We start from the raw sequence: 109,444 nt of genomic DNA, 5'->3' as shown, positions 1-109,444 counted from the left end.
GATCTTTTGCTGGTCGGCCGCGACGGCCGGGGTGATCGGCTTCACGTTGAATTCGTAGCGGCGCAGCGCCAGCTCGACCACGTCGACCGGCAGGCCCTGCAGCGGAGCGATGAGCTCGGCCGCCTGGCGCAGGTTCTTCTTGAGCCAGATGCCCTGCTCCACCGAGTCGGCGAACAGTGCGTCGATGACCTTCGGGTTGTTCTTCACGAAGCCGCGCTCGCCCAGGTAGTACTGGTAGTTGTTGACCACCTCGGGCGTGCCGTCGGCCAGCACGCGCGCGCCGGTTGCCTTCTCGGCGGCTGCCTGGAACGGATCCCAGATCACCCATGCATCGACGTTCCTGCTCTCGAAGGCGGCGCGGCCGTCGGCGGGCGCGAGGTAGACGGGCTGGATGTCGGAGAGCTTCAGGCCGTTCTTCTCGAGCTGCTTCACGAGCAGGTAGTGCACGTTGCTGCCCTTGTTGAGCGCGACCTTCTTGCCCTTCAGGTCGGCAACCGACTTGATGGGCGAATCCTTCGTGACCAGGATGGCCTCGGCGCGCGGCGCGGCAGGGTCGTAGCCGAAGTAGACGAACTTGGCGCCCGCGGCCTGCGCGAAGATGGGCGGCGCCTCGCCGACATAGCCGACGTCGACCGCACCGACGTTCAGGCCTTCGAGCAGTTGCGGGCCGGCCGGGAACTCGACCCACTTCACGCCGAAGCCCAGCGGCGCGAGCTTCTTCTCGAGCGTGCCCTGCGCCTTCTGCAGCACGAACAGACTGGCCGACTTCTGGTAGCCGATGCGCAGCTCGCCCTTGCCCTGGTTGCCCTGGGCGTGGGCCGAGGCCGCGGAGATGAAGCTGACGATCAGCGCGATGGCACTGACCACGATGGCGCTGATCAGCAGATCGCGCAGGCCGCGCCAGAAGGAGCGGGGCTGCACGTCGAGCACGGAGTCTTCGGTTGCGACGGGGTTCATGCGTGGATTCCTTGGTCTGCAGAAACTTCAGGCAAAGCCATCCCCTCGCCGCATACAGGCGGCTTCGAAAAGAGGATGGGGATGGGTCTGGAGGGAGCCGGGTTCGTTGAAGAACCCGCTCGTCAGACGCTACATCGCACGCGGGAAAACGGCACCGGCTCGAAGCCGTGCGTGGCAGGCAGCTTCAGGCCCTCGGTAGCCAGTACCTCGACGGCCTCGTTGAGTCGTTCGGCCAGGTCGTTGTGCACCTGGTAGGCGTTCTCGGGCGTCAGCGCGATCTGCGATTCGCTGGCGTACACGCCCGGCAGGATGTGGCGCGCCGACAGCGACTGCAGCACGGGGCGCAATGCGTAGTCGAGCGCAAGCATGTGGTGCGGGCTGCCGCCGGTGGCCAGCGGCAGCACCGTCTTGCCCTTGAGTGCGTTCTGCGAGAGCAGATCGAGAAAGACCTTGAGCAGGCCGCTGTAGGCCGCCTTGTAGACCGGCGTGGCCACCACGATCACGCGGGCCGCCGCCACCTGGGCGATGGCCTGCTCGATGGCCGGGTTGTTCCACTCCGCCAGCAGCAGCGCCTGCGCGGGCAGCTCGCGCACGGCGAGCCGCTCGATCCGCGCATGACGCTGGGCCAGCCTCTCGCCCACCGCGTCGAGCAAGGCGGTGGAGCGGGACGGGGCCGTGGGGCTGCCGGCAATCAGGAGAACGGACACGGGAGACTTTCTGTTTTCTTCAGGAATTCAGGGTGAGCCGGGCCACGGCGCCCGCTAAACAGGCACCGTGCACTGCCGGCTCGGCAGCGGATCGGCTTACTTCTGTTTTGCCGTGTAGATCTGGTCGAAGGAGCCGCCGTCGGCGAAGTGCTCCTTGTCGGCCTTCGCCCAGCCGCCGAAGGCCTGGTCGATGGTCACCAGCGTCAGCTTGGGGAACTGCTTCTCGTACTTGGCCTTGGCCTTGTCCGAGGTCGGGCGGTAGAAGTTGCGGCCTGCAATGTCCTGGCCTTCGTCCGAGTACAGGTACTTCAGGTATTCCTCGGCCACGGCGCGCGTGCCCTTCTTGTCGACGACCTTGTCGACCACCGCCACGCTGGGCTCGGCCAGGATGGAGATGGAAGGCACCACGATCTCGAACTTCTCGGGGCCGAATTCCTTCAGCGCCAGGAAGGCCTCGTTCTCCCAGGCCAGCAGCACGTCGCCCACGCCTCGCTGCACGAAGGTGATGGTCGAGCCGCGCGCGCCGGTGTCGAGCACGGGCACGTTCTTGAACAGGTTGCCGATGTATTCCTTGGCCTTGGCATCGCCACCGTACTTGCGCTTGGCGAATTCCCAGGCGGCCAGGTAGTTCCAGCGGGCGCCGCCCGAGGTCTTCGGGTTGGGCGTGATCACCTGCACGCCCGGCTTGACCAGGTCGTCCCAGTCCTTCAGGCCCTTGGGGTTGCCCTTCTTCACCAGGAACACGATGGTCGAGGTGTAGGGAGCGGAGTTGTGCGGCAGGCGCTTCTGCCAGTCGGCCTTGACGAGGCCGCCGTGCGTGACCAGCGCGTCGACGTCGCCGCCCAGCGCCAGAGTGGCCACGTCGGCATCGATGCCGTCGATGATCGAGCGGGCCTGCTTGCCCGAGCCGCCGTGCGACTGCTTGATCGTCACGTCCTGCCCGGTCTTGCCCTTCCAGTACTTGGCGAAGGCCTGGTTGTAGTCCACGTACAGCTCGCGCGTCGGGTCGTAGGAGACGTTCAGCAGCGTCACGGGCCCCTGGGCCAACGCCGGCAACGCCGAAAGGGCCATGGCACCGGCCACGCCGGCACCCAGGGAAAGCTTGATAAAGTCGCGGCGAAGGCTCATGGTGTCTTGCTCTTAAAAGGCATATCGATGAAGCTGCGTATTCTCAATACGACATATAGAAACTGGAACGACCAAGTTTTCAGTTCTAAATAGCCAAATCAACTAAGCAGCCGCTTCCCGCTTTTTCTCCCGTCTCCCCACATTTCCCGTTCAAAGGCAATCGATATGGCACGCATGATTCAGTGCATCAAGCTCGGCAAGGAAGCCGAAGGGCTCGACTTCCCCCCCTATCCCGGCGAACTGGGCAAGCGGATCTGGGAAAGCGTCAGCAAGGAAGCCTGGGCCGCCTGGCTCAAGCAGCAGACCATGCTCGTCAACGAAAACCGGCTGAACCTGGCCGATCTGCGCGCCCGCCAGTACCTGGCGCGGCAGATGGAAAAACACTTCTTCGGCGAAGGCGCCGACGTGGCCCAGGGCTACGTCCCCCCTTCGGCCCCCTGACTATCGCTGGCGCGATTGCCTCCGAATTCTTCTTCGGGGAACACCGCAGAACCGGCTTTGCCGGGCTGCAGGTGTTGCCCCCTCGAAGGGGGTGGGCGAAGCGACACGAAGTGCGCGCAGCCTGGGGGTGAGCCTGTTACCTGGCGCGCCGACGGCGTTCCGCGAAGCGAGCGCTTCGACGACATCTATCACACCGAAACCGGGGCACTGGCGCAGTCGCGCCATGTGTTCCTGGGCGGCTGCGGCCTGCCCGAAGCCTGGGCCGGGCAGCCGAAATGGCGGATTCTCGAAACCGGCTTCGGCCTCGGCCTCAATTTCCTGACAACCTGGCAGGCCTGGCGCGCCGATCCGGCGCGGCCGCGCATGCTGCATTTCGTCTCGATCGAGGCCCATCCGGTCTCGGCCGACGACGTGCTGCGCGGGGCCGAGGCCTATCCCGAACTGGTTTCCCTTGCCCGTGAACTGGCCGGGCAGTGGCATGGGCTGCTGCCCGGCTTTCACCGGCTGGCCTTCGACGAGGGCAGCGTGCTGCTCACGCTGTGCGTCGGCGACGTGCAGCCGATGCTGCGCGCCCAGCGCTTCGAGGCCGACAGCATCTTTCTGGACGGCTTCAGCCCCCGGTTGAACCCGGTCATGTGGTCTGAAGACACGCTCAAGGCCGTGTCGCGCTTCGCCCGGCAAGGCACGCGCATCGCCACCTGGACCATCGCCCGGACGATCCGCGACGCGCTAGCGCAGTACGGTTTCAGCGTGGACAAGCACCCGGGGCTGCCGCCGAAGCGCGACTGCCTGCGCGGCGTGTTCGCTCCCGCCTGGACCGTGCGCCGCCGCGAGCCGCCGCCCGAAGGCATCGAGGCGCCCGGCCACTGCGCCGTCATCGGCGCGGGCCTCGCGGGCGCGGCCGTGGCGGCCAGCCTAGCGCGGCGCGGCTGGCGGGTGAGCGTGCTCGACGCGGCTGACTGGCCTGCTTCGGGCGCCTCCGGGCTGCCGGTGGGCATGCTGGCACCGCATGTTTCGCCCGACGACGCCCTGCTCTCGCGACTCACGCGCGCCGGCATCCGCGCTACATGGAGCGAACTGGAGCGGCTGCTCGAAGAAGGCCGCGACTGGCGTGCCAGCGGCGTGATCGAGCGCCGACCCGACGGCGACGTGCGCGTGCCCGCCAGCTGGAGCGCTGACGGGCCGAACGAATCGTGGCCCGCCAGTGCCGACCGGCTGGTCGCGGCCGGCCTGCCCGACGACGCCCCGGCCCTCTGGCACTCGCGCGCGGCCTGGGTGCGACCGCAGCGGCTGATTGCCGCGTGGCTGCGCCAGCCCGGCATCGAGTTTCGCGGCGGTTGCCGCGTGGCGCGGCTGGAGCGCCACGCAAGCGGCTGGCAGCTGTTCGACCCGGACGGCGGACTGCTGGTCGACGCAGACCGCGTGGTCGTCTGCGCGGGCTTCGAGTCCGGCCGCTTCGCCCCCGGACTGCCCTTGCAGCCCGTGCGCGGACAGGTCGCCTGGGGCCCGATGCCCGACGACGATGCCGCTGCCCTGCCCCTCACGCCGGTCAACGGCGACGGCCATCTGGTCGCCCACGTACCCGGCGAGCACGGCGACGCGCCGATATGGCTGGCCGGTGCCACCTTCGACCGCGACAGCACCAGCCTCGAAGCCACCGAGGCGGATGGCGCCGCGAACCGCGAGCGCCTCGTTCGCCTGCATCCGGCTGCCGCCACGGCGCTGGCCGATGAATTCGAGCGCGGAGAGAGCCATGCGTGGGTGGGCGTGCGCTGTGCATCCGGTGACCGGCGTCCACTGGTCGGCCCGATCGACGCGGACGCTTCGGGCCTCTGGGCCTGCACCGCGCTGGGCTCTCGCGGCCTGAGCTTCGCCGCGCTGTGCGCCGAGCTGCTGGCCGCGCAATGGCACGCCGAGCCGTTGCCGCTGCCGGCCACGCTGGCCAAGGCGCTCGGCACCCAGCGGCTCTGAAGCTTTGAATCAGCTCGCGCTCGCCGCGCGATATGCCATCAGCAGCGCCATGCAGATCACCAGCACGAAGAAGTACCTGCGCAGCGTCCGTTCGTCGAGCCGGGTAGCGAGCCTCGCCCCGGCCGCCGTGCCGATCCACAGTCCGATCACGACAAAGCCCAGCAGGAGCCAGGGCAGCCCGTTGGCCACGCTCGCATAGACGAACACCGCTGGCAGCGCGAGCGGCAAGGCGTTCACCGCCAGGCTCACGGCCTGCGCCCTGTGCTGCGAGTAGCGAAGCGCCACCGTCAGCAGCGCCGTGATGGCGAGCCCGCCACCGATGCCGAGCAGGCCCGACGACGCACCCGCCACCATGCCCACCACCCCGAGCGCCACGGCCGTGCCGTGCGGCTCGTCGGCCTGCGCCACTTCGGCGCCGTCCCCGGTCTTCGCGGGCGACTTCAGCACGACCAGCGTCGCCAGCACCAGCAGGTAGCCGACGAACATCCAGCGCAGCGTCGCGTCGGCCACGTGGCTGGCACCCCGCGCGCCCAGCCAGGCTCCGCCCAGGAAGCCGGCCGATATCCAGGCCACGGTGCGCCACGAGGCCCCGTGCCCCGACACCCGGTAGCGCACGAAACCGGCCAGGCTGGTCGGCAGCAGCTGGGCCGCGAGCGAAACGGCCTGCGCGTCGTGCTGGCCCAGCCCGGGCATCAGCGCCAGCGCCGGCACGAGCGCCCCGCCGGGGCTGACGCCGAGCAGCCCGCCCACCGCCCCCGAAAAGACGCCGATCGCCAGCCCGCCGAGCACCTGCACGAGGCCGAGGGATTCGAGCATGGGCTGTTACACGGCGCCCGGCCCCGAAGGAGCAAGCATGTGGTCGATGCGGCTGTCGCCGTAGGTGCGCAGCACCTCGGAGATCACCACCCTGTAGCCGTCGAGCCAGTTCGCCTGCGCCGCCTTGGCCTGCTGGTGCACGGGGTGGCGGATCAGCGCCTGCAGGCTCTCGAGCGAGTCCCAGTAGTAGACGTTCGACACCAGCCCGTTGCCCGGGTTTTCCCACGTTTCCTCGCCCAGGTAGCCGGGCAGCGATTTCGCGGCGGCGGCGATGGTCTGGTCGAGGCGGTGGAACTCGTCGTCGAACTGCCTGGTGGCGAAGATAAAGGTGGCGGAGTACATGGCGGGTCGGGATCTCCTGGTGACGCAAGGTCCGGCCGGGCATCAGGCGGGCGCCGATTCTGCGGCATGCGCACGCGCCGATCCACATTTCCTTGGCCTTTCCTTCGCCTTTCCTTCTCCTTTCCCTTCGCCTTTCTTTTTGCCACGCGAAGGCATGAGAATGCGGCGCATGGCCATCCAGTACGACATCCGGCACACCACCGTCTACCGCTACAGCAAGCCGGTCAGCTTCGGGCTGCACCGCGTGATGTTCCGCCCGCGCGACAGCCACGACCTGCGCGTGCTCGCCACCGACCTGCAGGTGAGCCCGGAGGCCAGCACCCGGCTCATCCAGGACCCCTATTCGAACTCCGTCGCGCTGGTGCAGCCGCTGGGCGAAGCCACCGAGCTGCGCATCGTCTGCTCATTCACCATCGAGCACGTGCCGCCCTCGCAGCGCGACCTGCTCACGCTCGACCCGTCCGCCGAGTTCCTGCCCTTCGCCTATTCGGTGCAGGAGCGCCTCGACCTCGAGCACTACCTTCGCCCGCACCACGACGACGATACGGAAGGCACGCTGATCCGCTGGGCCCACCAGTTCCTGCGCACCGACCAGCCCAACAGCACGCGCGAAGTGCTCACGCGCATGAACGCGCACATCGGCCAGAGCTTCGAATACAAGGCGCGCGACGAGGAAGGCACCCAGACGCCGCTCGAAACGCTGGCGCTGGGCAGCGGCAGTTGCCGCGACTACGCGCTGCTGATGATGGAAGCCACGCGCAGGCTGGGCATCGCCACGCGCTTCGTCTCTGGCTACCTCTACGACGCCGCGCTCGACACCGCTGCCCAGGCCCAGCCCCCGGGTGCGGGCGAGGCCGTGACGGGCGCCGGCAGCACGCACGCCTGGCTGCAGGCCTACCTGCCGGGCGTGGGCTGGCTGGCCTTCGACCCCACCAACAACCTCATGGGCAGCGGCCAGTTGATCCGCGTCGGTGTCGCGCGCGACCCTTCGCTGGCGGCGCCGATCTCCGGCAGCTGGTATGGCGACGCCGAGGCCTACGAAGGACTCGAGGCCTCGGTGGTCGTGAGCCGCCGCCAGGGCTGAGCGCCCTGCGGCGGCTTTCTCCCTTACTTCCCGCGCGCCGCGCGGTACGCCTTGACCGCCGGCACCGCAGTCGCGGGACTGTCGGCGAAGAGGCCGTCGACGCCCGCGTCGAGGAAGGCCTTGATCTCCCCTGCCGTGTCGCCGAACGCGATCGGGTTGGTCTTCGGCTCCTTCTTGAGGCTCTCGGGCAGGAAGTTGTTCTCCGGCCGGAAGGTCCACACGTGGACCTGCAGCTTCCTGTCGTGCGCGTCCTTCACGAGCGTGGTCGGCGTGCCCAGCTTGCCGTCGACCACCGGGATCACGCTCGCCTTGTCGGCACCGATGCCCTGCGCGTAGGTCGCGATCTCGGCCAGGCCTTCGGGCTTCTTGAGGTCGGCGTAGGTCCGCTTGTCGCCCAGGACCTGCAGGTCGTAGGGCGCGCCCTGCGAGTAGACGAGCTGCACGATCTTCACCGTGCTCTTCAGGCGGATGTCCTTCAGGTTGCCCGTCTCGAAGGACTGCACGAACACCGGCGCGTCGGCCTTGTTCATGTCGTGCTTCTGCAGCGTGTCGAGCAGCCTCTTCTCCAGCGGCAGGCCGATGGAGCGGAAGTAGGTCGGGTGCTTGGTCTCGGGGTAGACGCCGATCACGCGGCCCTTGGCCGCCGACTGCGCCTTGGCGAGCTGGATCACCTCGTCGAGCGTGGGCACCTGGAACTGGTCGTTGTAAGACACGTTGGCCGGGCGCAGCTTCGGAATGCGCTCGCGGGCCTTCAGCTCCTTGAGCTCGGCCAGCGTGAAGTCCTCGGTGAACCAGCCGGTGATCGAGGTGCCGTCGATGACCTTGGTGGTCTTGCGGCTGGCGAACCTCGGCACGTCGGCCACGTTGGTGGTGGCTTCGGTCACGTTGCCCGAGGCGTCCACGATGGCGATGGCGTTCTCGTGGCGGGCGACCAGTTCGCCGTCCCTGGTGGGCACGAGGTCGGGCTCGATGAAGTCGGCGCCGTCGTCGATGGCCTGCTGGTACGCGGCCAGCGTGTGCTCGGGCCGCGATGCCGAGGCGCCGCGGTGGCCGATGACGAGCACCGGAGCGGCCTCCGCCGGAGCAGGCGCCGGCGCGGGGGCTGGTGAAGGAGCCGGTGCGGGTGATGGTGCGATGGGCAACAGCGGTGCGCCACCGCCGCCGCTGCCGCCGCCACAGGCCGCGATGAACGCGCAGGCGCAAGCCGCCAGCGTCGTCCTGGAAAAGATGAACGATTGCATTGAGATTCCTCCCTCTTGTATGTCGATGCGAATGCACCCGCCTCACGCTTCTTCGTGTTGTGGTCGGCTGGCGGTGGGCGCGCCGGATCATCGAGGGGAGGTGTGTCGGTCGCATGACATTCGACCGCACCGCGGCGCTCGGCCGCGCTCAGTAGCGCTCAGCCACGCGCGGCCAGCTTCGCCTCGAGCTCGGCGATGCGCGCGCGAGCTTCGTCGCCCTCGGGAATCGGCCGGCCGCTGTCGCGCCACTGCACCGCGCTCTTGAAGCCCTCGGCCTCGGCCTGCCGCCTGAACCACATGCCCTCGGGGTTGTGGCGCGTGATGCCGTCGAACACGGTGGCGAACATCTGGCTCTGCTCCAGCCCCATCGAATGCCAGACCTGGTTGACGACCAGCTTGTGCATCATGAGATGCGAGCTCGGCACGCCGGCGATGCGCAGCGCGAGCTTCGTCGTGGCCTCGTCGAGCTGGTCGGCCGGCACCGAGAAATTCGCGAGGCCCCATTCGGCCGCCTGCGTGCCGGCAATGGTGTCGCCCGTGAACATGAGCTGCTTGGCGCGCATGGCGCCGAGGCGGTAGGTCCACATCGCGGTCGTCGGGCAGCCCCACACCCGCGTGGGCATATAGCCGATGCGAGCGTCGTCGGCCATGGTCAGCAGGTCGCAGCACAGAGCGATGTCGCTGCCGCCGGCCACCGCATAGCCGTGCACCTTGGCAATGGTCGGCTTGCGGCTGCGCCACAGGGCCATGAAGTCATCGGTATTGCGCTTCATGGCGGCGTAGTCGAGCATCGGGTCCCAGGGGGTCTTCTCCTGGCGGCAGGGGTGGTCGCCCTGCCCTTCATGTCCGTGGCCCTCGGCATAGTCCCCGAGGTCATAGCCGGCGCAGAACGCGCGGCCCGCGCCTTCGACAACGATCACGTGCACCTCGTCGTCGGCCTCGGCCCATTCCACAGCGCGACGTATCTCGGTGGGCGTGGTCTCGCCGATGGCGTTGAGTTTCGCGGGCCTGTTGAGCACGAGGCGCGCGATGCGCGGGTGTTGCGGGTCCTTTTCGATCAGCACGGTTTCGAAGGCGGGCATGGTCTTTTGTCTCCTGGGGTTGGGTCGCGTTGCTCTTGTAGCATCCACGCTCACCTGCAGGCAAACCTCCGGCTCCTTCCATGATCGCGACATTCAGAATCTCCGAAGACGACTACGCCGACGCGATGAGGCTGTTCGCCCGGCCGACGCCGCTGCGTTGGGCGTTGCTGGCGGCGATCGGCCTGCTGCTCCTGCTCGGCGCCCTGATCGGCGGCCCGGCGCTCTGGCCGGCCGCGGTGGGAGGCATGGTCGGCATGGCCATCGTGCTGCTGGCCACGCGCCTGCTCACGCCTGCCTTGGCGCGCCGGCACTACCGCAAGTACAAGGCGATGCAGGCGGAGTTCCAGGCGGAACTGCTGGAGACCGGCCTGCGCCTCGCGTCGCCGCACGGCGATGGCACGGTGGTTTGGGAGAACGTGCTCAAGTGGCGCCAGAACGACCGCTTCGTGCTGATCTACCCGATGCCGCGGCTCTATCACATCGTGCCGAAGTCGATCGCCTCTCAAGGCTTCGACCTGCAGGGCCTGACGCAACGGCTGGAGCGGCGCGTGGGGCCGCCGTTCTGACGCGCGCCTTCAGGCCCCCGCCGCACCGCCCAGCTGGAAGCGGAACACCGCCCCCCTGTCCGCCTGCTGCACCAGCCTGATGTCGCTGTCGTGCAGCTGCAGGATGCGCTTCACGATCACCAGCCCCAGCCCGCCGCTGCTCGCGCTGTCGGTGCGCGAGCCGCTCATGAAAACGGGGCGCATGAACAGCGCCTTCTGCAGCTCGCCGGGAATGCCAGGCCCGGTGTCGCTCACCTGCACCGCCACGCCGCCGTTCTCGGCTCGCAGCTGCACCACGATCTCGCCGCCCTCGGGCGTGTGGCGGATGGCGTTGTCGAGCAGGTTGGTCAGCACGCGCTCGATCATGCCGAGGTCGGCCGACACCACGGGCAGGCCCGATGCGATGTCGGGCCTGAGGCGCTGGCGCCTTGCCTCGGCCGCCAGCTCGAACTTCTGGAACACGTCCTGCACGAGATCGGCCAGCGCGAAACTCTCCTTCTCGGGCTTGACCACGCCGTACTCGAGCCGGGCCAGCTCGAACACTTCCTGCGCGAGGCGCCCGACCTTTCGGCTCTGGCCCAAGGCGATCTCGAGGTAGCGCTGTCGCTCCTCGTCGCTGAGCGTGCCGGCCTTGAGCAGCAGCGTTTCCAGGTAGCCGTGCAGCGACGTGAGCGGCGTGCGCAGGTCGTGCGAGATGTTGGCGAAGAGCTCGCGGCGCTGCTGGTCCTGCAGGGTGAGCTCGCGCCATTGCTCGGCGATGCGGCGCGTCATCTGCGCGAAGGCCTGGCCAAGTTGCGCGATCTCGTCGCTGCCGCGCGAAAGCCGCTCCAGCGTGGGCGCCTCGCCCTCGAGCGAGTCGATGCCCTCGGTCTCGAAGCGCTTCACCGCCGCTGTCAGCTCGCGCAGCGGCCGGGTGATGAGGCGGAATGCCGCAAGGCCCGCCAGCAGCCCGAGCAAAGCCACCAGTCCCATCGACCACAGCGTGGTGCGCAGCACGTTGTCGGTTGCCACGTTGGCGACCAGCGCGTCGTGGTCCTCGCCCTGCAGCACCACGTAGACATAGCCCGCCTCGCGCCCGTCCATGCGCAGCGGCGCGGCGCTGAACACCTTGGACGCCGTGAGGCTGCGCGGATCGTCGCCCGCGATGGGCAGCGGCGCGCCCGAGAGCAGCTTGCGCACCGGCTCCAGCCCGACCCGGTCGCGCTTCAGGTGCCCGGGCGGCGCGGCCTGCGCCTTGATGCTGCCGTCCATCCCCAGCAGGTAGACCTCCACGCTCGGGTTGACGGCCATCAGCTTGTCGAAAAGATCCTTCACAGCTTCCTGATTGAGCCCGCCGGGCTTCATGAGCTCGGAGTTCTCCGCGATGTGCGCCGCGAGCCCGAGCGAGAGCCGCTGGATGACCTCCTGCTCGTGGATCCCGCTGGAACGCATCTGCAGCCACACCGAGGCGCCGCTGCACACCAGCAGCAGCACCGCGAACACGGCGGAAAGCCGCCGCGACAGCGTGGCCCAGGCCATCACGCCGAGTCCTCCCCGCTGCCGCCGGCCGACAGCTTGTAGCCGCGCCCCCACACCGTGAGGATGCGCCTGGGCTCCGCCGGATCGGCCTCCACCTTGGTGCGCAGCCGGTTGATGTGCGTGTTGACGGTGTGCTCGTAGCCGTCGTGCTGGTAGCCCCAGACCTGGTTGAGCAGGTCGAGCCGCGAGAACACCTTGCCGGGGTTGCGCGCGAAGAAGTACAGCAGGTCGAACTCGCGCGGCGTGAGCTCGACCGGCTTGCCGTCGACCCGCACCTCGCGCGCCAGCGGCTCGATGTCGAGGTTGCCCAGCGTGAGGCTGCCCGACTCCATGCGCGCGTTGCGCGCCAGCGCGTCGGTGCGCCGCAGCAGCGCCTTCACGCGCGCCACCAGCTCCAGCACCGAGAAGGGCTTGGCCAGGTAGTCGTCGGCGCCAAGCTCCAGCCCGAGGATGCGGTGCACCTCGCTGGAACGCGCGCTGATGATGATGATCGGCGTGTAGCGCGTCATGGCGCGGGCGCGGCGGCAGATCTCGAGGCCGTCGACGCCGGGCAGCATCAGGTCGAGCACCAGCGCGTCCCAGTTGCCGCGCTCCAGCTCGCGAAGGCCCGCGTGGCCGTCGGCGGCGTGCTCGATGGCATAGCCCTCGTCGCGCAGGTGCATGCGCAGCAGTTCGGCAATATGGGCGTCGTCCTCGACGATCAGCACGCGCTTGGCAGTGTCCATGGTGGCGACATTGTCCCGCGATCCGGCCGGCCGAGTTATCACGATTAATTGAACTTTGCGTGATGAATCGGCCATGGGGTGCGCCCAAGAATCCGCTCCATGAACAGCAGCACAGCCATCGCCCCCCTCGCCCCGGATGCCCCGCAGGCCGATGCCCGCCGCCCGATCCATCCGCTGTGGATGCGCATCACGCACTGGCTCAACGCGCTGGCGGTGGTGATCCTGGTGACCAGCGGCTGGCGCATCTACGACGCCGCGCCCTTCTTTCCCTTCACCATCCCGACCGTGGTCACGCTCGGCGGGTGGCTCGGCGGCGCGCTGCAGTGGCACTTCGCGGCGATGTGGTTGCTGGTGTTCAACGGCCTCGTGTACCTCGCGCTGAACATCGCCAGCGGCCGGCTCTTCACGAAGTTCTTTCCGCTCACGCCGCGCGGCGTGCTGCAGGACGCGCTGGCCGCCCTCAAAGGCAAGCTCTCGCACGCCGACCCGCGCCACTACAACAGCGTGCAGAAGCTGGCCTACCTGTTCGTGATGCTCGACCTGATCGTGATCGTGCTGTCGGGCCTGGTGCTGTGGAAGTCGGTGCAGTTCCCGGTGCTGCGCGAACTGATGGGCGGCTACGAGTCGGCCCGCCGCGTGCACTTCTTCGGCATGGCCGCCATCGTCGCCTTCGTCGTCGTGCACCTCGTGATGGTGGCCCTCGTGCCCCGCACGCTCCTCACCATGATCCGCGGCGGCACGCCCAAAGCCTGATGAAAATCTTCAAAGCCCCCACCCTGAACGGCATCGACGGCGACGCCGTGCTGCGCGAAGCCCGCAGCCTGATTTCGAAGAAGCTCGACGAGCCCTCGCGCCGCGTGTTCCTGCGGCGCTCGCTCACCCTCGGCGGCCTTTCGCTGCTCACCGGCTGCAGCATCAGCGACAACGCGCAGGTGGAAGCCGCGCTCACGAAGATCTCGCGCTTCAACGACAAGGTGCAGGGCCTGATCTTCAGCCCCACGCAGCTCGCGCCGACCTACACCGAGGCCGAGATCACGCGCCCCTTTCCGTTCAACGCCTACTACGGCGAGGACGAGGTGCGCGAGGTGGACGAGGCCAGCTACAAGCTGGAAGTGACCGGCATGGTCGCCGACAGGCACGCCTGGACGCTGGCCGAACTGCGCGCCATGCCGCAGCACGACCAGATCACGCGGCACATCTGCGTGGAGGGCTGGAGCGCCATCGGCAAGTGGGGCGGCGTCCGTTTTGCCGACTTCCTTCGCCACATCGGCGCCGACCTTACGGCGAAGTACGTCGGCTTCAAGTGCGCCGACGACTACTACACCAGCATCGACATGCCCACCGCGCTGCACCCGCAGACGCTGCTGACGCTGACCTACGACGGCCAGCCGCTGCCGCCGAAGTACGGCTTTCCGATGAAGCTGCGCATGCCGACCAAGCTTGGCTACAAGAACCCGAAGCACATCAAGGCGATGTTCGTCACCAACACCTATTCCGGTGGCTACTGGGAAGACCAGGGCTACAACTGGTTCGGAGGGAGCTGAGGGGCCGCCAGAGCCGCTCGACTGCCGAAGAAAGCGAAAGGCGGAGTTCCCCCGGGACCGAGCCGACATTGAAAACCCAACCTCAACTCACTCAGGAAAACTCCAGATGAACAAGCTCAGCGCAACCCTGCTCGCCACCTGCATGGCTTTCGCCGGCGCCTCTGCTTTCGCCGCGGACGAAATGGCGAAGGACGGCATGGCCAAGGACTCGATGTCCAAGGACGCCATGAAGAAGGACTCGATGGCCAAGGATTCCATGTCGAAGGACGGCATGAAGAAGGATTCGATGGCGAAGGACTCCATGTCCAAGGACGCCATGAAGAAGGACGCGATGGGCAAGGACGAGATGAAGAAGTAGGCCCGCAAGGCACCTCGCAAGCGCCATTGACGTCCGGAGGATTCGGCGTCAATGTCGCGTTGGCCGATCAGCCGGCCGCCGCAAATCCCGCTCCCCAAGGAATCTCCATGAAATCCCTCGCACTCACCGCAGGCACGCTGGCTGCCGCCGCCCTGGTCTGGTACACGGTGCCGTCGTTCGCCGAAACCGCGCGCCGCGTGCCCGCTCCCACCGCAGACCTGGCAGCACAGCCTGGCGCAAAGACTGAAACCGCAGTGTTCGCCGGAGGCTGCTTCTGGGGCGTGCAGGGCGTGTTCCAGCGCGTCAAGGGCGTGAGCAACGCCGTCTCGGGCTATGCCGGCGGCGACGCGAAGACAGCGCGCTACGACGAGGTCGGCTCGGGCCGCACGGGCCACGCTGAATCGGTGCGCATCACCTACGACCCGCAGCAGATCAGCTACGGCAAGCTGCTGCAGATCTATTTCTCGGTGGCGCACGACCCGACCGAACTCAACCGCCAGGGCCCGGACACGGGCACGCAATACCGCTCCACGGTGTTCGCCGAGAACGCCGAGCAGGCGCGCATCGCCAACGCGTACATCGCGCAGCTCAACCAGGCGAAGACCTTCGGCAAGCCGCTGGCCACCACCGTCGAGATGTCCAAGCCTTTCTACGCGGCCGAGGACTACCACCAGGACTACCTGACGCTGCATCCGAGCCAGCCCTACATCGCGATCAACGACATGCCGAAGATCGACGACCTGAAGAAGCTCTTCCCCGAAAGCTACAAGGCCACGCCTTCGCTGGTGAAGGCGGCCAAGTCGGGCTGACCGGCCCTCGAAAAGCTCAAAGCAGCTTCAGCCGCTTCGCCTGCTCGGTCAGCTCCGCCCTGAAGGCCGGGTGCGCGATGCCGATGAGTTCGCGCGCCCGCTGCTTCGCCGACTTGCCGCGCAGCTGCGCCACGCCGTATTCGGTGACCACGTAGTTGATGTCGTTCTTGCTCGTGCTCACATGGGTGCCCGGCGACAGCGAGGGCACGATGCGCGAGATGGTGTCGCCCTTGGCCGTCGAGGGCAGCACGATGAAGGCCTTGCCGCCGCGCGAGCGATTGGCGGCGCGCACGAAGTCCGACTGCCCGCCCGTGCCCGAATACGGCGCGTGGCCCAGGCTCTCCGAGCCGCACTGCCCCAGCAGGTCGATCTGCATGGTCGCGTTGATGGCGACGAGGTTGTCGTTCAGCCCGGCCAGCGCCGGGTCGTTGGTGAAGTTCACCGGGTGCATCTCGAGCGCCGGGTTGCGGTCCATGAAGCGGTAGAGCCTCTCCGAGCCGAGCGCGAAAGTCGCGACCGACTTGCCCGGCAGGTAGTTCTTGCGGCGGTTGGTGACCGCGCCGCTCTCCACCAGCTTGAGAATGCCGTCGCCGATCATCTCGGTGTGAATGCCCAGGTCCCGCTTGTGCGTGAGCTGCATGACCACCGCGTCCGGAATGCCGCCGTAGCCGATCTGCAGGGTCGAGCCGTCGTCGATCAGGTCTGCCACGTACTTGCCGATGGCTTCCTGCACCACGCCGATCTTCGGCAGGCCGACCTCCATCACCGGCGCCTCGTTCTCCACCAGCGCGGCCACCTGCGAGACGTGCACGTGGCAGGCACCGGACGCGAAAGGCACGTTCGGGTTCACTTCCAGCACCACGGCGCGGGCCTTCGCGACGGCGGCCATCGTGTAGTCGGCGCCCAGGCTCAGCGAGAAGTAGCCGTGCGCGTCCATCGGCGAGGCCATGCTGAAGACCACCTCGGCCGGGATCTGCCCGCGCTCGATCTGCGCCGGTATCTCGGAGAAGTAGTTCGGCAGGAAGTCGATCCAGCCCTCCTGCCCGCCCGCGCGGGTGGCGCCGCCGAAGAACAGCGCGACGTGACGCACATGCTCGACGGTTTCCGGGTCGATGTAGGCGTACTTGCGCATCGCGAGGATCTGCGCGACCTTCACGTCGCGGAAATCGCGCCGCTGCTCCGACAGCGCCGTGAGCAGCGTCGGCGGCTCGCCCACGCCGGTCGGCACGATGATCATGTCGCCGTCGCGCACCTGGCGCACCGCATCGGCGGGAGACGCCAGCTTCTGGCGGTACAGGTCCTGGGGAGTCGTCATGCTGGGTTCTATGCCTCTTCCTTGTATTCGCCGCGGCGCGCGGCGCGGTTGGCCCGGGTGCGCTGCACCAGCGCCTTCTGCGCGGCAGCCACGTTCGCCGCCTCGCCTTTCCATGCATCGAGCGCGGGCTGCTGCACCGCGCGGGAGAACGAGAAGGTCAGCGCCCACGGCAGGCGCGACCTGAAGCGGATGTTCATCTCGTTCAGGCGGGCCGAGGCCAGCCGCGCCGGCTGCCCGCCAGAGAGAAAGGTCACGCCCGGTACGGCGGCGGGCACGGTGCGCAGCAGGCACCCGACCGTGGCTTCGGCCACCGCGTCGACGGAGTCCTGCACGGGAGCCTTCAGCCCCGGCAGCACCATGTTCGGCTTCAGCAGCATGCCTTCGAGCAGCACGCCCTGCGCGCGCAACTCGGCGAAGGTCCGGTGCAGCACTTCCTCGGTGACCTCGGCGCAGCGGGCGAGCGAATGATCGCCGTCCATCAGCACCTCGGGCTCGACGATGGGCACCAGCCCGGCTTCCTGGCACAGCGCGGCGTAGCGCGCGAGGGCATGGGCGTTGACGCGGATGCATGCGCGCGTCGGCAGGCCATCGCCGATGGCGATCACGCCGCGCCACTTGGCGAAGCGCGCGCCCATCATGGCGTATTCGGCGAGGCGCTCGCGCAGGCCGTCCAGTCCTTCGGTGACCGTTTCGCCGGGATGGCCGGCCAGCGGCTTGGCGCCGGTGTCGACCTTGATGCCGGGAATGATGCCCGCGTCGGCAAGTGCCTTCGCGAAGGGCAGGCCCGCATCGGTCTTCTGCCGGATCGTCTCGTCGAACAGGATCGCGCCGCCGATGCTGTCGGCCAGCCCCGGCGCGGTGACGATCAGCTCGCGCCAGTCGCGCCGCGCGGCCTCCGTCTGCGGAACGCCGAGCGCGGCGAAGCGCTTGTTGCAGGTGGCGTTGCTCTCGTCCATGGCGAGCAGGCCCTTGTCTCCGGCGACGAGCGCGCGGGCGGTGTCGATCAGTGTCTGTGCGGTCATGGCGTGCACCTCTCTGGCGGCCATCGTACGCCCTCCCCGCCGGCTCGTTAACACCGCGAACCTGATCGCTGGCCGACTTGGCAATCCAGCCAATGCGGCGCCACGGGCTCCAGCCCTAGATCACGTTCTTCTCGAGCAGCGGCCTGTTCTCGAGGATGCGCGCGAACGACACCGGCGAGAGGTCGAGGCTGCGGTATTCGCCGAAGCGGATCAGCTCCGCCACGCCGCGCCCCGCCGCCGGGCATTGCTGCAGGCCATGGCCCGAGAAGCCGTTGGCGAAGTAGAGGTTGTCGCAGTCCGGGTGCAGGCCGAGGATGGCGTTGTGGTCGAACACGTTCATCTCGTAGTAGCCGGCCCAGGCGCCGGTCATGCGGATGGCTTCGAAGGCGGGCACGCGCTCGGCCAGCGAGGGCCAGATGAAGCTGTCGAAGGCCTCGTACTCGACTTCCAGCGGTGCGTCGTCTAGATCCTGCTCTTCCGGCGGCGCGAAGCCGCAGATGAACTGCCGGCCTTCGGGCCGCAGCCAGATGCCGGAGGTGTCGATCACCAACGGGCAGCCCGGCAGCGTCTCGGGGCATGAGAAGCTGAACACGCTGCGGCGTCGGCCGCGCACCGGCAGTTCGATGCCGGCCCACTGCGCCACCTTCGCTGCCCATGCACCCGCGGCGTTGACGACCACGTCGGCGTCCAGGGTGTCGCCGCTGTCGAGCCGGACGCCGGTCAGCATGCGCCCGTCGCGCCTCAGCCCGGTGGCGTGCGCCTGCACGTAGTGCACGCCCTGCGAGACGGCCTTCCTGCGAAAGGCCTGCAGCAGGCTGTAGCCGTCGTACCAGCCCTCGCCAGAAAGGCCGAGGGAGGCGAGTGCGATACCTTCCGTCGAGATCCACGGAAAGCGCGCCTTCAGTTCGTCGGGCGTCAGCAGCGCCACGTCCACCGCGTGTGCCTTCTGCATCGCATGGTTCTCGCGCAGCACGTCCACGCCGGCCTGCGAGGCGAGATACAGGTAGCCCGGCTCGACGAGGCCGATGTCGGGCACGTCGTCGTCCACGCGCAGCGTCTCGCCGAGATTGCGGAAGAAGTCGATGCCGTAGAGCGACATGCGGATGTTGATGGCGGTGGAGAACTGCTGGCGGATCGAGCTCGCCGACAGCGCCGACGAGGCCTGCCTGTACGAGAAGTCGCGCTCGACCACCGTGACCTCGAAGCGGTCCCCCTCGGGGCTGCGGGTCAGGAAGTAGGCGATGGCGGAGCCGATGGCCCCGCCGCCGATGATCACCACACGACGCATGAAATGCCCTTCTTCTCGCTGTTCGTCATTGCTGCCACTGCTGTCGATTCGCGTATGCCAGTTGCGCCGCCGCCAGGTCCCACAGTGCGTGGCCCACGGTCTTGACCAGCACCGGCCGGCCTTCGCGTGCCGGCGACGCGTTGCAGAAAGCCTGCACGGCGGACCAGTCGATGCCCGCCCGGATCAGGTCGCCCGCCTCGCCGCGCGCTCCCTCCAGCGTATCCACAAACACGGCGCTGCGGCGCACCAGTTCGGGCGGCACCTCGGCCATGTCGGCACGGTACGCGCCGACGGCGATCACGGTGGCGTCCGGCCGCACCTGCGGCGGGACCACGGGATCCTGCGAGCTGGTTGCGGCGACGATCAGGTCGGCCTCCTTCGCCGCAACGGCCAGATCCGCGACCGCGCTGGCATCGACGTCCAACAAGCGCATGCGCCGCGCCAGCTCTTCGGCATTGGCCTGCGTCCGTGCATGAATCTCCAGACGCCGGATGCCCCACACCTGGGCAAAGGCTTCGGCATGCGCGCGAGCCTGCACGCCCGCGCCGATCAGCAGCATGCGCGCCGTGCCCGTGCGTCCTGCCCGGATCGCTCCAGCCAGCGAAAGCGCCGCCGTGCGCCGCGCGGTCAGCACGTTGCCGTCCATCGCGAGCAGGCGCGTGCCGGTGGTCGCGTCCATCAGCGTCACGTTGCACTGCACGACCGGCAGGCCTCGCGCGGCATTGGCGGCATGCACCGTCACCGTCTTCAGCGCGGCAAAGCGCAGGTCGGCGGCCGGCATCAGCAGCATGACTCCGCCCGCCGCGAGCGCGACCGAGGTACGCGGCGAGGCATGCGCTTCGCCTCGGCGTTCGCGCTCGAACATCTGCAGCAGCGCCTCGACCAGCGCACCCCACGGCAAGGCGGCCGCGGTTTCCTCCGCGCTCAGCGTCCACATGCGGGGCCGCCGCCTCAGGAGCCGGCCACGCGCACGCGCTTGCCGTCCTTGTAGGTGAAGACGGTGAAGTCGGGCTTCTGCAGGTTGCCCTTGGCGTCGAAGCTGATGGCGCCGGTGACGCCGTCGAACTTCACCTTGCGCATTGCCGGCAAATAGGCCTGCGGCTCGACCGAGTTGGCCGCGCGCATGCCCGCGGCCAGCGCCATCATGGCGTCGTACAGGTACGGTGCGTAGGTCAGCACCTCGGTGCCGTAGCGGGCCTTGTAGCGCTGCTCGAACTCGGCGCCCTTCGACGTCTTGTCGAGCTCCTTGCCGCCGCGCGTGCAGTACAGCAGCCCGTCGACCGCGCCGCCGCTGATCTTCGCGACCTCGTCGGTGCACAGTCCGTCGGTGCCCAGCAACTTGGCCGTGATGCCCAGTTGCTTCATCTGCCGCGCGATGAGCCCGCCCTGGGCGTCCATGCCGCCGTAGAACACGACGTCGGGCTGCTTGCTCTTGATGGTGGTGAGGATGGCCATGAAGTCGGTGGCCTTGTCGCTGCCGTACTCCTGCGCGACGATGTTGCCGCCCAGCGCCTTCACGCCGCGTGCGAACACCTCGGCGGCGCCCTGGCCGTAGGCGGTGCGGTCGTCGATCACCGCGATGTTCTTCGCCTTCAGGTCCTTCACCGTGTAGCCGGCGATGGCCATGCCCACGTCCTCGTCGCTGGCCAGGATGCGGAAGACGTTGTCGTAGCCCTGCTTCGTGAAGGCCGGGTTGGTGGCGGTCGACACGTCGGGCACGCCGGCGCGGCTGTAGACCGCGGAGGCCGGGATGGCCGCGCCCGAATTGAAGTGGCCCAGGATGCCCTTCACGCCCATGTCGGCCAGCTTGTTGGCGACCACCATGGCCTGCTTGGGGTCGGCCTGGTCGTCCTCGGACTGCAGCACGAACCTGATCTTCTTTCCGCCGATGACGAGGCCCTGCCTGTTCAGGTCTTCCACCGCGAGCCGCGCGCCGTTGTCGTTGTCCTTGCCCCAGTGGGCGGCGCCCCCGGTGAGCGGGCCGGCGTGGCCGATGGTGACGGTCTGCTCGGCCTGCGCTAACGCGGCTGCGGGCAGGCCCAGGACGCAAGCCAGTGCGATGCCCGTTGCTGCGAAGCGGGCGGTGCGCGAAACAATCATCGGAAGTCTCCTCGAATCGTTGGCAGTGGTCGGCACGCAGAATAGAGTCGTGGGCGCAGGCGCAACAAACGCTAAAAACGCACAACGTTGTGCACCCCGGGAAGGACACCGCCCCGGGCACGACCGGTGCTTCCGCAAGAAGAACGACAGGGACAACCTCCGGCAATCGATGAGAAAAGACATTCCCAACCTGGGCGCGCTGCAGGCGTTCGAGGCCTCGGCGCGGCTGGGCAGCTTCACCCGTGCGGCGAGCGAACTGGCGCTCACGCAAAGCGCGGTCGGCCGACAGGTGGCCATGCTCGAGCAACGGCTCGGCGTGCCGCTGTTCTCGCGCGTGCGGCGCCGGCTCACGCTCACCGACGTGGGCCGCGAATACGCGGCACGCATCCGCCGCCACCTCGACCAGATCCGCCGCGACACGCTGGAGATCAGCGCCGGCCATGAAATGGGCTTCGTGCTGGAACTGGCGGTGGTGCCGACCTTCGCCACGCAGTGGCTGATACCGCGCCTGCCGGAATTCAGCCGGCTGCATCCGAACATCACCGTGAACCTGTCGGCGCGCTCGCAGCCTTTTTCCTTCCAGGAGAACGCCTACGACGCGGCCATCTACTTCGGCGACCAGTTCTGGCCGAACACGCGCGGCGGGCTGATCTTTTCCGAGGGCGAGATGGTGCCCATCTGCAGCCCGGCCTTCCGCGACGCTCACGGCCCCTGGGACGAAGCAGGCTTCGAGCGCTGCCGCCACGTGCACCTGAGCACGCGCGCCCATGCGTGGCGCGACTGGTACGCGCAGCAAGACTGGGAATACACGGTGCACGCCTCGCGCGGGCCGCGTTACGAACTGTTCACGATGGTGGTGGCGGCCACGGCCGCCGGCATGGGCGTTGGCCTGGCCCCGCGCATCCTGATCGAGCACGAACTGCGCACCGGCGAACTCGTGATCCCGGTTGACCGGCACCTGGACGTGCGCCAGGGCTATTACTTCGCCTACCCCGAAGGCCGGCCGGCCTCGGGTGCGCTGGAGGATTTCAAGCGCTGGGTGCTAGGGCTGACGCCGGGCTAGCGGCCGGCCGGTCCTGTCTATACCGGCCATTCCGGCGGTTCGCGGCCCGGTGCCGGTACTGCCCCGTTCCGGCGCACTTTCATCCCCGGGCGCAGGGTACCCTCCCCTCGGATTGATGCTTAAATATTCGGATTCGAAGCCTTTCGCCCCCCGTCGCGCTCTGAAATCCTTGTAACAATTTGCGTGACGGCCTCGCGCCAGCCATATATATTGCGCCAACGAAGCAACTGCTGCGTTCTCTGCCGTGCAGCACTGCCGCACTCGGAGCTACCGGCCTGTGCCAGCGGCGGGATCAAGTCCAATGTCATTGTCTGTCTGGGTCAGGATTCGCTTGCCGCTGGCCATTCTCATGGCCGGTGCGGTGCTGTCGATCGCCCTCGCCGTGTCCGCCCACCAGGAGATCGGGCGCAGCGCCCAAGCCCGCTTCGACTCGACCGCCTTCGACCTGGCGCGCAAGGTGGAAGCCCGTTTCGACGACTACATCGCCGTGCTGACCGGCCTGCGTGCGCGCTTCAATACCCCCGAGGGGGTGACGCGCAGCGACTTCAGGGACTACGTCGCCGGCCTTAACCTGGAAACCGCCTACCCCGGCTTCCAGGCCGTCAACTACGCGCCCAGCATCGCGGCCAAGGACCGGCACGCCTTCGAGGAAAAGGTGCGCGGCGATGCCAGCCTCGACTCCGGCGTGGCCTCGGGCTTCGCCATCAAGCCGCCCGGCAAGCGGGACATCTACTACCCGCTGGTCTACATCGAGCCGCAGGCCGGCAACGAGAGGCTTATCGGCAATGACCTGGGCGCGATGCCCGACCGGGGCGACGCGCTCGAGCAGGGGCGCGACACCGGCGGGCTGGTCACCTCCGGCCGCAAGGTCCGCATTCCGGGCCGCGAGTCCGACATCGGGCTGGCGATGCGGCTGCCGGTCTACCAGCCGGGCCAGCCGCTCGACACGCTCGAGCAGCGGCGCAGCGCCTACATCGGTTCGGTCGGCGCGGGCTTCAGCATCGCGGGAATGCTGCGCGACATGGTCAGCCCCGATGCCGCGAAGACGCTGCGCCTGCGGCTTCGCCTGGTCGATGCCGGGCCGGGCAAGGGCGCGATCGGCACGCGCATCGAGACCCGGTTCGTTCCGACCACCGCATTCAGCGAGCAGCAGTTGCTGTTCGACAGCGCCGGCATGGCCAAGTCCTCCGTCGCGCCCGCGCACAGCCTGCAGCGCATGCTGGGCTTCGAACTGGGCGGCCACTCCTGGCTCGTGGAGGTCGGCCAGGACGAGAACCAGGTCTTCGGCCCGCTCGACAAGACCATTCCGTGGTTCATCGTCTTCGGCGGACTCGCCACCAGCATGCTGCTGGCCGGCATCGTCTTCTCGTTGACCACCTCGCGCAGCCGGGCCCAGGTGCTGGCCCTGGAGATGACCAGCCACCTGCGCGCCAGCGAGCGCCAGTGGAAGGACGCCCAGCAGATGGCCAGCCTGGGCAGCTGGACCCTCGACCCCGCGACCGGCGCCCTCGAATGCTCCGAGGAAGCACGGCGCATCCTGGGCTTCGACTCCGACCCCATCCAGCCCGACCTGACCGCGCTGCTCTCGCGCGTTCCGGCGCCTGAGCGCGGCATGGTGCATCGGCAGATCACGCTGGCCTCGCAGTCCTCGGAGCGCAACGAGTTCGAGCACCGCCTGTGCCTGCACGACGGCACGGAACGCTGGCTCCACGTCATCGCGCAATCGGCCGAGGAAGACGGCAAGACGGTGGTGCGCGGCACGGTGCGCGACGCCACGCGGCCGCGCAAGGACGCGCTGCGCCAGAAGCTCGAATACAAGATCGCCCGCCTGCTGGCCGGCGACGGCAGGGCCGAGACGGTGATGGGGCTGGCGCTGGAGGCGATATGCACCGACCTGCGCTGGGACTGCGGCGCGCTGTGGAGCGTCGGCGACGACGGCCTGGCCCACTGCACGGTCGCATGGCACGGCGACAACGACCCGGCGGTGCGGCAGTTCGTCGAGACCAGCCAGTCGATCGCCTACCGGCCCGGCGAGGGCTCGCTGGGCCGCGCCTGGGAATCGGCAGCGTCGTGCGGATCGACACGCAGACCGCGCCGGGCCATTTCGCCCGCGACACGATGGCCCGCGAAGCCGGCCTGAGCGTGGCCTGATCGTGCCGATGGTCGCCACCGACGCGACCACGGCGCTGGAGCTCTTCGGATCGGCCCCCTACGCCGCCGACGCCGAGACGCTCGAGTCGCTGCGCGTGATCGCGTTGCAGATCGCCCAGTACAGGCAGCGCAAGCAGGCCGAGCGCAGCCTTCGCTTCATGGCCAGCCACGACGAACTGACCGGGCTGCTCAACCGCTCGGCGCTGCAGAGCGAGCTCGACCGCGCCATCAAGCGCAGCAACCGCAGCCAGAAGCAGTTCGCGGTGCTGTTCGTCGACCTGGACCGCTTCAAGCACATCAACGACACGCTGGGCCACGGCGCGGGCGACGAGATGATCAGGATCTGCGGCGAACGCCTGGCGGCCCTGCTGCGCGACAGCGAAGTCGTGGCGCGCTTCGGGGGCGACGAGTTCGTGCTGCTCCTGGAGAACCTGTGCAGCGCCAACGACGCCGCGGAGCTCGCCGAGAAGATACTGGCCACCTGCGCCGAGCCCTTCCTCATCAACACGCGCGAGCTGCACGTCAGCGCCAGCGTCGGCGTGAGCATCTATCCGGAGAACGGAGGCGATGCCGAGACGCTGCTGAAGAACGCCGACACCGCGATGTACCGGGCCAAGAAGAAGGGCCGCAACACCTACCGCTTCTACGCGGCCAAGATGAACGCGCAGAGCACCGAGCAGCTGATGCTGGAGAGCGCGCTGCGCCATGCGCTGGAGCGCGGCGAGCTGGAAATGCACTACCAGCCGAAGCTGAACCTGCAGACCCAGCGCATCGTCGGCGTCGAGGCGCTGATGCGCTGGCACCACCCGGCCCTGGGCATGATCCCGCCGGTCCAGTTCATCCCGATCGCCGAGGAGCTCGGCCTGATCCTTTCCATGGGCAAGTGGGCCCTGGAGCAGGCCTGCGCCGATGCGCTCGCATGGCAGAAGTTCGGCCTGCCGGAGGTGGTGACCAGCGTCAACCTGTCGCCGCGCCAGTTCGAGAGCCGCACGCTCATCGCCGACATCAAGGCCGTGCTCGAATCGTCGGGTCTCGAGCCGTCACTGCTGGAGCTGGAGATCACCGAAGGCGCGGTGATGGCGAACCCCGAGCATGCGGCAGAGCTGCTGCGCACGATCCGGGACATGGGCGTGGGCCTCGCCATCGACGATTTCGGCACCGGCTATTCCTCGCTCTCCTACCTGAAGCACTTTCCGCTGTCGACGGTCAAGATCGACCGCTCGTTCATCAACGACCTTTCGCAGGATGCGGACGCGCGCGCGCTCATCGACGGCATCATCACCCTCTCCCACGGGCTGCGGATGAAGGTCGTGGCCGAGGGCATCGAGACCCTCGCCCAGCTCGAGTACCTGCGCAGCCACGGATGCGACGAGGCCCAGGGCTACTGGCTGTGCAAGCCCGTTCCCGCGGACGAGGCTCGCGATTTCATGGCGCGTCACCTACGCAACCAGTTTGCTCCATCGGTGCTGGCCTGACGGCCCGACCGTCGGCGCAATCGTCACCGGGCACGCTCGCCCGGACCTACCCACCACCTCACAGGAGCATTCATGACTCACCCCACCCAGCACAAGACACTGGAGCAGACGATCGCCGCCATCGAGGCGCTCGACTTCACGATGATCAAGTTCAAGGCCTGCCGCACGGAGGACGGCTACGGCTGGTCGGCCGGCTACGCGAACAAGATGGAAGTGGCCTACAAGCGCTACCTGATGCTGCACGCCAGGCACCCCGAGATGACGCTCGCCCCCGAACAGGACGTCGACCGCTTCTGGCACATGCACATCCTCGATACGCGCAAGTACGCGGCGGATTGCGAAGCTACCTTCGGCTACTTCCTGCACCACTTCCCCTACCTCGGCCTGCGCGGCGAGGACGACGCCAAGGCGCTGCAGGCGGCGTTCGAGGAAATGCAGCGCCTGTCGGCAGAGGAATTCGGCGAGTCGGCATCCACGCCTCGCCGCGAGCCGGCCGGGGATGCAGCCGCATGGTGTTCGCTGGAGGCAGCCAAGCCTGCGGCGGCGTGGTGCTCGCTAGAGGCAGGCAAACCTTCCGCCGCATGGTGCTCGGCAGAAGCAGCCAAGCCTGCGGCGGCATGGTGCTCGCTAGAGGCGGGCAAACCTTCCGCCGCATGGTGCTCGGCGGAAGCGGCCAAGCCCGCGGCGGCATGGTGTTCGCTCGAAGCGGGCAAGCCGTCCGCTGCATGGTGCTCGGCGGAAGCGGCCAAGCCCGAGGCAGCCTGGTGCTCGCTGGAAGCCGGCTCCGCTGTCGGCACGAAGCCCGCGGTGGATATTCCTGTGAAGGCCGGTGCGCCCGAGTCCGCAGTTTCCCGCCTGGCGTGAACGGATGAAGGACCGGCGCGGGAAGGAAGCCGCCGGTCCGCCCTGCCCGACCGGTACCGGGCCTAGACCGGGTTGGGATTCCGCTCGAGAAAGCCCTGCTGGTGCCAGTAGGGATAGGCCCGCGTCGTCGCGCTGGCCGCATCGAGCTCGGCGACCTGCGCGGGCGTGAGGTTCCAGCCCGCCGCGCCGAGGTTCTGGCGCAACTGGACCTCGTCCCGCGCGCCGATCACCACGCTCGACACCGTCGGGCGCTGCAGCAGCCAGTTGAGCGCGACCTGCGGCACCGTCTTGCCGGCTTCGGCGCCGACCTTTTCCAGCGCATCGACCACGCGGTACAGCAGCTCGTCGGGCACCGGCGGCCCCATGTCGGCCGTCGCGTGCAGTCGGCTGTTGGCAGGCAGCGGCTGGCCGCGCCGGATCTTGCCCGTGAGCCGGCCCCACCCCAGCGGGCTCCACACCACCGCGCCCACGCCCTGGTCCTGCGCCAGGGGCATCAGCTCCCATTCGTAGTCGCGGCCGACCAGCGAGTAGTAGGCCTGGTGCGCCACGTAGCGAGCGAGGCCGTGGCGCTCGGACACGGCCAGCGACTTCATCAGGTGCCAGCCCGAGAAGTTCGACACACCGATGTAGCGCAGCTTGCCCGCGCGCACGAGATCGTCGAGCGTGCCCAGCGTTTCCTCCACCGGCGTGCTCGCATCGAAGCCATGCAGCTGGAACAGGTCGATGTAATCGGTGCCCAGGCGCTTGAGCGCGCCGTCGATGGCCTGCACGAGGTGATGGCGCGATGAGCCTACGTCGTTCGGCCCCTCGCCGCTGCGGAAGGTGGCCTTGGTCGAGATCAGCAGAGCGTCGCGCGGCCGGCCCTTGATCGCCTCGCCGAGCACCGACTCGGCCGCGCCGGACGAATAGATGTCTGCACTGTCGAACATGTTCACGCCTGCCTCGAGGCAGATGTCGATGAGCTTGCGCGCCTCGGCCACGTCGGTACTGCCCCACGCGCTGAAGAACTCGCCCTTGCCGCCGAAGGTGCCGGTGCCAAAACTCAATACGGGGACCTTGAGGCCCGATTTGCCCAGATGACGGTATTCCAAAGTGGTACTCCTTGGTGCTTGAGGAATTCGGGAAAGAAAAAAGAAGCGGCCGAGCCGCGCGGCCATTGTTGGACGGAGCGTTGAACCTTGTGGGCGGATGGGCTTTGCGAGACGGGCAACAAGTGGGTGACAAAGCTGCCACGGAACTCTCTTTTTCGCTCCGTAGCATGCGCCGCGAGGTCGTGGTCTTGCGGCGAGTGCGACGCGCAGGACCAAGCCCTTCAGAGAGCAGACAACCAATAAATTCTTCAGGGAGGAAAACCCATGCTTGTCGAAATCGACAAACACGGAATGATCAGTCACGCGCGCGTCAGGCATGCGCGCAGTCCGCAGATCGAACGAGGGAAACGGGTCGGGGCCATCACCGGCATCGTCGTGCACCAGACGGATGCCGACACCCTTTCGTCTTCATTGAAAAGCTACAGGAACCCCAAGGCGAACGGGGCGCACTTTCTCATCGACAAGGATGGGACGATCTATCAGACGGCTGCGATTTATCAGCGGACGAACCATGTGGGGCCGTTGAAGGCGAGGTGCCTTGTGATACCGAAGTGCACCCTGCGTGACTTCCCAGAGAAAGTAGGGCCGACGGCGATGCATCGCATCGAGATGCTCAAGGCGCCTCCCGACCGCTATCCGGGCAACATGGAGGCCGTTGGGATCGAAATGGTTGGCAGGGCAAGGCTGCCAGCGGGATTCAGGCCGATCCCTGAAGAAGCGACGTGGCCGATCGAGAAACTGCGCGGCAGACACGGCATATTCGACACACCGACTGCAGCGCAAAATCAATCGCTCTCGTGGCTTGTCCGCGTGCTGCAGGATTCGCTGCAAATGACGGAAGGTGAAGTATTTCGTCATCCAGTGGTCAGCAGGAAGAATCCAACAGAGGCGCAGGGTGCGAACTGGAATCTGCACGTCCCGACACCATGAAAAAAATCAACATCTGCATGACCGCCGCGGTGCTGCTTTTTGCGGCAACCTTTCCGGCAGAGGCCGCCGACAGGCGATATCCCATTGCTTATGTGCAGAAAGTGGAAGTCACGAACCCTTCACGCCGCACGGCCTGGGAAGACAAGGATTTCCTGGATTGCGACGACGTCGTACTGACGGAGGAAGACGTCCGCTATGCCTTGCGGCACATGAGAAAGGTGCCGTGGAAAGTCTACGACCCTGAAAACACGGACACCACAGGGTGCCAAGGAAGCGCTCTTGTCACGTTCAAGAACGGAAGAATCCTAGCCATGGGCATTGAGCCCACCGGGCGAATCACCACCGCAGAGTACGACGCCGGAATGAAAATTACAGCGAGTCCCGCGGGCTTCTACGAATGCGACCCTTGCAGGGAGCGCAAGATGAAGTTCCTGAAGGGCGCGCTATACCGAGCCGACGAGCGACGGCTCAAGAAACTGGAGGCGGAAGGAAGAATTCCGCCGGGTGAAGCGGAACGGCGCCTGAAGACATTGCGAACCAGCCGCTGACCCTTGCACTCCTCCAACCCGCTTCGGCGGGTTTTTCTTTCGCCCTACTCTCCCGATCAACCGCCCCATCGGCTGGATAACATCACCCGATGCGAATCTCCCTCGAAAGCCCCGCCCAACCCGACGTCATCCAGCTCATCGACGACCTCGACGCCTACCAGAAGCCGCTGTATCCGCCCGAGTGCCACTATGGCATCGACATCGCTGCGCTGTCCGCCGCGAATGTGCTGTTCGCGGTGGCCCGCGACGGCGAAGGCGCGGCCGTCGGTTGCGGAGCCATCGTGATGGAGCCGGAATTCGGCGAGCTCAAGCGCATGTACGTGCGGCCCGAGAACCGGGGACAAGGCGTCGCGGCGAAAGTGCTGGGCTTCCTGGAAGGCGAAGCGATGGCGCGTGGCTGCGCGATGTTCAGGCTGGAAACGGGCGTGAGCCAGCCGGAAGCGCTGTCGTTCTATGCACGCGCGGGCTACGCCCGGCGAGGGCCGTTCGGGACGTACCCGGACGATCCGCTGAGCGTGTTCATGCAAAAGGAAATCGCGGGCTGAGAGGCTGCCGCCTCCATCGGCGATGAATCCGGTCAGCGCCTGATGCGCACCGAAGCCGCGCTGCGCTCGGCCTCGCCGTGGAACACGGCCTCGATGTTGTTGCCATCGGGGTCCAGCACGAACGCCGCGTAGTAGCCGGGGTGGTATGAGCGCTCACCCGGAGGGCCGTTGTCCCGCCCGCCATGCGCCAGTGCAGCCTTGTAGAACGCATCCACCATGGCCCGATCCCTCGCCTGGAATGCAAGGTGATGGCGCCCGGTGAGCTCGCCCTGCACTTCCTCGCTGTCGCGCGTCGAGACGAACAACTCGTCCGCCCAGAAGTCTCGCTCGCCCGAGCCGCCCATGGGGATCTCCAGCGCTTCGAGGACGACGGAATAGAAGGCCTTGCTCGCAGCCAGGTCGCGAACGACCAGGCCGATGTGGTCTATCAGGCGGCCTCGATGCAGTTCGCGTTTCTCCATGGAGTGCTCTTGACGGTTGGTGCGGGAGGCGGAGTCTACAGAGGCTCCCTCCAGCCTGCCCTTGCGGTCAGGCTGCCTCCGGCGTTGCCAACGCCGCACGCATCGCACGGGTCGCGCTGTCGGCGGCGTCGATGCGACGGCTCATCTCCTCATTGACCAAACGCACCAAAGAGCCGAGTTCGGTGCGCGTGGGACTGAGTTGCTCCGTATCGCCCACTTCGAGCGGTGCAATGAGCTTTTCAAGGCATACATAGGCGCAGAGCACTTCGCGAAGACTGTCGGTGTCGTCGCAGGCTTGAAGAGCGAAAGCTTCGGCAGTATCGAAGCGGGTTGACGCGGATGGCGTACGCGAGCGAGTAGAAGCAGCCATGAGTGGCTTCCGTTGAAAACGCAGAGGTGCTTCGGGACGCCAATCCCAGACACGCCGAGATTTCGGCGTGCGAGGCGCAGTGTATCGCCCGGAAGCGGAACTCACCGCAGTGAATTCAAAGCCGCATCCCCAGCCAGATCACCGTCTCGGTCGAAGCTGCAACAACCGGGCTCAGCAACTTCGTCCATACATGGCCCGCACGCACATGCGACGCCGACTGATCGTGGTGCAACTGCTCCTCCTCGACGATCTGCGATATGACGTGAACCGCAGCTTCGTCCTTGCCCGACAGCTCGCGCAACTGCGTCTTCAGGTGTCCCAGCACCACGCGCTCGACAGCCACGGTGGTCGCGGCAATGGCATGGCGGCCCAGCAGCCCGGTGAGCAGACCGAGCACCCATCCGCCGATGCCGCACAGCCAGTAGCTGCGGCAACGGCGCACTCCCCGCCGCTGCAGCTCGGCCCAGAACAGCGCCCGGTGTCTTTCCTCGTGAGACTTGAACTCGCGCAACTCCGGCACCAGTGACGGCGCAGTCCATCGCGCCACGAAGATCTGGGCTCTGTAGATGTTGACCGCACCTTGCTCGCCCGCATGGTCGACCTTGAGGATCCGTCCACCCAACGTCGAACCTCGATCCTCTAGCTTCCCCTCGTTCATCGCGCCCCTCTCATTTGCCGAGGATTTTGACAACTCGGCCGCCCGGCAGGCGCAAATCAGCGACATCAGGGGAAATACCTAGAGGCCAGGCCATCACCGGCTCGGGCGCGCCCTTCACGAGGGAAACAGCACGCCTCTCCGCCTCCTCAATCCCCCTTCAGCGCTGGCCCGCTACTTGCGATCATGATCAAAAATGACAGAAAATTTTCTTATCTGACTTATATTTGTAAACTGGTTTTCAAAAAACGCACACTTTCGGGCGCATCGCACCCTCCATGAGCACCACTCTCGACACCCCAGGCACCACCGTGGCCCAGCGCATCGCGCAGGCGTTGCCGCGGCTGTCGCGTTCGCATCGGCAGGTGGCCGACTACGTGCTGGAGCACCCGCTGCAGGTCGCCACGCTGCCCATCGACGAGCTGGCGGCAGTGGTGGGCGTGTCGGTCGCCACGGCCAACCGCTTCGCGCGCGCGCTGGACTTCGACGGCTACGCGACCTTCCGCGCCGAGCTCGTGCGCGGCTTCGAGCCGCTGGTGGCGCCGGTGGAGCGCCTGCGCGGCAACCTTGAGCGGCCGACCACGGTGGCCGAGGTGTTCGCAACCGCGCTCGACGAGAGCCGCCGCAACATCGACGCCACGCGCCAGACGCTGGACTACGCCGCCTGCGAAGCCGCGGTGGAGCGCATCGGCAAGGCGCGCTCGGTCTACATCGGCGGCTTCGGCGCGAGCGCATGGCTCGCGGGCCTGCTGCAGCACGGGCTGGACGGCAGCTGCAGCGACGTGCGCCTGCTTGCGGGTGTCAGCGGCGTCACGCACGCCGCGCGCACGCTGATGCACGCGGGGCCGCAGGACGTGTTCATCGGCCTCACCTTTCCGCGCTACCTCACGGACACCATCGCGCTCGCGCAGATCGCGCGCAGCCAGGGCTGCTCGGTGATCGCCCTCACCGACCGCCCCAGCTCGCCGCTGGCCCCGCTGGCCGACGTGGCGCTCTTCTGCCAGACCGAAACCAGCTACCGCCCGAACTGCGAGACCAGCGTGCTCGCGCTGATCGAGGCGCTGACCAGCGCGGTGTCGCTGCGCGCGCCCGACCCGGTGCAGTCGGCCGGCCGCATCCTGCACGCCGTGCGGCCATGGCTGCACGGCGCCAACGGGCTGCCCCGCATCAACGGGCTCGACACGAGCGCCCGCCAGCAAGACAAGACGACAGATGCCTCCGCCGCGAACGGCGCCGGCAAGAGAAAGAAGAAAGCTTCCCGATGACCCAGACCCACGTGCCCGTGATCGCCATCCACGGCGGCGCCGGCACCATCAGCGCCGCGACGACGAGCGCGGAACAGGCGCAGGCCTATCACGACGCGTTGAAGAGCATCGTGGCCGCCGCGCAGGCGATGCTGCTCAAGGGCGCGTCCGCGCTCGACGCAGCCTGCCTCGCGGTCGAGATGCTCGAAGACTGCCCGCTCTTCAACGCCGGCCACGGCGCGGTGTTCACGCACGACGAAACCCATGAGCTCGATGCCGCCGTGATGGACGGCGCCACGCTCGCCGCCGGCGCGGTTGCCGGCGTCTGCCACATCCGCCGCCCGGTGCGCGCCGCGCGCGCCGTGCTGGAAGACGGAGCCCACGTGCTGCTGGCCGGTGCCGGTGCCGAGGTGTTCGCGCGCGAACGAGGGCTGGAGATGGTCGAGCCTTCGTTCTTCTCCACCGAGGCTCGTCGCCAACAGCTCTACCGCGTGCGCGGCACCGGCCGTGTCGTGACCGATCACGAGGGCGCGACGATGGCGGCGACAGGTTCGTCCCCGCTCGACGAGGACAAGAAGTTCGGCACCGTCGGCGCGGTGGCGCTCGACATGCACGGCCACCTGGCCGCGGCCACATCCACCGGCGGCATGACCAACAAGCGCGTCGGCCGCATCGGCGATTCGCCCCTGATCGGCGCCGGCACCTATGCCGACGACCGCACGGCCGCCGTGTCGTGCACCGGCAGCGGCGAGATGTTCATCCGCGTCGCCGCGGCCTACGACGTGTGCGCGCGCATGGCCTACGGCGGCGCGACGCTCGAAGCCGCCACGCACGCGGTGGTGCAGCAGTCGCTGCCGGCCATCGGCGGCTCCGGCGGGCTGATCGCCGTCGACCGCCACGGCAACCTGAGCCTGGCCTTCAACTCCGAAGGCATGTATCGCGGCCGCGCGCGCGGCAACGACGCACCGCAAACGGCCATCTTCGCCTAAAGCCGCACGCACGCTCGCTCGCACCCTCTTTTTCTCGCACTCCCATGTCCACCCCTGCCCTCGCCCTGCCGGACGGCCGCGTTCTCGCCGTCGACGACCTCACCGTTCGCTTCTCGACTTCCGAGCGCACGGTCGATGCCGTGAAGAAGCTGTCCTTCCACGTCGACCACGGCGAAACGCTCGCGGTGGTGGGCGAATCGGGTTCGGGCAAGTCGGTCACCTCGCTCGCGCTGATGCGGCTGGTGGAGCACGGCGGCGGCCGCATCCTCAACGGCAGCATGATGTTCCGCCGCCGCAACGGCGAAGTGCTCGACCTGGCGCAGGCACGCGACAGCGCAATGCGCAACATCCGCGGCGCGGACATCGCGATGATCTTCCAGGAGCCGATGACGTCGCTGAACCCGGTGTTCACGGCAGGCGACCAGATCGCCGAGGCCATCCGCATCCACCAGGGCAAGAGCGATGCGGCCGCGCGCGCCGAAGCGCTGCGCATGCTGGAGCTGGTGCGCATTCCCGAAGCGCGCAACGTGCTCGACCGCTACCCGCACCAGCTCTCGGGCGGCATGCGTCAGCGCGTGATGATCGCGATGGCGCTGTCGTGCAAGCCGCAGCTGCTGATCGCCGACGAACCCACCACCGCGCTGGACGTGACCATCCAGGCGCAGATCCTGCAGCTCATCCGCGAGCTGCAGAAGGAGATGCGCATGGGCGTGCTCTTCATCACGCACGACATGGGCGTGGTGGCCGAGATCGCCGACCGCGTGCTCGTGATGTACCGCGGCGACAAGGTGGAAGCCGGCAGCTCCGACACCGTGTTCGCGGCGCCGCAGCACCCCTACACCAAGGCACTGCTGTCGGCCGTGCCGAAGCTCGGCGCGATGCAGGGCACCGACCTGCCGGCCAAGTTCGAGCTGCTGCGCACCGAGTCCAGCACCGACACCGTGCCGTGCACCCAGACAACGCCGCAGGACACCGTGCGCCACGCCGACGGCCCCATCCTGCGCGTGCGCGACCTCGTCACCCGTTTCGACGTGCGCAGCGGCCTCTTCGGCCGCGTGAAGCGCCGCGTGCATGCGGTGGAGAAGATCAGCTTCGACCTGTACCCCGGCGAAACGCTGGCGCTGGTCGGCGAATCGGGCTGCGGCAAGTCGACCACCGGCCGCTCGCTGCTGCGCCTGGTCGAGAGCCAGAGCGGCGCCATCGAGTTCGGCGGCAAGAACATCCGCGACCTGCCCACGCGCGAGCTGCAAGCGCTGCGCCGCAACATCCAGTTCATCTTCCAGGACCCCTTCGCCTCGCTCGATCCGCGCGTGACGGTGGGCTTCTCGATCATGGAGCCGCTGCTCATCCACAAGATGGCCAGCGGCGCCGAGGCGCAGCAGCGCGTGGACTGGCTGCTGCAGAAGGTCGGCCTGCCACCGGAAGTGGCACAGCGCTACCCACACGAGTTCTCGGGAGGCCAGCGGCAGCGCATCGCGATCGCGCGTGCGCTGGCGTTGAACCCGAAGGTGGTGGTCGCCGACGAATCGGTGTCGGCGCTGGACGTGTCGATCCAGGCGCAGATCGTCAACCTGATGCTCGACCTGCAGCGCGAGCTGGGCGTGGCCTTTCTCTTCATCTCGCACGACATGGCGGTGGTGGAGCGCATCAGCCACCGCGTGGCCGTGATGTACCTGGGCCAGATCGTCGAGATCGGTCCGCGCCGCGCGGTGTTCGAGGCACCGCAGCACGCCTACACCCGCAAGCTGATGGCGGCGGTGCCGGTGGCCGACCCGTCGCGCCGCAACAAGCCGCGCGCGCTGCTCGAAGGCGAGATTCCCAGCCCGATCCGCGCGGTAGGCGACGAGCCCGAGGTGCCGCCGCTGGTGCAGGTCGCGCCCGGCCATTTCGTTGCACGGCACGCCATCGGCGGCGCGTTCTGATCCCCCGTTTTTTCTTCACTCATTTTTCTCAACCCGCAGGCCCTCCTGCTTTTTTCCTCGAACCGACTGGAGTTCTTCCATGACGCAACAAGCTTCCTCCTCCCTGCGATGGGCATCCGCACTGCTGGGCCTGGCCGCGCTGGCCGCCTCGGGCACGGCACTGGCCGCGAAAGACGTGGTGCTGTCGATCGGCTACCAGCCGGAAACGCTGGACCCGTACAACACCAACACCACCATCACCACCGCGGTGACGAAGACCTTCTATGAAGGCCTGTTCCAGTTCGACAAGGACCTGAAGGTGCAGAACGTGCTGGCCGAGGGCTACGAGGTGTCGAAGGACGGCCTGGTCTACACCATCAAGCTGCGCACCGGCGTGAAGTTCCACGACGGCACCGACTTCAACGCGGACGCCGTGAAGTTCACGCTCGACCGCGTGCTGAACCAGGACAACAAGCTGCTGCGTTACAACCAGTTCAACCGCGTGAGCAAGGTCGAGGCGGTGAACCCGACGACCGTGCGCATCACGCTGAAGGAGCCCTTCGGCCCCTTCATCAACTCCCTGGCGCACGCCTCGGCCGCCATGATCTCGCCCACCGCGCTGAAGAAGTGGGGCAACAAGGACATCGCCTTCCACCCCGTGGGCACCGGCCCCTTCGAATTCGTCGAGTGGAAGCAGACCGAAGCGGTCAAGGCCAAGAAGTTCGACGGCTACTGGAAGAAGGGCTACCCGAAGGTCGACAACGTGTCGTGGAAGCCGGTGCTGGAGAACAACACGCGCGCCGCGATGCTGCAGACCGGCGAGGCCGATTTCGCCTTCCCCATTCCCTATGAGCAGGCCGAGCTGCTGAAGAAGAGCGACAAGCTCGAAGTGGTGGCCACGCCCTCGATCATCACGCGCTTCCTGGCATTCAACATGCTGCAGAAGCCCTACGACAACCCGAAGGTGCGCGAGGCCATCGGCTACGCCATCAACAAGGAAGCGCTGGCCAAGGTCGCCTTCGGCGGCTATGCCTTCCCCGCGCAGGGCGTGCTGCCGCAGGGCGTGAAGTACGCCGAGAAGATGGCGCCCATTCCCTATGACCTGAAAAAGGCCAAGGAGCTGATGAAGGAAGCCGGCTACCCCGACGGCTTCGAGTCGGTGCTGTGGAGCGCCTACAACAACACGACCTCGCAGAAGACGATCCAGTTCGTGCAGCAGCAGCTCGCGCAGATCGGCATCAAGCTGCAGGTGCAGGCGCTCGAAGTGGGCCAGCGCACCGAGCAGGTGGATGCATGGCCCGATCCGAAGACGGCCAAGGTCCGCATGTACTACACGGGCTGGTCGTCGTCGACCGGCGAAGCCGACTGGGGCCTGCGCCCGCTGTTCGCCTCTGAAGCCTGGGCTCCCAAGCTGAACAACATGTCGTTCTACAAGAGCGAGGTGGTCGACAGCTCGCTGGCCAAGGCGCTGGTGACCACGGACGAGAAGGAACGCGCAGCGCTGTACAAGACCGCGCAGGAAGAGATCCGCAAGGACCTGCCGCGCGTGCCGATGATCACCGAGCAGAACCTGTCGGCGCACGCCAAGCGTCTCTCGGGCGTGTTCGTGATGCCTGACGGCAACATCAACATCGACGCCATTGCGGTGTCGAACTGATCCCCGGTTCCTCGTTTCCTGACTGACTGCCCGGCGGGCGGTGGCATGCCGCCATCGCCCGCCCGCGGCAACCGCACCCCATGCTGAATTACTTCCTCAAACGACTGTTGGGCCTGATCCCCACGCTGCTCATCGTGGCGGTGCTGGTGTTCCTGTTCGTCCACATGCTGCCCGGCGATCCGGCGCGACTTGCCGCCGGCCAGGACGCCGACGAGCAGACCGTGGCCATGGTCCGCGCGGAGCTCGGGCTGGACAAGCCGCTGCCGCAGCAGTTCGTGAGCTTCTTCACCCACATCCTGCAGGGCGACTTCGGCACCTCCATCCGCACGCGGCGGCCGGTGGCGACCGAAATCGGCGAGCGCTTCTTCCCGACGGTGATGCTGACCATCACCAGCATGGTGTGGGCGGTGATCTTCGGCATGGGCATCGGCATCGTTTCCGCGGTGTACCGCAACAAATGGCCCGACCGGCTGGGCATGACGCTCGCCGTGTCGGGCATCTCCTTTCCCGCATTCGCGCTCGGCATGCTGCTGATGCAGATCTTCTCGGTCCAGCTCGGATGGCTGCCCACGGTGGGCGCCAGCAGCTGGAAGCACTACATCCTGCCCTCGATCACGCTGGGCGCCGCGGTGGCGGCCGTGATGGCGCGCTTCACGCGGGCCTCCTTCGTCGAGGTGATCCAGGAAGACTTCGTGCGCACAGCGCGCGCCAAGGGCGTGCGCGAGCGCGTGGTGATCATCAAGCACTGCCTGCGCAACGCGCTCATTCCGGTGGTGACGATGATGGGCCTGCAGTTCGGCTTCCTGCTGGGCGGCTCGATCCTGGTCGAGGCGGTGTTCAACTGGCCGGGCCTCGGCCGCCTGCTGGTCGACGCAGTGCAGATGCGCGACTACCCCGTCATCCAGACGCTGGTGCTGCTGTTCTCGCTCGAATTCATCCTGATCAACCTGCTGGTGGATGTGCTGTACGGCTACATCAACCCGACCATCCGATACAAGTGAGCAAGCAGCCATGACGCAACAAGCTTCCGGCATGCCTGCCGAAACCATCGCCGCGACCGTACCTGTCGTCGCCGTCCAGACCGCCGGCAAGGTCCGCACGCCCTGGGGCGAATGCTGGCGCCGCTTCAAGAAGCAGCCGGTGGGCATCGTCGCCGCGCTCTTCGTGCTGCTGCTGGTGTTCGTCGCGGTGTTCGCGCCGTGGATCGTGCCCTTCGATCCGGAGAACTACTTCGACTACGACATGCTGAACACCGGCCCCTCGGCCGCGCACTGGTTCGGCGTCGACCCGCTGGGCCGCGACATCTTCAGCCGCATCCTGATGGGAGCTCGCATCTCGCTGATGGCGGGCTTCCTGTCGGTGGTGCTGGGCGGCATCGTCGGCACGGCATTCGGCCTGCTGGCGGGCTACTACGAAGGCTGGTGGGACCGCATCGTGATGCGCATCTCGGACGTGCTCTTCGCCTTCCCCGGCATCCTGCTGGCGCTGGGCGTGGTGGCCATCCTGGGCAGCAGCATGACCAACGTGGTGGTGGCGGTGTCGGTGTTCAGCGTGCCGGCCTTCGCGCGGCTGGTGCGCGGCAACACGCTGGTGCTGAAGCAGCAGACCTACATCGAGGCCGAGCGCAGCATCGGTGCCTCGGACTGGACCATCATCGTGCGGCACATCCTGCCGGGCACCATCTCGTCGATCGTGGTGTATTTCTCGATGCGCGTGGGCACCTCGATCATCACGGCGGCCAGCCTTTCGTTCCTGGGCATGGGCGCGCAGCCGCCGACGCCCGAATGGGGCGCGATGCTCAGCGAGGCCCGCGCCGACATGGTGACCTCGCCGCACGTGGCGCTGTTCCCCAGCCTGGCCATCTTCTTCACCGTGCTCGCCTTCAACCTGCTGGGCGATGCACTGCGCGACGCGCTCGATCCGAAAATCGACCGCCAGTAATTCCGGTTCCCCTCCTTCATGTCTTCCAGCAAGCAGCAAGCCCCTCTTCCCTTCATCGGCAACCTGCTCCAGGGCGAACGCAACGCCATCACCGACGTCGCGGGCGTCACCGTGGGTCATCGCACGCTGGCCGACGGGCCCGTGCAGACGGGCGTGACCGTCATCCGCCCCCATGCGGGCGATCCGTTCCGCGACAAGGTGCCCGCCGCCGCGGTTGTGCTCAACGGCTTCGGCAAGAGCGTCGGGCTGTTGCAGGTGGAAGAGCTCGGCGTGCTCGAGACGCCCATCGCGCTGACGAACACCTTCTCGGTGGGCACGGTGGCGGCAGCGCAGATCCGCCGCTGCGTGGCCGACAACCCCGAGACCGGCCGCACGCTTCCCACGGTGAACCCGCTGGTGTTCGAGTGCAACGACGGCTTCCTCAACGACATCCAGCGCATGGCCGTGAGCGAGGCCGATTACCTGCAGGCGCTGGCCGATGCCGGCGCCGACTTCGAGCAGGGCTCGGTCGGCGCGGGGCGCGGCATGTCGAGCTTCCAGCTCAAGGGCGGCATCGGCAGCGCATCGCGGCGGGTGTCGGCGCGCAACGACGGCACCAGCGGCGGCCTGGGCGGCAGCAAGAACGTCGGCACCGGCGGCCTGCACACGGTGGGCGCGCTGGTCCTGGCGAATTACGGACGCCAGCCGCAGCTGCTGCTGGCCGGGCACGCGGTGGGCGAACGGCTCGCCGCGCTGCAGGCCGAGCGCAGCCTTCCGGCGGTGAACGAGGCCGAGAAGGGCTCGATCATCATCGTGCTGGCCACCGACGCCCCGCTCGACGCGCGCCAGCTGCGCCGCCTCGCGCTGCGCGCCGGGGCCGGCCTGGCCCGCACGGGCTCGGTCTTCGGGCACGGCAGCGGCGACATCGTGCTGGCCTTCTCCACCGCCTACACCGTGCCCGGCAGCGTCGACCGGCCGATGCCGGCGGTGGCGATGCTGCACGACGGGCTGCTCGACGGCCTGTTCCAGGCCGCGGCCGACAGCACGGAACAGGCGATCATCCATGCCCTGTGGCGCGCAACGCCCGTCACCGGGCGCGACGGCAACCACCGCGCCGCCCTGGGCGACGTGCTGCCCGCCTCCACTCTCTTCTCAACCCACGCCTGATTGCGAGCCGCTCCATGAAAGTCCTGATCTCCACCGACATCGAAGGCGTCGCCGGCGTCTATCACTCCGAGCAGGTGCGCGCGGGCAACCCCGAGTACGAGCGCGCGCGGCTGCTGATGACGCACGAGGCCAACGCCGCCATCGCCGGCGCCTTCGACGCGGGCGCCACCGAGGTGCTGGTGAACGACTCGCACGGCGGCTTCCGCAACATGCCGCCCGACCTGCTCGACGCCCGCGCCCGCGTGGTGCAGGGCAAGCCGCGCTACCTGAGCATGGTGGCGGGTGTGGAAGAAGGCGTGGACGCCGTCTGCATGGTCGGCTACCACTCGCGCGCGCAGGGGCGCGGCATCCTGGCTCACACGATCAACAGCTTCGCCTTCGCGGGCATCTCGCTCGGCGGGCAGGAACTGGGCGAGGCCGGACTCTACGGCGCCCTGGCCGGCGAGTACGGCGTGCCAGTGGTGATGGCCAGCGGCGACGACGTGTTCATTTCCGAAAACCGCCCGCTCTTCCCCCACGCGACCTTCGTCGAGACCAAGAAGGCCACCGGCTGCACCAGCGGCGTCTCGCTGTCGCCCGAGCAGTCGCGCCGTGCCATCCGCGCCGGCGTGGAAGAAGCGCTGGCGGCGCGCGCGAAGGCCAAGCCGCTCGTCTTCGAAGGCCCGCAGACCGTGACGCTGCGCACCCAGACCTCCGCGCTGGCCGACCTGTTCTGCCAGTGGCCGGACTTCGAGCGCGTGGACGGCGTCACCCTGCGCTTCACCGCCCGGACGGTGGAAGCCGCCGTGCGCATGCTGAACTGCTGCTCGGCGATGTCCTCGATGCTGCGCTGAGGCGTCCGGCCTTCAGGCCAGCACGTCGAAGCTGCGCAGGATCCAGGACAGCTGATACAGCAGGTTGACGGCCGCCAGGCCGACGTGAAAGCGCCGGTTCGCGGTGTACGCCGCCACGGCCGCCAGCACGAGATACGCCGCGATCCGGACCGGGTATTCGGCGCCGAAGGCGGCGAAATGGTCTCGGCCCTTCAACAGGGAATCGACGGCGTCGAAGACGACCGAGATGGCCAGCAGCGCGAAGAACCAGCGCCGGCGCGAGATGAAGTAGTCGCCGTAGCCGTCGTACTCGTCGATGTCCGACGGGAAGAGCACCGCGCACATCAGGTAGTAGAGGATGGCGAAGCTCATCACGAACAGATAGAGCTCGAAACGCCAGCTGAGGGCCGACAGCCGGTACTCCCACCACCAGAAATGCAGCATCGACAGCAGCATGGAAAGCGCCCATGCCAGATGCACCCAGTCGGGCCGGTGGCGTCGCGGATGCTGGACGAAGCGGGCCACGCCCGTCAGCACGCTCGCGATGGCCAGGCTCACGACCATGCCGATCGCCACCTTGATGTGGATGAAGACGGCCGGGTCCGGGTGGGTAGGCTCCATCGGCGCAACGATAGCAAAGCCGGCGGACCAGCAACAAGCGCGCGGGGAGCTTCGGGCGCCCTGCCCGTCCTTATCCGGAATAAGCATCAAACCGTCCGGAAACCCGCATGGATGCTGGCGAATAAGCTTATCCGCATAAAGCGCGAACCAAAAAATAGTTTGGTTCCATAAGGAGCACTTGGAAAATCGCGCCTTCTTGCTGGGGTGCCCCGTTCCACGCGCGGCACCGCACTTCCTCAAGACACACGCACGATGTACCAATACACAGAATTCGACCGCCAGTTCGTCCACCAACGGGCTGCCCAGTTCCGCGACCAGCTCGAACGCTGGCAGAAGGGCAAGCTCGCCGAAGACGAGTTCCGCCCCCTGCGCCTGCAAAACGGCTGGTATGTGCAGCGCTACGCGCCGATGCTGCGCGTGGCCGTGCCCTACGGCGAACTGTCGAGCCGCCAGTTGCGCGTGCTGGCTCGCATCGCACGCGAGTACGACGAGCCCGAGGCCGAGGTCTACAAGAAGGCCATCGAAACGCAAGGCCAGCTCGGCAGCCACAAGCTGCCAACCCACTACGCCCATTTCTCGACCCGCCAGAACGTCCAGTACAACTGGATTCCGCTGGCCAAGTCGGCCGACGTGATGGACCTGCTGGCCTCGGTCGACATGCACGGCATCCAGACCAGCGGCAACTGCATCCGCAACATCACCAGCGACGAGCGCGCCGGCATCGCCATCGACGAAGTGGCCGACCCGCGCCCGTTCGCGGAAATCATGCGCCAGTGGAGCACGCTGCACCCCGAGTTCGCGTTCCTGCCGCGCAAGTTCAAGATCGCCATCACCGGCGCCACCGAGGACCGCGCCGCCACCGGCTGGCACGACGTGGGCCTGCACGTGGTGAAGAACGAAGCCGGCGAGATCGGCTTCCGCGTGCAGGTGGGCGGCGGCATGGGCCGCACGCCCATCGTGGGCACGGTGCTGCGCGAGTTCCTGCCGTGGCAGCAGATCATGAACTACCTCGAGGCCGTGATCCGCGTCTACAACCGCTACGGCCGCCGCGACAACATCTACAAGGCGCGCATCAAGATCCTGGTGAAGGCCGAGGGTCAGCGCTACATCGACGACGTCGAGGCCGAGTACAAGCAGATCCTCGAGCACGACGGCGGGCCGCACACCATCACGCAGGAAGAGTACGACCGCGTGGCCGCCTCCTTCGTGCCGCCGACGCTGGCCACCCGCGTGCTGCAGAGCGCCGAGAAGACCGACGCCGAGCTGCGCGCCCACGCCGCCGACGACGTGCAGTTCGCCCGCTGGCTCGCGCGCAACGTGGCGCCGCACAAGAACCCCGCGCTGCGTGCCGTGACGCTGTCGTTCAAGCGCCTGAAGCAGGCGCCCGGCGACGCATCGGCCGACCAGCTCGACACGCTCGCCGAACTGGCCGACCGCTTCTCGGCCGGCGAAGCCCGCGTGACGCACGACCAGAATGTGGTGCTGCCCTGGGTGCATGCCGAAGACCTGCACGCGCTGTGGCTCGCCGCCCGCGCGGCCGGCTTCGCCAGCGCCAACGTGCATCTGCTGACGGACATGATCGCCTGCCCCGGCGGCGACTTCTGCGCGCTGGCCAACGCACGCTCCATTCCCGTCGCCGAAGCCATCACCGAGCGCTACCAGGACCTCGACGAGCTCGACGACCTGGGCGAGATCGACCTGCACATCAGCGGCTGCATCAATTCGTGCGGCCACCACCACAGCGGCCACATCGGCATCCTGGGCGTCGACAAGGACGGCAAGGAGTGGTACCAGGTCACCCTCGGCGGCTCCGACGGCTCCGCGCTCAGCGGCACGCCGCAGGCCGGCAAGGTGGTCGGCCCCTCGTTCTCGGCGGCAGAAGTGCCCGGCGTGATCGAGGCCGTGCTCAACACCTACCGCGACACCCGCGAAAGCGGAGAGAACTTCATCGACACGCTGCGCCGCGTGGGCCACGACCCGTTCAAGGTCGCCGCCAACGGTGCGCGTTTCAAGGTGGAGGAAGCAGCATGAAAAAGACCCTGAACATCCTGGCAGCCGAAGAGCACATCGACGACGGCGACCCGAAGGTGCTGCAGCTGGCCAACGATGCCGATCCGCTCGCCATCGAGGTGTGCCTGGCGGACATCGAGCGCATCGACCTGCACTTCCCGAAGTTCACCGACGGCCGCGCCTACAGCCAGGCCTTCCTGCTGCGCCGCCGCCTCGGCTTCACGGGCGACATCCGCGCCACGGGCGACGTGCTGATCGACCAGCTGGTGCAGATGGAACGCACCGGCTTCTCCAGCGCCGTGCTCAAGGAAGGCGTGGACGCCTCCGACGCGCAGCGCCAGTTCGACCGCTTCGCCGCCTTCTACCAGGGCGATGCGGTGAAGACCGCGCCGCATTTCGCGGCCGGCAACTGAGACGCGTGGAAGCACCTGAGATGAGCATCGACCTCGAACGCATCAACGCCGAACTCGGCCGCAACTCGGAAGGCCTGGTGGACTGGGCTCTCGGCCTGGGCCAGCCCGCGATCGTCACCACGAACTTCCGGCCCTTCGAGGCCGTGATCCTGCACATGGTCACGCGCGTGAAGCGCGACGTGCCGGTGATCTGGATGGACAACGGCTACAACACCGAAGCCACCTACCGCTTCGCCGACGAGGTGACGAAGCAGCTGGGCCTGGACCTGCACATCTACCTGCCGCGCCGCTCGCGCGCGCACCGCGAGGCGGTGGAAGGCCCGACGCCGGCGCTCGACGATCCGCGCCATGCCGCCTTCACCGAAGAGGTGAAGCTGGAGCCCTTCGCCCGCGCGCTGCGCGAGACGGCGCCCAAGGTCTGGTTCACCGCGCTGCGCGCCACCGACACGGCCGTGCGTGCGCAGATGGACCCGGTCAGCGTGAATCCCGACGGCCTGATCAAGGTCGCGCCCTTGCTGCACTGGTCGTCCAAGGATCTGCACGAGTACTGCGTGAAGCACGGCCTGCCCAACAACTTCGACTACGTCGACCCGACCAAGGGCGAAGACAACCGCGAGTGCGGACTGCATCTCGCGCACTGAGCGCCTGCACCGCACCGACCAACCGCATCCAGCCCCATCCTCCGATGAACGCCCGTACCGAAACCGATCTGCTGCTGCCGCCCGCGCATCTTTCCAACACGCACCTCGATGCGCTGGAGGAAGAAACCATCTTCATCCTGCGCGAAGTCGCGGCCGCCTTCGAGCGCCCCACCCTGCTGTTCTCGGGCGGCAAGGATTCGCTGGTGCTGCTGAAGTGCGCGGAGAAGGCGTTCGGCGTCGGCCGCATCCCCTATCCGCTGCTGATGATCGACACCGGTCACAACTTCCCCGAGGTCACGGCCTACCGTGACCAGCGCGCGAAGGAACTGGGCGCAGAGCTGATCGTGCGCAGCGTGGAAGACTCGATGAAGCGCGGCACCGTGCGCCTGGCCCACCCGGGCGAGTCGCGCAATGCGCACCAGTCGGTGACGCTGCTGGAGGCGATCGAAGAATTCCGCTTCGACGCACTGATCGGCGGCGCCCGTCGCGACGAGGAAAAGGCGCGCGCCAAGGAGCGCATCTTTTCGCACCGCGACAGCTTCGGCCAATGGCAGCCCAAGGACCAGCGCCCCGAGCTGTGGACGCTGTTCAACACCCGCCTCGCCCCGGGCGAGCACTTTCGCGTGTTCCCGATCTCGAACTGGACCGAGCTCGACGTGTGGCAGTACATCGCCCGCGAGGAAGTCGGCCTGCCCTCGATCTACTACACGCACAAGCGCGAAGTGGTGGAGCGCCGCGGCCTGCTGGTGCCCGTGACCGATCTCACCCCGCCGCGCGACGGCGAGACGGTGCAGGTGCGCGACGTGCGCTTCCGCACCGTGGGCGACATCACCACCACCTGCCCGGTGGAAAGCCTGGCGGCAGACGCGAGCGACGTGGTGCTAGAGACCCTGTCGGTCGACGTGAGCGAGCGCGGAGCCACGCGCATGGACGACATGACGTCCGAAGCTTCGATGGAAAAACGAAAGAAAGACGGGTATTTCTGACCCACCCCCAGGCTTCGCGCACTTCGTGTCGCTACGCCCACCCCCTCGAAGGGGGCAACACCAGCGGCCCGGCAAAGCCGGTTCCGCGGTGTTCCACGAATTGGAGAACCACTCAATGAACGCTGCCGTAATTTCCAACGCCTCGCCCGCCGATGTCCACGGCGACACCGGCACCGCCCTGCGCTTCATCACCTGCGGCTCGGTCGACGACGGCAAGAGCACGCTCATCGGCCGACTGCTGGTCGACAGCAAGACCGTGCTGCAGGACCAGCTGGCTGGCGTGCAGCGCGGCGGCGAGACCGACCTCGCGCTACTGACCGACGGCCTCTCGGCCGAGCGCGAGCAGGGCATCACCATCGACGTGGCCTACCGCTACTTCTCGACCGCCAAGCGCAAGTTCATCATCGGCGACGCGCCGGGCCATGAGCAGTACACGCGCAACATGGTCACGGCCGCCTCGGCAGCCGACGCCGCCGTGGTGCTGGTCGACGCGACCAAGCTGGCCTGGGCCGCCGAGGTGGAAGACGGCACCGTGGTCAAGCGCGAGCTGCTGCCGCAGACGCGCCGCCACTCGCTGCTGTGTCATCTGCTGCGCGTGCAGTCGATCGTGTTCGCCGTGAACAAGCTCGATGCCATCGGCGATGCCGGCCTGGCCTTCGAGCGCATCTCGGCCGCGCTGAACGCCTTTGCCGAAGCGGCCGGCGTGAAGGTGGCGGGCATCGTGCCGATCTCCGCGCTCAAGGGCTGGAACGTGGCCACGCGCCACGCCGACTGGGTCGGCTACGAAGGCCCGAGCCTGCTCGAGCTGCTCGAGGAACTGCCGGTCACCGCGCAGGACGAAGCCGTGCCCTTCGCCTTCCCGGTGCAGTGGGTCGAGAAGTTCTCGTCGTCGGCCGACACCTCGCAGGGTCGCCGCGTGTTCTGGGGCCGCGTCGCCTCGGGCCACGTGGAGCCGGGCCAGCGCGTGACCGTGCTGCCGAGCAACCAGACCGCCACCGTCGCCCAGGTGCTGAGCCACACGCGCCAGCCCAAGGCGGTGCATGCGGGCCACAGCGCCGGCATCGTGCTCGACCGCGAGGTCGACGTGTCGCGCGGCGACTGGCTGCTGGCGCCCGGCGCCTTCGAGCCGGTGCGCGAGATCACCGCCACCGTGGCCTGGCTCGACGACGAGCCGCTGGTCGCGGGCCGTGTGTACTGGGCACTGCAGGGCCATCGCTGGGTGAAGGCCAAGGTGGCGCGCATCGTCGACCGCGTGAACATCACGACGCTCGATTCCGAGCCGGCGACGCAGCTGGAAGCCAATTCCATCGGCGACGTGGTGCTGGCGCTGCAGCAGCCGCTGGCCGTGCTGCCCTTCACGCAATCGCGTGCCCTTGGCTCCCTCGTGCTGGTCGATACGGCCTCCCACAGGACCGCCGCTGCCGTGCTCGTGCAGCCCTCCGCCGCAAAGGCCTAAAATCCCGGGTTTTCCCCGACCTCACCACTGACGCCAAAAAACAAATGACCCACGTCGTCTCCGAAGCCTGCATCCGTTGCAAATACACCGACTGCGTGGACGTTTGCCCCGTCGACTGTTTCCGCGAAGGTCCCAACATGCTGGTGATCGACCCGGACGAATGCATCGACTGCGCGGTCTGCATCCCCGAGTGCCCGGTCAACGCGATCTACGCCGAGGAAGACCTGCCGGCCAACCAGATCGCCTTCATCAAGATCAACGCCGAGCTGGCCCAGGCCGACGGCTGGAAGAGCATCACCAAGCGCAAGCCCGCCCTGCCCGACGCCGAGGAGTGGAAGGACAAGACGGACAAGGTCGGGGAGCTGGTGCGCTGAACCAGCCCGCCGTTCCTGCCGCTCTTCCGATCGAGACCGACGCGCTGATCGTCGGCGCCGGCCCCGTGGGGCTGTTCCAGGCCTTCCAGCTGGGCCTGCTCGAAATCTCCTGCCACATCGTCGATGCACTGCCCGCCGCCGGCGGCCAGTGCGTGGCGCTGTATGGCGACAAGCCCATCTACGACATTCCCGGCACGCCGGTGACCAGCGGGCGCGACCTGGCGCAGTCGCTGCTGCAGCAGGTGGCACCGTTCAAGCCGCAATTCCACTTCGGCGAGCAGGTTTCCACCCTGGCGCGCGAGGCCGATGGGCGGCTGCTGCTGACCACGTCGGCAGGCAAGGCATTCCTTGCGAAGACCGTGTTCATCGCAGCCGGCGTCGGCGCCTTCGTGCCCAAGCGCATCGCCGTCGAGGGTATTGCGCAATTCGAGGGCAGCTCGCTCTTCTATCACCCCGATTCGCTGGACCGCTTCGCCGGACAGACGGTGGTGGTCAACGGCGGCGACGACATCGCGCTCGAAACCGCCATCGCGCTCACGTCCATCGCCAGGCAGGTCACGCTGGTGCACCGACGCGACGGCTTCCAGGCCGAGGAAGCGACCGTCTCGGCCATGCGCGCCCTCGTGGCCGCCGGCCAGCTGGCCTTCAAGGTCGGCCAGCCCGCCGCCTTCGACGGTAGACACCTCCAGATCACCACGCCCGACGCGACCACCGTCGACCTTCCGCTCGACGCGCTGGTCGCCTGCCTCGGCATCTCGCCGCGCCTCGGCCCCATCGCCGACTGGGGCCTGGAGCTGGAGCGCAAGCAGGTGCCGGTCGACACCGAGAAGTACGAAACCCGCGAGCGCGGCGTGTTCGCGGTGGGCGACATCAACACCTACCCGGGCAAGAAGAAGCTCATCGTCTGCGGCTTCCACGAGGCCACGCTGGCTGCCTGGGGCGCCACGGCCATCGTGTTCCCCGGCAAGGCCGTGCCACTGCAGTACACGACCACCAGCACCCGCCTGCACGAGCTGCTGGGCGTGGCCGGCTCCCGCTAGCTAGTTCGCGCGGGGCAGCAGTGCCCTGTATTCGCCGATGAAGCTGCCGATGGCGGCCACGTAGCGGTCGATGTCCGCGTCGGTCAGCGGCAGCGACAGCACCACGAAGCCACGTGGCGAGGTGTAGATGCTCTCGCTCAGCAGATGGAAGAACAGCAGCTGGCGCAGACGGGCATCGACCGGTGCCAGGTCGTCGGTGCTGCGCACCTCGCCGGCCACGAAATGCGCGTTCATCAACGAGCCGACGCCGGTGAACTGCATTGCGACGCCCTCCCCGGCGCACAGCGCATCGAGCCGCGTCCGCATCGCATCGCCCCTGTCGGCCAGCTCACCTGCCGCCTCCGGCGTGAACAGCTTCGTGAGCCCGGCGTGCCCGGCCGCCATCGTCAGCACGTTGTTGTTGAATGTGCCCGAGTGGGCTAGCGGCCCGGTGCGCGGGTCGAACAGCGCCATCACGTCAGCACGGCCGCCGAAGGCACCGAAAGACATGCCGCCGCCGATGTACTTGCCCAGCGTGGTCAGGTCCGAGCGGATGCCCAGCTTGTTCGCCAGCCCGTGCGGCGCCAGGCGCGAAGTCATCACCTCGTCGAAGATCAGCAGCGCACCGACGCGCGTGGCCGATTCGCGCAGCGCCTGCAGGAACTCCAGGCGGCCCGGAATGCAGCCGCTGGCGCCCTGCATCGGCTCCAGCAGGACGGCGGCGATCTCGGGGCCGTGCTTGTCGATCTGCTCGCGTGCCGTCTGCGTGTCGTTGTAGGGCAGCACGAGGAAATCGAAGGGCACCGTCGTCGGCGACGGCTTTGCGCCGAAGCCCAGCACGCCACCGTGGTAGCCGCCCGAGAACACGACGATCTTGCGGCGGCCCGTGAAGTGCAGCGCCGCGGTCAGTGCCATCAGGTTCGCCTCGGTGCCCGAGTTGGTGAAGCGAAGCTGCTCGATCTGCGGGAAGCGCTCGCAGATGAGCCTTGCCAGTCGCCCTTCGAGCAGGTTGTGACCCGTGAGGTTGATGCCGCCCTTCATCGCCTCTGCGACGGCTTCGCGGATCTCGGGCGCCGAGTGGCCGTAGACGCCGGCCGTGTACTCGGCAATGAAGTCGGCATAGCGGTGGCCGTCGGCGTCCCACAGCGTGGCGCCCTCTCCTCTGGCGATCGTCAGCGGGAACGGCGCGTAGAACAGCACCGAACGGCTGTTGGCGCCGGGCATGTAGCGAGCCTGTTCCTCGAACTGGCGGAGGCTGGCCGGGTTGCTTTCGGTGAAGCGGCCGTGCGCGGCTGCAAGGGCTTGGTCGATGTCGGCATGGGCCATGGCGATGTCCTTCGAAGGTGGTGCGCCCGTCGCCTGCAGCGCGATTTATTGATCGATGCTCAATTTAATTTGTTTATACAGTCAACCCGACTGCAGCACAATGGCTGCAACCATGACGAAGAATTCGCCCCAAAAGGTCCAGAAACCCCGCACGGCCGGCCGCCCCGCCGGTGGCGGCGGCCTGACGAAGCAGCGCATCGCCGAGGAAGCACTGGCGCAGATCGACGAGTTCGGCCTCGGTGCCTTCAGCATGCGCGAGGTAGCGGCACGGCTCGACGTGTATCCGGCCACGGTGCACTGGCACGTGAGCACGCGCGAGGCGCTGCTGGCCGAAGTTGCGGCGCTCGTCATGGCCGAAGTGCTGCCGCCGCCGGGCAAGCTCGCATGGCACGACTGGATCGCCGAGCTGTTCCGCCGCTGCCGGGCCGCGGTGCGGCGGCACCCCAACGTGGCACAGCTGCTGGGCGCGCAGCTGGTATCGAACGGCAGCCTGCCGATGGAGCTGGTCGAGGGCGTGCTGGCCGCACTGACCGAAGCCGGCTTCGAGGGCGAGCCGCTGCTGGAGGCCTACAACTGCGTGGTAGCCGCGATGCTGGGCTTCCTGACGATGGAGTTCTCGCCCCTGCCCGCCGACAACACCCAGGCCTGGGCCGAGGAGCTGCGCGAGCGCGTGCACACGATCCGCCCGCTCGACCATCCGGTGCTCACGCGCAACCTGGCGCAGCTGGCCAACAAGGCCTTCATCCTGCGCTGGGACAACGGCACGACGGTGCCGCTGGACAGCAGCTTCGAGCGGCACATCCAGATCACCATCGACGGGCTGGAGGCGTTCGCGCGCAGGCTCAGGCCCCGCTAGCGGCGCCCTCGGCCGGCGCGTCGCGCCCGATGCGCAGCAGCGCGTCCTTCAGCCACAGCACGCCGGCATCCGAGTTGGAGCGCCGGTTCCAGCACACCACCGAGCGGTAGCCCTGCAGCTCGAAAGGCAGCGGGTGCACCGCCAGCAGGTGGCGAAAGCGCTCCGCCACGCGCAGCGGCATCACGGCGACATGGTCGGTCTGCGCCAGCAGGTCGACGATCTGCCCGAAGCTGGTCATCGCCACGCTCATGGTGCGCGTGCGGCCCAGCCGCGCCAGCACCTGGTCGATGAGATCGTCCAGTGCCGAGCTGCCGTAACCCAGGAACACGTGCGGGGCCTCGCAGAAGGCATCGAGCGTGGCCTGCCGCGTCATCGTCGGGTGGCCCAGGCGCACGGCGACCACGTAGCGGTCTTCGTAGAGCAGCTCCGATTCGCAGTCGCTCGGTGGCTGCAGCCGCGGGAGCACCGCGATGTCGAAGTCGCCCTTGCGCAGGCGCTCGGTCAGCGTGAGGAAGGAACTGGTCTCCCAGTAGATGCGGATGCGCGAGCCGCTGGCTGCCAGCTCGTTGGCCAGCTTCGGCAGCAGCAGGTGGCTGGCGTAGTCGCCGCCCGAGATGCGGAAGATGCGCTGCGAGGCCGCCGGGTCGAAACCCTCGCCGGGCTCCAGCATCGCCGACAGGTCGGCCAGCACGCGCTCCACCTGTCCGGCCAGGGCCTGCGCGCGGGCCGTGGGCTCCACGCCGTGCGCGGTGCGGGTGAAGAGCGGGTCGCCGAAGGTGTCGCGCAGGCGGTTGAGCGAGGCGCTCACGGCGGGCTGGCTCAGGAAGAGCCTCGTCGCCGCGCGCGACACGCTGCGCTCGCGCATCAGCGCATCGAAGGTCCGCAGCATGCCGACGTCGAGGCTGCGGATATCACGTTGGGCCATATCTCATATTCAAAGCTTCGAATTGCCCGTGGGGCGGGCTGTCCGTATCGTCGAGCGCACAAGTACATCACGACTGGAGACACGATGAATCGGTTCAGACCCTCGCCGCCCGGCGAGGCCACCCGCCGCCGCGCGCTGGGCGCCCTCGGTGCAGGCCTCGCGGCACTCGCCCTGCCCGCCTTCGCGCAGGCCCCGCACTTTCCCAACCGCGTGGTGCGCATCGTCCCGTTCGGCTCCGGCGGCGGCCCGATGGACACAATCGCCCGCGTCTACGCCGAGAAGCTCAAGGCCCGCTGGAACCAGCCGGTGATCGTCGAGGCCAGGCCCGGCGCGAGCGGCACCATCGCCGCAGACACCGTCGCCAAGGCAGCACCCGACGGCTACACCGTGCTGCTCACGCTGCCGCTCACGCACATCAACAACGTGGTGCTGCAGCCGAAGCTGCCCTACGACCCGGTGAAGGACTTCGAGCCGCTTTCGCAGCTGGCCACCGGCGGCCCGATGCTGATCGCGCGCGCCTCGGCGCCGTTCTCGAACGTGCGCGAATTCGTGGCCTATGCCAAAGCGCACCCCGGCATCTCGTACGGAACCTGGGGCACCGGCTCCAACGCGCACCTGTTCGGCGAGCTGCTGGCGAGGCAGAACGGCCTGGACCTGGTCCACGTGCCCTACAAGGCCGAGGCCGCCGCGCACAACGACATGTTCGGCGAGGCGCTGGGCGTGGCCTGGGCCAACCCGTCGACCGCGCGCGGCCTCGCGCAGGCCGGCCGCATCAAGGTGCTGGGCATCACCGGCCGCCAGCGCGTGCGCTCGATGCCCAACGTGCCCACCTTCACCGAGCAGGGCTTCGCGGGCTTCGACCTCGACAGCTGGATCGGCGTGTACGCGCCGGCAAAGACACCGCAGCCCGTGCTCGACGAATGGTCCACCGCGCTGCGCGAGATCACGAAGATGCCCGACATCCAGGAGCGCCTGGCCGGCTTCGGATTCGAGCCGCTGGGCAGCACGCCCGCCGAGTTCAGGGCCAGCTACAAGGCCGACTTTCCCCGTGTCGCGGACCTGATCAAGGCCGCAGGAGTCACTCCCGAATGAGCACCGTCGCATCCGCATCCCCCACCGAATGGCAGCCGATCGCCTTCGACACCGGCACCGCCTACGGCCGCAAGCCGCCCAGCCACAAGCCCGAACTGACCGAGGTCGGCGCGGGCACGCCCATGGGCGAGCTGCTGCGCCGCTACTGGCACCCCATCGGTCTCTTAGCCGACGCCACGGACACGCCGCGCCAGGTGCGCGTGCTCGGTGAAGACCTGATCCTGTTCCGCGACAAGAAAGGCCGCGCGGGCCTCGTGCACTGGCGCTGCGCGCACCGGGGCGCCTCGCTCTACTACGGTCGCGTCGAGGAAGAAGGCATCCGCTGCTGCTACCACGGCTGGATGTTCGACGTGCAGGGCCACTGCGTCGACCAGCCCTGCGAGCCCGATGGCGGCGCGCGCAGCCGCGGCCGCGTGCGCCAGCCCTGGTATCCGGTGCAGGAGCAGTACGGCCTGATCTGGGCCTACCTCGGCCCGGCAGAGAAGAAGCCCGTGCTCCCGCGCTACGACTGCCTGGAGACACTGGACGAAGGCGAGACGCTCGAGGCCGACGGCAACAGCATCGGCGGCGGCGGGCCGCAAATCATTCCGTGCAACTGGCTGCAGCACTACGAGAACGTGGCCGATCCCTTCCACGTGCCCGTGCTGCACGGCAGCTTCAGCGGCACCCAGTTCGTGGCGCTGATGGGCCAGATGCCCGACGTGACCTTCGAGAGCACCGAGACCGGCGTGAAGATCATCTCGATCCGCAAGACGGAGGACGGCAGCACCTTCCGCCGCGTGGCCGGCCCGGTGCTGCCCACGCTGCGCGTGGTGCCGAACCCGCGCGTGGCGGCCTACGGCCGGGTGGAATCCATCGGCTGGGTGCTGCCCATCGACGACCACAGCTTCCGCATCTACACCGTGGGCCGCGTGAAGACGCCCGGCGATCTTGCCCGCGTGCGCTCGCGGCTGAACGGCAAGCTGTGGGAAGAGCTGACCGAGGCCGAGCACCGCGCCTTTCCCGGCGACTACGAGGCGCAAGTGAGCCAGGGCGCGATCACGGCGCATTCGGAAGAGCACCTGGCCAGCTCGGACCGCGGCATCGTGATGCTGCGCCGGCTGCTGCAGCGCCAGCTCGACGCGGTGCGCGAAGGCCGCGACCCGGCCGGCGTGAGCTTCGACCCCGCGACGCCGCCCGTGCATTTCGAAGCCGGCAACTTCCTCGTGCGCGAATGAGCGCGGCGGCGGCTGCGGGCCAGTCCATCGCCGTTCGGGTGGCAAGCAAGACGGTGGAGGCCGAGGGCGTGGCCGGCTTCCGTCTGGTCTCGGCGGATGGCGCCCGGCTGCCGGGCTTCGCACCCGGCGCGCACATCGACGTGGCCCTGCCGGGCGGGCTGGTGCGTCAATACTCGTTGTGCAACCTGCCCGCACAGGACGGGCACTACGAGATCGGCGTGCTGCGCGATGCCGCCTCGCGCGGGGGTTCGCTGGCGATGCACGACGCGGTGCATGAAGGCTCTGTGCTGAGCATCAGCCCGCCGCGCAACCACTTCCCGCTCCACGAAGACGCCGTGCACAGCCTGCTGCTGGCCGGCGGTATCGGCGTGACGCCGTTGCTGTCGATGGCCCAGCGGCTTGCAGCGCTGAGTGCAGGGTTCGCACTGCACTGCTGCAGCCGCACCGCCGCGCGCGCACCCTACCGGCGTCGGCTGGAAGCCAGCTCGTTCGCGGACAAGGTGTTCTTCCACCATGACGACGGACCGCCCGCGCAGCGACTCGATCTGGCTTCGACCATCGAACAGCCGGCGCCCGGCAGGCACATCTACGTGTGCGGCCCGCAGGGCTTCCTGGAGGCAGTGCGTGCCACCGCACGCGAACTGCAATGGCCGGACGCGCAGGTGCACTTCGAATACTTCTCCGGCACCCTGCCGGCAGCGGGCGAACAAGGCGAGTTCGAAGTCGAGCTGCGCAGCTCCGGCCGCGTGGTGCGCGTGCCGGCCTCGCTCAGCGTCGTGGACGCGCTGGCGGCCGAGGGCATCGACATCCCCGTGTCCTGCGCACAAGGCGTGTGCGGCACCTGCCTCACGCGCGTGCTCGAAGGCGAAGTCGAGCATCGCGACCTCTACCTCACGCCCGAGGAACAGGCCGCCAACGACCAGTTCCTGCCCTGCTGCTCGCGGGCCCGCTCACCCCGGCTGGTGCTCGACCTGTAGCAGCTCGTAGAGCACCATGCGCGTCTGCCGGCCGCGCAGCTCGGCAAGCTCCTCGATGCGGCGCGTGGCGAGCCTGCCGCCCAGCCCTTCGAAGGTGGCCTCCGAGATCAGCGTGCGCGTGCCCAGCTCTTTGTTCGCACCCTCGATGCGGCTGGCCGCATTGATCGCGTCGCCGATGGCGGTGTAGGAGAGGCGGTCGCTCGACCCGAGCACTCCCGCGATCACATGGCCGGTATGGATGCCGACGCGCGTACGGAACTCCGGCAGCCCTTCGCTGCGCCATTTGTCGTTGAGCGCATTCATCTCCGCATGCAGTTCGAGTGCCGCCAGGCAGGCCCGATATTCGGGCTCGTCCAGCTCGGTCGGCGCTCCCCACAGCACCATGATGCCGTCGCCCATGAACTTGTCGATCACGCCGCCATGCCGCGCGAAGATGCCGGCGGCGAGGCTGAAGTATTCGGTCAGCTGCCTCACGAGCACGTCGGCCGGCATCGACTCCGAGATGGTGGTGAAGCCCTCGACGTCGGTGAACATCGCGGTGATGCGGCGCGGCGATCCGCTCGGCCCCAGCGCGTGCCCTTCGGCCACGAGCTGCCGGATGATGTCCACCGGCACGAACTTGCTGAAGGCCTTGAGGCTGCGCGCCGACTCGTCCAGCGCCTGATTGAGGTGCTGAATCTCCAGCACCCGACTGGGTTCGATCGGCAGGTTGTCGAGCTCCAGCCGCCCGATGCGGCGCGCGACGCGCGAGAGGTTCTCGATGGGCCCGGTCACCAGCTTCGACAGTCGCAGCGAAATGAACAGCGCCAGCCCGAGGAAGCTTACCGTCAGCAGCAGCGACCACAGCACCGAGCGATGCAGGCCGCCGAGCAGCTGCTCTTCGGGCTCCCAGCTGACGAGCTGCCAGCGGGTATGCGGGATGTGCGAGGTCTGCACGAGGTAGCGGCGCCCTTCGTGCTCGATGGAGAAGGCCAGGTCGTCGGCGCCGCCCGCGGTGCTGGCCGCCAGCATGTGCGAGTGGATGGCGCCGAGCACGCCGGTGTCGGGAGACTCCAGCTCGCGCACCGGCTCGGGATGGTCGCTGCGCGCGACCACATGATGGTCCGAGCTCAGCAAGGCGCTTTCGCCGCTGCCCAACGCGCCGAAGATTCGCACCAGCCTCGACAGGTGCCCCAGCGACACGTTGCCGTCGACCACGAGCCCGCGCCTGTGGCCTTCGTCGTCGACACGCCCTGAAGGCCGCGCATGGCCGATGGCGAGCTCCTGCGCATCGCTCATCAGGAAGGGCTCGGTCCACACCGGGCCTTTGGCCTTCATGGCCTCCAGGTACCAGGTGCGCTTCTCGGGGTCGAAGTCGCTGCGGTAGGCGGAGATGGCCGTCGTTGCGAAGCGCTGCTTCGCATCGCCGCCGTCGAGATCGGGCGAGCTCTTGTACTGCCAGGTCTCGGTGCTGAACTCCGGACCGCGCAGCACCTGCCGGATGGCCGGGACCGGGTAGCGCACGGCCATCAGCACGTGGCCGTCGTCGGTGGCAACGTTGATGCTGTCGAGCTCCGGGGTCTGCTCGAGCATGGTCCAGAGCATCTCCGCGGTCTGCTCGCCGTCTTCTCCCGTCGCATGAACGCTCGGCGAATCGGCGATCGAGCGGATCACGCCCTCGGTCTTGGCGAGGAAGGCGAGCACGTTGTCCTCGACCCTGTCGTGATTGATCTTGTGCGCGGCGGTGCCTACCCTGGACACCAGCTTCTCGGCCGCCCAGTAGCCGAACGCCACCAGCAGCAGCGACTGCACCAGCGCGACGGCGCAGATGATGGTGCCTACGTCGACCCTGAAACGGCGCAGGCGGGGGCCCTCGAAATCGTCATCGGCCATGCAAGTTCCTCTCCATTTTTTCTTCCTGCTCGCTTATCGGCATGCGCTCCCGTTTCTTCTGTTGGTCGTTCTTCTGCTCGCGACGATTCTCGCCCCGCCCCTCCTCGCCCCCGGGTTTTCCCTGCCCTGCAAAGGCACGCCTGCCATTGCGGCTTCCCGGCAGCGGTAAACTCCGGCCCGCGCCGCGGGTTCCCGGGGCGCACTTGCTAGGGGTGCTGGGCGGCTTGCCGACCGGCTGAGAAAGTCCCTTTGAACCTGATTGAGGTAATCCTCGCGCAGGGAAGCTGGTCCGGTGGCGTCTCACGCCTTCTCGCGTGAAAGCCGCGCCACTGGGGCCTCGCCCACCTGCCAAACCTTTTGCACTGGAGCAAACGGATGGCACACGACAACAACGACAGCGCCGACAGCGCAGCCGTCTCCAACGAAGCGCTGACACCGCTTTCCGCCTCCCAGCGTGTATTCGGCTGGCACGACCATGCCTCGCTCTGGTTCAGCCTCGGCGTGGGCCTGCTCGTGATGCAGATCGGCGCCTACCTGGTTCCTGCCGTGGGCACGCGCGACGCCGCCATCGCCATCGTGCTCGGCTCCTGCATCGGCGCCGGCCTGCTGGCCTGGACCGCGCGGCTGGGCTGCCAGAGCGGACTGGCGAGCGCGGGGCTCATGCATGCCACCTACGGCAGCGCCTTCGCGCGCCTGCCGGTACTGCTCAACATCGTTCAGCTGGTGGGCTGGACCACTTTCGAACTCGTCGTGATGCGCGAAGGCACCCAGGCTATCGGCCAGACGGTCGTGGGCCCGGCCCTGGGCAGCTTCTGGGGCGGCGTGCTGACCACGCTGCTGTGGGGCGCGGTGCTGCTGGCGCTGCTCGCGGGCTCGATGGTGAAGCTGGTGCGGCGCTTCGTGAGCCGCTTCGGCCTGCCGCTGGTGGTGCTGTCGCTGCTGTGGCTCACGTGGCAGTTCGCGACGCAGCTGCAGGCCAAGGGGCTGGATGCCTTCTGGACACGCCAGGGGGACGGCACGATGGGCATGTTCGGCGCGCTCGACCTGGTGATCGCGATGCCGGTGTCGTGGCTGCCGCTGGTGGCCGACTACGCTCGGCACGGCAAGCGCAGCGCTGGCGGCCTGGGCGGCGCGTTCGGCGGCACCTGGATCGGCTATGCGCTCGCGAACGTCTGGTGCTATGCGCTGGGCGTGATGGTGGTGAGCGTGGCCGAGCCGGGCACGGGCCTCGTCACCGCGCTGCTGCTGGCGCAGGGTGGCCTCGTGGCGCTGGGACTGATCCTGATCGACGAGCTCGACAACGCGTATGGCGACGTCTACTCGGGCTCTGTCTCCACGCACAGCCTGCTGCCGCGCTGGAGCGTGAAGCGCTGGGGCCTGCTGCTGGCAGCCCTGTGCATCGCGCTGGCGCTGGTGCTGCCGATGCATACGCTGGAGCCCTTCCTGCTGCTGTTGAGTTCGGTGTTCGTGCCGCTGTACGGCGTGATCATCGGCCGGCTCGGCAGCGGCGAGGCGGTGTCGCCGCAAGGCACACGGCGCAAGGTCGATTTCGGCGCGGCTCTGATCTGGATCGCGGGCATCGCGGCCTACCACGCGCTCGCGAAGTGGGCGCCGCAGTTCGGCTCCGCGCTGCCGACGCTGGCCGCGACCTTCGCGCTCGCCTGGCTCAGCCGGCCTTCAGCGCAAGGCGGTGCGTCGGCACTGGCGCAAAGCCGTGGTTGAGGGGGCCATGACCCGCGCCGATCTTCACGTTCGCTCCCGCGGCCATCGCGCCGAGGATGTAGGCGCGCGCCCGCTCGACCGCATCGGGCAGCGTCGCGCCCAGTGCAAGGTGCGCGGCGATGGCGGACGACAGCGTGCAGCCCGTGCCGTGCAGGTTGCGGCTTTCGATGCGCGCGGAAGCCAGGCGCCGGCGGTCGCCGCCGGCCTGCAGCAGCACGTCGACCACCTCGTTGCCCGGCAGATGGCCGCCCTTGAGCAGCACGGCCTTCGCGCCGAGCCCGAGCAGTTCGTCGGCCGCGCCGTCGAGCGCATCGATGCCTTCGATGGCATGGCCGACCAGCAAGGCGGCCTCGTCGAGATTGGGCGTGACGACCACGGCGCGCGGGAACAGCTCGCGCACCAGTACCTGCACCGTCTCGGCCGCGATCAGGCGGTCGCCGCTGGTGGCGACCATCACGGGGTCGAGCACAACGTTCTTCAGCTGGTAGCGGTCGATGGCCCAGGCCACCACTTCGACCACCTCGGGCGCATGCAGCATGCCGAGCTTGACGGCATCGACACCGATGTCTTCCACCACAGCCTGGATCTGCGCCTTGAGGAAGTCGGGCGGCACCCCGTGAATGCCCGAGACGCCCAGCGTGTTCTGCGCGGTGAGCGCGGTGATGGCCGTCATGCCGTAGCAGCCCAGGGCCGCGAAGGTCTTGAGATCGGCCTGGATGCCGGCGCCGCCGCCGCTGTCGGAACCGGCAATGGAAAGCACGCGTGCGTAGCGCTGGGTGGGCTCTTGGGTCTTGCCTTGGGTCATGCCGAAAATTATCGGCGACGCGAAGGAGCCCCGGCATGAGCCTGCCTTTCGATTCCGTCGCGATCCTCGGCGCGGGCCTCATGGGCCGGCTGATGGCGCTGACGCTCGCGCAGGCCGGATGCAAGGTCGACGTGTTCGAGGCCGGCAGTCCGGAGGCCGAAGGCGCCGCCGCGCGCGTGGCCGCCGCGATGCTCGCGCCGCTGGCCGAATCGGCCGTGGCGCCGGTGTCGGTGGTGCGCATGGGGCAGCATGCCTTGTCGCGCTGGCCCGAGCTGCTGGCATCGCTGGCGCAGCCGGTGTTCTTCCAGCGCGAAGGCACGTTGGTGCTGTGGCACCGGCAGGACGCCGCCGAAGCCACGCGGCTTGCGCGCGTGCTCGCGAACACCGGTGCACAGGTGCCCGAGCTGGCACCGATGCAACCGATCGACGCCCGTGCGATTGCCGCGCTGGAGCCCTCGCTCGGCCAGCGCTTCGCGCAGGGCCTGTTCCTTCCCGGCGAAGGGCAGCTCGACAACCGCGCACTGCTCGCGTCACTGCTCGCCACGCTGCAGGCGGATGCCCGCGTCACGCTGCATTGGCAATCGGCACGGGCGCCATCCGACTTCTCCCCCGGCACGGCCGGACACCCCGACTGGGTGATCGATTGCCGCGGTCTCGGCGCAAGGCCTCAGTGGAACGCGCTGCGAGGCGTGCGCGGCGAGGTGATCCGCGTGCATGCGCCCGAAGTCACGCTGCAGCGCCCCACCCGCCTGGTGCACCCGCGCTACCCACTCTACATCGCACCCAAGCCCGGCAACCTGTTCGTGATCGGCGCGACCGAGATCGAGTCGGACGACATGTCGCCGGCCAGCGTGCGCTCCACGCTCGAACTGCTGAGCGCCGCGTATGCCGTGCACAGCGGCTTCGCCGAGGCGCGCATCGTCGAGATCGCGACGCAATGCCGGCCCACGCTGCCCGACAACCTCCCTGCCATCCGCCGGCCGCATCCGCGCGTGCTGCAGATCAACGGCCTGTACCGCCACGGCTTCATGATCGCGCCCGCCATGCTCGACGCCGCGATGGAACTGCTGGCGCAAGGCCACTCGTCGCTAGCGGAAAGCTTCGGCCTGGAGGCTGCCCCCACATGACGATGAACATCCTGATCAACGACAAGCCCTTCGCGCTGCCCGACCACGCCACGCTCACGGACGCCCTGGCCGCGCTGGATGCCACGCCGCCCTTCGCGGTGGCGGTGAACCGCGAGTTCGTGCCGCGCTCGGCCTACGCCTCGCGCGAGCTGCAGCCCGACGACCGCATCGAAGTGATCCGCCCCGTGACGGGCGGCTGAATGATGGAGACGACAAGCATGACGACCACGAACGACCCGCTGGTGCTCTACGGCGAAACCTTCCAGAGCCGGCTGCTGCTGGGCACGGCACGCTACCCTTCGCCCGACCTGCTCGAGGCCGCCGTGAAGCGCGCGAAGCCCGCGATGCTGACCGCCTCGCTGCGCCGGCAGACGGCCAGCCAGGGCTCGGGCAACAGCGATCTCGGCAACGGCTTCTGGGAACTGCTGCGCAAGCTCGCGGTGCCGGTGCTGCCCAACACCGCCGGCTGCCACAGCGTGCAGGAGGTGGTCGCCACCGCGCAAATGGCACGCGAGCTGTTCGACACGCCGTGGATCAAGCTCGAGCTGATCGGCGACGACTACACGCTGCAGCCCGACACGCTGAACCTGGTCGATGCGGCGTCGCAGCTGATCCGCGAGGGCTTCAAGGTGCTGCCCTACTGCACCGAAGACCTCGTGCTGTGCCAGCGGCTGGTCGACGTCGGCTGCCAGGCGGTGATGCCGTGGGCCGCGCCCATCGGCACCGGCCGCGGCCCGGTCAACCCTTATGCGCTGCAGGTGCTGCGCGACCGGCTCAAGGTGCCGATGCTGGTGGACGCGGGCCTGGGACTGCCCTCGCATGCATGCCAGGTGATGGAGTGGGGATACGACGGCGTGCTTCTGAACACCGCCGTCGCGCTGGCGCAGGACCCGGTCGCGATGGCCGGCGCCTTTGCCGATGCGGTACAGGCCGGCCGCAGCGCGCACCGCGCAGGCGCCATGGCCGCGCAAGAGGCAGCGCAGCCCAGCACGCCCGTGCTCGGCACGCCTTTCTGGCATCACGAATCATGAGCACCGCACTCGACGCAGGCGCCATCGCGCAGGCCATCGTCGCGACGCACGGGTTGCGCTTCGGCGCCATCACGTCCGCGCCGCCGAGCGCGCCGAACTTCTCTTCCGACGATCCGGTGTACCGCGGTGCCAAGCGGGCCTGCTCGGCGCTGGGCTTCATCGAGATCGACGCCGAATGCCTGGCCCATGCCTGGCGCGCGCAGACCCAGCGCCTGAGCGGCTTCGACGCCACGCTGTGGCCCGATGCGCCCGAGGACTTCGGCATGCGCCCCTTCCCGCCCACCGCTCGCGACGACGCGTTTCCGCCCTGCCCCGAACGGCTGGGCCTCTACGCCGTGCTGCCCGACGCGCAATGGGTGGGCCGCATGGCGCGCGCCGGCGTGCCGACGGTGCAACTGCGGTTCAAGTCCGCGGACACGGCAGCCGTCGAGCGCGAGGTGCAGGCGGCCGTCGAGGCGGTGCAAGGCACCGGCGCGCTGCTCTTCATCAACGATCACTGGCAGGTGGCCATCGCGGCCGGTGCCTATGGCATCCACCTCGGGCAGGAAGACCTCGATGAGCTCTTGCCCGAAGACCTGGCGCGGCTGCGCGGCTCCGGCCTGCGCCTGGGCGTCAGCACCCACGGCTATGCCGAGATGGTGCGTGCCGACAAGGTGAGCCCGAGCTACATCGCGATGGGCGCGGTGTACCCGACCACGCTCAAGAAGATGGCGACCGCGCCGCAGGGCGTGGCCCGGCTCGGCGCTTATGCGCGCCTGCTGCGCGGCTATCCGCAGGTCGGCATCGGCGGCATCGATGCCGTGCGGCTGCCCGAGGTGCTGGCCACCGGAGTCGGCTCCATCGCCGTGGTGCGCGCGCTGGTCGCGGCCGAAGACCCCGAGGCCACGGCCGCGCAATGGATGGCGGCCATCGACGCCGCCGGCAACTGAACAGAATGAACAAGTCCGAGCTCTCCCTTTCTCCTTCCAGCTGGCCGCTTTCTCCCGTCTCGCGCGCACTGGCCGTCGTGCTCTTCACTGCCGCGTGCGGCGCGCATGCGCAGCAGGCAGCGCTGCCCGAGGTCACGGTCAACGACGCGGCCGCCGCGCCGCAGGCCGACATCAGCGGCTTCGGCGATGTTCCTCTGCGCGAGTTGCCGATCTCGGCCACGGTGATCGACAGCAAGCAGCTGCAGGCCAGCGGCGCGCGCCGGCTCGCCGACCTCACGCAGTTCGACTCGTCGGTGACCGACGCCTACAACTCCGCCGGCTACTGGGACTACCTCACGGTGCGCGGCTTCGTGCTCGACAACCGCTTCAACTACCGACGCGAGGGCCTGCCGATCAGCGCGGAGACCTCGATTCCGCTCGACAACAAGGAGCGCGTCGAGATCCTGCGCGGCACCAGCGGCATACAGGCCGGCACCAGCGCGCCGGGCGGGCTGGTCAACTACGTCGTGAAGCGGCCCACCGAACAGGACCTGCGCGCGGTGCGCATCGAGACCACGAGCCGCGGCAGCCTGCTCGGCGCCATCGACCTCGGAGGGCGCTTCGGCGAGAACCGGCAGTTCGGCTACCGCATCAACGTGGCGAGTGAAAACCTCAAGCCGCTCACGCACAACCTCGACGGCAACCGCAATCTCTTCTCGCTCGCGGCCGACTGGCGCATCACGCGCGACTCGGTGCTGGAGTTCGAGATCGAGCAGAGCCGCAAGACGCAGCCCAGCCAGAACGGCTACAGCCTGCTGGGCAGCGTGCTACCGGCGCCGGTCGATCCGCGCATCAACCTCAACAACCAGCCGTGGTCGCAGCCCTCGGTGTTCAAGGCGCTGACGGGCACGCTGCGCTTCAGCCAGGCACTGAACGCCGACTGGCGCTGGAGCGCGCAGATCGGCCAGCAGCGCCTGAAGACCGACGACCGGCTGGCCTACGCCTTCGGCTGCGGCGCCGAGGGCAACTACGACCGCTACTGCTCCGACGGCACCTTCGACGTCTACGACTTCCGCAGCGAGAACGAGCGCCGTACGCAGACCGCGGGCAGCATCAACCTCAAGGGCAACGTGACGACGGGCAGCGTGCGGCACGAGCTCGGCTTCGGGCTGATGCAGAGCCGCGTGCGCAACCGCTTCGACAACCAGGCCTACAACTACGCGGGCACCGGCAACATCTGGGGCACGGCCATCGTGCCGCCGGCCCCCGACGCCACCACGCCGCAGACCAACCGCGACGAAAAGTCGACCGAGTTCTCCGTGCAGGACGCGATCCGCTGGAACGACCGCTTCACCACATGGCTCGGCGCGCGCCACACGCGGCTCGACCGCAGCAGCATCGGCAACGACGGCTCGAACCCTACCGGCTACAAGCAGGACGTGACCACGCCGTGGATCGCCGCCAGCTATGCCATCCAGCCGGGACTCATGGCCTATGCGAGCTGGGGGCGCGGTGTCGAGTCGCAGGTGGTGCCGAACAAGATCTCGCAGTACAGCAACGCCGGACAGGCCCTGCCCGCGCTGCGCTCGCGCCAGTGGGAACTGGGCATCAAGGGCGGCAGCGATGCCTTCAACTGGCAGCTCGCATGGTTCGACATCTCGCGGCCGATGACCAACATCGACCTGTGCAGCGGGTTGTGCGAGGTGCGCAACGACGGCAAGGCCGTGCACCGCGGCCTCGAGGCCGGCGCGCAATGGAACCAGGGGCCGTGGCGCATCGGCGGCAGCCTGACGCTGATCGATGCCAAGCGGCGCGGCAGCACGGCCAATCCGGCGCTCAACGGCGAGTCGCCCACGAACGTGCCGAAGCAGGTGCTGCGCGCACAGACCGCCTACCGCTTCGCATCGGTGCCGGGCCTCGAGGTGGCGGGACAGCTCTCGTACGAAGGCCGCCGCAACGTGCTGCCCGATGGCTCGGTCACGCTGCCCTCGTGGACTCGCGTGGATGCGGTGCTGCGCTACGACACCAAGCTGCGCGGCGCGAATGCGAGCTGGACGCTGTCGATCGACAACCTCTTCGATCGCCGCTACTGGAAGGAATCGCCCTACCAGTTCAGCCACGTTTACCTGTTCCCCGGCGCGCCGCGCACGCTGCGCCTAAGGCTGAGCGTTGCACTTTGAACGCGAAGTTGAAAAGCAGCGAAAAAGAACGCTATAATCTAAGGCTTGTTCCTCGATAGCTCAGTCGGTAGAGCGCCGGACTGTTAATCCGTAGGTCCCTGGTTCGAGCCCAGGTCGAGGAGCCACCATCAAGCCGCAAGGCCACTGGAAGCCCCGCTACTCACAAGGTAGCGGGGCTTTTCATTTGCGACTGTGCTCGGCGTTTGTTGCAGAGAGTCATCGCAAGTGGTGGGATCGGTGCAAAAAATGCAGCCGGTCGGCCGGAATCGGCAAAACCATTGCATATAATTTAAGGCTTGTTCCTCGATAGCTCAGTCGGTAGAGCGCCGGACTGTTAATCCGTAGGTCCCTGGTTCGAGCCCAGGTCGAGGAGCCACCATCAAGCCGCAAGGCCTCTGAAGAGCCCGCTGTCTTTACCGGACAGCGGGCTTTTTCTTTGGTGCGACCAGCTGACCTACATCAGCAAAGTCGGCTAAGTGCTCTTCTCGCGAAAAGCGCACACTCGCGCGCATGGAAAGCAGCCGCCGCATCGAGCAGGACTACCGCGCCCGCGTGGCGCGCGCCGTCGCGGCTATCGTTGCCGATCCGATGGCCGAACACCGGCTCGAAGACCTCGCGCGGCTCGCGCATTTCTCGCCCTTCCACTTCCACCGCGTCTACGCGAGCGTGGCCGGCGAAACGGTGGCCGCCACGGTCCGCCGCGTGCGGCTGGCGCTCGCCACCCGGTTGCTGGAAGCCGGCGACCAGAGCATCACGCAGGTCGCGCTGGCCGTGGGTTACGAAAGCCCGCAGGCCTTCACGCGAGCATTCGGCCAGTTCACCGGGCAGTCGCCGCGTGCCTTCCAGCAGAAGATGGTGCGGGCGATCCTCGATGTCGATGCGCTGCCGCAACCCGATGACGGCATCGCCGCGCCGGCCGTGCGCATCGTCGAATACCCCACGCGGCGGCTGCACGCGCTGCGGCATCAGGGGCCGTTCTCGACCATTCCTCATACCCATCGGCGGCTGCGCCAGCACGCGGGCACGGCACGCATCTCGGCCCGATGGGGAGCCTCCTTCGGCGAGCCCGAGGGCGGCCCTGGCTTCAGGTACTACGCCGCCCTCGATTCCCCCGACCCCTGGCCGGACGTCGCCGAGGTCGAGATGCTCGACATTCCGGGCGGCTGCTACGCGGCGCATCGCCTGGCCGGCCCGTACTCGCAGATCAACGCCGCCGTTCGCGCCCTCTACATCCGATGGCTGCCCGCCAGCGGCTACGAGCCCGACGACCGGCCTACGCTGGAGCACTACCTGAACTCGCCGCGGCAGGTCTCGCAGGCAGAGCTGCGGACCGATCTGCTGATTCCCATCCGCCGCACGAACGCGACATGAATCTGCCGATGCGACGTGCCCTGCTCATCGTCGCGCTCTGCCTCTGCTGCGCGCGCATCGCGCAAGCCGCCGGCTTCGGCCTGATCGAAGTGCCCGCCGACAGCAACGGCCCGGCGCTGCGCGGCGCCGTATGGACCCCATGCGATGCGCCCGCAGGCAGGCTCTCGTTCGATCCGCTGGTGATCGACGGCACCAGGGACTGCCCGATCGCCGGCAAGCAGCTGCCGCTGGTCGTGATCTCGCACGGCAAGGGCGGCTCGTCCCTGCTGCACCACGACACGGCGGCTGCGCTGGCTGACGCAGGCTTCATCGTCGCCGCCATCAACCACCCCGGTCACAACTTCCAGGACATGAGCGGCGCGAGCCATCTGTCGGTATATGCCACGCGCCCGGCAGACATGAAGCGGCTGGTCGACTACATGCTCGGCGCGTGGCCGGGGCGCGCGGCCATCGATGCGAACGGCGTCGGGCTTTTCGGTTTCTCCGCGGGCGGATACACCGGCCTCGTCGTGGTCGGTGCTGTTCCGGACTTCCGGCTGCGCGACGACCTCTGCCCGCCGGCTTCCACGACGCCGCTGTGCCAGGAGATCCGCCGCGACGAACTGCCGAAGATGCCCGCGCGCGACGACCGCATCAAGGCCGCCGTCATCGTCGATCCGCTCACTGCTTTCGACACCAGCGGCCTGAAGAACGTGACGCTGCCGATGCAGCTCTGGGCCTCGGCCTTCGGAGGCGATGGCGTCGCGCCGCGCTACGTGGAAGCGCTTCGCCGCGACCTGCCCGTCCGGCCGGAGTGGCACATGGTGCAGGGCGCGACGCACTTCGCCTTCGTGGCGCCCTGTTCGCCGGCCATGGCGCAGGCAATGCAGCAGATCTGCCGCGACCGTCCGGAGTTCGACCGCGCAGCCTTCCATGCGGACTTCAACACGCAGGTGCTGGCCTTCTTCAAGCAACAACTCGGGCCGGAAACGGCCGCCAGGGCTAGCGCGGCTGGAACGCGATGAGCCCCATGCCTGCGAGGCACACCGCAACACCCGTCACGTCCCACGCCGTCGGCCTGATGCCGTCCACCGCCCAGAGCCAGGCGATGGCCACGCCGATGTACACGCCGCCATAGGCGGCATAGACGCGCCCCGCCGCCGTCTCGTGCAGCGTGAGCAGCCACGCGAACAGGGCAAGGCTGATCGCCGCTGGCAGCAGCAGCCATGCGGAGCGATCCTGCTTGAGCCAGAGGTACGGCAGATAGCAGCCGACGATTTCCGCGAGCGCCGTCGCGACGTAGAGAAGAAAGGTCCGCATCCGGAGATTGTGCGGTCCGCATCGCACTTACCGGCAAGGCACGTGAGGCCATTGCTTGATGGCCCCGCGGTGCATCCCTACACTCGCGCGCATGGCCCGTTCGTTCCACTCCCGCAAACACGCTGCGCTCGAAGCAGCGCGTGCCGGCGATGTCGCGACCACGGCGACCATGGCGGCCTACCGACGCACCTCCGCACTTTCCTGAGCCCGGCGGTCCGCTACCCTTCTTTCTGATGCGCGAACCATTGACCGCCGGGCACCCGCCGCGCGGCCGCGACGTCGTTCGTTCCCTTCCTCATTCATTCATTCATTCGTGCATGGAGAACGGCGCCGCATTCAACTGGAGTGCTTCATTCATGCCCGCAACCATTCACGGGGAGCGCACGCTCACCGAACTCGACTTCGTCCGCCTGGGAAAACTGGCGGAACACCAGCTCCCGCCCGCTCTGGCCGACTTGCTCGATGCAGCGGACGTGCTGCCCTCGCGCGAGATCGCCGCGGATCTCGTGACGATGAACTCCCAGGTCGAGATCGAAGACCCGGCCACCGGCCAGCGGCAGCAGATCACCCTCTGCTACCCCGGCGACTCGCAGCCGGGCGCGGGCTTCGTGTCGGTGCTGTCGCCCGTCGGCATCGGCCTGCTGGGCACGAAGACCGGCGCCACCGCCTGCTGGCGCATGCCCAATGGCACCGAAGGCTCGGCGCGCGTGGTGGCGGTGCTTTTCCAGCCGGAGGCCAGCGGCGACTACACGCGCTGACTACACGCGCTGACACACGCGCCGATGTCGAGCGAGCGCGTCGCTCAGTGCTTGATCACGGTGCTGGTGCGGTCCTTGGCGCTGTCGATGGTCGCGCTCACGGAGTTCGTGTTGACCGCCAGGGCCACCAGGATGGAGCCGACGAAAGCCGGGTCGGCCGCGCCGCTGAAGTTCGAAGCACCGGCGATGGCCAGGGCCTGCTGCACCTGCTGGCGGGTCAGTTCCAAGGCCGCTTCTCCAACGATGTTCTTCTTGGTTGCCATCTGAAAACTCCTGGAAGTGAAGGCCTGACTGTAACTTTCGGGATCGAGCCTTCGCGGCGTTCCTCCTCGAGGGCCGGCGGCGCGGGCACGCCTGTTGTTTCACCGCGCTTCCAAAAGTTTCCAAAGTAATAGAATCGCCCCGCTCCATCCACCCGTCCCCGGCGCAGCGCGCCTGCACGACGGCAGCGACAGGGGCGATCGAGGACATGGGTTGCCGTTTCCCACGCGTCCCCGGTTTCGGACTCTGGTCGAGGCACCACCCGCGCGGTGGGCAGCGAGCGACCAGGCCACGCGAACATGCACATGACTTTCGGCACTGGTGTGCCGGATTCTCGGACCGTATCGTCGCGCGGTCGCCGGCGGCGCGTCGAATCGGGAGGTCGTACAGGCCAAGGCAATTCCATCTTCGATCTTGACAAGTGACGTCCGCAACGGGCGCCGCCTTCTTTTCACTTGACAGATCGGGACATGGCTTTTTCTAAACTCTCTCTCGCAAGCGCACTCGCCGGCCTGCTGGCCCTTTCGGGCTGCCAGACCATGGACATGCAAATGGGCAGCCAGTCGGCCAAGACCGTGGCCACCGGCAGCGCCGCCGGCGCCGCGACCTCCGGCGAAAGCAGCCAGCTCGAGCGCTGCGATTCGCCCCTGGGCACGGTCTCGCTGATCGAGAACGTGAACGCGGGCTGGTACACCATCCTCACCGGCGAATACAAGCTGCCTCCCACCGCCAACCTGCTGCGTCTGCTGGTGCAACAGTCGAACTGCTTCGTGGTGGTCGAGCGCAGCGCAGCCGGCATGAACGCGATGACGCGCGAACGCGCGCTGATGCAATCCGGCGAAATGCGCGGCGGCAGCAACTTCGGCCGCGGCCAGATGGTGGCTTCCGACTACGGCCTGTCGCCCGAGATCGTGTTCAGCAACAGCGACGCCGGCGGCCTGGGCGGCGCGCTCGGCGGCCTGGTGGGCGGCGGCCGCGGCCGTGCCATTGCCAGCATCGGCGCAAGCCTGCAGACCAAGGAAGCCAGCGCGCTTCTGACCCTGATCGACAACCGCTCCGGCGTGCAGGTCGCGGCCGCCGAAGGCAGCGCCTCCAAGACCGACTTCGCGGGCTTCGCCGGCCTGGGCGGCCTCTCCGCCGCCGGCGGCATCGGCGGCTACACCCGCACGCCGCAGGGCAAGGTGATCGCGGCCGCCTTCATGGACGCCTTCAACCAGATGGTCCGCTCGCTGCGCAACTACAAGGCGCAGACGGTGCGCGGCCAGGGCCTCGGCGGCGGCGGCCGTCTCGGCGTGGACGGCGGCGCCGCTCCCTCGCAGACCTCGGCGCCCGGCGCCGCTCCGGCAACCCGCCGCCGCAAGTAAGGGCAGCAGCAGGCGCGCACCCCGCGCGCGCCTTCGCCGGCCGGCCCGCCTCGCTCAGAGGTAGCGCGTTTCGGCCGGCGCTTCGAACCAGTTGTTGTTGCGCCCGTCCATGTACTGGACGGGTGCCGTCGACAGTTCCTCCAGCGTCACGTCGTCCAGGCAGTTCACCGCCACGCTCACGTAGGCGCCACCGATCTCGGGTACGTTGCCGCGCCCGAACGAACGCACGCCGCAGCTCCTGCAGAAAAGCCATTCGGTGCTGTGCGAGTTGAACTGGTACAGCGACAGCTCCTCCTTCCCCGACAGCAGCGTGAATGCATCCGGCTTCACGATCGCGCCCCATGCGCGGGTCTTGGTGCAGATCGAGCAATTGCACTTGCCGGTGCCTTCGGCGAGATCGATCAGGGCCTGGAAGCGAACCTTGCCGCAATGGCAGCTGCCGCTGTATGTCTTCTTCATGGTCTGTGTCCTGTGCTCCGCTGTGCGGGGGTTGAAAGTGGAAGCAAGGTTACGACCCATTGCGGACAGATTCTGTCCTCGATTGCAGGCATCATGCGCACATGCTTTCAGCCTCCGCACGCCTGATCCGGCTTCTCTCGTTGTTCCAGGCTCAACGCTCGTGGACGGGCGCCGACCTCGCCGGCCGACTCGAGATCACCGAGCGCACCTTGCGCCGCGACGTCGATCGCCTGCGCAGCCTGGGCTACACGGTCGACTCCACCTCGGGCGTGGCCGGCGGCTACCGGCTGGGCGCGGGCACCGCCCTGCCGCCGCTGCTGCTGGAGGACGAGGAAGCCATCGCGGTCGCGCTCGGCCTGGGCAACCCGGCTGGCGCCACGGGCGACATCGGGAACGCCTCGATGCGCGCGCTGGCCAAGCTCGAGCAGCTGATGCCGCCGCGCCTTCGCCGCCGGCTCGACAGCGTGCGTTCGTCGGTGGTGCCGGTGATGAGCGACAAGTCGCCCGTGCGCCTGAAGGCCGTCTCCTTCCTGGCCGAGGCCTGCACCGAGCGGCTCGAGCTGCGCTTCGGCTATCGCGACCATCACGACACCGTCACCGAGCGCACGGCTCAGCCGCACCGCGTGGTGCAGACGGGACGGCGCTGGTACCTGCTGGCCTGGGACATCGCGCGCGAGGACTGGCGCACCTTCCGTCTCGACCGCATCGTCGATGCGGAGCCCACCGGCGCGCGCTTCACGCCGCGCCGACTGCCCCACGGCGACGTCGCGAGCTACATGGAGCACGCGCTGAAGGTCTCGCCCTACCTGCATCACGCGCAAGTGCTGGTGCACGCGCCCGCCAGCGCGCTCGAGCCTTATCTCGGCTGGGTCAGCGGCACGCCGCAGGAGGCCGGCGACGGCGCCACCCGCATCGCCACCGGCGCCAATTCGCTCGACGCGCTGTCCGTCTGGCTCGGCTGCCTGCCGTACGATTTCGAGGTCGAATCGCCGCGCGAACTGGTCGATCACATCGCGCTCGTCGCCTCGCGGCTCGCGAAGGCGGCGGCCAAGCCGCCGAGCAGCCACCGAAAGCGGTAGGCCGCCTCCCCCGTATATAGGATGGGCAGCGCGCAAGCCGCCCCCTACCCTTTGCGCCATCCAGCAGCAAACCAAGGCCTTCTTTCCCATGCGCCTCATCGTCACGTCATGCATGAGCGCATGCAGCCTTCACAGCCCGGTGCATCAGGCATGACCGCGGAAACACAGGTTGCCCTCGTGGAAGACGACACCGGAATGCGCGAGCGCATCTCGCGCGTGGTCGATGCCGATCCTTCCCTGAGCCTGGCCTACAGCGCCTCCAACGCCAGCGACATCCTGCGCTGGCTGGTCGACAACCCGGTCGACGTGCTGCTCGTGGACCTGGGCCTGCCCGACCGCCCCGGGCTCCAGGTGATCAGCCAGTGCCGCAACATGCAGCCGGCCTGCGCGGTGATGGTGCTTTCGATCTTCGGCGACGAAGCCAACATGGTCCAGGCCTTCGAAGCCGGCGCCAGCGGCTACCTGCTGAAGGACGGCACCGAGGCCGACCTCGCCACCCACATCCGCCACCTGCGCGCCGGCGGCTCGCCGATGTCGCCGGTGATCGCGCGCAAGCTGCTGCGCCGCTGGCAGGCCCATTCGGGCGGTGCGCCCAAGGAGCAGTCCGCGGCCAAGGCTGCCGGCACCGCGACAGTCGCGCCCGAGCGCCTGTCGCCGCGCGAGTTCGAGGTGCTCGACCTCGTCTCTCGTGGTTTCACCTATGTCGAAGTCGGAGTGCAAATGGGAGTCTCGGCCTCGACTGTCCAAACCCATATCCGCAATATCTACGGCAAGCTGGATGTGCACAACAAATCGGAAGCTGTGTTCGAGGCCCGCAACCTCGGCTGGCTTCCCTAGCGTGACCGCCGGCGGCCTCTGCCGCCTGCTGCTCGCCGCCCTGTGCCTGTGGCTCGCCCTGGCGTCGGCGGCCCCTCGTGCCAACGCCGCGGAAGCACCCGACGCCTTCGACGTTTCCTCGGCCGAGGCGGTGCTCGAACCCGACGGCCTGCCGATGCAAACGCGCCGGGTGGAGTTCCCCTTCCGCTGGGACCACGAGTTCCCCGGCCGCGGCGGCAAGGCGACCTACCGCATCGAGCTGCCCGCCGCTGCTGTGCCGGCCGGCAAGCCGGCCGCCCTGCTGCTCTCGGGCGCGGGCAACCAGGTGGCGATCTCGTTCAACGACGCGCTGGTGGCCAGCTACGGCACGCTGGGCGTGCCGAACTACGACGCCTCCAAGAGCAACCTGCTGGTGCCGGTGCCGGCCGTGCTGCACCAGAGCGGCCAGCCGCAGTCGCTGGTCGTGCGCACCACCATCCAGCGCCAGCGCGGCGCGGGGCTGGCCAGCATCCACTACGGCCCGGAGTCCTCGCTGGCGCCGGTCTATCGCGCGCGGCAGAACTGGCGCAACACCTCGGCCATCGTCTACGCCGTCAGCCTGCTGCTGATGGGCGGCATCGCCGGCGGGCTGTGGCTGCGCCAGCGCGATGCGCTCTACGGCTGCTTCGCGCTCGCCGCGCTCTCGGGCGTGGCGCGCAACCTCGACCGCGTGTGGCCCGACGTGGCGGTTCCCTGGCCTTTGTGGGGTGCGGTGGTGGCGGTCTGCTATGCCTGCCACATCGGGCTGATCGCGCGCTTCGTGCTGCTGGTGCTGGAGCGCAACCCGCCGTGGCTGGTGCGCTCGATCTACGGCGCGCTCGCGCTGTCGGTCGCGCTGGCCTGCGCCTCCTTCGCGTTCGCCCGGCCGCTGCTGTGGACCGGCGGCCTCGTCATCCTGCAGTGCATCAGCATCATCTGCCTGCCCTACGTGGTTTACGGGGCGCTGGTGGACCGCCGCCGCATCGCGGGCGTGTTGATGGCGGCGGGCACGCTGGCCATCCTGGCCGGCGCGCACGACCTGCTGCTGGTGCGCATGGGCCTCTTCGGCGGCGCCTACTACACGCTGACGGCGCACGCCATGTTCTTCTTCGTGATGATCCTGGCCGGCCTGGTGGTCGAGCGCTACAGCCGCACCGTGGCCGACTACCGCGCGCTCAACGCCAACCTCGCGGCCCGTGTGGCGGAGCGCGAGGACCAGCTGCGCGGCGCCTTCGAGACCGTGCGCCAGCAGCAGCAGGAACAGGCCGTGCTGCTGGAGCGCCAGCGCATCATGCGGGAGATCCACGACGGCGTGGGGTCGCAGCTGGTGGGCCTGCTCAACGTCGTGACGCAGGCAAAACCCGACCGCGCGGTGATCGAGGAGCACGTGAAACTCGCGCTCGACGAGATGCGCATGGCCGTCGACTCGCTGCAGCCCACGCACGACGACCTGGCCACCGTGCTGGCCACGCTGCGCTACCGGCTGCAGCCCCGCCTCGACGCGGCCGGAATCGAGCTGGTGTGGGACGTCGAAGTGATCCCGCAGCTGGAACCCTTCGCCGCGCAGGCGGCCCTGCAGCTGCAGCGCATCCTGCTCGAGGCATTCACCAACGTGCTCAAGCACGCGGGCGCAACGCGCATTGTGATGCACGCGAGCTGGCACGGGGAACAAACGCCGGCGCTGGTGCGCATCATGCTCACGGACAACGGGCGCGGGTTGCCTGCGGCGCCGGCCAGTGGCGGACGCACGGGGCACGGCATCGCCAACATGCGGGCACGCGCCCAGTCCATCGGCGCGCGGCTGCAGATCGAGACGGTGGACCCTGCAGCCGGCGGCACGCGCATGCAGCTCGACTGGCCCTGCGCACCCGCCTGAAGCCGCTCGCTGTCAGCGCAGCGCGAACGCCAGCGTCACCGCCCCGAGCGCCAGCAGCGCGAGCCCGGCGATGAAGACCATCTCGCCCCAGGCTTCCAGCCGCGCGCCCGACCTGCGCGAACGCATCGAGATGAAGGACAGCAACGCGCTGGCCAGGAAGACCAGCGCGTCCACCGCGAGCAGGCGGTCTATCAAGAGCCGCATGTCGTCGCGCGGCCCGAGGTGCCCGATGGACATCACCGTCATGCACACGCCGATCATGGTGGCCGACGTGGGCAGGATGTGCGCCGAGAGGCTCTGGGCAGGTGAAGTCATGCGGGCGCGAGGTCGGTAGTCGGATCCTGGATTTCGCGGAACACCGAGGAACCGGCTTTGCCGGGCCTCAGGTGTTGCCCCCCCCGGAAGGGGGTTGGCGAAGCGACACGAAGTGCGCGAAGCCTGGGGGAGAACTTAGCCGATTCGGACCGGCACGAAGATCTTGTCCTCGCCGCGCTGGATCAGGAGCGCCACCGACTTGTTGCTGGCCTTCGCCACCACCTCGCGCACCTGCTCCACGCTCTGCGCGGGCGTGCCGTTGATGGCCAGCAGCACGTCGCCTGCCTGCACCCCGGCCTGGGCCGAGGGGCCTGCCGCGTCTTCGATCAGCAGTCCGTTGTCGACCGCGGCCTCGCGCTTCTCCTGCGGCTGCAGCGGGCGCAGCGCCAGGCCCAGCTTGCCCTGGCCCACGTCGGCGTCGGCCTTCGCGACCTTGGCCGGCTTGTCGCTCGCGTCGCCGAGCTTGGCCTGCAGCTCCTGGCGTTCGCCCTGGCGCCACACTTCGAGCGTGACCTTCTTGCCCGGTGCCTGCTGGCCGATCACCGCGGGCAGGTCGCCCGAGGAGACGATGGGCTGGCCGTCGACCTTGCGGATCACGTCGCCCGCCTTCAGGCCGGCCTTGTCGCCGGGGCCGCCCTTCTCGATGTTCGAGACCAGCGCGCCTTCGGGCTTGTCGAGCTTGAACGAATCGGCAAAGGCCTGGTTCACTTCCTGCACCGCCACGCCGAGGCGGCCGTGCGTGGCCTTGCCGGTGGCGACGATCTGGTCCTTCACCTGGATCGCCACGTCGATCGGAATCGCGAACGACACGCCCTGGTAACCGCCGCTGCGGCTGTAGATCTGCGAGTTGATGCCGACCACTTCGCCGCGCGTGTTGAGCAGCGGGCCGCCGGAATTGCCGGGGTTCACCGCCACGTCGGTCTGGATGAAGGGCACGTAGCTGTCGTCGGGCAGCGAGCGGCCCTTGGCGCTCACCACGCCAGCCGTCACGGTGTTCTCGAAGCCGAAGGGCGAGCCGATGGCCAGCACCCATTCGCCGACCTTCAGGTCCTTGGTGTTGCCCAGCGCGAGCACGGGCAGGTTCTTGGCGTCGATCTTGAGCACCGCGACGTCGGTCTTGGCGTCGGCGCCCAGCACCTTCGCGCGGTACTCGCGGCGGTCGGTGAGCTTGACGGTGACTTCCTTCGCGTCCTTCACGACGTGGGCGTTGGTGATGATGACGCCGCTGGGGTCGACGATGAAGCCCGAGCCCTGCGCACGCACCGGCACATCGCGCTGCTGCTGTTGCTGGCCGCGCGGATTCATCTGGCCCTGGAAGCGGCGGAAGAACTGGAACATCGGATCGTCGGGATCGATGCCCTGGATCTCTGCGGCGGCCTCGTCGTCGGAGGCCTTCATGGTGCCGGTCACGCTGATGTTGACCACGGCCGGGCCGTCGCGCGAGGTGATGGTCGAGAAGTCGGGCAGCGTGACCATGGCCGCGGGCGCGGTGGCGACGGCATTGGTGGTCGGGGCGCCCACTGCGCGGGCGCTGGTGTAGGCGCCGGCGCCGACGGCACCGATCACGCCCGCGCTTGCCAGGGCGATGGCCAGGGCACGGGGCGAAGTCAGACGTGTGTTCATTTGTCGGTTCCTTTCTGGGCGTATGGACGCAAAACGATGAAAGGAATGTCGCGGGTCTGACTTAAGCGCCGCTTAAACGGCGCGGCGCCGCCGGAAGGGGCTCAGGCGCGCGCGGGAAAGCGCACCAGCACGCGCAGGCCGCCGAGGCTGGGAGACTGGTCGAGCGCCACGGTCGCACCATGCAGGTCGGCGATCGACTTGACGATGGCCAGGCCCAGGCCGCTGCCCGACGCCTGCGATTCGCCCGAGCGGTAGAAGCGGTCGAGCACCCGTTCGCGCTCGTCGGGCGGCAGGCCCGGTCCGCTGTCGTCCACGGTGAGTTCGGCGGCGTCGCCCTGGCGGGAGATGCCGATGTCGACACGGCCCTCGACGGGCGTGTACTTGATCGCGTTCTCCAGCAGGTTGCGCAGCAGCATGCGCAGCGCCTCGGACTGGCCGTCGACCACCGCCTCCTCGGCGTGCGCAATGCCGATGTCGATGCCCCTCGCCTGCGCGGCCGCCACGGCGTCGGACACGGCGAGCCGCGCCACCTCGGCCAGGTCGACCGGCTCCGGCTTGGCGCCGGCCGCCAGGCTGGCCTCATGACGGGCCAGCGCGAGCATCTGCTCGACCAGCCTCGTCGCGCGGTCGATGCCCGCCACCAGCCGGTTCACGGCCAGCTCACGCGAGGCATCGTCGGGCGCGCGCTGCAGGCCCTGCACCTGCAGCTTCAGGGCGGCCAACGGCGAACGCAGCTCGTGCGCGGCATCGGCGACGAAGTGCTTCTGCGCATCGAAGGCATGGCGCACGCGATCGAAGAGCAGGTTCAGCTCCTGCACCAGCGGGCGCACCTCCTCCGGCAGGTTCTCCTCGCTCACCGGAGACAGGTCGTCGGCCTGGCGGGACGCCACCTGCTTGCGCACCCGGGCCACCGGCGCGAGCGACTGGCTCACGACCCACCAGACGACCAGCATCAGGAGCGGCGCCATCAGCGCCACCGGCGCGATGGTGCGCAGGGCCAGCGTGCCGGCCATGTGGCGCCGCGCCGCCATGTCCTGCGCCACCTGGATCACCAGCCCGCGCGTCTGCATCGAGAACACGCGGTAGGTAGTGCCCCGCGCCTGTACGTCGGCGAAGCCCAGCACCGCGAGCTGCGGCAGCGCGGCCTGCTCGGCGGATTCGAAGATGCGCACGCCGTCGGCGGTCCACACCTGCACCACGAAATCGAAGTTCTGCTCGGCGGCGCCCAGCCCGCCCACCGCGGCACTCGGCGGCAGGCCCGCGCGCAGCGACAGCGCCATCTGCTGCATGTGGTAGTCGAAGATGTCGTCGGCCTCGGCGAGCACCGTTCGGTAGGCCACCAGAGCCTGCGCACCGGCGGCCAGCACGATGGCCGCGAGCAGGAACCAGAGCAGGCGCGCGCGCAGGGAGCCGGTCAGCCTCCTCATATCTTCGGCACCATGTAGCCGACACCGCGCACGTTGCGGATCAGCTCCGCGCCGAGCTTCTTGCGCAGCCCGTGCACGTACACCTCGACCGCGTTGCTGCTGATCTCGTCCTTCCAGCTGTAGAGCTTCTCCTCGAGTTGGGCACGCGACAGCACCATGCCGGGCCTGGCAAGCAGCGGCTCCAGCACGGCCCATTCACGCGCCGACAGCACCACCGGCTGGCCGGCCACCGTGACCTCGCGCGTGGCCGGGTTGATGCTCACGCCCATGTGCTCGTACACCGGCTCGGCACGACCCGCGGCGCGGCGCAGCAAGGCGCGGATGCGGGCCAGCAGCTCGTCGAGGTCGTAGGGCTTGAGCACGTAGTCGTCGGCGCCGGCATCGAGGCCCTCGATGCGCTGCTGCACCGAGTCGCGCGCGGTGGCGATCAGCACCGGCATGCGCTGTTTGCGCGCGCGCAGGTTGCGCAGCACCTCGAGTCCGTCGCGCCGGGGCACGCCGAGGTCGAGCATCACCAGGTCATATTGCTGGGTGCGCAGGGCCGATTCGGCGGCCTCGCCGTCTTTCACCCAGTCCACCGCGTACTGCTCGGCGCGCAGCAGGTCGAGCACCGCTTCGCCGATCATCACGTCGTCTTCGAGGAGGAGGAGTCGCATGGTTGTGTCCGTTTCGGGGATTCGAGGCGCGGGCCGCGGCCAAAGTTCAGACCAAGGGAAGATCAGAGAAGCGATCGGACCTCTCGCGCGGCTTCGAAAAGCAGCGGCAGCATCTCGCGCTGCAGCGTCTCTTCCTGGTAGCGCGTGCCCGAGAGCACCACGTTGAGCGCGGCCACCGTGTGGCCCTGCATGTCGCGCAGCGGCACGGCCAGTGCCTGCACGCCCAGCTCGTGTTCTTCGCTGGCGAAGCAGTAGTCGTCCTTGCGCGCGCGGGCAATCAGCTGCCGCAGGCCCCGCGCCTGCGTCACCGTGCGAGGCGTGAGCCGCGCCAAGTGCCGGCCCTTGAGCCATTGCGTGAACTGGGTCGGCGCCATCGCGGCCAGCAGCACGCGGCCGGTGGAGGTGGCATGCGCCGGCAGCCGTGCGCCCAGGTGCAGGCCGTAGGCCAGCACGCGCGTCGGCGTTCCGTAGCTGCCGCTGCGCGCGACGATGACCACCTCTTCCCCGTCGAGCACCACCGCCGAGAACGATTCGCCGGTCTGCGCCGCCAGCCGGTTCAGCGTGGGCTGCAGCGCGCGCGGCAGGCGCGACGAGGCGAGATAGCTGCCCGAGAAGCGCAGCACCTTGGGCGCCATCCAGAAGTAGCTGCCGTCGGTCTCCAGATAGCCCAGGTGGGCCAGCGTCAGCAGGTGCCGGCGGGCCGCGGCGCGCGTGAGGCCGGCGCGCTCGGCGGCCAGCGTGGCGTTCAGGCGCTGGCGCTCGGTGTCGAAGCTTTCGAGCACCGCCATTCCCTTGGCGATGCCCTCGATGAAGTCGGCCTTGGCGATGCTCATTCGGCGTGGTGGTTCGTCGTCTTTGGAAGTGTTGCGCGATGATCGCGCACGCATTCGCATGATCGCACAGAGCCGCGCGAGCGGCCTCCTCAGAAGACCCGGTGCGCCCTACGCTCCACGAAACCCTCTCGGAGACACGAACATGCGCACCCAGGTCGCCATCATCGGAGCCGGCCCCGCCGGCCTGCTGCTCGGTCAGCTTCTGTACAAGGCAGGCATCGACAACGTCATCGTCGAGCGCCAGAGCGGCGACTACGTGCTCGGCCGCATCCGCGCCGGCGTGCTGGAGCAGGTCACGATGGACCTGCTGGCGCGTGCCGGCGTCGACGCCCGCGCCAAGGCCGAGGGCCTGCCGCACGAAGGCATCGAGCTGCTCTTCAAGGGCGCGCGCCACCGCATCGACATGCACGGCCTCACGGGCGGCAAGCAGGTGACGGTGTACGGCCAGACCGAAGTGACGCGCGACCTGATGGAAGCCCGCGCGGCCGAGGGCCTCGCCACCATCTACAGCGCGGCGAACGTGAGCCTGCACGACTTCCAGTCGGGCAAGCCGCGCGTGCGCTACGAGAAGGACGGCCAGACGCACGAGATCGAATGCGACTTCATCGCCGGCTGCGACGGCTATCACGGCGTGAGCCGCGCGAGCGTGCCGGCCGATGCGATCCAGACCTACGAGAAGATCTATCCCTTCGGCTGGCTCGGCGTGCTGGCCGACGTGCCGCCGGTGTCGCATGAACTGATCTACGCCAACACCGAACGCGGCTTCGCGCTGTGCAGCATGCGCAGCGCCACGCGCAGCCGCTACTACGTGCAGGTGCCGACCGAGGAGCGCGTGGAGAACTGGAGCGACGAGGCCTTCTGGAACGAGCTTCGCGCCCGCCTCGACCCCGAGGCGCGCGAGCGGCTGGTGACCGGCCCCTCGCTCGAGAAGAGCATCGCGCCGCTGCGCAGTTTCGTCGCCGAGCCGATGCGCTTCGGCTCCCTGTTCCTGGCGGGCGACGCGGCCCACATCGTGCCGCCGACCGGTGCCAAGGGCTTGAACCTCGCCACCGCCGACGTGGGCTATCTCTCGCGCGCCTTCGAGATCTTCTATGCGGAGAAGTCGGCCTCGGCGCTCGACCGCTACTCCGACCTGTGCCTGCGCCGCGTCTGGAAGGCCGAGCGCTTCTCGTGGTGGTTCACCTCGCTGATGCACCGCTTTCCGGAAACGGGCGCCTTCGGCCAGAAGATCCAGGAAGCCGAACTCGACTACCTCGTGCACTCGACCGCAGCCTCCACCGCGCTGGCGGAGAACTACGTCGGGCTGCCGCTGGAAGACTTCTGAGCCGGCGGCGTCTCAGCCGCCCAGCACTTCGTCGACGAAGCGCTGGTCTTCGTCGTAGATCCAGCACTCCGCGAGCTTGCCGTCCTTCACGGTGTAGCGCAGCTGCCGCTCCAGTTCGACTGCACGGCCCTGGAACTCGAATTGCTCGACCGCGACGATCAGGCCGTAGTGCTCGCCCGCCAGCACGTCGCGGATCGAGACAAGTCGGCGATTCGTTCGCTCCTTCATCTTCTTGAGCACGGCGAGGCACGCCGCCTTGCCGCGGTGCGTGCCGGCGAGCGGATTGCGTCCGAAGTAGTGGAAGACGACCTCGTCGTGGTAGCTGTCGACGATGCGCTGCACGTCGTTGGCAACCCAGGCGTCGGCGTAGCCCCGGATCACGGCACGGATGTCGTCCGGGGCCTTGCTGCTCATGCGTGCTGCTCCAGCGCCTTCTTCATGGCAATGCCGCCCTGCTCCATCATCGGCCCGACGTAGGCCGCCATGGCGTCGGGCAGCACGTCGGTGATCCAGACGAAGCGCGAACGGCCCTCGCCCTCCTCGAACACCTGCGCCGTTGCGTGGTGGTGCGCGGCCTGTCCGCCGGTGACGGTGTAGGCCAGCCGTCGATGGGCATCGTCGATGCCGACCAGCACCTCGCGCGCCACGAGCCCGTTGGCGAAGGTGAGGATGCGGGCGCCCTCGGCATCGATGGTGCAGGCGGTGAGGAAACCCGGCGCGAGCCGCGTGTGCACCGCGCCGAAGTCGCGCAGCGCGTCCCACACCTGGGCAGCGTCTGCCTCGACGATGAATTCCTTGTAGACAGTGGCCATGGCGGGCCTCGCTTCAGGGGCAGACCGCCTCGACGTTGTTGCCGTCGGGGTCGATCAGGAATGCCGCGTAGTAGGTCGGGCTGTAGTCCGGCCTCGGGCCCGCGCCGCCGTTGTCGGTGCCGCCTGCCTTCAGGCCGGCCTTGTGGAAGGCGGCGACAGCCTCGTGATTCGGCGCGCGGAATGCGATGTGCGTGCCCGGCCCTTTCGCGCCCTTGGCGGCGTAGAGCCACAGCGCCGGCTCGTCGGCCGGGCCGATGCCGGCGTAGCTGTCGTCGTGCGGGCCCGGCACATGGCCGAGCGGCGCGAGCGCGGCTTCATAGAAGCGGCGGCTCGCGGCGAGGTCTTTGACTTTCAGTCCGATGTGGTCGTACATGATGGCTTCCTGCTCGATGGATTGGTCAGGAGCTCATCATCGAAGAGCGCGGCAATGCGTTCTTGGAAAATCTTGCGGTCGCCCTGGGCCGCCTTGCGGAAGCCGCCCGGCGACACGCCGGCCGCGCGATGGAAGGTGCGCACGAAGTTGCTGAGATCGGCAAAGCCCACGTCGAGCGCGACCTCGGTCACCGGCCGGCTGTCGTCGTCGGCCAGCAGGCGCGCGGCGTGCCGCAGGCGCGAACGCACGAGGTACTGGTGCGGCGTGACGCCCAGCACCTGCGAGAACAGCCGCAGGAAGTGGAAGGAACTCAGGCCTGCCTCGGCTGCCGCACCGTCGAGGCCGATGTCGTGCTGCGAATTGGCGTCGATCCACATCGCGGCGTCGACCGCGCGGCGGCGGTCACGTGCGGCGGCCGAAGCCGGCGCCCGGGGCTTCGTCCGGCCGGAGACGACTTCGACGAAGCGGCCCGCGAACCACATGCCCAGTTCGTCCAGCCCGACGTCGCTCTGCCCGTCGGCCGCGGCCTGCGCCAGTTCGCCGATGACCACGAGCTCGGCCAGCGGCGGCACGCCGCCGGTGCGCCATGTCTTGCGGTCGCCGCCGATCAGGTCGACGAAGCCCGGCGACAGGTGGAAGGCAAGGCACTCGTCGCCGCAGACGTGGTGGTCGTGCGTGCAGACGTATTCATCGCCCGGGCAGCCGACCAGCACCGAGCCGGCGACCAGCTCGTAGGCCCGGCCGCGCGTGCGATAGCCGAAGCTGCCCTTGCGCACGTACGAGACCGAATAGCCTTCGTGCAGCTCGGTGAAAGGCTGCGCGTCGGGCCCCGCGTCGCAGCGGTAGCTGGCGATACGGATCGCGTCGGTCTGCACTTCGTTGGTGACAAGCATGGCCGACGCCTTTCTGCCCCACGAAAACGATTGCTCAATCGACGGTTTGCATCGCCTGCCAGACACGCGCAGGGCTCAGCGGCATGTGCAGGCGAGGCGCGCGCGTTGCGAGGCCGTTGCGCGCGAAGGCATCGGCCACCGCATTCACGATGGCCGGGGTGGCGCCGATGGTGCCGAGCTCGCCCACGCCCTTCACGCCCAGCGGGTTGTTCTTGCACGGCGTGGACTCGTCCATCTCCATGTTGAACATGGTGTCGACGATGTCGGCGCGCGGGGCGGCGTAGTCCATCAGGCTGCCGGTGACGGGCTGGCCGGTCTCGTGGTCGTACACCACCTGCTCGTACAGCGCCTGGCCGATGCCCTGCACCGCGCCGCCCTCGAGTTGGCCGCGCACGATCATCGGATTGATGACCCGGCCCACGTCGTTGACCGAGCTGTAGGCCACCACGCTGATCTCGCCGGTGGGCGGATCGATCTCGATCTCGCAGATGTGGCAGCCGTTGGGCCAGGTCGGGCCGGCCACGGTGCTGGTGGAGTCGACGAAGATCTCGCGCCCCGGCTGCTTCGCCGCGAGCGTGAAGAGGTCGAGCTCGAGGTCGGTGCCGGCCACGTTGAAGACGCCGCGGCTGTAGACGATGTCGTCGATGGAAGCCTCGAACTCCTGAGCGGCCAGTTCGCGCGCCTTGTCGATGGTGCGCTCGGCGCCGATGCGCACGGCCGAGCCGCCGGTGAAGAGCGAACGCGAGCCGGCGCTGCCGAAGCCGTCGCCGCGGTCGGTGTCGCCGAGCACCACGCGCACCTTCTCGATCGGCACGCCGAAGGCATCGACCGCGAGCTGGGCCAGCGAGGTGGCGATGCCCTGCCCCATGGCGTTGACGGCCGAGAAAACCTCGATCACGCCGTCGGCCTGCACCGAGACGGTGACGCGCTCCTCGAACACGTTGCCGCCGGTCCATTCGAGGAAGGTGGCGATGCCCAGGCCCCGGTGCTTGCCCTTGCCTGCCGACTCGGCCGCACGGGTCTCGAAGCCCTGCCAGTCGGCGAGCGTCAGCGCCTGGTCCATCACCGACTCGAAGTTGCCGGTGTCGTAGGTCTGCGCCATCGGGTTCTTGTATGGCATCTGCTCGGGGCGGATGAAGTTGCGGCGGCGCAGCACGATGCGGTCGATGCCGGTCTGGCGCGCAGCCTCGTCCATGAGCCGCTCGATGGTGAAGATGGCTTCCGGCCGCCCCGCGCCCCGGTAGGCGCCGGTGGGAGCGGTATTGGTGAGCACCGCCTTGAAGTGGAAGTCGATGGTCTGGATGTCGTAGACGCTGGTCTGCACCCAGGGGCCGATCAGCAGCTGGATCGCGACGCCGGTGCCTGTGGCGTAGGCGCCGACGTTGGCCAGGGTCTTGATGCGCAGGGCCAGGATCCTGCCGTCGGCATCGAGCGCCATCTCGGCGCGCGCCTCGATGTCTCGGCCGTGCGCGCTGGAGAGAAACTCCTCGCTGCGGTCGGCCACCCACTTCACAGGGCGGTTCACCTGCAGCGCCGCGAAGGCGACGGCGATGTCCTCGGGATAGGCGCCGGTCTTCATGCCGAAGCCGCCGCCGACGTCGCCCACCACCACGCGCACCTTTTCCTTGGGCAGGCCGATGGCGGCGCAGATGGAATCGCGCACACCGGAGGGCATCTGCGTGCTCATGCGGATCGTGAGGCGTCCGGTTTCGGCGTCGCGCGCGGCGAGCACCGAGCGCGGCTCGATCGTCAGCGCCACCACGCGCTGGTTGTTCACGTCGAGCGCGACCACGTGGCTGGCCTTGGCGAAGGCGGCCGTGGCGGCCTCGCTGCTGCCGTGGCGCATCTCGGCGGCGATGTTGCCCGTGGCTTCCTCGCACAGCAGCGGCGCCCCGTCGGCGGTGGCGCTCGCGAGGTCGACCACCATGGGCAGGTCTTCGTAGTCGACCATGATGGCTTCGGCGGCATCGCGCGCCTGCTGCACCGTGTCGGCCACGACCGCGGCCACCACTTCGCCGACGAAGCGCGTGCGCTCGTGGGCAATGGCATGGCGCGGAGGGCTGGCGCTGTCGCTGCCGTCCGCGCGCTTGAAGCCGGCCGCGCCCGGCAAGGGCTTGACGCCGGCTTCGGCCATTTCGGCGCCGGTGATCACGCGCAGCACGCCGGGCATGGCGGCGGCGGCGCTGGTGTCGATGGAGAGGATTCGCGCGTGCGGGTACGAGGATCGGAGGAAGACGAGATGAGCCTGTTCGGGGAGCGTGACGTCGTCGGTGTAGCGTCCGGCGCCGGACAGGAGGCTTTCGTCTTCCAGACGGCGCACCGCCTGGCCGCTGCCGAAGCGAGTGGGATTGGGTTCAGTGGTCAACGTGGTCCTCTTATGCTGATCCCCGGCGTGTGCTCGGGCCTGCCTGATCTGTCGTGGGTGCGCGAAAACAAGCTGTGCACTATAGGGTTTCCGGCTGGTTTTGTGGCGCCGTGGAATGTCGGCCGAACCCTTTTGGCGGTGTCGGCGGCACGCGATTTTCGCCCACTGGATCGGAATTTGCGAAGCCGTGTATACCTATGCCCATGCGACAACTGCCTTGGCTCGAACCCGGAGATGCCCTGCCCGACCCCGCCTCGGCCTGGGGCGTGGCCGACCCGGTGCCCGGCCTGCTGGCCGCGGGTGGCGCGCTCGACGTCGATACTTTGATGCAGGCCTATGGCAACTGCGTCTTCCCCTGGTTCAGCGAAGACCAGCCCATCCTCTGGTGGAGCCCGGACCCGCGCATGGTGCTGCGGACGGCCGACTTCAAGCTGCACCGCTCACTTCGCAAGACCCTCCTGCGTTTCATCGAAACGCCCGGCTGCGAAGTGCGCATCGACCATGACTTCGCGGCGGTCATCAAGGCCTGCTCGAGTTCACCGCGGGTAGGCCAGTCGGGCACCTGGATCGTGCCGGACATGGTGAGGGCCTATACGGATTTGCACCGCGCCGGCCACGCCCACAGCGTGGAGACGTGGATCGACGGCGAACTGGCGGGCGGCCTCTACTGCGTCGGGCTGGGCCGCGCGGTGTTCGGCGAGTCGATGTTCACCCGCCGGCCGGACGCGTCGAAGATTGCCTTGGCCGCGCTGGTGTCGCTCTGCCGCCACTACGGGGTGCAGATGATCGACTGCCAGCAGAACACGGCCCACCTCGCCAGCCTCGGCGCTCGCGAAATGGCCCGCAAGCGCTTCGTCTCCCACGTCGCCGGGGCACGCCAGCAAGAGGGCCCACGGTGGCGTTTCGACCCCGTATACTGGTCTGAACTCCTTTCCGCGCGATCTCCTTCCCCGACGTGACGCACCTCAAGGATCTTCCGCTTCACACGCTGCAGTTCTACGCAACTGCGCCCTACCCCTGCAGCTACCTGCCGGACCGGCAGGCCCGCTCGCAAGTGGCCACGCCCAGCCACCTGATCCACAACGACGCCTACTCCGACCTGGTGCTCAGCGGCTTCCGGCGCAGCGGGATGTTCACCTACCGGCCCTATTGCGACGGTTGCCGTGCCTGCATTCCGCTGCGCGTGCTGGCCAACGACTTCCGGCCCAACCGCAGCCAGCGCCGCGCGCTGAAGCAGCATGCCGACCTGCAGGCGCGCGTGCTCAAGCTGTGCTTCATGCCGGAGCACTATCAGCTCTACCTGCGCTACCAGAACGGCCGCCATGCCGGCGGCGGCATGGACCACGACAGCATCGACCAGTACACCCAGTTCCTGCTGCAGAGCCGCGTCAACTCTCGGCTGGTGGAGTTCCGCGAAACGCTGCCCGACGGCAGCGCGGGCGCGCTGCGGATGGTGTCGATCCTCGACGTGCTCAACGACGGCATCTCGGCCGTCTACACCTTCTACGAGCCCGACACCCGCGTAGCGCCGGGCCGCCCCAAGCAAGCGGACGCCCCCCTGGAGGGGCAGCGAGAGCACGCAGTGCCGAGCGTGGGGGCCTCATCCACCGGCTACGGCACCTACAGCGTGCTCTGGCAGATCGAGCAGGCCCGCAAGCTGGGGCTGCCGCATGTCTACCTCGGGTACTGGATCGAGCACAGCCCGAAGATGAACTACAAGGCGCGTTTTTCCCCTCACGAAGTGTTGTTGGATGGCCGCTGGCAGGCGCCAGGCGATTTCACAAGGTAAAATGGCGCTCGGTCATCACCGCCAAGCGCCATGAGAAAAAACCAATCCGACATTCCCGCCGTTCCCGTGATCCAGGTGATCGAGCGCATGTTCGCGCTGATCGACGTCCTGGCATCGCGCGAGGACGCCATTTCGCTGAAGGAGATCAGCGAAAAGACGGGGCTCCACCCGTCGACCACGCATCGCATCCTCAACGACCTGGCCGTCGGCCGCTTCGTCGACCGCCCCGAGGCCGGCAGCTACCGCCTCGGCATGCGCCTGCTGGAGCTGGGCAACCTGGTCAAGGGCCGGCTCAACGTGCGCGACGCGGCACTTGGCCCGATGCGCGAGCTGCACAAGCTGACGCAGCAGCCCGTCAACCTCAGCATGCGCCAGGGCGACGAGATCGTGTACATCGAGCGCTCCTACAGCGAACGCTCGGGCATGCAGGTGGTGCGCGCCATCGGTGGCCGCGCCGCCCTGCACCTCACATCGACCGGCAAGCTGTTCCTGGCGGCGGATGACCCGCAACGGGTGCGCAGCTACGCCACTCGCACCGGCCTTGCCGGCCACACGCGCAACAGCATCACCCAGTTGCCCGCGCTGGAGCGGGAGTTGTCGAAGGCGCGCCAGTACGGCATCGCCCGCGACAACGAAGAACTGGAGTTGGGTGTACGCTGCATGGCCGCCGGCATCTACGACGATCAGGGCAAGCTGGTGGCGGGCTTGTCGATCTCCGCGCCAGCCGATCGGCTGGACGAAGGCTGGCTGCCCAAGCTGCAGGCCACCGCCAACGAGATTTCGGGCGCACTGGGGTTCAAGGAAGGCATGGCCGCTGCACCGTCTCCCTCCGCAGGCAGCAGCCTCCCGTCGACCGGCGCCTGACACACCGGAAGCCCCCCACAAAGCAAACAGGCCCTCTGGAGGGCCTGTTTTCGTTGGGGCTGCCGGTGAGTGTGACGTCGATCAGCCAGCGATCTGATACGCGGTATTGCGCGACGAGGCTGCCGGAGAGCCGGCTGCATGAGTGGCCTCCACCCAGCGGCGAACCCGCTCGGCGTCCGCGATGCGGCTGAACTTGCCGGCCGAATCCAGGAACACCATGATCAGCTTGCGGCCCGCCACGCGCGCCTGCATCACGAGGCACTGGCCGGCTTCAGAGATGTAGCCGGTCTTCTGCACGCCGATTTCCCAATCGGGGCTCTTCACGAGACGGTTGGTGGTGTTGAACTGCAGCACGCGGTTGCCGACTTCGACCTGGTATTCAGGCGAGGTGGACAGCGAACGCACGGTGGCATCGGCGTAGGCGGCATTGACCAGCAGCGCCAGGTCCTGCGCGCTCGACTGGTTGCGGCTCGACAGGCCGGTGGGCTCCACGTAGCGCGTGTCCTTCATGCCGAGCATCTTGGCCTTGGCGTTCATGATGCTCACGAAGGTCGTAAGGCCGCCCGGGTAGGTGCGGCCCAGCGCGTGCGCCGCGCGGTTTTCGCTCGACATCAGCGCCAGGTGCAGCAGTTCGCCGCGCGAGAGCGTGGTGCCGACCGTCAGGCGCGAACTGCTGCGCTTTTCGGTATCGACGTCGTCCTGGGTGATGGTGATGAGCTCGTCGTTCGGCAGATGGGCCTCGCTGATGAGCAGGCCGGTCATCAGCTTGGTGAGCGATGCGATCGGCAGCACGGCGTGGTCGTTCTTGCTGAACAGGACTTCGTGGGTATCCTGGTCGATGACCAGCGCGACGCTCGACTTCAGGTCGAGTGCGTCTTCGGTTCCATGCAGGCCGGCCATCTGGCCGAAGGATTGGCGCGGGGGCACTTCGGCGACGCGAACCACCGAGCGGCGCTGCACGGCCACCACGGTCTTGCCGTTCTTCTTGTGGATGGTGGCAACGACGTTGCGGCCGCCGCGAACCACCTTCTCGGCGCGTTCGCCGCGCTTGGCGACGACGACCGGAACAGCGCCGCGAGCCGTCTTGGACGACGCGGCGTTGCGCTTGACTTCCACCGGCACGGGCCCCTTCGCCTTCTTGGCGGCGACGGCGGTCTTGGCAGCGGCGGGCTTTTCCTTCTTGGCCGCCTGGGCGCCAGGCAGCAAAAACGCCGTGGCGCAGAGCGCGACGGCGAGGGCTTTGAAAGCGGGCAGGAACCGCTGGCTGGAAACTCGGCGTAGGCGGGCTTCAGGCATTAATAAATCTCCAGCGGCAGAAACGAGGACCGCAGTGTATCGAAATCAAAAAAGACACGCAATATCAGTTACTTGCATCCTCTTCTTCATTCGAATATCAAGGATCGCCCGAAAACCTAACCTTGTGCCGCCACTCTCTCAGCTTGGCTCTGTAACTTGTTGAGCGCACTCAAATAAGCCTTAGCCGAAGCGACAACGATGTCCGGATCCGCACCGACACCGTTGACCACCCGCCCTGCGTTTTGTAACCGGACTGTAACTTCTCCCTGGCTTTCCGTCGAGCCGCTGATGGCGTTTACAGAGTAAAGAACCATCTCGGCGCCGCTCTTGACGTGCGACTCGATCGCCTTCAGGGATGCATCAACCGGGCCATTCCCATCGGATTCGCCGGTGACTTCTTTGCCCTGGACGGTGAAAACGACCTTCGCCTGGGGGCGCTCGCCGGTTTCGCTGTGCTGGGAGAGAGAGACGAAAGCAAACTGCTCACCAACGTGCGACACCTCCTCCGCGCTGACGAGCGCGAGGATGTCCTCGTCGAAAATCTCGGACTTGCGGTCGGCCAGCTCCTTGAAGCGCAGGAAGGCCGCATTGATTTCGCCCTCGCTGTCCATGGCCACGCCCAGCTCCTGCAGGCGCTGCTTGAAGGCGTTGCGGCCGCTGAGCTTGCCCAGCACGATCTTGTTGGCCGTCCAGCCCACGTCTTCCGCTCGCATGATCTCGTAGGTGTCGCGCGCCTTGAGCACGCCGTCCTGGTGGATGCCGGAGGCGTGCGCGAATGCGTTGGCCCCCACCACCGCCTTGTTGGGCTGCACCACGAAGCCGGTGGTCTGGCTGACCATGCGGCTCGCGGCCACGATGTGCTGGGTGTCGATGCGCAGGTCGAGCCCGAAGTAGTCCTTGCGGGTCTTCACCGCCATGACGACCTCTTCGAGCGAGCAGTTGCCCGCGCGCTCGCCCAGGCCGTTGATGGTGCACTCCACCTGGCGCGCGCCGCCGATCTTCACGCCGGCCAGCGAATTGGCCACGGCCATGCCGAGGTCGTTGTGGCAATGCACCGACCAGATCGCCTTGTCGCTGTTGGGAATGCGCTCGCGCAGCATCTTGATGAAGTTGCCGTAGAGCTCGGGAATGGCGTAGCCGACGGTGTCGGGCACGTTGATGGTGGTGGCACCCTCGTTGATGACGGTCTCGAGCACCCGGCACAGGAAATCCGGGTCGCTGCGGTAGCCGTCTTCGGGGCTGAACTCCACGTCGCCGATCTGGTTGCGCGCGAAGCGCACGGCCAGCCTGGCTTGCTCATGAACCTCGTCGGGCGACATGCGCAGCTTCTTTTCCATGTGAAGCGGCGAGGTGGCGATGAAGGTGTGGATCCGTCCGCGGGCCGCGCCCTTGAGGGCTTCGGCCGCGCGTCCGATGTCGCGGTCGTTGGCGCGCGAGAGGCCGCACACCGTCGAGTCCTTGATCGCGTTCGCGATTGCCTTCACCGCCTCGAAGTCGCCGTTCGAGCTGGCGGGAAAACCGGCCTCGATGACATCGACCTTCAGCCGCTCCAGCAGCTTGGCAATGCGCAGCTTCTCGTCGCGCGTCATCGAGGCGCCCGGCGATTGCTCGCCGTCGCGCAAGGTGGTGTCGAAAATAATGAGTTGGTCGGTCATCGTGGGTCTCCGTTGTGCGTCACCCACGCGCACCCGACCAAGGGCCGGCGCAGCAGAGTCAGGCGACTGCAACCGCCGATTGTGCCCCGTGTGCGCCCCGGGTCCGCGCACGCTGCACGCCAGAAACAATCGCTTTCAGCGACGCCGTGATCACATTGGCATCGATGCCCACGCCGAACAGCGTCTGGCTGTCGTCCACGCGCAGTTCCAGGTAGGCGACCGCCTTCGCGTCGGCGCCGGCGCCGATGGCGTGCTGGTGGTAGTCCATCACGCGCACGGTGTGGCCGGTGGCCTTGCTCAGCGCCTGGGTGAAGGCGTCGATCGGGCCGTTTCCGCGGCCTTCGATGGCATGGACCTCGCCGTCCCAGGGCAGATCACCGCGCAGCACTACCGAGGCGTTGGCGCCCTCGCCGCCCTCTTCGATCACGCGGTTCTGCAGGGATTGCGCCGTCTCGATGCCATATTCGCGAACGAACAGCTGCCAGAGGTCGGCCGCGGTGAGTTCCTTGCCGGCGACGTCCATCACGCGCTGCACGGACTGCATGAATTCCATCTGCAGGCGGCGCGGCATCTCGATGCCGTACTCGCTCTCGAGCAGGTAGGCCATGCCGCCCTTGCCGGACTGGCTGTTCACGCGGATCACGGCTTCGTAGCTGCGCCCCACGTCCTTCGGATCGATGGGGAGGTACGGAATCTCCCAGATGTCGCCTTCCTTGCGCGCAGCGAAGGCTTTCTTGATCGCGTCCTGGTGCGAGCCGGAGAACGAGGTGTAGACGAGATCGCCCACGTACGGGTGGCGCGGGTGCACCGGGATCTGGTTGCAATGTTCGACCGTCGCGCGGATCTCGTCGATGTTCGAGAAGTCGAGCTCCGGCGAGACGCCCTGGGTGTAGAGGTTGAGCGCGACGTTCACGAGGTCGAGGTTGCCGGTGCGCTCGCCGTTGCCGAAGAGGCAGCCTTCGATGCGCTCGGCGCCAGCCATCAAGGCCAGCTCGCCTGCCGCCGTGCCGGTGCCGCGGTCATTGTGCGGGTGCACGCAAAGCACGATGGAGTCGCGACGCGCCAGGTTGCGGTGCATCCACTCGATCATGTCGGCGAAGATGTTCGGGGTGGAATGCTCGACCGTCGTGGGCAGGTTGACGATGCACTTGCGCTGGGGCGTCGGTGCCCACACTTCGGTCACCGCATCGACCACGCGCTTGGAGAAGTGCACGTCCGTGCCCGAGAACATTTCGGGCGAGTACTGGAAGGTCCACTGCGTGTTCGGCTGCTTGGCGGCGAACTCGTTGAACATGCGGGCATGGCTGCTCGCGAGTTCGACGATCTGGTCCTCGTCCATGCCGAGCACCACGCGGCGCATGACGGGGGCCACCGCGTTGTAGAGGTGCACGATCGCACGCGGAGCACCCTGCAGCGATTCGAATGTGCGAGCGATGAGGTGGTCGCGGGCCTGCGTCAGCACCTGGATCGTCACGTCATCGGGAATGCGGTCTTCCTCGATGAGCTTGCGCACGAAGTCGAACTCGATCTGCGATGCCGAGGGAAAGCCGACTTCGATTTCCTTGAAGCCGATGGCCACGAGGGTTTCGAACATGCGCATCTTGCGCGCGATGTCCATGGGCTCGACCAGCGCCTGGTTTCCATCGCGCAGATCGGTCGACAGCCAGATCGGCGCCTTGGTCAGCACGGCATCGGGCCAGGTACGGTCCTTGAGGCCGATCGGGGCGAATGCGCGGTATTTGCTTTGAGGTTGCTTGAGCATGTCGATTTCTCTTCGATGGTTGGTAATCGACCAGCAACCCCAAAAGACAAACGGCCCGTTGCTGGTGCGAACGGGCCGTGGTGAGGGATTTGCGCGTGCGCTACCGTCTCCGCCCGTGAGGGAGGGTTAGTAGGGCCAGCAGCGAAATCTTGGTCATGAGGCTGACGAATGTATCACAAGCCGAGATCAGTTATGCAAACCGCGCTCGTCGGGCTCTTCGGTCGAGGTGCTGATCACGCTCGCCTGCTGGCCCTTGGCCTTGCGCCATGCGTAGACCACGTAGCCGCTCAGGCCGTAGACGACGAACAGGCCGAACAGCACCGTCGGCGGATGGATGTTGATGACGGCAATGCCCAGCGCGATCAGCACGATCACCGCGAAAGGCACGCTCTTCTTCATCTGGATGTCCTTGAAACTGTAGAACGGCGCATTGGTGACCATCGTGAGCCCCGCGTAGAGCGTGAATGCGAAAGTCACCCAGGTGATCTGCGTCCAGGAGAGGTACAGCACCTCGCCGCCGCGCTTGCCCCACTCGTTCACCAGCCAGATGAAGCCCGCCACGAGCGCCGCGGCCGCAGGCGACGGCAGCCCCTGGAACCAGCGCTTGTCGACCACGCCAGTGTTGACGTTGAAGCGCGCGAGCCGCAGCGCCGCGCAGGCGCAATACACGAAGGCCGCGATCCAGCCCCAGCGGCCCAGCCCCTTGAGCGACCATTCGTAGGCGATGAGCGCCGGCGCCGCGCCGAACGACACCATGTCGGACAGCGAATCCATCTGCTCACCGAACGCACTCTGCGTATTGGTCATGCGTGCGACGCGGCCATCGAGGCTGTCGAGGATCATCGCGGCGAACACGCCGAGCGCCGCGAGGTCGAAGCGAGCGTTCATGGCCATCACGACCGAATAGAAGCCGCCGAAGAGCGCCGCCAGCGTGAACAGGTTCGGCAGGATGTAGATGCCCTTGCGGCGCTTGCGCGGCGGCACATCGTCGGGAAGCGTGTCGTCATGCATTGAATTTGCCTCCATCCCTCGTGCGTGCTACGTGGGTAGCTATCCATTCGATAGCATCTTGATCTGTGAATCGCATGGTTCGCAGTGTAGTTCAGGGGGCCGCGTCGTCCCCTTTCAAACAAAAGGGCCACCGCAACGGGTGGCCCTCGGGAAACGGGCGCCGAAGCGCCCTCCTGGCTCGCAGATCAGTTGCGGGTCTGGTCGACCAGCTTGTTCTTCTTGATCCAGGGCATCATCGCGCGCAGCTTCTCGCCGACGACTTCGATCTGATGCTCGGCATTCAGGCGACGACGGCTGATCAGCGTGGGAGCGCCGGCTGCGTTTTCCAGCACGAAGCTCTTGGCGTACTCGCCGGTCTGGATGTCCTTCAGCACCTGCTTCATGACCTTCTTGGTCTCTTCCGTCACGACGCGCGGGCCAGTGACGTACTCGCCGTACTCGGCGTTGTTCGAGATCGAGTAGTTCATGTTGGCGATGCCGCCTTCATAGATCAGGTCGACGATCAGCTTCAGCTCGTGCAGGCACTCGAAGTACGCCATTTCGGGGGCGTAGCCGGCTTCCACCAGCGTTTCGAAGCCTGCCTTGATCAGCTCGACCGTGCCGCCGCACAGAACCGCTTGTTCGCCGAACAGGTCGGTCTCGGTTTCTTCGCGGAAGTTGGTCTCAATGATGCCGGCCTTGCCGCCGCCGTTGGCGGTGGCGTAGCTCAGCGCGAGGTCACGCGCCTTGCCGGTCTTGTCCTGGTGCACGGCCACGAGGTGGGGCACGCCGCCACCCTGGGTGTACGTGCTGCGCACGGTGTGGCCCGGGGCCTTGGGAGCGACCATCCACACGTCGAGGTCGGCGCGCGGCTGCACGAAACCGTAGTGCACGTTGAAGCCGTGTGCGAAGACCAGCGAAGCACCTTCCTTGATGTTCGGGGCCACGTCGTTCTTGTAGACGTTGGCGATCTGCTCGTCGGGCAGCAGGATCATCACGACGTCGGCGGCCTTCACGGCGTCGGCGACTTCGGCAACCTTCAGGCCGGCCTTCTCGACCTTGGGCCACGAAGCGCCACCCTTGCGCAGGCCGACCACGACCTTGACACCGCTGTCGTTCAGGTTCTGCGCGTGCGCATGGCCCTGCGAGCCGTAGCCGATGATTGCAACCGTCTTGCCCTTGATGAGGCTCAGGTCAGCGTCCTTGTCGTAGTAAACCTTCATTTAAATCTCTCCTAAAAAATCTCGAGCATCCGTACCGGATGCATTTCACTCAAAGGCCGGAGGAATTCCGGTCCTTCATCTGCTGGTTGATGGACACGAGGCTGTCGTGGATGCGGAACAGCACGATGAACAGTTCGCTGAAGATGCGAACGGCGACAGTGCCGAAGATCAGGGCCACGAACGCCGGCAGGTACTGCCCCTGGTAGAGAGCCGCCCCCGCCAGGGCGATCACGCCCAGCAGGCCCAGGAGGTAGAGCACCCGGACGATCGCCGGAGTCACCATCCTGTCGAAACCGAGCAGACCTCGCATCACTTTTGCCTCATGTGTGGACGAATGTATGAACTGAGGGCGCCGTCACCCTCCTAAACGCGCAAGATGCGCTCGCCGCGCCCGATGCCGCTGGCACCGGTGCGGACAGTCTCGAGGATAGCGCTACGCTCGATCGCTTCCAGGAAAGCGTCGTTCTTGCCGTGGTCGCCGGTCAATTCGATGGTGTAGCTCTTGTCGGTCACGTCGATGATGCGGCCGCGGAAGATTTCCGCCATGCGCATCATCTCCTCGCGCTCCTTGCCGACCGCGCGCACCTTCACCATCATGAGCTCGCGCTCGGTGTAGGCGCCTTCGGTCAGGTCGACGACCTTCACCACCTCGATCAGCCGGTTCAGGTGCTTGGTGATCTGCTCGATCACGTCGTCCGAACCGGTGGTGACGATGGTCATGCGCGAGAGGCTCGCGTCCTCCGTGGGCGCCACCGTGAGCGATTCGATGTTGTAGCCGCGGGCCGAGAACAGGCCCACCACGCGGGAAAGAGCACCCGGCTCGTTTTCCAGCAGCACTGCGATGATGTGTTTCATGTTTGCGTGACTCCTCTTTTCGCCGCCCTCCCCCGCGCACGGTAATGCGCGGGCTCGGCGGGCAATAGATTCGTCAGTAAAGAGTTGAGCGAATGTCGTTCCGCGGATCAGAGATCTTCGGAACCCAGCAGCATTTCGGTGATGCCCATGCCGGCCTTCACCATCGGGAACACGTTTTCGGTCGGATCGGTACGGAAGTCCATGAACACCGTGCGGTCCTTGAGCTTGCGCGCCTCGCGCAGCGCCGGCTCCACGTCTTGTGGACGCTCGATCAGCATGCCGACGTGCCCGTAGGCCTCGGCGAGCTTCACGAAGTTGGGCAGCGCATCCATGTAGCTGTGGCTGTAGCGGCCGGAGTATTCGATCTCCTGCCACTGGCGCACCATGCCCAGGTAGCGGTTGTTGAGCGAGCAGATCTTGATCGGCGTGTTGTACTGCAGGCAGGTGGAGAGCTCCTGGATGCACATCTGCACCGAGCCTTCGCCGGTGATGGTGAACACTTCCGAATCGGGCTTCGCGAGCTTGATGCCCATGGCATAGGGAATACCCACGCCCATGGTGCCCAGGCCGCCGGAGTTGATCCAGCGACGCGGTTCGTCGAAGCGGTAGTACTGGGCGGCCCACATCTGGTGCTGGCCGACGTCCGACGTGATGTACGTGTCGGCGTCCTTGGTCATGTTCCAGAGGGTCTCGACCACGTACTGCGGCTTAATCACGTCCTTGTTTCCGCGGTCGTACTTCAGGCAGTCGCGCGAGCGCCAGGATTCGATCGTCTTCCACCAATCGGCCAGCGCGCCGGCGTCGGGCTTGGCGGTGCTCTCGCGGATCATCGAGATCAGCTCGGTGAGCACGTCCTTCACGTCGCCGACGATCGGGATGTCGACCTTCACGCGCTTGGAGATGCTCGACGGGTCGATGTCGACGTGGATGATCTTGCGTTCGTTCTGCGCGAAGTGCTTGGGGTTGCCGATCACGCGGTCGTCGAAGCGCGCGCCCACGGCCAGCAGCACGTCGCAGTTCTGCATCGCGTTGTTGGCCTCGATGGTGCCGTGCATGCCCAGCATGCCCAGGAACTTGCGGTCGCTCGCCGGATAGGCGCCCAGGCCCATCAGCGTGTTGGTGACCGGGTAGCCGAGCATGTCGACCAGCGTGCGCAGTTCGTTGCAGGCGTTGCCCAGCAGCACGCCGCCGCCGGTGTAGATGTAAGGACGCTTCGCAGCCAGCAGCAGCTGCAGCGCCTTGCGAATCTGGCCGCCGTGGCCCTTGCGCACGGGGTTGTACGAGCGCATCTCGACCTTGTCGGGATAGCCCGCGTACGGGATCTTCTTGAACGAGACGTCCTTGGGCACATCCACCACCACGGGGCCCGGACGGCCGCTGCGTGCGATGTGGAAGGCCTTCTTCATCGTCATGGCCAGATCCTTCGGATCCTTGACGAGGAAGTTGTGCTTGACGATGGGACGGGTGATGCCGACCGTGTCGCACTCCTGGAAAGCGTCGAGGCCGATGGCGGCCGTCGGGACCTGGCCCGAGATGATCACCATCGGGATCGAGTCCATGTACGCCGTCGCGATGCCGGTGACCGCATTGGTCAGGCCGGGACCGGAAGTGACCAGCGCCACGCCGACTTCGCCAGTTGCGCGCGCATAGCCATCGGCTGCGTGGACGGCGGCCTGCTCGTGGCGCACCAGCACGTGCTGGATGGTGTCCTGCTTGTAGAACGCGTCGTAGATGTAGAGAACCGCGCCGCCCGGGTAGCCCCAGACGTATTGGACGCCTTCGGCCTGCAGTGCCTTGACCAGCACTTCGGCGCCCATGAGTTCTTGAGTCGAATTGCCTACGCCAGAGGACGCAGCGGCTGCGGAGACGATTTCCGCCTTGGAGATTTCCATGATCAACCTTTGTTTATTTCGGGAACGAAATACCTTGGGTGCCCCTTGCCAACCCTTGTGAGGTCGCGCCAGGACTTGAGGCCAAAGCCATGGACGGACTGATGTTCCGCCGGACCGTGACCCGTTTGCCTTTTGACTTGCAGGCCGGATTATGACATTTCCGGGCGTTCAGATTCGCTTCAGCTGCCTTGTAAAGCTACAAAGGCATAATCCGCGGCGTTGAACATACGCGATCGCCAGACCCATTCCCCACGCGGCGCGCCCTGCGCGCCCCCTCTCGCTTGGCTACTGAACAAGAACTCTCCGACTTCCTGAAAAGCGTCGAACGACGCGCTTTCAAGCGCTCGGTCTACCACGTGCGGGATGAAGAAGCGGCCCTCGATATCGTGCAGGACAGCATGATGAAGCTGGCCCAGCACTACGGCGACAAGCCCGCGGCCGAGCTGCCGATGCTGTTCCAGCGCATCCTGTCGAACTGCACGCTCGACTGGTTCCGCCGCCAGAAGACCCGGCGCGCGCTGTTCTCCAACCTCAGCGATTTCGACTCGGTCGACGAGGACGGAGATTTCGATCTTCTGGAGAACTTCGTCTCGCCGACCGACTCTAGGGAGGCGGAGAGCGCCGAAGACACGACCCGCCGCACCCAGATCTTCCAGGAAATCGAAGAGCAGATCGCAGCATTGCCGGGCCGTCAACGCGAGGCTTTCCTTATGCGTTACTGGGAGGAAATGGACGTCGCAGAGACGGCCGCCGCGATGGGCTGCTCCGAGGGCAGCGTCAAAACCCATTGCTCGCGAGCCGTCCACGCTCTGAGCAAGGCGCTCAAGGCCAAGGGAATATCGCTATGAACACTAAGGTTCCAACCTCAATCAACACCATCGCCGAAGACCAGTTCGGCCAGCGTCTGGTCGCCCGCCTTTCGGCCGGCAACCGGGAGTTGCCGCACGACATCAGCGAGCGGCTGCGCGTGGCACGCGCGCAGGCCGTGGCAGCACGCAAGCAGCCCCCGCAGTTGCGGACTGCGCCCGTGGTGGTGCAATCGGGTCATACGCTCACGATGGGCGGGAGTTGGAGCTGGTGGACCCGCATCGGCTCCGTGGTGCCGCTGATCGCGCTCGTCGCCGGCCTGATCACCATCAGCGTGATGCAGGATGACGACCGTGCCAGCGAACTGGCCGAAGTGGATTCCGCGTTGCTGACGGGCGATCTGCCGCCTGCCGCCTATACCGACCCTGGTTTTGCCCAATTCCTCAAGGCCGACAACGCCTCCGACTGAACCTTCCCCGATCGAATGCGACGCCGTTCCACTTCCAGCGCGAACAGCCCCCGCCCGTTGCGCCCGCTTCCGGCGGGCGCAGTCGTTTGGGCAGGTGCGTTTGCTGTCGCGGCCTTCAGCCTGACGCTCGCCTGCGCCCAGCCTCATGGCGAGGCCGCCTCCAAGGCTGCGGCGAGCTCCGCGCCGGCCACGAGCCCCAAGGCGGTATCGACGACCAAGCCGCTCTGGAGCGAACTCACGGCCGAGCAGGAACAGGCCCTGAAGCCGCTGAGCGCTCACTGGAACACCCTGAACGTCGGGCAAAAGAGGAAGTGGCTGGCGCTGTCCCGCAATTTCGGAAGCATGTCGGCGGAAGAGCAGTCGACCCTGCACAGCCGCATGATCGAATGGGCGGCCCTCAGCAACCAGCAGCGCGCGCAGGCCCGATTGAATTTCGCCGAGGTCAAGCGCATTCCGCCCGACGAGCGCAAGGTCAAGTGGGAGCAGTATCAAGCCCTGAGCGAGGAAGAAAAGCGCAAGCTTGCCGAGCGCGCTCCTCCCAAGCCGCGCGGCGCCGCCATTCCCGTCCGACCTGTTTCGTCGCAGAAGCTGGTGCCGGTGCCTGCCGTCACCCCTGGCGGACAGCACACTCCCAGGATCCTGCTGGCTCCGCCCCCCGCTCCGACGGTCACGCCGGCCACGACGATCATGGTGGCATCGCCGCCTGAACGCGCTCCTGCCGCCGCCACTGCTACACCGGCTGTTTCCGTGGTTCCGGCAGCACCCGCCCCGTCCGGCATCGCGGCTCCGCCGGTTCCCGCCGAAGCCCAGGTGCCTGCCCCGTCGTCGGCAGCCGAATCGTCCTCTTCCTCCCCCTGACCGCTAGGCTTCGATGGCATCCAGTTCCCCCGAGGCTTCGGGTCCCGATCAGCCTGCCTCGCCGGCCAATCCAGCCACCAGCGCTCCCGTTTCGATAGTGCCCGGCCTCTGGCGCCGCATGGCCTGCTGGCTGTACGAGGGCATGCTGCTGTTCGCGGTGGTGTTCGTCTCCGGCTGGCTCTTCAGCACGCTGGGCCAGATGCGCGACGCCATGGATTCGCGGCGCCATCTGCTCCAGGCTTTTCTTTTCGTGGTATTCGGCGTGTACTTCGTCTGGTTCTGGACCAAGGGCCAGACCCTCGCCATGAAAACCTGGAACATCCGCATCGTCGACGTGCACGGCCAGCCCGTGAGCCAGCGCCGGGCGCTCGCGCGCTACCTCCTGAGCTGGGTCTGGTTCCTGCCGCCGCTGGCCGCCATTGCGCCATTCAAGCTCTCGGGCGGCGAATCGACCGTGCTGATCTTCGGGTGGGTTGCCATCTGGGCCTTGCTAGCGCGCTTTCACCCCGACCGCCAGTTCTGGCACGACTCCTGGGCCGGTACACGGCTCATCACCTCCAAACCGATGAGCCGCCGATGAGTGCCGTGCCGAAACTTCCCGATCCCGCCGTCAACCCGCAAAAGGCCCGCAAGGGCTTCGAGCGCGTGTGGCATGCCACGCTGATCTCGCTGCACGGCCTGCGTGCCGGCTGGAGCGAACCCGCCTTCCGGCAGGAAGCCATCCTGTCGATCGTGATGATCCCGGCCTCCTTCTGGCTCGGGCGCAGCTGGGTCGAGGTGGCGCTGCTCGCGGGCAGCGCAGTCCTCGTGATGATCGTCGAGCTGCTCAACACCGCGGTGGAAGCCGCCATCGATCGCATCGGCCCCGAGTGGCACGACCTCTCCAAGCGCGCAAAGGACATGGGCAGCGCCGCGGTGCTGCTGTCGCTCACACTGTGCGGCGGCATCTGGGCGGCGGCGCTGTGGCAGCGCTTCATGTCATGAGAGGGCCCATCGGCTACGGCATGATGGCGGGATGACTCCTGAATTTTCGATCTGTGTGTATTGCGGCTCGCGCCCCGGCGAGCGTCCTGAATTCACTGAAGCCGCACAGGCGGTCGGCCGATGGATCGGCCAGCACCGCGGCCAGCTGGTCTACGGTGGCGGCCGCACCGGCCTGATGGGCACGGTGGCCGAAGCCACCCGCCAGGCCGGCGGACGCGTCGTCGGCATCATCCCCAAGGCCCTGGTCGACAAGGAACTGGCCAACCCCCTGTGCGACGAACTGCACGTGGTCGACACCATGCACGAACGCAAGGCCATGATGGGCGAGCGCGCCGACGCCTTCATTGCCCTGCCGGGCGGCATCGGCACCTTCGAGGAATTGTTCGAGATCTGGACCTGGCGCCAGCTCGGCTATCACGACAAGCCAACCGGCATCCTCAACACCGCCGGCTACTACGACGGCCTGCTCGCCTTCCTGGCGCACAGCGTGCGCGAGGGCTTCATGGGCGACTGGCAGATGGGCCTGATCCGCACCGGCACCGAGGTGCCCGAATTGCTCACCGCGCTGCGAGCCGAAGTGCCGCTACATCCGCGCGAAGACAGGCTCTCGGAAAACCTCTGATCCGCCCCGAAAGAAAGCCCCGCCAGCGAGGCTTTTTTTCTTTCACTCAGACGGCGTTTTCGTTTTCCTCGCCCGTACGGATGCGCACGATGCGCTCCACGCCGGTAACGAAGATCTTCCCGTCACCGATCTTCCCGGTACGCGCCGAATTGACGATGGCCTCGATGCAGCGCTCCACATCGGCCTCGTTGACGACCACTTCGACCTTCATCTTGGGCAGGAAGTCGACCACGTATTCGGCTCCGCGGTAGAGCTCGGTATGCCCCTTCTGGCGACCGAAACCCTTGACTTCGGTCACGGTCAGGCCGGTGACGCCCACTTCGGCCAAGGCCTCGCGCACGTCCTCGAGCTTGAAGGGTTTGACGATGGCGGTGATCTGCTTCATGGTTTTTGCGCTCCGGCGGTTTCGTTGAATTTGCTGGTGATAGGGTAACGCCAATCCTTGCCGAAGCTTCGGTGGGTGACCCGGATTCCTACCGGCGCCTGGCGCCGCTTGTATTCATTGATCTTGATCAGCCGCGCGACGCGCTCGACCACGGCGCGCTCGTAGCCGGCCGAAATGATCTCGTCGATGCCTTCGTCGTCCTGCATGTAGCGTGCCAGGATTCCGTCGAGGATGTCGTAGGGCGGCAGGCTGTCCTGGTCGGTCTGGTCGGGCCGCAGCTCGGCACTGGGCGGCCGCGTGATGATCCGCTCGGGAATCGGCTCGGCGCCCGTGCCGTACGGATCGTGGGCATTGCGCCAGCGCGCCAGCGCGAACACCGTGGTCTTGAGCAGGTCCTTGATGACCGCGAAGCCGCCCGCCATGTCGCCGTAGAGCGTGCAGTAGCCGGTCGCCATCTCGCTCTTGTTGCCGGTGGTGAGCACGATGGAGCCGAATTTGTTCGACAGCCCCATCAGCAGCGTGCCGCGGATGCGGGCCTGAATGTTCTCCTCGGCCGTGTCCTCGGGCCGGCCCTTGAATTCCTCGGCCAGCGCGCCCTTGAAGGACTCGAAGGTGTGCTTGATGGAAATCTCGTCATAGCGCACGCCCAGGCGGCCGGCCATGTCGCGCGCGTCGATCCAGCTGATGTCGGCGGTGTAAGGCGAAGGCATCATCACCGCGCGGACCTTGTCCTTGCCCAGTGCATCGACCGCGATGGCGAGCACCAGTGCGGAGTCGATGCCGCCCGAAAGCCCCAGGATGGCGCCCGGAAAACCGTTCTTGCCGATGTAGTCGCGCACGCCGAGCACGAGGGCGTCCCAGAGTTGGGCTTCGGCGTCGCGCGGGGCCGCGATGGCACCGGGCTCGGCTACGAAGCCCACGCCCCCCTGCGGCTTGCGCTCCAGCTCAGCGAAAACCAGCTTCTCCCGGAAGCTCTCGGCCTGCATGGCGGTGGCCCCATCGGCTTGCAGCGCGAACGAGGCACCGTCGAACACCACCTCGTCCTGCCCGCCCACCAGGTGCGCGTAGACCAGCGGCAGCCCCATGGCACGTGCCCGATCGGCCATGCGCGCGACGCGCTCGCCCTCCTTGCCGACGTGGTACGGCGATGCATTGATCACAGCCAGCACCTCGGCACCGCCTTCGCGCGCCAGTTCGGCCGGCTGGTCGAACCAGGCGTCCTCGCAGATCAGCAGGCCGACGGAGACGCCCTCCACCTCGAACACGCAGGTGCCCTGCCCTGGCGTGAAATAGCGGCGCTCGTCGAACACCTGGTAGTTGGGCAGCTCGCGCTTGGCGTAGGTCTCGAGGATGCGGCCTTCCTTGATGACGCTGGCCGCGTTGTGGCGCATCTGCACCGCCACCGAGCGGCTGCGCAGGCTGCCGCCGGTCGGATGCCCCACCACCACGACCATGTCTTTGAGGTCGGCCAGAGCGGCGGCGATGCCTTTCACGGCATCATCACAGGCTTCGGTGAAGGCGGGACGGAGGAACAGGTCCTCCGCCGCATAGCCGGCAATCGAGAGTTCGGGCGTCAGCAGGAGGCGCGCACCCTGGGCATGGGCATTGCGTGCGGCATCGACGATCTTTTTCGCGTTGCCGGCGAGGTCGCCCACCACAAAATTGAGTTGCGCGATGGCGAGCTTGAGCGTCATACAGAAGGAAGAAAAAGGCTTGAACGATTATGTCATTCGGGTTCTGCCGTCTCCGTCGGACGTGAGCCCGGAAGCATGGAACGCGTTGCTGGCCGCCCAGGCCGAGCCGTCGCCCTTCATGCGCCACGAATACCTCACGGCCCTGAACGACAGCCGCAGCGCAACGCCCGACAACGGCTGGATGCCGCAGTTCGTCACGCTGTGGCAAGGCGAGCAGTTGCAGGCTGCGTGCCCGCTCTACGTCAAGGACCATTCCTACGGCGAGTACGTCTTCGACTGGGCCTGGGCCAACGCCTACGAGCAGCACGGGCTGGCCTACTACCCGAAGGCCACGGTGGCGGTGCCGTTCACGCCCGTGCCCGGGGCACGGCTGCTGGCGCGCGATGCCGAAAGCCGCACATTGCTGGTGCAGGGCCTCGTCGCCCTGTGCAAGCAGCTGGAGCTGTCGTCGCTGCACCTGCTGTTCGGCGCCGATGCGGACATCGCCGCCTGCACCGAATCGGGCCTGATGCTGCGCAACACGGTGCAATTCCATTGGACGAACGCTCAGTACGCCGACTTCGACTCCTTCCTCGCCAACCTCTCCCACGACAAGCGCAAGAAGATCCGCCAGGAGCGCCGCAAGGTGGCTGATGCCGGCGTGCGCTTCCGCTGGTCGCGCGGCGCCGACATCAGCAAGGCCGACTGGGACTTCTTCTACCGCTGCTACGAGCGCACCTACCGCGAGCACGGCAACCCGCCCTACCTCACGCGCGACTTCTTCCGGCGCATGGCCGACACGATGCCCGAGGCCTGGCTGCTCTTCATCGCCGGGCGCGACGGCAAGCCCATGGCCAGCAGCCTGATCGCACTGTCGACGCAGCCCGACAGGCCCCTGGTGGCCTACGGCCGCTACTGGGGCGCGCTGGAGCGTGTCGACTGCCTGCACTTCGAGGCCTGCTACTACCAGCCGCTGGCCTGGTGCATCGAGCACGGCGCGCAGCGCTTCGAGGGTGGTGCGCAGGGCGAACACAAGATGGCACGCGCGCTGATGCCGGTGAAGACCACCAGCGCCCACTGGCTGGCGCACCCGTCGTTCGCCGATGCGGTCGAGCGCTTTCTCGAACGCGAGGGCGCCGGCATCGAGAACTACATGGACCACCTCGGCGAGCGCAGCCCCTTCAAGTCAGGTTGAGCTGCAATTCGGCGCTGCTATAAAAGCGCCCGACACCCACAACAACTCAGAGAGAAAGAACTCGATGCCATTCATCGGACTGGGCCTGCACGTCCTCATCGCGCTGTTCTTCGCCGTGCATGCGATGCGCCATGGCAAGCAGATGTACTGGCTGCTCATCCTCTTCAGCTTCCCGCTGCTCGGCAGCATCGTGTACTTCGTGGTCGAGTACCTGCCCGCATCGCGCATGCAGCGCACCGCCGGCAAGGTGGCGAACGCGGCCATCGGCTTCATCGACCCCGAGCGCGAGTACCGAGCGGCCACCGAGGCCTACGACCTCGCGCCCACCGCGCAGAACAAGCTGCGCCTCGCCAAGGCCGCTCTCGACAAGGGCCAGGCAGCCGATGCCGTCGGCCATTACCGCGATGCGTTGAAAGGCCCTCTGGCCTCCGACCCGGAACTGCAATTCGGCCTCGCCAGCGCCCTTCTGGCCGCAGGCGGAGCGACTGCCGGCAACGAGGCATTGCAGGCGCTGCAGGCCCTGCGCGCCACGCGCGACGACTACCGCAAGGACGAAGTCGCGGTGCTCACCGCACGCGCCCTCGCCGCCGATGGCCGCCAGGCGGAAGCACGACAGGCCTTCGAGGACGCACTGAGCCGCTACAACACCGTCGAGGCACGCGCCCGCTACATCGCGTGGCTCGCCCAGCAAGGCGACGCCGCCGGCGCGCAGCGCCAGTGGGACGAACTCCAGCAGGCCGCGCGCCACTGGAACTCGCACGCACGCTCGGTCAATCGCGAATGGATGCGGCTGGCCAGCGACGCCGTCCGCAGCTGACACCCCTGCCCTGCTTCTCTCTCTGTCCAAGGGCATAGCGCCCTTGTCCGTTTGGCACATCGACGGCGTGCCGGGCCTCTCCTAGCATCGGCTTCGAGGAGATCCCCGCATGCAGACATTCACACGCCGGGCCGTCACGGCACTCTGCTTCTTCGCTGTCGCCCCGCTGGCCATGGCCGCCAGCTTCGACTGCGCCAAGGCCGGAAACGCCACCGAGAAGGCGATCTGCGCCGACCCCGGCCTCTCACGGCAGGACGAAGCCATGGCCGCGCTCTACAAGCGGCAGGTCGAGATGCCCGGCACGGGCCAGTGGCCCACCTTCCTGAAACGCGACCAGCGCGACTGGATCGTCGTTCGCAACCGCGAATGCAAGGGCAACACCGAGTGCCTGAAGCAGGACTACGAGCGGCGCATCACCTACCTGAGCCACCCGCTGCTGCACTGGATGGGCCGCTATGTGGAGGGCCGGTGCCCGAAGGACGGCCGCTTCCTCGATGTGACGCCCGAGGTGGGCGGCACGCTGGACATCCAGCTCTACGTCTGCCCCGATCCGCGCGGCAACATGCTGCTGCAGGGCAAGAACGTGCTCGACGGGCAACGGCGCCTCGTGGCACGGGAGGCCGGGGGTTGCACCCGCACCCTGCAGTTCGACACCGACAGGGTCACCGTTTCGGACGGGCCGGGCTGCGCGCCGTCGCTGACCGGCAGCTTCGCGCGCGACCCGCGCCGCTCGCCCTTCGAGAACGAATAAGTTACTTCTTGTAGTTGGCGACGCCGTCCAGGATTTCCTTCTTGGCCGAGTCGATGCCTTCCCAACCCAGCACCTTGACCCACTTGCCCGCTTCGAGATCCTTGTAGTGCTCGAAGAAGTGGCTGATGGCCTTCAGGCGCATCGGGTTCACGTCGTCCACCGACTTCCAGTGGCTGTAGATGGGCAGCACCTTGTCAGTGGGCACGGCGAGAACCTTGCCGTCGACGCCGGCTTCGTCTTCCATCATCAGGATGCCCAGGGGACGGCACGGCACCACCACGCCCGGCAGCAGCGGATACGGCGCGATCACCAGCACGTCGACCGGGTCGCCGTCGCCCGACAGGGTCTGCGGCACGTAGCCGTAGTTCGCGGGGTAGTACATCGCCGTCGTCATGAAGCGGTCCACGAAGATCGCGCCCGATTCCTTGTCCACTTCGTACTTGATCGGGTCGGCGTTCATCGGGATTTCGATCACGACGTTGAAGGCATCGGGCAGGTTCTTGCCGGGGGAAACTTTGTCGAAGGACATGACGTTTTTCGAGTAGTTGAAAAGTATGAGACGAATGGGGACAAACCCGGAGTTTACTTTCCGTGTCACCGGCCGGTCGCACACGCATCTGTTTTTGCCTGTAAATTGCAACCGTTGGCCAATCGGCTCCGCACCCACGGTGCAGTGAGCTTCGAGGAAGCAACGCGGCGGAAAACATGGTCCCGTACGCGTTGCACGCAAGGGCCCATGCTGTCCGTCTCCACTAGTCACAACGAACGAATGGAGAAGCAAAGCATGATCGGCAACACCCCCCTGATACTGGCCATCGTCTGCGGTCTCGTGGCCGTGGCCTACGGTTTCTGGGCCCGAAGTTGGATTCTCGCGAAGGACGCCGGCAACGCCCGCATGCAGGAGATCGCGGCGGCCATCCAGGCCGGCGCCTCCGCCTACCTCGCCAAGCAGTACAGCACCATCGCCATCGTCGGCGTGGTGCTCGCGATCCTGATCGCCGTGTTCCTCGACCTCACCACCGCCGTCGGCTTCGTGGTGGGCGCCGTGCTCTCAGGGGCCTGCGGCTTCATCGGCATGAACGTCTCGGTGCGCGCCAACGTGCGCACCGCGCAGGCGGCCACGCAAGGCATCGGCCCGGCGCTCGACGTGGCGTTCCGCGGCGGTGCCATCACCGGCATGCTGGTGGTGGGGCTGGGCCTGCTGGGCGTGTCGGCCTTCTACTGGGTGCTGATCGGCAGCGGCACGCCGGCCGCGGGGCACAGCCTCTCGGCTGTCCTCAATCCGCTGATCGGCTTCGCCTTCGGCTCCTCGCTGATCTCGATCTTCGCGCGGCTGGGCGGCGGCATCTTCACCAAGGGCGCCGACGTCGGCGCCGACCTGGTGGGCAAGGTGGAAGCCGGCATCCCCGAGGACGATCCGCGCAACCCGGCCGTGATCGCCGACAACGTGGGCGACAACGTCGGCGACTGCGCCGGCATGGCAGCCGACCTGTTCGAGACCTACGCCGTGACGCTCATCGCCACCATGGTGCTGGGCGCGCTGATGGTCACCGCGGCCCCCACCAACGCGGTGCTGTATCCGCTGGCGCTGGGCGGCGTCTCGATCATCGCGTCGATCATCGGCTGCTTCTTCGTGAAGGCCTCGCCGGGCATGGTCAACGTGATGCCGGCGCTCTACAAGGGGCTGGCGGTGTCGGGCATCCTGTCGCTGATCGCGTTCTGGTTCGTCACCAGCTGGCTGATCCCCGACAACGCGATCGCCGCGAGCGGCAGCCAGCTCAAGCTGTTCGGCGCCTGCTTCGTCGGCCTCGCCCTCACGGCCGCGCTGGTGTGGATCACCGAGTACTACACCGGCACGCAGTACAAGCCCGTTCAGCACATCGCTCAGGCATCGACCACGGGCCACGGCACCAACATCATCGCGGGCCTTGGCGTGTCGATGCGCTCCACGGCCTGGCCGGTGATCTTCGTGTGCATCGGCATCCTGGCCTCGTACTCGCTGGCGGGCCTGTACGGCATTGCGGTGGCCGCCACGTCGATGCTGAGCATGGCCGGCATCGTGGTCGCGCTCGACGCCTACGGCCCCATCACCGACAACGCCGGCGGCATCGCCGAGATGAGCGAGCTTCCCGACAGCGTGCGCGCCGTCACCGACCCGCTCGACGCGGTCGGCAACACCACCAAGGCCGTGACCAAGGGCTACGCCATCGGCTCGGCCGGCCTGGCCTCGCTGGTGCTCTTCGCCGACTACACGCACAAGCTGGAGAGCTTCGGACAGGCGATCAGCTTCAACCTGAGCGACCCGATGGTGATCGTCGGCCTCTTCATCGGCGGCCTGATTCCCTACCTGTTCGGCGCGATGGCCATGGAGGCCGTGGGCCGCGCGGCCGGGGCGGTGGTGGAGGAAGTGCGCCGCCAGTTCCGCGACATCCCCGGCATCATGGAAGGCACCGGCAAGCCCGAGTACGGCAAGGCCGTGGGCATGCTGACCGGCGCGGCCATCAAGGAAATGATGATTCCCTCGCTGCTGCCGGTGCTGGTGCCGATCATCGTCGGCCTGGTGCTCGGGCCGAAGGCGCTGGGCGGGCTGCTGATGGGGACCATCGTCACCGGCCTGTTCGTCGCCATCAGCATGTGCACGGGCGGCGGCGCCTGGGACAACGCAAAGAAGTACATCGAGGACGGCCACTTCGGCGGCAAGGGCAGCGAGACGCACAAGGCCGCCGTCACCGGCGACACCGTGGGCGACCCGTACAAGGACACGGCCGGCCCTGCCGTGAACCCGCTGATCAAGATCATCAACATCGTGGCGCTGCTCATCGTGCCGCTGGTGGTGAAGTTCCATGCGGGCGATGCGGGGGCTGCCGTGCCCACGAAGGTGCCGACGCCGCCTGCCGTCACGGCTCCGGCAGCCACGGCGCCGTCGACGCCTGCGGCCGTGGTCGCATCGGGTGCCGTATCGGCCGCCGAGGCCGCCGCGGTGAAAGTCGAGAACGGCGTCGTGAAGTTCTACTTCGCGAGCGCCAGCTCCGAGGTGGCGCCCAACGCCAAGGAGGCGCTGGGCGACGTCATCAAGGCGGTGCAGAGCGGCAGCACAGTTCTCGTGAGCGGCTACCACGACGCCAGCGGCGACCCGGCGAAGAACGCCGAGCTCGCCAAGCAGCGCGCGATGGCCGTGAGCGATGCGCTCAAGGCTGCCGGCGCTCCCGCCGACAAGATCGAGCTGGCCAAGCCGGAGCAATCGCAGGCGGACGGCCCTCCGACCGAGGCACGCCGCGTCGAAGTCAAAGTAAAGTCATGACATGACACTCCCCCAGGCTTCGCGCACTTCGTGTCGCTTCGCCAACCCCCTCGCCGGGGGCGACACCTGCGGCCCGGCAAAGCCGGTTCCGCGGTGTCTCGCGCACGATCCGCTTGAGCCTCATATGCCGCAGAAGGTGCGTTGCGCCATGGATCACTGAAAGATGCCCACACCCGAACGACTCGAATCATTCATCGCCGCCGTCGAAGGCGGCGCGCATGCCAAGGCCATCGAGGACTACTACACCGAAGATGCCACCATGCGCGAGAACCAGGCCGAGCCGCGGCGCGGCCGCAGCACGCTGGTGGCGCAGGAAACCGCCGTGCTCGACCGCACCGAATCGGTGATCTCCACCTGCGTGCGGCCGGTGCTGGTGAACGGCGACCACGTGGCGATCCACTGGATCTTCGAGTTCACGTTCAAGGGCGGCGGCAAGATGCGCATGGAGGAGATCGCCTGGCAGCGCTGGGAAGGCGACCGCATCGCGCAAGAGCAGTTCTTCTACGACCCCGCGCAGCGAAAGCCGGGCTGATCGAGGCTTTCTCCGCTTCTCCGCGCGTTTCCACCGTCATGGCGCTTCTGCAGACCTCCTAGCCCCATGCGATACCTCCACGCACTGTGCGCCGGCACCTGGGCCATCGCCCGGGCCGAGCTGGCGATCGTGCGGCGCTTTCCCCGCATCCTGCTGGCCGTGGTGGCGGTCGGCGTGGTGCCCGCCATCTATGCGCTGATCTACCTCTCGAGCGTGTGGGACCCGGCCGGCCACACGGCCGACCTTCCCGCCGCCATCGTGAACCAGGACCGGGGCGTGACCTACATGTCGCGCACGGTCAACGTCGGCGACGACCTCACGCGCACCCTGCTCGAGAAGCGCGCCTTCGGCTTCCGCGCGATGGACGACGCAGAAGCCGCGCGCGCCGAAGTGCGACGCGGCACGCTG

General features: G+C 67.5%; 110 protein-coding genes, 2 tRNA genes and 1 riboswitch (2 of these 113 only partly in view). Of the genes, 65 read left to right on the top strand and 47 right to left on the bottom strand.

Features of this window, described 5'->3' with window-relative positions:
* The 3 genes from ABL840_RS16820 to ABL840_RS16810 form a co-directional block, all read right to left on the bottom strand.
* Window positions 1-957, bottom strand: the 5' portion of a protein-coding gene (locus ABL840_RS16820) for a sulfonate ABC transporter substrate-binding protein (protein WP_093302743.1). Its footprint begins 78 nt before the window's first position; the window shows 957 of its 1,035 coding nt (coding positions 1-957); its start codon is at window positions 955-957; the stop codon falls past the left edge of the window.
* Between the two features lie 122 nt (window positions 958-1,079).
* Window positions 1,080-1,664 carry an NADPH-dependent FMN reductase gene (gene ssuE, locus ABL840_RS16815; protein ID WP_093195411.1) on the bottom strand — a complete coding sequence of 195 codons (585 nt, stop codon included), beginning with the start codon at window positions 1,662-1,664 and terminating at the stop codon, window positions 1,080-1,082.
* A 96-nt stretch (window positions 1,665-1,760) separates the two neighbouring features.
* Window positions 1,761-2,792, bottom strand: coding sequence for a sulfate ABC transporter substrate-binding protein (locus tag ABL840_RS16810; RefSeq protein WP_093195412.1), 1,032 nt, complete (start codon window positions 2,790-2,792; stop codon window positions 1,761-1,763).
* A 165-nt stretch (window positions 2,793-2,957) separates the two neighbouring features.
* On the opposite strand from ABL840_RS16810, the gene ABL840_RS16805 reads away from it, so the two are divergent.
* Both ABL840_RS16805 and mnmC read left to right on the top strand, forming a co-directional pair.
* On the top strand, window positions 2,958-3,233 hold the full coding sequence (locus tag ABL840_RS16805; protein ID WP_093195413.1) for an oxidative damage protection protein: 276 nt from the start codon (window positions 2,958-2,960) through the stop codon (window positions 3,231-3,233).
* A 183-nt stretch (window positions 3,234-3,416) separates the two neighbouring features.
* Window positions 3,417-5,204, top strand: coding sequence for an FAD-dependent 5-carboxymethylaminomethyl-2-thiouridine(34) oxidoreductase MnmC (gene mnmC / locus ABL840_RS16800; RefSeq protein WP_418116366.1), 1,788 nt, complete (start codon window positions 3,417-3,419; stop codon window positions 5,202-5,204).
* Between the two features lie 9 nt (window positions 5,205-5,213).
* Here the strand turns inward: mnmC and ABL840_RS16795 are convergent, their stop codons facing one another.
* Both ABL840_RS16795 and ABL840_RS16790 read right to left on the bottom strand, forming a co-directional pair.
* Entirely contained in the window at window positions 5,214-6,020 is an 807-nt protein-coding gene (locus ABL840_RS16795) for a sulfite exporter TauE/SafE family protein (RefSeq protein WP_093302738.1), read from the bottom strand.
* 6 nt (window positions 6,021-6,026) lie between these two features.
* Window positions 6,027-6,362 carry an antibiotic biosynthesis monooxygenase family protein gene (locus ABL840_RS16790; protein WP_093302736.1) on the bottom strand — a complete coding sequence of 112 codons (336 nt, stop codon included), beginning with the start codon at window positions 6,360-6,362 and terminating at the stop codon, window positions 6,027-6,029.
* Between the two features lie 169 nt (window positions 6,363-6,531).
* Between ABL840_RS16790 and ABL840_RS16785 the strand changes: the two genes are divergently transcribed.
* Window positions 6,532-7,446, top strand: a complete 915-nt coding sequence (locus tag ABL840_RS16785) for a transglutaminase family protein (RefSeq protein WP_240652025.1) — start codon at window positions 6,532-6,534, stop codon at window positions 7,444-7,446.
* A gap of 23 nt (window positions 7,447-7,469) precedes the next feature.
* Here ABL840_RS16785 and ABL840_RS16780 read toward each other — a convergent pair whose 3' ends face one another.
* Window positions 7,470-8,687, bottom strand: coding sequence for a glycerophosphodiester phosphodiesterase (locus ABL840_RS16780; RefSeq protein ID WP_093302734.1), 1,218 nt, complete (start codon window positions 8,685-8,687; stop codon window positions 7,470-7,472).
* A gap of 158 nt (window positions 8,688-8,845) precedes the next feature.
* Window positions 8,846-9,769 (bottom strand): crotonase/enoyl-CoA hydratase family protein, encoded by a 924-nt coding sequence (locus ABL840_RS16775; protein WP_093302731.1) that lies wholly within the window; start codon window positions 9,767-9,769, stop codon window positions 8,846-8,848.
* Window positions 9,770-9,849: 80 nt separating this feature from the next.
* On the opposite strand from ABL840_RS16775, the gene ABL840_RS16770 reads away from it, so the two are divergent.
* Entirely contained in the window at window positions 9,850-10,335 is a 486-nt protein-coding gene (locus ABL840_RS16770) for a YcxB family protein (protein ID WP_093302728.1), read from the top strand.
* Window positions 10,336-10,344: 9 nt separating this feature from the next.
* Here the strand turns inward: ABL840_RS16770 and ABL840_RS16765 are convergent, their stop codons facing one another.
* Together ABL840_RS16765 and ABL840_RS16760 are read right to left on the bottom strand one after the other, a co-directional pair.
* Window positions 10,345-11,832 (bottom strand): sensor histidine kinase, encoded by a 1,488-nt coding sequence (locus ABL840_RS16765; RefSeq protein WP_093302726.1) that lies wholly within the window; start codon window positions 11,830-11,832, stop codon window positions 10,345-10,347.
* Window positions 11,832-12,557 carry a response regulator transcription factor gene (locus ABL840_RS16760; protein WP_093302723.1) on the bottom strand — a complete coding sequence of 242 codons (726 nt, stop codon included), beginning with the start codon at window positions 12,555-12,557 and terminating at the stop codon, window positions 11,832-11,834. The genes ABL840_RS16765 and ABL840_RS16760 overlap by 1 nt, the downstream gene beginning before the upstream one ends.
* Window positions 12,558-12,656: 99 nt before the next feature.
* Here ABL840_RS16760 and ABL840_RS16755 point away from each other — a divergent pair, with 99 nt between their 5' ends.
* The 4 genes from ABL840_RS16755 to msrA all read left to right on the top strand — a co-directional run bounded on the left by ABL840_RS16755 (window position 12,657) and on the right by msrA (window position 15,268).
* Window positions 12,657-13,310: a cytochrome b/b6 domain-containing protein gene (locus ABL840_RS16755; RefSeq protein ID WP_093302721.1), complete on the top strand. Its 654-nt coding sequence runs from the start codon at window positions 12,657-12,659 to the stop codon at window positions 13,308-13,310.
* A complete protein-coding gene (locus ABL840_RS16750; protein WP_093302718.1) occupies window positions 13,310-14,101 on the top strand; it encodes a molybdopterin-dependent oxidoreductase in 792 nt (263 codons plus the stop codon). The genes ABL840_RS16755 and ABL840_RS16750 overlap by 1 nt, the downstream gene beginning before the upstream one ends.
* 106 nt (window positions 14,102-14,207) lie before the next feature.
* Entirely contained in the window at window positions 14,208-14,459 is a 252-nt protein-coding gene (locus tag ABL840_RS16745) for a pentapeptide MXKDX repeat protein (RefSeq protein ID WP_093195425.1), read from the top strand.
* Window positions 14,460-14,566: 107 nt separating this feature from the next.
* A complete protein-coding gene (gene msrA / locus ABL840_RS16740) occupies window positions 14,567-15,268 on the top strand; it encodes a peptide-methionine (S)-S-oxide reductase MsrA (protein WP_093195426.1) in 702 nt (233 codons plus the stop codon).
* A 16-nt stretch (window positions 15,269-15,284) separates the two neighbouring features.
* Here msrA and ABL840_RS16735 read toward each other — a convergent pair whose 3' ends face one another.
* From ABL840_RS16735 to ABL840_RS16715, 5 genes are all read right to left on the bottom strand, one after another.
* Window positions 15,285-16,583: an acetyl-CoA hydrolase/transferase family protein gene (locus ABL840_RS16735; RefSeq protein ID WP_093302717.1), complete on the bottom strand. Its 1,299-nt coding sequence runs from the start codon at window positions 16,581-16,583 to the stop codon at window positions 15,285-15,287.
* A gap of 8 nt (window positions 16,584-16,591) precedes the next feature.
* On the bottom strand, window positions 16,592-17,605 hold the full coding sequence (locus ABL840_RS16730; RefSeq protein WP_093303279.1) for a class I fructose-bisphosphate aldolase: 1,014 nt from the start codon (window positions 17,603-17,605) through the stop codon (window positions 16,592-16,594).
* 115 nt (window positions 17,606-17,720) lie between these two features.
* Entirely contained in the window at window positions 17,721-18,893 is a 1,173-nt protein-coding gene (locus ABL840_RS16725; RefSeq protein WP_093302714.1) for an NAD(P)/FAD-dependent oxidoreductase, read from the bottom strand.
* Window positions 18,894-18,918: 25 nt separating this feature from the next.
* Window positions 18,919-19,830: a delta(1)-pyrroline-2-carboxylate reductase family protein gene (locus tag ABL840_RS16720; RefSeq protein ID WP_093302712.1), complete on the bottom strand. Its 912-nt coding sequence runs from the start codon at window positions 19,828-19,830 to the stop codon at window positions 18,919-18,921.
* Between the two features lie 14 nt (window positions 19,831-19,844).
* Window positions 19,845-20,993: a branched-chain amino acid ABC transporter substrate-binding protein gene (locus tag ABL840_RS16715; protein ID WP_093302710.1), complete on the bottom strand. Its 1,149-nt coding sequence runs from the start codon at window positions 20,991-20,993 to the stop codon at window positions 19,845-19,847.
* Window positions 20,994-21,162: 169 nt separating this feature from the next.
* Here ABL840_RS16715 and ABL840_RS16710 point away from each other — a divergent pair, with 169 nt between their 5' ends.
* From ABL840_RS16710 to ABL840_RS16695, 4 genes are all read left to right on the top strand, one after another.
* On the top strand, window positions 21,163-22,056 hold the full coding sequence (locus ABL840_RS16710) for a LysR substrate-binding domain-containing protein (protein ID WP_093302707.1): 894 nt from the start codon (window positions 21,163-21,165) through the stop codon (window positions 22,054-22,056).
* Between the two features lie 331 nt (window positions 22,057-22,387).
* On the top strand, window positions 22,388-24,196 hold the full coding sequence (locus ABL840_RS16705) for a CHASE domain-containing protein (protein ID WP_418116311.1): 1,809 nt from the start codon (window positions 22,388-22,390) through the stop codon (window positions 24,194-24,196).
* Between the two features lie 19 nt (window positions 24,197-24,215).
* Entirely contained in the window at window positions 24,216-25,682 is a 1,467-nt protein-coding gene (locus tag ABL840_RS16700; protein ID WP_418116310.1) for a putative bifunctional diguanylate cyclase/phosphodiesterase, read from the top strand.
* 72 nt (window positions 25,683-25,754) lie between these two features.
* Window positions 25,755-26,546 (top strand): glycine-rich domain-containing protein, encoded by a 792-nt coding sequence (locus ABL840_RS16695; protein ID WP_418116309.1) that lies wholly within the window; start codon window positions 25,755-25,757, stop codon window positions 26,544-26,546.
* A gap of 62 nt (window positions 26,547-26,608) precedes the next feature.
* Here ABL840_RS16695 and ABL840_RS16690 read toward each other — a convergent pair whose 3' ends face one another.
* Complete coding sequence (locus tag ABL840_RS16690; protein ID WP_093302705.1) at window positions 26,609-27,637, bottom strand: aldo/keto reductase; 1,029 nt, start codon at window positions 27,635-27,637, stop codon at window positions 26,609-26,611.
* Between the two features lie 264 nt (window positions 27,638-27,901).
* Between ABL840_RS16690 and ABL840_RS16685 the strand changes: the two genes are divergently transcribed.
* The 3 genes from ABL840_RS16685 (at window position 27,902) to ABL840_RS16675 (ending at window position 29,660) form a co-directional block, all read left to right on the top strand.
* The gene (locus ABL840_RS16685) at window positions 27,902-28,567 is read left to right on the top strand and encodes an N-acetylmuramoyl-L-alanine amidase (RefSeq protein WP_093302702.1); all 666 of its coding nucleotides are present in this window, start codon (window positions 27,902-27,904) and stop codon (window positions 28,565-28,567) included.
* Window positions 28,564-29,115, top strand: coding sequence for a hypothetical protein (locus tag ABL840_RS16680; protein WP_093302700.1), 552 nt, complete (start codon window positions 28,564-28,566; stop codon window positions 29,113-29,115). Before ABL840_RS16685 ends, ABL840_RS16680 begins: the two co-directional genes overlap by 4 nt.
* A gap of 89 nt (window positions 29,116-29,204) precedes the next feature.
* Window positions 29,205-29,660, top strand: coding sequence for a GNAT family N-acetyltransferase (locus tag ABL840_RS16675; RefSeq protein ID WP_093302697.1), 456 nt, complete (start codon window positions 29,205-29,207; stop codon window positions 29,658-29,660).
* A gap of 32 nt (window positions 29,661-29,692) precedes the next feature.
* Here the strand turns inward: ABL840_RS16675 and ABL840_RS16670 are convergent, their stop codons facing one another.
* The 3 genes from ABL840_RS16670 to ABL840_RS16660 all read right to left on the bottom strand — a co-directional run bounded on the left by ABL840_RS16670 (window position 29,693) and on the right by ABL840_RS16660 (window position 31,149).
* Entirely contained in the window at window positions 29,693-30,121 is a 429-nt protein-coding gene (locus ABL840_RS16670; protein ID WP_093302695.1) for a VOC family protein, read from the bottom strand.
* A gap of 67 nt (window positions 30,122-30,188) precedes the next feature.
* The gene (locus ABL840_RS16665; RefSeq protein ID WP_418116308.1) at window positions 30,189-30,491 is read right to left on the bottom strand and encodes a hypothetical protein; all 303 of its coding nucleotides are present in this window, start codon (window positions 30,489-30,491) and stop codon (window positions 30,189-30,191) included.
* 115 nt (window positions 30,492-30,606) lie between these two features.
* Window positions 30,607-31,149, bottom strand: coding sequence for a demethoxyubiquinone hydroxylase family protein (locus ABL840_RS16660; protein ID WP_093302692.1), 543 nt, complete (start codon window positions 31,147-31,149; stop codon window positions 30,607-30,609).
* Between the two features lie 275 nt (window positions 31,150-31,424).
* Between ABL840_RS16660 and ABL840_RS16655 the strand changes: the two genes are divergently transcribed.
* The 8 genes from ABL840_RS16655 (at window position 31,425) to ABL840_RS16620 (ending at window position 40,857) form a co-directional block, all read left to right on the top strand.
* A complete protein-coding gene (locus tag ABL840_RS16655; protein WP_093302691.1) occupies window positions 31,425-32,411 on the top strand; it encodes a MurR/RpiR family transcriptional regulator in 987 nt (328 codons plus the stop codon).
* Entirely contained in the window at window positions 32,408-33,379 is a 972-nt protein-coding gene (locus ABL840_RS16650) for an isoaspartyl peptidase/L-asparaginase family protein (RefSeq protein WP_093302688.1), read from the top strand. The genes ABL840_RS16655 and ABL840_RS16650 overlap by 4 nt, the downstream gene beginning before the upstream one ends.
* A gap of 44 nt (window positions 33,380-33,423) precedes the next feature.
* The gene (locus tag ABL840_RS16645; RefSeq protein WP_093302686.1) at window positions 33,424-35,301 is read left to right on the top strand and encodes a dipeptide ABC transporter ATP-binding protein; all 1,878 of its coding nucleotides are present in this window, start codon (window positions 33,424-33,426) and stop codon (window positions 35,299-35,301) included.
* A gap of 79 nt (window positions 35,302-35,380) precedes the next feature.
* Complete coding sequence (gene gsiB, locus ABL840_RS16640) at window positions 35,381-36,937, top strand: glutathione ABC transporter substrate-binding protein GsiB (protein ID WP_093195445.1); 1,557 nt, start codon at window positions 35,381-35,383, stop codon at window positions 36,935-36,937.
* 80 nt (window positions 36,938-37,017) lie between these two features.
* The gene (gene gsiC, locus ABL840_RS16635) at window positions 37,018-37,938 is read left to right on the top strand and encodes a glutathione ABC transporter permease GsiC (protein WP_093195446.1); all 921 of its coding nucleotides are present in this window, start codon (window positions 37,018-37,020) and stop codon (window positions 37,936-37,938) included.
* 31 nt (window positions 37,939-37,969) lie between these two features.
* On the top strand, window positions 37,970-38,878 hold the full coding sequence (gene gsiD / locus ABL840_RS16630; RefSeq protein ID WP_093195447.1) for a glutathione ABC transporter permease GsiD: 909 nt from the start codon (window positions 37,970-37,972) through the stop codon (window positions 38,876-38,878).
* Between the two features lie 18 nt (window positions 38,879-38,896).
* Window positions 38,897-40,024 (top strand): P1 family peptidase, encoded by a 1,128-nt coding sequence (locus tag ABL840_RS16625; RefSeq protein ID WP_093302683.1) that lies wholly within the window; start codon window positions 38,897-38,899, stop codon window positions 40,022-40,024.
* A gap of 14 nt (window positions 40,025-40,038) precedes the next feature.
* Window positions 40,039-40,857, top strand: a complete 819-nt coding sequence (locus ABL840_RS16620) for a M55 family metallopeptidase (RefSeq protein WP_093302681.1) — start codon at window positions 40,039-40,041, stop codon at window positions 40,855-40,857.
* Window positions 40,858-40,869: 12 nt separating this feature from the next.
* Here the strand turns inward: ABL840_RS16620 and ABL840_RS16615 are convergent, their stop codons facing one another.
* Window positions 40,870-41,457, bottom strand: a complete 588-nt coding sequence (locus tag ABL840_RS16615) for a hypothetical protein (RefSeq protein WP_093302678.1) — start codon at window positions 41,455-41,457, stop codon at window positions 40,870-40,872.
* A 252-nt stretch (window positions 41,458-41,709) separates the two neighbouring features.
* Here ABL840_RS16615 and ABL840_RS16610 point away from each other — a divergent pair, with 252 nt between their 5' ends.
* From ABL840_RS16610 to ABL840_RS16580, 7 genes are all read left to right on the top strand, one after another.
* Entirely contained in the window at window positions 41,710-43,488 is a 1,779-nt protein-coding gene (locus tag ABL840_RS16610) for a nitrite/sulfite reductase (protein WP_093302677.1), read from the top strand.
* Entirely contained in the window at window positions 43,485-43,880 is a 396-nt protein-coding gene (locus tag ABL840_RS16605) for a DUF934 domain-containing protein (RefSeq protein ID WP_093302674.1), read from the top strand. Before ABL840_RS16610 ends, ABL840_RS16605 begins: the two co-directional genes overlap by 4 nt.
* A 20-nt stretch (window positions 43,881-43,900) precedes the next feature.
* Entirely contained in the window at window positions 43,901-44,521 is a 621-nt protein-coding gene (locus tag ABL840_RS16600) for a phosphoadenosine phosphosulfate reductase family protein (RefSeq protein ID WP_093302672.1), read from the top strand.
* 44 nt (window positions 44,522-44,565) lie between these two features.
* Entirely contained in the window at window positions 44,566-45,507 is a 942-nt protein-coding gene (gene cysD, locus ABL840_RS16595) for a sulfate adenylyltransferase subunit CysD (protein ID WP_093302669.1), read from the top strand.
* A gap of 115 nt (window positions 45,508-45,622) precedes the next feature.
* A complete protein-coding gene (locus ABL840_RS16590) occupies window positions 45,623-46,963 on the top strand; it encodes a sulfate adenylyltransferase subunit 1 (protein ID WP_093195455.1) in 1,341 nt (446 codons plus the stop codon).
* Between the two features lie 44 nt (window positions 46,964-47,007).
* Entirely contained in the window at window positions 47,008-47,337 is a 330-nt protein-coding gene (gene fdxA, locus ABL840_RS16585) for a ferredoxin FdxA (RefSeq protein ID WP_093195456.1), read from the top strand.
* Window positions 47,295-48,377, top strand: coding sequence for an NAD(P)/FAD-dependent oxidoreductase (locus ABL840_RS16580; protein WP_418116307.1), 1,083 nt, complete (start codon window positions 47,295-47,297; stop codon window positions 48,375-48,377). Before fdxA ends, ABL840_RS16580 begins: the two co-directional genes overlap by 43 nt.
* On the opposite strand, the gene ABL840_RS16575 is transcribed toward ABL840_RS16580, so the two are convergent.
* Window positions 48,378-49,682, bottom strand: a complete 1,305-nt coding sequence (locus ABL840_RS16575; protein WP_093302667.1) for an aspartate aminotransferase family protein — start codon at window positions 49,680-49,682, stop codon at window positions 48,378-48,380.
* 112 nt (window positions 49,683-49,794) lie between these two features.
* On the opposite strand from ABL840_RS16575, the gene ABL840_RS16570 reads away from it, so the two are divergent.
* A complete protein-coding gene (locus tag ABL840_RS16570; protein WP_176947492.1) occupies window positions 49,795-50,538 on the top strand; it encodes a TetR/AcrR family transcriptional regulator in 744 nt (247 codons plus the stop codon).
* Here the strand turns inward: ABL840_RS16570 and ABL840_RS16565 are convergent.
* Complete coding sequence (locus ABL840_RS16565; RefSeq protein ID WP_093302664.1) at window positions 50,525-51,463, bottom strand: LysR family transcriptional regulator; 939 nt, start codon at window positions 51,461-51,463, stop codon at window positions 50,525-50,527. The two genes, ABL840_RS16570 and ABL840_RS16565, sit on opposite strands and share 14 nt — an antisense overlap.
* An 84-nt stretch (window positions 51,464-51,547) precedes the next feature.
* Between ABL840_RS16565 and ABL840_RS16560 the strand changes: the two genes are divergently transcribed.
* The 3 genes from ABL840_RS16560 to ABL840_RS16550 are packed head-to-tail and all read left to right on the top strand — an operon-like array spanning window position 51,548 to window position 54,749.
* On the top strand, window positions 51,548-52,555 hold the full coding sequence (locus tag ABL840_RS16560) for a Bug family tripartite tricarboxylate transporter substrate binding protein (RefSeq protein WP_093302661.1): 1,008 nt from the start codon (window positions 51,548-51,550) through the stop codon (window positions 52,553-52,555).
* Window positions 52,552-53,772 (top strand): aromatic ring-hydroxylating dioxygenase subunit alpha, encoded by a 1,221-nt coding sequence (locus tag ABL840_RS16555; protein ID WP_093302659.1) that lies wholly within the window; start codon window positions 52,552-52,554, stop codon window positions 53,770-53,772. Before ABL840_RS16560 ends, ABL840_RS16555 begins: the two co-directional genes overlap by 4 nt.
* Window positions 53,769-54,749: a PDR/VanB family oxidoreductase gene (locus ABL840_RS16550; protein WP_093302656.1), complete on the top strand. Its 981-nt coding sequence runs from the start codon at window positions 53,769-53,771 to the stop codon at window positions 54,747-54,749. The genes ABL840_RS16555 and ABL840_RS16550 overlap by 4 nt, the downstream gene beginning before the upstream one ends.
* Here the strand turns inward: ABL840_RS16550 and ABL840_RS16545 are convergent.
* Window positions 54,723-56,621: an adenylate/guanylate cyclase domain-containing protein gene (locus tag ABL840_RS16545; protein WP_093302654.1), complete on the bottom strand. Its 1,899-nt coding sequence runs from the start codon at window positions 56,619-56,621 to the stop codon at window positions 54,723-54,725. The genes ABL840_RS16550 and ABL840_RS16545 overlap by 27 nt on opposite strands.
* A gap of 198 nt (window positions 56,622-56,819) precedes the next feature.
* Window positions 56,820-56,920: riboswitch (TPP riboswitch) on the top strand.
* 76 nt (window positions 56,921-56,996) lie between these two features.
* Between ABL840_RS16545 and ABL840_RS16540 the strand changes: the two genes are divergently transcribed.
* Window positions 56,997-58,343 (top strand): purine-cytosine permease family protein, encoded by a 1,347-nt coding sequence (locus tag ABL840_RS16540; RefSeq protein WP_093302651.1) that lies wholly within the window; start codon window positions 56,997-56,999, stop codon window positions 58,341-58,343.
* Here ABL840_RS16540 and thiD read toward each other — a convergent pair.
* Window positions 58,288-59,148, bottom strand: a complete 861-nt coding sequence (gene thiD, locus ABL840_RS16535) for a bifunctional hydroxymethylpyrimidine kinase/phosphomethylpyrimidine kinase (RefSeq protein WP_093195465.1) — start codon at window positions 59,146-59,148, stop codon at window positions 58,288-58,290. The genes ABL840_RS16540 and thiD overlap by 56 nt on opposite strands.
* Before the next feature lie 35 nt (window positions 59,149-59,183).
* Here thiD and ABL840_RS16530 point away from each other — a divergent pair, with 35 nt between their 5' ends.
* From ABL840_RS16530 to ABL840_RS16490, 9 genes are all read left to right on the top strand, one after another.
* Window positions 59,184-60,275: an FAD-dependent oxidoreductase gene (locus ABL840_RS16530; RefSeq protein WP_093302649.1), complete on the top strand. Its 1,092-nt coding sequence runs from the start codon at window positions 59,184-59,186 to the stop codon at window positions 60,273-60,275.
* Window positions 60,272-60,475 (top strand): sulfur carrier protein ThiS, encoded by a 204-nt coding sequence (gene thiS, locus ABL840_RS16525; RefSeq protein ID WP_093195467.1) that lies wholly within the window; start codon window positions 60,272-60,274, stop codon window positions 60,473-60,475. The genes ABL840_RS16530 and thiS overlap by 4 nt, the downstream gene beginning before the upstream one ends.
* Window positions 60,476-60,493: 18 nt before the next feature.
* A complete protein-coding gene (locus ABL840_RS16520; protein WP_093302647.1) occupies window positions 60,494-61,306 on the top strand; it encodes a thiazole synthase in 813 nt (270 codons plus the stop codon).
* Window positions 61,303-62,235: a thiamine phosphate synthase gene (gene thiE / locus ABL840_RS16515; RefSeq protein ID WP_093302644.1), complete on the top strand. Its 933-nt coding sequence runs from the start codon at window positions 61,303-61,305 to the stop codon at window positions 62,233-62,235. The genes ABL840_RS16520 and thiE overlap by 4 nt, the downstream gene beginning before the upstream one ends.
* A 5-nt stretch (window positions 62,236-62,240) precedes the next feature.
* On the top strand, window positions 62,241-64,394 hold the full coding sequence (locus tag ABL840_RS16510) for a TonB-dependent siderophore receptor (protein WP_093302642.1): 2,154 nt from the start codon (window positions 62,241-62,243) through the stop codon (window positions 64,392-64,394).
* Window positions 64,395-64,443: 49 nt separating this feature from the next.
* Window positions 64,444-64,519 (top strand) — tRNA-Asn (locus tag ABL840_RS16505).
* A 175-nt stretch (window positions 64,520-64,694) separates the two neighbouring features.
* Window positions 64,695-64,770, top strand: a tRNA-Asn gene (locus ABL840_RS16500).
* A 134-nt stretch (window positions 64,771-64,904) separates the two neighbouring features.
* Window positions 64,905-65,765, top strand: coding sequence for an AraC family transcriptional regulator (locus ABL840_RS16495; protein WP_093195471.1), 861 nt, complete (start codon window positions 64,905-64,907; stop codon window positions 65,763-65,765).
* Window positions 65,762-66,769, top strand: a complete 1,008-nt coding sequence (locus ABL840_RS16490; RefSeq protein ID WP_143042938.1) for an alpha/beta hydrolase family protein — start codon at window positions 65,762-65,764, stop codon at window positions 66,767-66,769. Before ABL840_RS16495 ends, ABL840_RS16490 begins: the two co-directional genes overlap by 4 nt.
* Here the strand turns inward: ABL840_RS16490 and ABL840_RS16485 are convergent.
* Window positions 66,747-67,064, bottom strand: a complete 318-nt coding sequence (locus ABL840_RS16485; RefSeq protein WP_093195472.1) for a YnfA family protein — start codon at window positions 67,062-67,064, stop codon at window positions 66,747-66,749. The genes ABL840_RS16490 and ABL840_RS16485 overlap by 23 nt on opposite strands.
* Window positions 67,065-67,420: 356 nt before the next feature.
* On the opposite strand from ABL840_RS16485, the gene ABL840_RS16480 reads away from it, so the two are divergent.
* Entirely contained in the window at window positions 67,421-67,822 is a 402-nt protein-coding gene (locus ABL840_RS16480) for a GreA/GreB family elongation factor (protein WP_093302639.1), read from the top strand.
* A 44-nt stretch (window positions 67,823-67,866) separates the two neighbouring features.
* On the opposite strand, the gene ABL840_RS16475 is transcribed toward ABL840_RS16480, so the two are convergent.
* Window positions 67,867-68,085 carry a hypothetical protein gene (locus tag ABL840_RS16475; RefSeq protein WP_093195474.1) on the bottom strand — a complete coding sequence of 73 codons (219 nt, stop codon included), beginning with the start codon at window positions 68,083-68,085 and terminating at the stop codon, window positions 67,867-67,869.
* 468 nt (window positions 68,086-68,553) lie between these two features.
* Here ABL840_RS16475 and ABL840_RS16470 point away from each other — a divergent pair, with 468 nt between their 5' ends.
* Window positions 68,554-69,447, top strand: a complete 894-nt coding sequence (locus ABL840_RS16470; protein WP_093195475.1) for a CsgG/HfaB family protein — start codon at window positions 68,554-68,556, stop codon at window positions 69,445-69,447.
* A gap of 54 nt (window positions 69,448-69,501) precedes the next feature.
* Here the strand turns inward: ABL840_RS16470 and ABL840_RS16465 are convergent, their stop codons facing one another.
* Complete coding sequence (locus ABL840_RS16465; RefSeq protein ID WP_093302636.1) at window positions 69,502-69,906, bottom strand: GFA family protein; 405 nt, start codon at window positions 69,904-69,906, stop codon at window positions 69,502-69,504.
* A gap of 101 nt (window positions 69,907-70,007) precedes the next feature.
* Here ABL840_RS16465 and ABL840_RS16460 point away from each other — a divergent pair, with 101 nt between their 5' ends.
* The 3 genes from ABL840_RS16460 to ABL840_RS16450 all read left to right on the top strand — a co-directional run bounded on the left by ABL840_RS16460 (window position 70,008) and on the right by ABL840_RS16450 (window position 73,695).
* Entirely contained in the window at window positions 70,008-70,985 is a 978-nt protein-coding gene (locus ABL840_RS16460) for a helix-turn-helix transcriptional regulator (RefSeq protein ID WP_093302634.1), read from the top strand.
* A 150-nt stretch (window positions 70,986-71,135) separates the two neighbouring features.
* Entirely contained in the window at window positions 71,136-71,822 is a 687-nt protein-coding gene (locus ABL840_RS16455) for a response regulator transcription factor (RefSeq protein ID WP_093302632.1), read from the top strand.
* Between the two features lies 1 nt (window position 71,823).
* On the top strand, window positions 71,824-73,695 hold the full coding sequence (locus ABL840_RS16450) for an ATP-binding protein (RefSeq protein WP_093302630.1): 1,872 nt from the start codon (window positions 71,824-71,826) through the stop codon (window positions 73,693-73,695).
* Window positions 73,696-73,707: 12 nt separating this feature from the next.
* Here ABL840_RS16450 and ABL840_RS16445 read toward each other — a convergent pair whose 3' ends face one another.
* The 5 genes from ABL840_RS16445 to ABL840_RS16425 form a co-directional block, all read right to left on the bottom strand.
* Window positions 73,708-74,010 (bottom strand): hypothetical protein, encoded by a 303-nt coding sequence (locus tag ABL840_RS16445; protein ID WP_093195480.1) that lies wholly within the window; start codon window positions 74,008-74,010, stop codon window positions 73,708-73,710.
* A 135-nt stretch (window positions 74,011-74,145) separates the two neighbouring features.
* Window positions 74,146-75,633 carry a DegQ family serine endoprotease gene (locus ABL840_RS16440; protein WP_093302627.1) on the bottom strand — a complete coding sequence of 496 codons (1,488 nt, stop codon included), beginning with the start codon at window positions 75,631-75,633 and terminating at the stop codon, window positions 74,146-74,148.
* Window positions 75,634-75,734: 101 nt separating this feature from the next.
* Window positions 75,735-77,060, bottom strand: a complete 1,326-nt coding sequence (locus ABL840_RS16435) for an ATP-binding protein (protein ID WP_093302624.1) — start codon at window positions 77,058-77,060, stop codon at window positions 75,735-75,737.
* Window positions 77,057-77,716, bottom strand: a complete 660-nt coding sequence (locus tag ABL840_RS16430; protein ID WP_093302621.1) for a response regulator — start codon at window positions 77,714-77,716, stop codon at window positions 77,057-77,059. The genes ABL840_RS16435 and ABL840_RS16430 overlap by 4 nt, the downstream gene beginning before the upstream one ends.
* 62 nt (window positions 77,717-77,778) lie before the next feature.
* On the bottom strand, window positions 77,779-78,549 hold the full coding sequence (locus tag ABL840_RS16425) for an IclR family transcriptional regulator domain-containing protein (RefSeq protein ID WP_093195484.1): 771 nt from the start codon (window positions 78,547-78,549) through the stop codon (window positions 77,779-77,781).
* A 142-nt stretch (window positions 78,550-78,691) separates the two neighbouring features.
* Here ABL840_RS16425 and pobA point away from each other — a divergent pair, with 142 nt between their 5' ends.
* Complete coding sequence (gene pobA, locus ABL840_RS16420) at window positions 78,692-79,873, top strand: 4-hydroxybenzoate 3-monooxygenase (RefSeq protein ID WP_093302619.1); 1,182 nt, start codon at window positions 78,692-78,694, stop codon at window positions 79,871-79,873.
* A 12-nt stretch (window positions 79,874-79,885) separates the two neighbouring features.
* Here pobA and ABL840_RS16415 read toward each other — a convergent pair whose 3' ends face one another.
* The 5 genes from ABL840_RS16415 to ABL840_RS16395 are packed head-to-tail and all read right to left on the bottom strand — an operon-like array spanning window position 79,886 to window position 84,316.
* Entirely contained in the window at window positions 79,886-80,287 is a 402-nt protein-coding gene (locus tag ABL840_RS16415) for a nuclear transport factor 2 family protein (RefSeq protein WP_093302616.1), read from the bottom strand.
* A complete protein-coding gene (locus ABL840_RS16410; RefSeq protein WP_093302615.1) occupies window positions 80,284-80,685 on the bottom strand; it encodes an SRPBCC family protein in 402 nt (133 codons plus the stop codon). The genes ABL840_RS16415 and ABL840_RS16410 overlap by 4 nt, the downstream gene beginning before the upstream one ends.
* Before the next feature lie 13 nt (window positions 80,686-80,698).
* Complete coding sequence (locus ABL840_RS16405; protein ID WP_093054451.1) at window positions 80,699-81,058, bottom strand: VOC family protein; 360 nt, start codon at window positions 81,056-81,058, stop codon at window positions 80,699-80,701.
* Window positions 81,037-81,951, bottom strand: coding sequence for a helix-turn-helix domain-containing protein (locus ABL840_RS16400; RefSeq protein ID WP_093302612.1), 915 nt, complete (start codon window positions 81,949-81,951; stop codon window positions 81,037-81,039). The genes ABL840_RS16405 and ABL840_RS16400 overlap by 22 nt, the downstream gene beginning before the upstream one ends.
* 34 nt (window positions 81,952-81,985) lie before the next feature.
* The gene (locus ABL840_RS16395; protein ID WP_093195490.1) at window positions 81,986-84,316 is read right to left on the bottom strand and encodes a xanthine dehydrogenase family protein molybdopterin-binding subunit; all 2,331 of its coding nucleotides are present in this window, start codon (window positions 84,314-84,316) and stop codon (window positions 81,986-81,988) included.
* A 203-nt stretch (window positions 84,317-84,519) separates the two neighbouring features.
* Between ABL840_RS16395 and aat the strand changes: the two genes are divergently transcribed.
* The 3 genes from aat to ABL840_RS16380 are packed head-to-tail and all read left to right on the top strand — an operon-like array spanning window position 84,520 to window position 86,969.
* Window positions 84,520-85,275 carry a leucyl/phenylalanyl-tRNA--protein transferase gene (aat, locus tag ABL840_RS16390; RefSeq protein WP_093303268.1) on the top strand — a complete coding sequence of 252 codons (756 nt, stop codon included), beginning with the start codon at window positions 84,520-84,522 and terminating at the stop codon, window positions 85,273-85,275.
* Entirely contained in the window at window positions 85,272-86,105 is an 834-nt protein-coding gene (locus ABL840_RS16385; RefSeq protein WP_093195491.1) for an arginyltransferase, read from the top strand. Before aat ends, ABL840_RS16385 begins: the two co-directional genes overlap by 4 nt.
* Window positions 86,106-86,135: 30 nt before the next feature.
* Window positions 86,136-86,969: an IclR family transcriptional regulator gene (locus ABL840_RS16380; RefSeq protein ID WP_093302610.1), complete on the top strand. Its 834-nt coding sequence runs from the start codon at window positions 86,136-86,138 to the stop codon at window positions 86,967-86,969.
* Between the two features lie 81 nt (window positions 86,970-87,050).
* On the opposite strand, the gene ABL840_RS16375 is transcribed toward ABL840_RS16380, so the two are convergent.
* From ABL840_RS16375 to ABL840_RS16340, 8 genes are all read right to left on the bottom strand, one after another.
* On the bottom strand, window positions 87,051-88,265 hold the full coding sequence (locus ABL840_RS16375) for a serine hydrolase (protein WP_093302608.1): 1,215 nt from the start codon (window positions 88,263-88,265) through the stop codon (window positions 87,051-87,053).
* Between the two features lie 116 nt (window positions 88,266-88,381).
* A complete protein-coding gene (locus tag ABL840_RS16370; protein WP_093195494.1) occupies window positions 88,382-89,920 on the bottom strand; it encodes a 2-isopropylmalate synthase in 1,539 nt (512 codons plus the stop codon).
* A 58-nt stretch (window positions 89,921-89,978) separates the two neighbouring features.
* Window positions 89,979-91,682 carry a 2-isopropylmalate synthase gene (leuA, locus tag ABL840_RS16365; protein ID WP_093195495.1) on the bottom strand — a complete coding sequence of 568 codons (1,704 nt, stop codon included), beginning with the start codon at window positions 91,680-91,682 and terminating at the stop codon, window positions 89,979-89,981.
* A gap of 186 nt (window positions 91,683-91,868) precedes the next feature.
* The gene (gene pssA / locus ABL840_RS16360) at window positions 91,869-92,693 is read right to left on the bottom strand and encodes a CDP-diacylglycerol--serine O-phosphatidyltransferase (RefSeq protein ID WP_019652981.1); all 825 of its coding nucleotides are present in this window, start codon (window positions 92,691-92,693) and stop codon (window positions 91,869-91,871) included.
* Window positions 92,694-92,878: 185 nt separating this feature from the next.
* Window positions 92,879-93,895, bottom strand: coding sequence for a ketol-acid reductoisomerase (ilvC, locus tag ABL840_RS16355; RefSeq protein ID WP_081266312.1), 1,017 nt, complete (start codon window positions 93,893-93,895; stop codon window positions 92,879-92,881).
* A gap of 49 nt (window positions 93,896-93,944) precedes the next feature.
* Window positions 93,945-94,205, bottom strand: a complete 261-nt coding sequence (locus ABL840_RS16350; protein WP_093195496.1) for a DUF4282 domain-containing protein — start codon at window positions 94,203-94,205, stop codon at window positions 93,945-93,947.
* A gap of 53 nt (window positions 94,206-94,258) precedes the next feature.
* On the bottom strand, window positions 94,259-94,750 hold the full coding sequence (gene ilvN, locus ABL840_RS16345; protein ID WP_007834236.1) for an acetolactate synthase small subunit: 492 nt from the start codon (window positions 94,748-94,750) through the stop codon (window positions 94,259-94,261).
* 107 nt (window positions 94,751-94,857) lie between these two features.
* Entirely contained in the window at window positions 94,858-96,642 is a 1,785-nt protein-coding gene (locus tag ABL840_RS16340) for an acetolactate synthase 3 catalytic subunit (RefSeq protein WP_093302605.1), read from the bottom strand.
* 281 nt (window positions 96,643-96,923) lie between these two features.
* Here ABL840_RS16340 and ABL840_RS16335 point away from each other — a divergent pair, with 281 nt between their 5' ends.
* From ABL840_RS16335 to ABL840_RS16310, 6 genes are read left to right on the top strand one after another with little or no spacing between them, the layout of a single operon-like run.
* Entirely contained in the window at window positions 96,924-97,490 is a 567-nt protein-coding gene (locus tag ABL840_RS16335; protein WP_093195498.1) for an RNA polymerase sigma factor, read from the top strand.
* A complete protein-coding gene (locus tag ABL840_RS16330; protein WP_093302603.1) occupies window positions 97,487-97,918 on the top strand; it encodes a DUF3619 family protein in 432 nt (143 codons plus the stop codon). Before ABL840_RS16335 ends, ABL840_RS16330 begins: the two co-directional genes overlap by 4 nt.
* A 57-nt stretch (window positions 97,919-97,975) precedes the next feature.
* Window positions 97,976-98,776 carry a DUF3106 domain-containing protein gene (locus ABL840_RS16325; RefSeq protein WP_240652034.1) on the top strand — a complete coding sequence of 267 codons (801 nt, stop codon included), beginning with the start codon at window positions 97,976-97,978 and terminating at the stop codon, window positions 98,774-98,776.
* 13 nt (window positions 98,777-98,789) lie between these two features.
* A complete protein-coding gene (locus tag ABL840_RS16320) occupies window positions 98,790-99,356 on the top strand; it encodes an RDD family protein (RefSeq protein ID WP_093302600.1) in 567 nt (188 codons plus the stop codon).
* The gene (locus ABL840_RS16315) at window positions 99,353-99,760 is read left to right on the top strand and encodes a diacylglycerol kinase (RefSeq protein ID WP_093195501.1); all 408 of its coding nucleotides are present in this window, start codon (window positions 99,353-99,355) and stop codon (window positions 99,758-99,760) included. Before ABL840_RS16320 ends, ABL840_RS16315 begins: the two co-directional genes overlap by 4 nt.
* Window positions 99,761-99,791: 31 nt before the next feature.
* Complete coding sequence (locus tag ABL840_RS16310) at window positions 99,792-100,382, top strand: TIGR00730 family Rossman fold protein (RefSeq protein ID WP_093302598.1); 591 nt, start codon at window positions 99,792-99,794, stop codon at window positions 100,380-100,382.
* 46 nt (window positions 100,383-100,428) lie between these two features.
* On the opposite strand, the gene ABL840_RS16305 is transcribed toward ABL840_RS16310, so the two are convergent.
* Window positions 100,429-100,767 carry a P-II family nitrogen regulator gene (locus ABL840_RS16305; protein WP_056518066.1) on the bottom strand — a complete coding sequence of 113 codons (339 nt, stop codon included), beginning with the start codon at window positions 100,765-100,767 and terminating at the stop codon, window positions 100,429-100,431.
* Entirely contained in the window at window positions 100,764-102,461 is a 1,698-nt protein-coding gene (locus tag ABL840_RS16300; RefSeq protein ID WP_093302595.1) for an NAD+ synthase, read from the bottom strand. Before ABL840_RS16300 ends, ABL840_RS16305 begins: the two co-directional genes overlap by 4 nt.
* Window positions 102,462-102,480: 19 nt before the next feature.
* Between ABL840_RS16300 and ABL840_RS16295 the strand changes: the two genes are divergently transcribed.
* From ABL840_RS16295 to ABL840_RS16285, 3 genes are all read left to right on the top strand, one after another.
* A complete protein-coding gene (locus ABL840_RS16295; RefSeq protein ID WP_093302593.1) occupies window positions 102,481-103,635 on the top strand; it encodes a GNAT family N-acetyltransferase in 1,155 nt (384 codons plus the stop codon).
* Window positions 103,636-103,699: 64 nt separating this feature from the next.
* Window positions 103,700-104,452, top strand: a complete 753-nt coding sequence (locus tag ABL840_RS16290) for a hypothetical protein (protein WP_093302590.1) — start codon at window positions 103,700-103,702, stop codon at window positions 104,450-104,452.
* 109 nt (window positions 104,453-104,561) lie between these two features.
* Window positions 104,562-105,203 (top strand): lysozyme inhibitor LprI family protein, encoded by a 642-nt coding sequence (locus ABL840_RS16285; RefSeq protein WP_093302588.1) that lies wholly within the window; start codon window positions 104,562-104,564, stop codon window positions 105,201-105,203.
* A gap of 1 nt (window position 105,204) precedes the next feature.
* Here ABL840_RS16285 and ppa read toward each other — a convergent pair whose 3' ends face one another.
* Entirely contained in the window at window positions 105,205-105,732 is a 528-nt protein-coding gene (gene ppa / locus ABL840_RS16280) for an inorganic diphosphatase (protein ID WP_093195507.1), read from the bottom strand.
* A gap of 255 nt (window positions 105,733-105,987) precedes the next feature.
* Here ppa and ABL840_RS16275 point away from each other — a divergent pair, with 255 nt between their 5' ends.
* From ABL840_RS16275 to ABL840_RS16265, 3 genes are all read left to right on the top strand, one after another.
* Window positions 105,988-108,504: a sodium-translocating pyrophosphatase gene (locus ABL840_RS16275; protein WP_093303266.1), complete on the top strand. Its 2,517-nt coding sequence runs from the start codon at window positions 105,988-105,990 to the stop codon at window positions 108,502-108,504.
* Window positions 108,505-108,667: 163 nt separating this feature from the next.
* Window positions 108,668-109,036: a nuclear transport factor 2 family protein gene (locus ABL840_RS16270; RefSeq protein ID WP_093195508.1), complete on the top strand. Its 369-nt coding sequence runs from the start codon at window positions 108,668-108,670 to the stop codon at window positions 109,034-109,036.
* A gap of 66 nt (window positions 109,037-109,102) precedes the next feature.
* Window positions 109,103-109,444, top strand: the beginning of a protein-coding gene (locus ABL840_RS16265; RefSeq protein WP_093302585.1) for a YhgE/Pip domain-containing protein. 1,560 nt of this gene lie beyond the right edge of the window; the window shows 342 of its 1,902 coding nt (coding positions 1-342); it begins with the start codon at window positions 109,103-109,105; its stop codon lies beyond the right edge, outside the window.

The organism is Variovorax sp. NFACC27, from assembly GCF_048301545.1.
In the GTDB taxonomy this organism is placed as follows: domain Bacteria; phylum Pseudomonadota; class Gammaproteobacteria; order Burkholderiales; family Burkholderiaceae_C; genus Variovorax; species Variovorax gossypii.
Note: the sequence above shows the minus strand (reverse complement) of the source record. Positions and strands in the feature narration are given on the sequence as shown.

Bases quoted from the DNA above. Each gene is read 5' to 3' on its own strand.
- ABL840_RS16810 (WP_093195412.1), bottom strand. From the start codon at position 2,792: ATGAGCCTTCGCCGCGACTTTATCAAGCTTTCCCTGGGTGCCGGCGTG.
- ABL840_RS16805 (WP_093195413.1), top strand. From the start codon at position 2,958: ATGGCACGCATGATTCAGTGCATCAAGCTCGGCAAGGAAGCCGAAGGG.
- ABL840_RS16795 (WP_093302738.1), bottom strand. From the start codon at position 6,020: ATGCTCGAATCCCTCGGCCTCGTGCAGGTGCTCGGCGGGCTGGCGATC.
- ABL840_RS16790 (WP_093302736.1), bottom strand. From the start codon at position 6,362: ATGTACTCCGCCACCTTTATCTTCGCCACCAGGCAGTTCGACGACGAG.
- ABL840_RS16785 (WP_240652025.1), top strand. From the start codon at position 6,532: ATGGCCATCCAGTACGACATCCGGCACACCACCGTCTACCGCTACAGC.
- ABL840_RS16780 (WP_093302734.1), bottom strand. From the start codon at position 8,687: ATGCAATCGTTCATCTTTTCCAGGACGACGCTGGCGGCTTGCGCCTGC.
- ABL840_RS16775 (WP_093302731.1), bottom strand. From the start codon at position 9,769: ATGCCCGCCTTCGAAACCGTGCTGATCGAAAAGGACCCGCAACACCCG.
- ABL840_RS16770 (WP_093302728.1), top strand. From the start codon at position 9,850: ATGATCGCGACATTCAGAATCTCCGAAGACGACTACGCCGACGCGATG.
- ABL840_RS16765 (WP_093302726.1), bottom strand. From the start codon at position 11,832: ATGGCCTGGGCCACGCTGTCGCGGCGGCTTTCCGCCGTGTTCGCGGTG.
- ABL840_RS16760 (WP_093302723.1), bottom strand. From the start codon at position 12,557: ATGGACACTGCCAAGCGCGTGCTGATCGTCGAGGACGACGCCCATATT.
- ABL840_RS16755 (WP_093302721.1), top strand. From the start codon at position 12,657: ATGAACAGCAGCACAGCCATCGCCCCCCTCGCCCCGGATGCCCCGCAG.
- ABL840_RS16750 (WP_093302718.1), top strand. From the start codon at position 13,310: ATGAAAATCTTCAAAGCCCCCACCCTGAACGGCATCGACGGCGACGCC.
- ABL840_RS16745 (WP_093195425.1), top strand. From the start codon at position 14,208: ATGAACAAGCTCAGCGCAACCCTGCTCGCCACCTGCATGGCTTTCGCC.
- msrA (WP_093195426.1), top strand. From the start codon at position 14,567: ATGAAATCCCTCGCACTCACCGCAGGCACGCTGGCTGCCGCCGCCCTG.
- ABL840_RS16735 (WP_093302717.1), bottom strand. From the start codon at position 16,583: ATGACGACTCCCCAGGACCTGTACCGCCAGAAGCTGGCGTCTCCCGCC.
- ABL840_RS16730 (WP_093303279.1), bottom strand. From the start codon at position 17,605: ATGACCGCACAGACACTGATCGACACCGCCCGCGCGCTCGTCGCCGGA.
- ABL840_RS16725 (WP_093302714.1), bottom strand. From the start codon at position 18,893: ATGCGTCGTGTGGTGATCATCGGCGGCGGGGCCATCGGCTCCGCCATC.
- ABL840_RS16720 (WP_093302712.1), bottom strand. From the start codon at position 19,830: ATGTGGACGCTGAGCGCGGAGGAAACCGCGGCCGCCTTGCCGTGGGGT.
- ABL840_RS16715 (WP_093302710.1), bottom strand. From the start codon at position 20,993: ATGATTGTTTCGCGCACCGCCCGCTTCGCAGCAACGGGCATCGCACTG.
- ABL840_RS16710 (WP_093302707.1), top strand. From the start codon at position 21,163: ATGAGAAAAGACATTCCCAACCTGGGCGCGCTGCAGGCGTTCGAGGCC.
- ABL840_RS16700 (WP_418116310.1), top strand. From the start codon at position 24,216: ATGGTCGCCACCGACGCGACCACGGCGCTGGAGCTCTTCGGATCGGCC.
- ABL840_RS16695 (WP_418116309.1), top strand. From the start codon at position 25,755: ATGACTCACCCCACCCAGCACAAGACACTGGAGCAGACGATCGCCGCC.
- ABL840_RS16685 (WP_093302702.1), top strand. From the start codon at position 27,902: ATGCTTGTCGAAATCGACAAACACGGAATGATCAGTCACGCGCGCGTC.
- ABL840_RS16680 (WP_093302700.1), top strand. From the start codon at position 28,564: ATGAAAAAAATCAACATCTGCATGACCGCCGCGGTGCTGCTTTTTGCG.
- ABL840_RS16675 (WP_093302697.1), top strand. From the start codon at position 29,205: ATGCGAATCTCCCTCGAAAGCCCCGCCCAACCCGACGTCATCCAGCTC.
- ABL840_RS16670 (WP_093302695.1), bottom strand. From the start codon at position 30,121: ATGGAGAAACGCGAACTGCATCGAGGCCGCCTGATAGACCACATCGGC.
- ABL840_RS16665 (WP_418116308.1), bottom strand. From the start codon at position 30,491: ATGGCTGCTTCTACTCGCTCGCGTACGCCATCCGCGTCAACCCGCTTC.
- ABL840_RS16660 (WP_093302692.1), bottom strand. From the start codon at position 31,149: ATGAACGAGGGGAAGCTAGAGGATCGAGGTTCGACGTTGGGTGGACGG.
- ABL840_RS16655 (WP_093302691.1), top strand. From the start codon at position 31,425: ATGAGCACCACTCTCGACACCCCAGGCACCACCGTGGCCCAGCGCATC.
- ABL840_RS16650 (WP_093302688.1), top strand. From the start codon at position 32,408: ATGACCCAGACCCACGTGCCCGTGATCGCCATCCACGGCGGCGCCGGC.
- ABL840_RS16645 (WP_093302686.1), top strand. From the start codon at position 33,424: ATGTCCACCCCTGCCCTCGCCCTGCCGGACGGCCGCGTTCTCGCCGTC.
- gsiB (WP_093195445.1), top strand. From the start codon at position 35,381: ATGACGCAACAAGCTTCCTCCTCCCTGCGATGGGCATCCGCACTGCTG.
- gsiC (WP_093195446.1), top strand. From the start codon at position 37,018: ATGCTGAATTACTTCCTCAAACGACTGTTGGGCCTGATCCCCACGCTG.
- gsiD (WP_093195447.1), top strand. From the start codon at position 37,970: ATGCCTGCCGAAACCATCGCCGCGACCGTACCTGTCGTCGCCGTCCAG.
- ABL840_RS16625 (WP_093302683.1), top strand. From the start codon at position 38,897: ATGTCTTCCAGCAAGCAGCAAGCCCCTCTTCCCTTCATCGGCAACCTG.
- ABL840_RS16620 (WP_093302681.1), top strand. From the start codon at position 40,039: ATGAAAGTCCTGATCTCCACCGACATCGAAGGCGTCGCCGGCGTCTAT.
- ABL840_RS16615 (WP_093302678.1), bottom strand. From the start codon at position 41,457: ATGGAGCCTACCCACCCGGACCCGGCCGTCTTCATCCACATCAAGGTG.
- ABL840_RS16610 (WP_093302677.1), top strand. From the start codon at position 41,710: ATGTACCAATACACAGAATTCGACCGCCAGTTCGTCCACCAACGGGCT.
- ABL840_RS16605 (WP_093302674.1), top strand. From the start codon at position 43,485: ATGAAAAAGACCCTGAACATCCTGGCAGCCGAAGAGCACATCGACGAC.
- ABL840_RS16600 (WP_093302672.1), top strand. From the start codon at position 43,901: ATGAGCATCGACCTCGAACGCATCAACGCCGAACTCGGCCGCAACTCG.
- cysD (WP_093302669.1), top strand. From the start codon at position 44,566: ATGAACGCCCGTACCGAAACCGATCTGCTGCTGCCGCCCGCGCATCTT.
- ABL840_RS16590 (WP_093195455.1), top strand. From the start codon at position 45,623: ATGAACGCTGCCGTAATTTCCAACGCCTCGCCCGCCGATGTCCACGGC.
- fdxA (WP_093195456.1), top strand. From the start codon at position 47,008: ATGACCCACGTCGTCTCCGAAGCCTGCATCCGTTGCAAATACACCGAC.
- ABL840_RS16575 (WP_093302667.1), bottom strand. From the start codon at position 49,682: ATGGCCCATGCCGACATCGACCAAGCCCTTGCAGCCGCGCACGGCCGC.
- ABL840_RS16570 (WP_176947492.1), top strand. From the start codon at position 49,795: ATGACGAAGAATTCGCCCCAAAAGGTCCAGAAACCCCGCACGGCCGGC.
- ABL840_RS16565 (WP_093302664.1), bottom strand. From the start codon at position 51,463: ATGGCCCAACGTGATATCCGCAGCCTCGACGTCGGCATGCTGCGGACC.
- ABL840_RS16560 (WP_093302661.1), top strand. From the start codon at position 51,548: ATGAATCGGTTCAGACCCTCGCCGCCCGGCGAGGCCACCCGCCGCCGC.
- ABL840_RS16555 (WP_093302659.1), top strand. From the start codon at position 52,552: ATGAGCACCGTCGCATCCGCATCCCCCACCGAATGGCAGCCGATCGCC.
- ABL840_RS16550 (WP_093302656.1), top strand. From the start codon at position 53,769: ATGAGCGCGGCGGCGGCTGCGGGCCAGTCCATCGCCGTTCGGGTGGCA.
- ABL840_RS16545 (WP_093302654.1), bottom strand. From the start codon at position 56,621: ATGGCCGATGACGATTTCGAGGGCCCCCGCCTGCGCCGTTTCAGGGTC.
- ABL840_RS16540 (WP_093302651.1), top strand. From the start codon at position 56,997: ATGGCACACGACAACAACGACAGCGCCGACAGCGCAGCCGTCTCCAAC.
- thiD (WP_093195465.1), bottom strand. From the start codon at position 59,148: ATGACCCAAGGCAAGACCCAAGAGCCCACCCAGCGCTACGCACGCGTG.
- ABL840_RS16530 (WP_093302649.1), top strand. From the start codon at position 59,184: ATGAGCCTGCCTTTCGATTCCGTCGCGATCCTCGGCGCGGGCCTCATG.
- thiS (WP_093195467.1), top strand. From the start codon at position 60,272: ATGACGATGAACATCCTGATCAACGACAAGCCCTTCGCGCTGCCCGAC.
- ABL840_RS16520 (WP_093302647.1), top strand. From the start codon at position 60,494: ATGACGACCACGAACGACCCGCTGGTGCTCTACGGCGAAACCTTCCAG.
- thiE (WP_093302644.1), top strand. From the start codon at position 61,303: ATGAGCACCGCACTCGACGCAGGCGCCATCGCGCAGGCCATCGTCGCG.
- ABL840_RS16510 (WP_093302642.1), top strand. From the start codon at position 62,241: ATGAACAAGTCCGAGCTCTCCCTTTCTCCTTCCAGCTGGCCGCTTTCT.
- ABL840_RS16495 (WP_093195471.1), top strand. From the start codon at position 64,905: ATGGAAAGCAGCCGCCGCATCGAGCAGGACTACCGCGCCCGCGTGGCG.
- ABL840_RS16490 (WP_143042938.1), top strand. From the start codon at position 65,762: ATGAATCTGCCGATGCGACGTGCCCTGCTCATCGTCGCGCTCTGCCTC.
- ABL840_RS16485 (WP_093195472.1), bottom strand. From the start codon at position 67,064: ATGCGGACCTTTCTTCTCTACGTCGCGACGGCGCTCGCGGAAATCGTC.
- ABL840_RS16480 (WP_093302639.1), top strand. From the start codon at position 67,421: ATGCCCGCAACCATTCACGGGGAGCGCACGCTCACCGAACTCGACTTC.
- ABL840_RS16475 (WP_093195474.1), bottom strand. From the start codon at position 68,085: ATGGCAACCAAGAAGAACATCGTTGGAGAAGCGGCCTTGGAACTGACC.
- ABL840_RS16470 (WP_093195475.1), top strand. From the start codon at position 68,554: ATGGCTTTTTCTAAACTCTCTCTCGCAAGCGCACTCGCCGGCCTGCTG.
- ABL840_RS16465 (WP_093302636.1), bottom strand. From the start codon at position 69,906: ATGAAGAAGACATACAGCGGCAGCTGCCATTGCGGCAAGGTTCGCTTC.
- ABL840_RS16460 (WP_093302634.1), top strand. From the start codon at position 70,008: ATGCTTTCAGCCTCCGCACGCCTGATCCGGCTTCTCTCGTTGTTCCAG.
- ABL840_RS16455 (WP_093302632.1), top strand. From the start codon at position 71,136: ATGACCGCGGAAACACAGGTTGCCCTCGTGGAAGACGACACCGGAATG.
- ABL840_RS16445 (WP_093195480.1), bottom strand. From the start codon at position 74,010: ATGACTTCACCTGCCCAGAGCCTCTCGGCGCACATCCTGCCCACGTCG.
- ABL840_RS16440 (WP_093302627.1), bottom strand. From the start codon at position 75,633: ATGAACACACGTCTGACTTCGCCCCGTGCCCTGGCCATCGCCCTGGCA.
- ABL840_RS16435 (WP_093302624.1), bottom strand. From the start codon at position 77,060: ATGAGGAGGCTGACCGGCTCCCTGCGCGCGCGCCTGCTCTGGTTCCTG.
- ABL840_RS16430 (WP_093302621.1), bottom strand. From the start codon at position 77,716: ATGCGACTCCTCCTCCTCGAAGACGACGTGATGATCGGCGAAGCGGTG.
- ABL840_RS16425 (WP_093195484.1), bottom strand. From the start codon at position 78,549: ATGAGCATCGCCAAGGCCGACTTCATCGAGGGCATCGCCAAGGGAATG.
- pobA (WP_093302619.1), top strand. From the start codon at position 78,692: ATGCGCACCCAGGTCGCCATCATCGGAGCCGGCCCCGCCGGCCTGCTG.
- ABL840_RS16415 (WP_093302616.1), bottom strand. From the start codon at position 80,287: ATGAGCAGCAAGGCCCCGGACGACATCCGTGCCGTGATCCGGGGCTAC.
- ABL840_RS16410 (WP_093302615.1), bottom strand. From the start codon at position 80,685: ATGGCCACTGTCTACAAGGAATTCATCGTCGAGGCAGACGCTGCCCAG.
- ABL840_RS16405 (WP_093054451.1), bottom strand. From the start codon at position 81,058: ATGTACGACCACATCGGACTGAAAGTCAAAGACCTCGCCGCGAGCCGC.
- ABL840_RS16400 (WP_093302612.1), bottom strand. From the start codon at position 81,951: ATGCTTGTCACCAACGAAGTGCAGACCGACGCGATCCGTATCGCCAGC.
- aat (WP_093303268.1), top strand. From the start codon at position 84,520: ATGCGACAACTGCCTTGGCTCGAACCCGGAGATGCCCTGCCCGACCCC.
- ABL840_RS16380 (WP_093302610.1), top strand. From the start codon at position 86,136: ATGAGAAAAAACCAATCCGACATTCCCGCCGTTCCCGTGATCCAGGTG.
- ABL840_RS16375 (WP_093302608.1), bottom strand. From the start codon at position 88,265: ATGCCTGAAGCCCGCCTACGCCGAGTTTCCAGCCAGCGGTTCCTGCCC.
- ABL840_RS16370 (WP_093195494.1), bottom strand. From the start codon at position 89,920: ATGACCGACCAACTCATTATTTTCGACACCACCTTGCGCGACGGCGAG.
- leuA (WP_093195495.1), bottom strand. From the start codon at position 91,682: ATGCTCAAGCAACCTCAAAGCAAATACCGCGCATTCGCCCCGATCGGC.
- pssA (WP_019652981.1), bottom strand. From the start codon at position 92,693: ATGCATGACGACACGCTTCCCGACGATGTGCCGCCGCGCAAGCGCCGC.
- ilvC (WP_081266312.1), bottom strand. From the start codon at position 93,895: ATGAAGGTTTACTACGACAAGGACGCTGACCTGAGCCTCATCAAGGGC.
- ABL840_RS16350 (WP_093195496.1), bottom strand. From the start codon at position 94,205: ATGCGAGGTCTGCTCGGTTTCGACAGGATGGTGACTCCGGCGATCGTC.
- ilvN (WP_007834236.1), bottom strand. From the start codon at position 94,750: ATGAAACACATCATCGCAGTGCTGCTGGAAAACGAGCCGGGTGCTCTT.
- ABL840_RS16340 (WP_093302605.1), bottom strand. From the start codon at position 96,642: ATGGAAATCTCCAAGGCGGAAATCGTCTCCGCAGCCGCTGCGTCCTCT.
- ABL840_RS16330 (WP_093302603.1), top strand. From the start codon at position 97,487: ATGAACACTAAGGTTCCAACCTCAATCAACACCATCGCCGAAGACCAG.
- ABL840_RS16320 (WP_093302600.1), top strand. From the start codon at position 98,790: ATGGCATCCAGTTCCCCCGAGGCTTCGGGTCCCGATCAGCCTGCCTCG.
- ABL840_RS16315 (WP_093195501.1), top strand. From the start codon at position 99,353: ATGAGTGCCGTGCCGAAACTTCCCGATCCCGCCGTCAACCCGCAAAAG.
- ABL840_RS16310 (WP_093302598.1), top strand. From the start codon at position 99,792: ATGACTCCTGAATTTTCGATCTGTGTGTATTGCGGCTCGCGCCCCGGC.
- ABL840_RS16305 (WP_056518066.1), bottom strand. From the start codon at position 100,767: ATGAAGCAGATCACCGCCATCGTCAAACCCTTCAAGCTCGAGGACGTG.
- ABL840_RS16300 (WP_093302595.1), bottom strand. From the start codon at position 102,461: ATGACGCTCAAGCTCGCCATCGCGCAACTCAATTTTGTGGTGGGCGAC.
- ABL840_RS16290 (WP_093302590.1), top strand. From the start codon at position 103,700: ATGCCATTCATCGGACTGGGCCTGCACGTCCTCATCGCGCTGTTCTTC.
- ABL840_RS16285 (WP_093302588.1), top strand. From the start codon at position 104,562: ATGCAGACATTCACACGCCGGGCCGTCACGGCACTCTGCTTCTTCGCT.
- ppa (WP_093195507.1), bottom strand. From the start codon at position 105,732: ATGTCCTTCGACAAAGTTTCCCCCGGCAAGAACCTGCCCGATGCCTTC.
- ABL840_RS16275 (WP_093303266.1), top strand. From the start codon at position 105,988: ATGATCGGCAACACCCCCCTGATACTGGCCATCGTCTGCGGTCTCGTG.
- ABL840_RS16270 (WP_093195508.1), top strand. From the start codon at position 108,668: ATGCCCACACCCGAACGACTCGAATCATTCATCGCCGCCGTCGAAGGC.